General features: G+C 31.0%; 110 protein-coding genes, 1 tRNA gene, 2 pseudogenes and 1 riboswitch (1 of these 114 running past the window's edge). Of the genes and pseudogenes, 101 read left to right on the plus strand and 12 right to left on the minus strand.

Annotation, left to right across the window (positions count from 1 at the left end; genetic code table 11):
- From GKG01_RS03425 to GKG01_RS03480, 13 genes and pseudogenes are all read left to right on the plus strand, one after another.
- Positions 1-83 (plus strand): annotated as a pseudogene (locus GKG01_RS03425) (sigma-70 family RNA polymerase sigma factor); the annotation flags it as partial.
- Positions 84-498: 415 nt separating this feature from the next.
- On the plus strand, positions 499-666 hold the full coding sequence (locus GKG01_RS03430; protein ID WP_000332792.1) for a hypothetical protein: 168 nt from the start codon (positions 499-501) through the stop codon (positions 664-666).
- Between the two features lie 98 nt (positions 667-764).
- A complete protein-coding gene (locus GKG01_RS03435; protein ID WP_154254010.1) occupies positions 765-2483 on the plus strand; it encodes a recombinase family protein in 1719 nt (572 codons plus the stop codon).
- Positions 2476-4218 (plus strand): recombinase family protein, encoded by a 1743-nt coding sequence (locus GKG01_RS03440; protein ID WP_154271514.1) that lies wholly within the window; start codon positions 2476-2478, stop codon positions 4216-4218. Before GKG01_RS03435 ends, GKG01_RS03440 begins: the two co-directional genes overlap by 8 nt.
- Positions 4211-5731, plus strand: coding sequence for a recombinase family protein (locus GKG01_RS03445; RefSeq protein WP_154271515.1), 1521 nt, complete (start codon positions 4211-4213; stop codon positions 5729-5731). Before GKG01_RS03440 ends, GKG01_RS03445 begins: the two co-directional genes overlap by 8 nt.
- 189 nt (positions 5732-5920) lie before the next feature.
- Positions 5921-6724, plus strand: coding sequence for a KilA-N domain-containing protein (locus GKG01_RS03450; RefSeq protein WP_022620611.1), 804 nt, complete (start codon positions 5921-5923; stop codon positions 6722-6724).
- Between the two features lie 81 nt (positions 6725-6805).
- Positions 6806-7330: an ATP-binding cassette domain-containing protein gene (locus tag GKG01_RS03455; protein WP_347233093.1), complete on the plus strand. Its 525-nt coding sequence runs from the start codon at positions 6806-6808 to the stop codon at positions 7328-7330.
- Positions 7331-7349: 19 nt separating this feature from the next.
- Complete coding sequence (locus tag GKG01_RS03460) at positions 7350-8165, plus strand: hypothetical protein (protein WP_154253769.1); 816 nt, start codon at positions 7350-7352, stop codon at positions 8163-8165.
- 135 nt (positions 8166-8300) lie between these two features.
- Complete coding sequence (locus GKG01_RS03465) at positions 8301-9218, plus strand: ATP-binding cassette domain-containing protein (RefSeq protein WP_154253767.1); 918 nt, start codon at positions 8301-8303, stop codon at positions 9216-9218.
- The gene (locus GKG01_RS03470; protein ID WP_154253766.1) at positions 9215-9985 is read left to right on the plus strand and encodes an ABC-2 family transporter protein; all 771 of its coding nucleotides are present in this window, start codon (positions 9215-9217) and stop codon (positions 9983-9985) included. The genes GKG01_RS03465 and GKG01_RS03470 overlap by 4 nt, the downstream gene beginning before the upstream one ends.
- Before the next feature lies 1 nt (position 9986).
- Complete coding sequence (locus GKG01_RS03475; protein WP_241673628.1) at positions 9987-10757, plus strand: ABC-2 family transporter protein; 771 nt, start codon at positions 9987-9989, stop codon at positions 10755-10757.
- Positions 10758-10759: 2 nt separating this feature from the next.
- Entirely contained in the window at positions 10760-10885 is a 126-nt protein-coding gene (locus tag GKG01_RS09250; RefSeq protein WP_256369386.1) for a hypothetical protein, read from the plus strand.
- A 232-nt stretch (positions 10886-11117) separates the two neighbouring features.
- On the plus strand, positions 11118-12587 hold the full coding sequence (locus GKG01_RS03480; protein ID WP_154253762.1) for an ABC transporter ATP-binding protein: 1470 nt from the start codon (positions 11118-11120) through the stop codon (positions 12585-12587).
- Between the two features lie 2 nt (positions 12588-12589).
- Here GKG01_RS03480 and GKG01_RS03485 read toward each other — a convergent pair whose 3' ends face one another.
- Positions 12590-13498 (minus strand): DMT family transporter, encoded by a 909-nt coding sequence (locus tag GKG01_RS03485; RefSeq protein WP_154253760.1) that lies wholly within the window; start codon positions 13496-13498, stop codon positions 12590-12592.
- A 113-nt stretch (positions 13499-13611) separates the two neighbouring features.
- Between GKG01_RS03485 and GKG01_RS03490 the strand changes: the two genes are divergently transcribed.
- On the plus strand, positions 13612-15153 hold the full coding sequence (locus tag GKG01_RS03490; RefSeq protein WP_154253758.1) for an ABC transporter ATP-binding protein: 1542 nt from the start codon (positions 13612-13614) through the stop codon (positions 15151-15153).
- Positions 15146-16675: an ABC transporter ATP-binding protein/permease gene (locus GKG01_RS03495; protein WP_241673627.1), complete on the plus strand. Its 1530-nt coding sequence runs from the start codon at positions 15146-15148 to the stop codon at positions 16673-16675. Before GKG01_RS03490 ends, GKG01_RS03495 begins: the two co-directional genes overlap by 8 nt.
- 32 nt (positions 16676-16707) lie before the next feature.
- Here the strand turns inward: GKG01_RS03495 and GKG01_RS03500 are convergent, their stop codons facing one another.
- Positions 16708-17859 carry an iron-containing alcohol dehydrogenase gene (locus GKG01_RS03500; RefSeq protein WP_154253756.1) on the minus strand — a complete coding sequence of 384 codons (1152 nt, stop codon included), beginning with the start codon at positions 17857-17859 and terminating at the stop codon, positions 16708-16710.
- A 95-nt stretch (positions 17860-17954) separates the two neighbouring features.
- Entirely contained in the window at positions 17955-19397 is a 1443-nt protein-coding gene (locus GKG01_RS03505) for a threonine synthase (protein ID WP_154253755.1), read from the minus strand.
- A gap of 223 nt (positions 19398-19620) precedes the next feature.
- Here GKG01_RS03505 and GKG01_RS03510 point away from each other — a divergent pair, with 223 nt between their 5' ends.
- Positions 19621-21195 (plus strand): ABC transporter ATP-binding protein, encoded by a 1575-nt coding sequence (locus GKG01_RS03510; protein WP_154253753.1) that lies wholly within the window; start codon positions 19621-19623, stop codon positions 21193-21195.
- A 29-nt stretch (positions 21196-21224) separates the two neighbouring features.
- Here the strand turns inward: GKG01_RS03510 and hydF are convergent, their stop codons facing one another.
- The 3 genes from hydF to hydE are packed head-to-tail and all read right to left on the minus strand — an operon-like array spanning position 21225 to position 24790.
- A complete protein-coding gene (gene hydF / locus GKG01_RS03515) occupies positions 21225-22376 on the minus strand; it encodes a [FeFe] hydrogenase H-cluster maturation GTPase HydF (RefSeq protein ID WP_154271516.1) in 1152 nt (383 codons plus the stop codon).
- Positions 22351-23757 (minus strand): [FeFe] hydrogenase H-cluster radical SAM maturase HydG, encoded by a 1407-nt coding sequence (gene hydG, locus GKG01_RS03520; RefSeq protein ID WP_154271517.1) that lies wholly within the window; start codon positions 23755-23757, stop codon positions 22351-22353. The genes hydF and hydG overlap by 26 nt, the downstream gene beginning before the upstream one ends.
- 1 nt (position 23758) lies before the next feature.
- Positions 23759-24790: a [FeFe] hydrogenase H-cluster radical SAM maturase HydE gene (gene hydE / locus GKG01_RS03525; RefSeq protein ID WP_154271518.1), complete on the minus strand. Its 1032-nt coding sequence runs from the start codon at positions 24788-24790 to the stop codon at positions 23759-23761.
- Positions 24791-24975: 185 nt separating this feature from the next.
- Between hydE and nuoE the strand changes: the two genes are divergently transcribed.
- The 23 genes from nuoE (at position 24976) to GKG01_RS03640 (ending at position 51990) form a co-directional block, all read left to right on the plus strand.
- A complete protein-coding gene (nuoE, locus tag GKG01_RS03530; RefSeq protein ID WP_110057775.1) occupies positions 24976-25443 on the plus strand; it encodes an NADH-quinone oxidoreductase subunit NuoE in 468 nt (155 codons plus the stop codon).
- Positions 25443-27023, plus strand: a complete 1581-nt coding sequence (locus tag GKG01_RS03535; RefSeq protein ID WP_154271519.1) for an NADH-ubiquinone oxidoreductase-F iron-sulfur binding region domain-containing protein — start codon at positions 25443-25445, stop codon at positions 27021-27023. Before nuoE ends, GKG01_RS03535 begins: the two co-directional genes overlap by 1 nt.
- A 9-nt stretch (positions 27024-27032) precedes the next feature.
- Entirely contained in the window at positions 27033-28772 is a 1740-nt protein-coding gene (locus tag GKG01_RS03540) for an NADH-dependent [FeFe] hydrogenase, group A6 (RefSeq protein ID WP_094207492.1), read from the plus strand.
- A 112-nt stretch (positions 28773-28884) separates the two neighbouring features.
- Positions 28885-30024 carry a YibE/F family protein gene (locus GKG01_RS03545; RefSeq protein WP_094207491.1) on the plus strand — a complete coding sequence of 380 codons (1140 nt, stop codon included), beginning with the start codon at positions 28885-28887 and terminating at the stop codon, positions 30022-30024.
- A gap of 102 nt (positions 30025-30126) precedes the next feature.
- Entirely contained in the window at positions 30127-31242 is a 1116-nt protein-coding gene (locus tag GKG01_RS03550; RefSeq protein ID WP_154271520.1) for a YibE/F family protein, read from the plus strand.
- Positions 31242-33581, plus strand: coding sequence for a cell wall-binding repeat-containing protein (locus tag GKG01_RS03555; RefSeq protein ID WP_154271521.1), 2340 nt, complete (start codon positions 31242-31244; stop codon positions 33579-33581). Before GKG01_RS03550 ends, GKG01_RS03555 begins: the two co-directional genes overlap by 1 nt.
- A 112-nt stretch (positions 33582-33693) precedes the next feature.
- Positions 33694-34416: a hypothetical protein gene (locus GKG01_RS03560; protein ID WP_241684738.1), complete on the plus strand. Its 723-nt coding sequence runs from the start codon at positions 33694-33696 to the stop codon at positions 34414-34416.
- Positions 34417-34521: 105 nt separating this feature from the next.
- Entirely contained in the window at positions 34522-35595 is a 1074-nt protein-coding gene (locus GKG01_RS03565) for an ABC transporter substrate-binding protein (RefSeq protein ID WP_154271523.1), read from the plus strand.
- Positions 35596-35673: 78 nt separating this feature from the next.
- Complete coding sequence (locus tag GKG01_RS03570; RefSeq protein WP_154271524.1) at positions 35674-37269, plus strand: iron ABC transporter permease; 1596 nt, start codon at positions 35674-35676, stop codon at positions 37267-37269.
- Positions 37266-38198, plus strand: coding sequence for an ABC transporter ATP-binding protein (locus GKG01_RS03575; protein WP_154271525.1), 933 nt, complete (start codon positions 37266-37268; stop codon positions 38196-38198). Before GKG01_RS03570 ends, GKG01_RS03575 begins: the two co-directional genes overlap by 4 nt.
- 57 nt (positions 38199-38255) lie before the next feature.
- Entirely contained in the window at positions 38256-38768 is a 513-nt protein-coding gene (locus tag GKG01_RS03580) for a phosphatidylglycerophosphatase A (RefSeq protein ID WP_094206094.1), read from the plus strand.
- An 8-nt stretch (positions 38769-38776) separates the two neighbouring features.
- Positions 38777-39664: an ABC transporter gene (locus tag GKG01_RS03585; protein ID WP_154271526.1), complete on the plus strand. Its 888-nt coding sequence runs from the start codon at positions 38777-38779 to the stop codon at positions 39662-39664.
- Entirely contained in the window at positions 39630-40328 is a 699-nt protein-coding gene (locus GKG01_RS03590) for a hypothetical protein (RefSeq protein WP_241684739.1), read from the plus strand. Before GKG01_RS03585 ends, GKG01_RS03590 begins: the two co-directional genes overlap by 35 nt.
- Positions 40329-40361: 33 nt before the next feature.
- Positions 40362-40838 (plus strand): methylated-DNA--[protein]-cysteine S-methyltransferase, encoded by a 477-nt coding sequence (locus GKG01_RS03595; RefSeq protein WP_154271527.1) that lies wholly within the window; start codon positions 40362-40364, stop codon positions 40836-40838.
- A gap of 86 nt (positions 40839-40924) precedes the next feature.
- Positions 40925-42685, plus strand: a complete 1761-nt coding sequence (locus GKG01_RS03600) for a DUF4153 domain-containing protein (protein WP_154271528.1) — start codon at positions 40925-40927, stop codon at positions 42683-42685.
- Between the two features lie 89 nt (positions 42686-42774).
- Complete coding sequence (locus tag GKG01_RS03605; RefSeq protein ID WP_154271529.1) at positions 42775-43791, plus strand: beta-eliminating lyase-related protein; 1017 nt, start codon at positions 42775-42777, stop codon at positions 43789-43791.
- A 537-nt stretch (positions 43792-44328) separates the two neighbouring features.
- Entirely contained in the window at positions 44329-45984 is a 1656-nt protein-coding gene (locus GKG01_RS03610) for a peptide ABC transporter substrate-binding protein (protein ID WP_154271530.1), read from the plus strand.
- A 72-nt stretch (positions 45985-46056) separates the two neighbouring features.
- Positions 46057-46983, plus strand: coding sequence for an ABC transporter permease (locus GKG01_RS03615; RefSeq protein WP_154271531.1), 927 nt, complete (start codon positions 46057-46059; stop codon positions 46981-46983).
- Between the two features lie 9 nt (positions 46984-46992).
- Complete coding sequence (locus GKG01_RS03620; RefSeq protein WP_154271532.1) at positions 46993-47910, plus strand: ABC transporter permease; 918 nt, start codon at positions 46993-46995, stop codon at positions 47908-47910.
- Positions 47911-47921: 11 nt separating this feature from the next.
- On the plus strand, positions 47922-49157 hold the full coding sequence (locus GKG01_RS03625) for an ABC transporter ATP-binding protein (RefSeq protein ID WP_002835178.1): 1236 nt from the start codon (positions 47922-47924) through the stop codon (positions 49155-49157).
- Between the two features lie 9 nt (positions 49158-49166).
- Positions 49167-50342 carry an oligopeptide/dipeptide ABC transporter ATP-binding protein gene (locus GKG01_RS03630; protein WP_154271533.1) on the plus strand — a complete coding sequence of 392 codons (1176 nt, stop codon included), beginning with the start codon at positions 49167-49169 and terminating at the stop codon, positions 50340-50342.
- A gap of 149 nt (positions 50343-50491) precedes the next feature.
- Positions 50492-51136: an HAD hydrolase-like protein gene (locus GKG01_RS03635; RefSeq protein ID WP_154271534.1), complete on the plus strand. Its 645-nt coding sequence runs from the start codon at positions 50492-50494 to the stop codon at positions 51134-51136.
- 5 nt (positions 51137-51141) lie between these two features.
- A complete protein-coding gene (locus GKG01_RS03640; protein WP_154271535.1) occupies positions 51142-51990 on the plus strand; it encodes an aminoglycoside 6-adenylyltransferase in 849 nt (282 codons plus the stop codon).
- A gap of 29 nt (positions 51991-52019) precedes the next feature.
- On the opposite strand, the gene GKG01_RS03645 is transcribed toward GKG01_RS03640, so the two are convergent.
- Positions 52020-52391 (minus strand): DUF6483 family protein, encoded by a 372-nt coding sequence (locus GKG01_RS03645; RefSeq protein ID WP_094206082.1) that lies wholly within the window; start codon positions 52389-52391, stop codon positions 52020-52022.
- A gap of 92 nt (positions 52392-52483) precedes the next feature.
- On the opposite strand from GKG01_RS03645, the gene aroF reads away from it, so the two are divergent.
- From aroF to GKG01_RS03760, 23 genes are all read left to right on the plus strand, one after another.
- Positions 52484-53485: a 3-deoxy-7-phosphoheptulonate synthase gene (gene aroF, locus GKG01_RS03650; protein ID WP_094206081.1), complete on the plus strand. Its 1002-nt coding sequence runs from the start codon at positions 52484-52486 to the stop codon at positions 53483-53485.
- Positions 53473-54504, plus strand: a complete 1032-nt coding sequence (gene aroB, locus GKG01_RS03655) for a 3-dehydroquinate synthase (RefSeq protein WP_154271536.1) — start codon at positions 53473-53475, stop codon at positions 54502-54504. Before aroF ends, aroB begins: the two co-directional genes overlap by 13 nt.
- Positions 54494-55690, plus strand: a complete 1197-nt coding sequence (locus GKG01_RS03660) for a 3-phosphoshikimate 1-carboxyvinyltransferase (RefSeq protein ID WP_154271537.1) — start codon at positions 54494-54496, stop codon at positions 55688-55690. Before aroB ends, GKG01_RS03660 begins: the two co-directional genes overlap by 11 nt.
- Positions 55674-56765: a chorismate synthase gene (gene aroC, locus GKG01_RS03665; RefSeq protein ID WP_154271538.1), complete on the plus strand. Its 1092-nt coding sequence runs from the start codon at positions 55674-55676 to the stop codon at positions 56763-56765. The genes GKG01_RS03660 and aroC overlap by 17 nt, the downstream gene beginning before the upstream one ends.
- Positions 56741-56992, plus strand: coding sequence for a chorismate mutase (locus tag GKG01_RS03670; protein ID WP_154271539.1), 252 nt, complete (start codon positions 56741-56743; stop codon positions 56990-56992). The genes aroC and GKG01_RS03670 overlap by 25 nt, the downstream gene beginning before the upstream one ends.
- Positions 56989-58200 carry a shikimate kinase gene (locus GKG01_RS03675; protein ID WP_154271540.1) on the plus strand — a complete coding sequence of 404 codons (1212 nt, stop codon included), beginning with the start codon at positions 56989-56991 and terminating at the stop codon, positions 58198-58200. The genes GKG01_RS03670 and GKG01_RS03675 overlap by 4 nt, the downstream gene beginning before the upstream one ends.
- Positions 58181-58609: a type II 3-dehydroquinate dehydratase gene (gene aroQ / locus GKG01_RS03680; RefSeq protein WP_154271541.1), complete on the plus strand. Its 429-nt coding sequence runs from the start codon at positions 58181-58183 to the stop codon at positions 58607-58609. The genes GKG01_RS03675 and aroQ overlap by 20 nt, the downstream gene beginning before the upstream one ends.
- 28 nt (positions 58610-58637) lie before the next feature.
- Complete coding sequence (locus GKG01_RS03685; protein ID WP_035109109.1) at positions 58638-59681, plus strand: ribonucleotide-diphosphate reductase subunit beta; 1044 nt, start codon at positions 58638-58640, stop codon at positions 59679-59681.
- 52 nt (positions 59682-59733) lie between these two features.
- A complete protein-coding gene (locus GKG01_RS03690; RefSeq protein ID WP_154271542.1) occupies positions 59734-61041 on the plus strand; it encodes a coproporphyrinogen III oxidase in 1308 nt (435 codons plus the stop codon).
- Positions 61034-61414, plus strand: coding sequence for a hypothetical protein (locus tag GKG01_RS03695; RefSeq protein ID WP_154271543.1), 381 nt, complete (start codon positions 61034-61036; stop codon positions 61412-61414). Before GKG01_RS03690 ends, GKG01_RS03695 begins: the two co-directional genes overlap by 8 nt.
- A 411-nt stretch (positions 61415-61825) precedes the next feature.
- Positions 61826-62782 (plus strand): 3D domain-containing protein, encoded by a 957-nt coding sequence (locus GKG01_RS03700; protein ID WP_154271544.1) that lies wholly within the window; start codon positions 61826-61828, stop codon positions 62780-62782.
- A gap of 143 nt (positions 62783-62925) precedes the next feature.
- Positions 62926-63408: a CarD family transcriptional regulator gene (locus GKG01_RS03705; protein ID WP_094207464.1), complete on the plus strand. Its 483-nt coding sequence runs from the start codon at positions 62926-62928 to the stop codon at positions 63406-63408.
- 24 nt (positions 63409-63432) lie between these two features.
- Positions 63433-64536 (plus strand): PIN domain-containing protein, encoded by a 1104-nt coding sequence (locus GKG01_RS03710; protein ID WP_154271545.1) that lies wholly within the window; start codon positions 63433-63435, stop codon positions 64534-64536.
- 125 nt (positions 64537-64661) lie between these two features.
- Entirely contained in the window at positions 64662-65357 is a 696-nt protein-coding gene (gene ispD / locus GKG01_RS03715) for a 2-C-methyl-D-erythritol 4-phosphate cytidylyltransferase (protein ID WP_094207462.1), read from the plus strand.
- Positions 65354-65833 carry a 2-C-methyl-D-erythritol 2,4-cyclodiphosphate synthase gene (gene ispF, locus GKG01_RS03720; RefSeq protein ID WP_094207461.1) on the plus strand — a complete coding sequence of 160 codons (480 nt, stop codon included), beginning with the start codon at positions 65354-65356 and terminating at the stop codon, positions 65831-65833. The genes ispD and ispF overlap by 4 nt, the downstream gene beginning before the upstream one ends.
- Positions 65834-65841: 8 nt before the next feature.
- The gene (locus tag GKG01_RS03725) at positions 65842-66885 is read left to right on the plus strand and encodes a rod shape-determining protein (RefSeq protein ID WP_094206067.1); all 1044 of its coding nucleotides are present in this window, start codon (positions 65842-65844) and stop codon (positions 66883-66885) included.
- An 85-nt stretch (positions 66886-66970) separates the two neighbouring features.
- Positions 66971-67513, plus strand: a complete 543-nt coding sequence (locus tag GKG01_RS03730; RefSeq protein WP_154271546.1) for a ferritin family protein — start codon at positions 66971-66973, stop codon at positions 67511-67513.
- Between the two features lie 56 nt (positions 67514-67569).
- Complete coding sequence (locus tag GKG01_RS03735; RefSeq protein WP_094223703.1) at positions 67570-67833, plus strand: HPr family phosphocarrier protein; 264 nt, start codon at positions 67570-67572, stop codon at positions 67831-67833.
- A 103-nt stretch (positions 67834-67936) separates the two neighbouring features.
- Complete coding sequence (gene cdaA, locus GKG01_RS03740) at positions 67937-68779, plus strand: diadenylate cyclase CdaA (protein ID WP_094206064.1); 843 nt, start codon at positions 67937-67939, stop codon at positions 68777-68779.
- Positions 68769-69746, plus strand: a complete 978-nt coding sequence (locus GKG01_RS03745; protein ID WP_154271547.1) for a CdaR family protein — start codon at positions 68769-68771, stop codon at positions 69744-69746. The genes cdaA and GKG01_RS03745 overlap by 11 nt, the downstream gene beginning before the upstream one ends.
- Position 69747: 1 nt before the next feature.
- On the plus strand, positions 69748-69999 hold the full coding sequence (locus tag GKG01_RS03750; protein WP_148131322.1) for a hypothetical protein: 252 nt from the start codon (positions 69748-69750) through the stop codon (positions 69997-69999).
- Between the two features lie 102 nt (positions 70000-70101).
- A complete protein-coding gene (gene glmM / locus GKG01_RS03755; protein ID WP_094203995.1) occupies positions 70102-71451 on the plus strand; it encodes a phosphoglucosamine mutase in 1350 nt (449 codons plus the stop codon).
- Entirely contained in the window at positions 71448-72125 is a 678-nt protein-coding gene (locus GKG01_RS03760) for a 5'-methylthioadenosine/adenosylhomocysteine nucleosidase (protein ID WP_094203994.1), read from the plus strand. Before glmM ends, GKG01_RS03760 begins: the two co-directional genes overlap by 4 nt.
- A gap of 150 nt (positions 72126-72275) precedes the next feature.
- Here the strand turns inward: GKG01_RS03760 and GKG01_RS03765 are convergent.
- Together GKG01_RS03765 and GKG01_RS03770 are read right to left on the minus strand one after the other, a co-directional pair.
- Positions 72276-72352 (minus strand) — tRNA-Pro (locus GKG01_RS03765).
- Between the two features lie 174 nt (positions 72353-72526).
- The gene (locus GKG01_RS03770; RefSeq protein WP_094223698.1) at positions 72527-73789 is read right to left on the minus strand and encodes a M18 family aminopeptidase; all 1263 of its coding nucleotides are present in this window, start codon (positions 73787-73789) and stop codon (positions 72527-72529) included.
- An 83-nt stretch (positions 73790-73872) separates the two neighbouring features.
- Positions 73873-73987: riboswitch (FMN riboswitch) on the plus strand.
- Between the two features lie 70 nt (positions 73988-74057).
- On the opposite strand from GKG01_RS03770, the gene GKG01_RS03775 reads away from it, so the two are divergent.
- The 5 genes and pseudogenes from GKG01_RS03775 to tsaD all read left to right on the plus strand — a co-directional run bounded on the left by GKG01_RS03775 (position 74058) and on the right by tsaD (position 77331).
- On the plus strand, positions 74058-74648 hold the full coding sequence (locus GKG01_RS03775) for an ECF transporter S component (protein ID WP_094203992.1): 591 nt from the start codon (positions 74058-74060) through the stop codon (positions 74646-74648).
- Positions 74649-74758: 110 nt separating this feature from the next.
- The gene (tsaE, locus tag GKG01_RS03780) at positions 74759-75223 is read left to right on the plus strand and encodes a tRNA (adenosine(37)-N6)-threonylcarbamoyltransferase complex ATPase subunit type 1 TsaE (protein ID WP_094203991.1); all 465 of its coding nucleotides are present in this window, start codon (positions 74759-74761) and stop codon (positions 75221-75223) included.
- A complete protein-coding gene (tsaB, locus tag GKG01_RS03785; protein ID WP_094203990.1) occupies positions 75204-75890 on the plus strand; it encodes a tRNA (adenosine(37)-N6)-threonylcarbamoyltransferase complex dimerization subunit type 1 TsaB in 687 nt (228 codons plus the stop codon). The genes tsaE and tsaB overlap by 20 nt, the downstream gene beginning before the upstream one ends.
- 4 nt (positions 75891-75894) lie before the next feature.
- Positions 75895-76287: pseudogene (rimI, locus tag GKG01_RS09145) on the plus strand (ribosomal protein S18-alanine N-acetyltransferase); the annotation flags it as partial.
- Positions 76288-76308: 21 nt separating this feature from the next.
- Complete coding sequence (gene tsaD / locus GKG01_RS03790) at positions 76309-77331, plus strand: tRNA (adenosine(37)-N6)-threonylcarbamoyltransferase complex transferase subunit TsaD (protein WP_241684740.1); 1023 nt, start codon at positions 76309-76311, stop codon at positions 77329-77331.
- A 71-nt stretch (positions 77332-77402) separates the two neighbouring features.
- Here tsaD and glmS read toward each other — a convergent pair whose 3' ends face one another.
- A complete protein-coding gene (glmS, locus tag GKG01_RS03795; RefSeq protein ID WP_154271548.1) occupies positions 77403-79223 on the minus strand; it encodes a glutamine--fructose-6-phosphate transaminase (isomerizing) in 1821 nt (606 codons plus the stop codon).
- Positions 79224-79557: 334 nt separating this feature from the next.
- On the opposite strand from glmS, the gene GKG01_RS03800 reads away from it, so the two are divergent.
- Genes GKG01_RS03800 through GKG01_RS03815 form a run of 4 tightly spaced genes read left to right on the plus strand, consistent with a single transcriptional unit; the run spans position 79558 to position 82349 of the window.
- Positions 79558-79782, plus strand: coding sequence for a FeoA family protein (locus tag GKG01_RS03800; protein ID WP_002835135.1), 225 nt, complete (start codon positions 79558-79560; stop codon positions 79780-79782).
- 29 nt (positions 79783-79811) lie between these two features.
- Entirely contained in the window at positions 79812-80042 is a 231-nt protein-coding gene (locus GKG01_RS03805) for a ferrous iron transport protein A (RefSeq protein ID WP_035109672.1), read from the plus strand.
- Positions 80043-80054: 12 nt separating this feature from the next.
- Complete coding sequence (feoB, locus tag GKG01_RS03810; protein ID WP_094207451.1) at positions 80055-82184, plus strand: ferrous iron transport protein B; 2130 nt, start codon at positions 80055-80057, stop codon at positions 82182-82184.
- A gap of 27 nt (positions 82185-82211) precedes the next feature.
- A complete protein-coding gene (locus GKG01_RS03815; protein WP_154271549.1) occupies positions 82212-82349 on the plus strand; it encodes a FeoB-associated Cys-rich membrane protein in 138 nt (45 codons plus the stop codon).
- Positions 82350-82366: 17 nt separating this feature from the next.
- Here the strand turns inward: GKG01_RS03815 and GKG01_RS03820 are convergent, their stop codons facing one another.
- Positions 82367-83029, minus strand: coding sequence for an AraC family transcriptional regulator (locus GKG01_RS03820; RefSeq protein WP_154271550.1), 663 nt, complete (start codon positions 83027-83029; stop codon positions 82367-82369).
- Positions 83030-83154: 125 nt separating this feature from the next.
- On the opposite strand from GKG01_RS03820, the gene GKG01_RS03825 reads away from it, so the two are divergent.
- The 28 genes from GKG01_RS03825 to GKG01_RS03960 all read left to right on the plus strand — a co-directional run bounded on the left by GKG01_RS03825 (position 83155) and on the right by GKG01_RS03960 (position 113249).
- Entirely contained in the window at positions 83155-84141 is a 987-nt protein-coding gene (locus GKG01_RS03825) for a cell wall-binding repeat-containing protein (RefSeq protein ID WP_154271551.1), read from the plus strand.
- Positions 84142-84264: 123 nt separating this feature from the next.
- Positions 84265-85590 (plus strand): trigger factor, encoded by a 1326-nt coding sequence (tig, locus tag GKG01_RS03830; RefSeq protein ID WP_154271552.1) that lies wholly within the window; start codon positions 84265-84267, stop codon positions 85588-85590.
- A 40-nt stretch (positions 85591-85630) separates the two neighbouring features.
- Positions 85631-86218, plus strand: a complete 588-nt coding sequence (gene clpP / locus GKG01_RS03835) for an ATP-dependent Clp endopeptidase proteolytic subunit ClpP (protein ID WP_002835127.1) — start codon at positions 85631-85633, stop codon at positions 86216-86218.
- A gap of 10 nt (positions 86219-86228) precedes the next feature.
- Positions 86229-87464 carry an ATP-dependent Clp protease ATP-binding subunit ClpX gene (gene clpX, locus GKG01_RS03840; protein WP_094207446.1) on the plus strand — a complete coding sequence of 412 codons (1236 nt, stop codon included), beginning with the start codon at positions 86229-86231 and terminating at the stop codon, positions 87462-87464.
- Between the two features lie 63 nt (positions 87465-87527).
- Positions 87528-89858, plus strand: coding sequence for an endopeptidase La (lon, locus tag GKG01_RS03845; RefSeq protein ID WP_154271553.1), 2331 nt, complete (start codon positions 87528-87530; stop codon positions 89856-89858).
- Entirely contained in the window at positions 89858-90400 is a 543-nt protein-coding gene (gene yfcE / locus GKG01_RS03850; protein WP_154271554.1) for a phosphodiesterase, read from the plus strand. Before lon ends, yfcE begins: the two co-directional genes overlap by 1 nt.
- A 53-nt stretch (positions 90401-90453) precedes the next feature.
- A complete protein-coding gene (abc-f, locus tag GKG01_RS03855; RefSeq protein ID WP_154271555.1) occupies positions 90454-92367 on the plus strand; it encodes a ribosomal protection-like ABC-F family protein in 1914 nt (637 codons plus the stop codon).
- A gap of 11 nt (positions 92368-92378) precedes the next feature.
- The gene (locus tag GKG01_RS03860; protein ID WP_154271556.1) at positions 92379-93686 is read left to right on the plus strand and encodes an NCS2 family permease; all 1308 of its coding nucleotides are present in this window, start codon (positions 92379-92381) and stop codon (positions 93684-93686) included.
- 253 nt (positions 93687-93939) lie between these two features.
- Positions 93940-94584, plus strand: coding sequence for a hypothetical protein (locus GKG01_RS03865; protein ID WP_094207442.1), 645 nt, complete (start codon positions 93940-93942; stop codon positions 94582-94584).
- 150 nt (positions 94585-94734) lie between these two features.
- Positions 94735-95490, plus strand: a complete 756-nt coding sequence (locus GKG01_RS03870) for an acyl-CoA dehydratase activase (RefSeq protein ID WP_035109100.1) — start codon at positions 94735-94737, stop codon at positions 95488-95490.
- The gene (locus GKG01_RS03875) at positions 95490-96284 is read left to right on the plus strand and encodes a 2-hydroxyacyl-CoA dehydratase family protein (RefSeq protein WP_154271557.1); all 795 of its coding nucleotides are present in this window, start codon (positions 95490-95492) and stop codon (positions 96282-96284) included. Before GKG01_RS03870 ends, GKG01_RS03875 begins: the two co-directional genes overlap by 1 nt.
- Before the next feature lie 11 nt (positions 96285-96295).
- Positions 96296-97579 carry a double-cubane-cluster-containing anaerobic reductase gene (locus GKG01_RS03880; RefSeq protein WP_002837167.1) on the plus strand — a complete coding sequence of 428 codons (1284 nt, stop codon included), beginning with the start codon at positions 96296-96298 and terminating at the stop codon, positions 97577-97579.
- Positions 97569-97832 carry a DUF3343 domain-containing protein gene (locus GKG01_RS03885; protein WP_002835117.1) on the plus strand — a complete coding sequence of 88 codons (264 nt, stop codon included), beginning with the start codon at positions 97569-97571 and terminating at the stop codon, positions 97830-97832. The genes GKG01_RS03880 and GKG01_RS03885 overlap by 11 nt, the downstream gene beginning before the upstream one ends.
- 97 nt (positions 97833-97929) lie before the next feature.
- On the plus strand, positions 97930-99297 hold the full coding sequence (locus GKG01_RS03890) for a GTP pyrophosphokinase (protein WP_102163702.1): 1368 nt from the start codon (positions 97930-97932) through the stop codon (positions 99295-99297).
- Complete coding sequence (gene acpS, locus GKG01_RS03895) at positions 99287-99640, plus strand: holo-ACP synthase (RefSeq protein ID WP_154271558.1); 354 nt, start codon at positions 99287-99289, stop codon at positions 99638-99640. Before GKG01_RS03890 ends, acpS begins: the two co-directional genes overlap by 11 nt.
- 1 nt (position 99641) lies before the next feature.
- Entirely contained in the window at positions 99642-100481 is an 840-nt protein-coding gene (locus tag GKG01_RS03900) for an NAD(P)H-hydrate dehydratase (protein WP_154271559.1), read from the plus strand.
- Entirely contained in the window at positions 100481-101656 is a 1176-nt protein-coding gene (gene alr / locus GKG01_RS03905; RefSeq protein ID WP_154271560.1) for an alanine racemase, read from the plus strand. The genes GKG01_RS03900 and alr overlap by 1 nt, the downstream gene beginning before the upstream one ends.
- 109 nt (positions 101657-101765) lie before the next feature.
- A complete protein-coding gene (locus tag GKG01_RS03910) occupies positions 101766-102107 on the plus strand; it encodes a type II toxin-antitoxin system PemK/MazF family toxin (protein ID WP_002835111.1) in 342 nt (113 codons plus the stop codon).
- A 71-nt stretch (positions 102108-102178) separates the two neighbouring features.
- A complete protein-coding gene (locus GKG01_RS03915; RefSeq protein ID WP_154271561.1) occupies positions 102179-103264 on the plus strand; it encodes a phage tail protein in 1086 nt (361 codons plus the stop codon).
- Between the two features lie 311 nt (positions 103265-103575).
- Positions 103576-104859 (plus strand): radical SAM protein, encoded by a 1284-nt coding sequence (locus GKG01_RS03920; protein WP_154271562.1) that lies wholly within the window; start codon positions 103576-103578, stop codon positions 104857-104859.
- Positions 104860-104910: 51 nt separating this feature from the next.
- Positions 104911-105126, plus strand: a complete 216-nt coding sequence (locus tag GKG01_RS03925) for a hypothetical protein (protein WP_154271563.1) — start codon at positions 104911-104913, stop codon at positions 105124-105126.
- Positions 105119-106585, plus strand: coding sequence for a hypothetical protein (locus tag GKG01_RS03930; protein WP_154271564.1), 1467 nt, complete (start codon positions 105119-105121; stop codon positions 106583-106585). The genes GKG01_RS03925 and GKG01_RS03930 overlap by 8 nt, the downstream gene beginning before the upstream one ends.
- A 76-nt stretch (positions 106586-106661) precedes the next feature.
- Positions 106662-106853, plus strand: coding sequence for a hypothetical protein (locus GKG01_RS03935; RefSeq protein ID WP_154271565.1), 192 nt, complete (start codon positions 106662-106664; stop codon positions 106851-106853).
- Positions 106854-106875: 22 nt separating this feature from the next.
- Positions 106876-108303 carry a S41 family peptidase gene (locus GKG01_RS03940; RefSeq protein ID WP_154271566.1) on the plus strand — a complete coding sequence of 476 codons (1428 nt, stop codon included), beginning with the start codon at positions 106876-106878 and terminating at the stop codon, positions 108301-108303.
- Between the two features lie 16 nt (positions 108304-108319).
- Entirely contained in the window at positions 108320-109930 is a 1611-nt protein-coding gene (locus tag GKG01_RS03945; protein WP_154271567.1) for an ABC transporter ATP-binding protein, read from the plus strand.
- 287 nt (positions 109931-110217) lie between these two features.
- A complete protein-coding gene (locus GKG01_RS03950; protein WP_154271568.1) occupies positions 110218-111489 on the plus strand; it encodes a radical SAM protein in 1272 nt (423 codons plus the stop codon).
- A gap of 118 nt (positions 111490-111607) precedes the next feature.
- A complete protein-coding gene (locus tag GKG01_RS03955; protein ID WP_002837153.1) occupies positions 111608-111769 on the plus strand; it encodes a hypothetical protein in 162 nt (53 codons plus the stop codon).
- Positions 111759-113249 (plus strand): peptidase S41, encoded by a 1491-nt coding sequence (locus GKG01_RS03960; RefSeq protein ID WP_154271569.1) that lies wholly within the window; start codon positions 111759-111761, stop codon positions 113247-113249. Before GKG01_RS03955 ends, GKG01_RS03960 begins: the two co-directional genes overlap by 11 nt.
- A gap of 79 nt (positions 113250-113328) precedes the next feature.
- Here GKG01_RS03960 and GKG01_RS03965 read toward each other — a convergent pair whose 3' ends face one another.
- Positions 113329-113862: a 5-formyltetrahydrofolate cyclo-ligase gene (locus tag GKG01_RS03965; protein WP_154271570.1), complete on the minus strand. Its 534-nt coding sequence runs from the start codon at positions 113860-113862 to the stop codon at positions 113329-113331.
- 99 nt (positions 113863-113961) lie between these two features.
- On the opposite strand from GKG01_RS03965, the gene ftsE reads away from it, so the two are divergent.
- Together ftsE and ftsX are read left to right on the plus strand one after the other, a co-directional pair.
- Entirely contained in the window at positions 113962-114645 is a 684-nt protein-coding gene (gene ftsE, locus GKG01_RS03970) for a cell division ATP-binding protein FtsE (protein WP_002835102.1), read from the plus strand.
- On the plus strand, positions 114632-115343 hold the 5' portion of the coding sequence (gene ftsX / locus GKG01_RS03975) for a permease-like cell division protein FtsX (protein ID WP_094206029.1). 182 nt of this gene lie beyond the right edge of the window; 712 of the gene's 894 nt are visible here — the first part of the coding sequence; its start codon is at positions 114632-114634; the stop codon falls past the right edge of the window. Before ftsE ends, ftsX begins: the two co-directional genes overlap by 14 nt.

Genomic DNA, 115343 nt, shown 5'->3' on the forward strand with positions numbered 1-115343 from the left:
CTAAAAATATCTCACATCCAACTTTAATTAAAAGACGAGATAAAATTTTAGAAAAACTAAAGAAATTTATAGAAGAACTATAAATTATGGTTACCAAAGAGGGCAAATTTTCCTTTATAAAGTGAAGGGGAATTTTGTCCTCTTTTATATAAAAAAGAAATTAATAGAAATTTGAACCTTGACAACTGAATAGACCATGACAGGACATTAACCATTTGTGGAGCTTTATAATTTCTTCGCCATGACATTTCTGCTGATAAGGATTTCGGTTTAAATAAATACTCTAGTTAAAAGAAGGATAAAAGAAAACGAGCGATAAAAAGAAATTATATATTCAGCCTAGGAAACTGATGCATTGAAGCAAATGGGGATAATGATACTTCTACAGTTGTTGCCGGCTCATCTTGAAAAGGGGCGGTGGTGAAATTCCAATGTCGTGACCTACACGCCTGTTAATGTCAAAAAACTTAAAAATATTGAAGATAAGGAGAAGATATTATGTGTGATGAACATAATATAAATACAGAAATGAAAACAGATAAAAAAGATAAACAGATGATAAATCAAATTGATGGTTGGAATATAGAAGTTAAATTTAATGAAAATGGATTTAGCTTAGAAAATTTAGTAGAGGAATACATCAAAGAAAAATTTTCTGTCTATTAGGGGCTGACAAAAAATATAAGGAGCGTTATAATATTTTTGTGGAAGCCTAACCTTGGTTCGATTTATTGTATGTAAATTGAATTAAAGGAGGCTTTTTTATGTTTAAAAACAATTTAGCAAAAGAAAATTTGGCAGTTATGTATTTAAGATTATCAAAAGAAGATGGCGAAAAAACAGAAAGTAACTCTATATCCAATCAAAGAGAAATTATAAACTCTTATGCAAGAAAAAATCAAATTACAATTGTCAAAGAGTATGTGGATGATGGATATTCAGGTGCAAATTTTGATCGTCCCAATTTTAAAGAAATGATAAAGGCTGCCTATGATAGAAAGTTCAATACAATTATTGTAAAGGACTTATCAAGATTCGGAAGAGATTATATAGAAGCTGGAAAATATATTCAAAGAATATTTCCGGAAAACGGTATAAGATTTATATCAGTAAATGACAATTACGATAGTAAAAGTGCAGATATAAACGATACACACCTTATACTTCCTATAAAAAACTTCATCAATGATAGTTATTGCCGAGATATTTCCAATAAGGTAAAAAGCTCTCAAAAGATAAAAAGAGAAAAAGGAGACTTTATCAGTGCTTTTGCACCTTATGGATATAAAAAGTCTGAGGAGAATAAGAACAAGTTAGTGATTGATAAAGAGATATCGGATATTGTCAAAAATATATTTGATATGAAACTCTTGGGATATTCCTCAAAGGCAATTGCAGATGAACTAAATCATTTAGGAGTTTTAACTCCAAGAAAATATAAAGAAAGTCAAGGATTTAAGTGTAATGGATTTCAAAATACAAAAGGTGGAAATTGGTCAGCAAAGACAGTAAATAGAATTATAGAAAATGAAGTATATATTGGAAATACCTTACAAGGAAAGAGTGTTACTTTAAGTTACAAAAATAAAAAGCAGATGGAAAAAGAGAAAGAAGAATGGATAAGAGTAGAAAATACCCATGAAGCAATTATAAGTAAAGAAGTTTTTACTATTGCAAATACTATGTTAAAAAGAGATTTGAATAATTCTCGTGGAAAGGACAAAATTGATATTTTTACAGGAATGCTTTTTTGTAAAGAATGTGGAAGTTCTTTGATTAGAAGGACTGTAAAGTATAAAAAAAGAGAAGAGATATTCTATATCTGTTCAAAGTACAACAAGGAAAAATCTTGCACAAGACACAGCATAAAAGAAGAAACCTTGATAAAAGCAGTATCTAAAGTAATGAAGTCCTACATTGAATTTAATGAAAATCTATATTCTAAAGTTCAGCGTATAGATATAAATAAAAATTTGAAAGACAATCAAATTCCTATACTAAAACGAGAAAAAGCGATGACAGAAGAACTCTTATCTTCTCTATACCTTGACCTAAAAGAGGATGTTATTAGTAAAGAAGAATATCAACTTTTTAGAAAAAACTATACAGAGAAATTGACTAAATTAGATGAAAGTATCGAGTATAGATTAAAAAAACAGGAAGATACTAAGGAGAAGATTGATAAAAATAAGAGTTGGATCATCGACATTAACAAGTATAAAAATTTATCGGAAATAGATAGATTGTCTGTTGTGATGCTCATTGATAAAATTTTTATTTCTGAAGATAAAACGATAGATGTTAGGTTTAATCATACTGAAGAATTGTCTTTACTTGAAGAAATGACAAAAATGGATAAGTCTGACATTAAAGCTAACACTATAAAAAAGAAAAGTATCGATAAAAGCAGGAAGTCAAAAACTATCCCCACTGTTATGAATAAAAGTCTTGTAAGTGCTGAAAGTGAGGTATGCTATGGCTAGAACAAAAAATAGGCATATATCACAATCAGAAACAGAAGTTGGAAAAGTGATTGAAAAAATATACATTGCCGGTATTTATGCTAGGTTATCACAGGAAAGAAAGGAAGCTTACAGGGATAAAAGTAATTCACTTGAAATGCAGGAAGAACTTTGTATAAATGCTGCAAACGAAAAAGATATAAAGATTTTAAGAGTGTACAAGGACTATGAGTATTCTGGAACAAATTTTAAAAGACCTGGATTTATTGAAATGATGGAAGATATCCGAACAGGCAGGATAAATTGTATCATAGTAAAAGATATGTCAAGGTTTGGTAGAGAGTATTTAGAAATCGCAAACTATATCGAAAAAGTATTTCCATTTTTGGGAGTTCGATTTATTTCCGTAAATGATAATCTGGATACTAAAGACGGTATAAAATCAGATCAGAGTTATGAAATAGCAATAAAAAATATCTTCAATGATTTATACGCAAAAGATATTTCAAAGAAAATAAAAGCCTCTAAAGAAATAAAAATGAAACAAGGGTCTTTTATAGGAGCGATGGCTCCGTATGGCTATAAGGTTGATAAAATTGATGGAAAAAGAGTTCTGGTGATGGACGAAAAGGCAGCAGATGTAGTAAGACTTATCTTTTATATGGCAAGTCAAGGTAAATCCAATATGCAAATAGCAAGAGAATTGACTAAAACATATACGACACCTGATGAATATAAAAGAACAGGTAAAATTTTTAAGGATAAAGAAGATACAAAACAATGGGATATTTCTTATATATCAAAAATGCTTTCTGATGAAGTATATATTGGGAATTTGATTCAAAGAGTATACTCAAATAGGCATGATCCAAGTAGGAAAAGTAAGTTTCGTGATAAAGAAGAGTGGATTATAACAGAGAACACCCATGAAGGTTTGATAGACAAAACTACATTTGAAAATATCAGAGATATAAAGGAGAAAAAACAAAACTATCTACCTTACCATTCACTGAAAAACATAATAAAAGACGGAAAAGAAAATGTTGGAGTAAAAATTCAAAGAGATCATAAAAAAGAAGGAAAGTATGACGACCTCATACAGTGCAGTGTTTGTGGCAGATATTTGAAAAAACAATATGGACCACGAGGACTGAAATATCATGATGAGATTTGCTATTGCTATTATTGTAAAGGTGGAGACAGATTAAACTTAGAAAAATCTCATGTAAGAATATACGAAACAGACCTAGATAAAATTTTAGTAGATACCTTAAAAAGACTGGTTTCAAGCTTTTATAAAAAGGATAAAAGATTACGACTAAAAATATATTTAGAAAATATAAGTGCTGAAAAGATAAATCAAGTTTCTCTAAAAACAGATGTAAATAATAAAAAGATTGCTTCTCTTAGGATCAATTTACAAGAACAATATGAAAACTATGTTAAAGGAGAGGTTCTTTTAAGTGATTTTAAAATAGAAAGTAAAAAAATAAATAATCAAATAAAAACCTTAAAAAATGAATTAAAAGTTTTTGATGAAAGAATAAGAAATATAAAAAAGAAAAAAAGAGAAATTATAGAATTTATAGATGTACTATTTTGCTGCTTGGATGCTAAAAGTATAGAAGTTGATAAAGAATTGGTCGATACATTAATTAGCCATATAGAAATATCAGAGTATAAGCAGGTTACCATATATTTTAAGTTTAAACTTGATAAAGATGTGGGAAAGCAGTTGGAGGTAGAGCATGAATAAGATAGCTATATATTTAAGACTTTCTGAAGAAGATTATCACAAAGTAGATGAAAGTGTAAGTATAGTAAATCAAAGAGATTATATAAAAAGCTACATTGAAAATGAAACCTCTTTAAAAAGTTGTGAAATAGAAGAATATGTAGATGATGGATATTCTGCTACTAATACAAATAGACCTTCCTTTTTAAGGCTTATTGAGGATATAAAGAGTGGTAAAGTGGGAACTATAATTGTAAAAGATATGTCTAGGTTTTCAAGAGATTATATTCTACTTGGGGATTATTTGAGCAATATATTTCCATTTTTAAAAATACGATTTATAGCTATCAATGATTGTTATGATTCCATAAACGAAAATGGAAATGGATTAGATATGGATACACAGTTTAAGACATTGTATTATGATTTATTCAGTAAGGAATTATCTGAAAAGGTAAGAAGTTCTATTAGGCAAATTAAATCGCAGGGGAAAAATATAAATTGGGCAGCACCTTTTGGATATATTAAAGATCCAAAAGATAAACATAGTATCATCATTGATGAAAAAACAGCTTTTATAGTTAAAGAAGCTTTTGATTTATTGCTAAAAGGATATTCGTGTATTCAAGTGGCTAATATATTTAATGAAAAAGGTTATATTACACGCTCTGAACGAAAAGAAGAACTGAAACTTTCTGATTATACTGGAAATTTAATTACTGGAAGTGAGGTAAAGAAAAGAGTTTGGACAAACGCAGCTATCTCACAGATTACAAGGAACGAACTATATACAGGAGATTATGTATATAATAAATTCAAAGAAACAAAAATAGGTGGAAGAAAAAGAATTTTACTTCCTGAAGAGGAGTGGAAAATACTTCCAAATACCCATGAAGCGATTATTTCAAGAGAAGTGTTTGATAAGGTTAAGAAAATAAAAGAAAAACGAAGTTTTGGGGGATATACAGGAAACAAAAATCGTTCTATTTTTTCTGATAAGATTTTTTGTAAAGAATGTGGTAGACATATGAGTTTACGATGTGACAGTAGACAAAAGAAGAATTCTGATAAAATATACAAGTATAAAAGTTATTATTGTAATTTATGTAAAGCTGAGAAAACACCAAACAATATCAAAGAGAAAGATATTATTGAACTTATAAAACCCAAATTAAAAGATTTTAAGATACAAAACACATTAAATGAAGAGAAAGTCATAGAACACAAGAATGTGAAAGAAGAGATTCTAAAGGAAATATCCATATTAAACAGTAATTTACAAATCATCTATGAAAACTATAAAAGGAAAAATATTTCAAAAGATGACTATTTAAAGGAAAAATCTTTTATCCAAGATAAAAAGATATTATTGGAGAGTAAGTTGGAAGAATTGAAGTCGGAGAATATTGATTCAAAGAAAGAAACGGATATTGTTATCTTAGATGAGGAAGGTTTGCTGAAAGTTTATGTGAAAAGTTTAATTGATAAAATAATCGTATCAAGAAGTGGAGAAATAGAAATTGTAGAAAAATAGATGAATAGCATTAAAAGTAACTCATAATCTCGCCAACTTTAATTTAAATACGCCAAAGTGAAAATAATGGCGAGAAAATTTGCGGAAATAAATAGAACTGTTTACTATGAGTTGATAGGGGAAAGATTTAGGAACAAACAAAAAAATGATATAATTATAGTTAAAATGAGATATTGTGAGGTGATTTTTGTGTCTAAAATAAATGTGGAAGGATCAGAAATTAGCATTATTGCCATAGATAATAGAGATTATATTTCTTTAACCGACATGGTTAGAAATGTTGAAAATGGTGTGGCACTGATAGAAAAATGGCTAAGGAATAAAAATACAATTGAATTTTTAGGAATATGGGAAGAAATGTATAATGCGAATTTTAATTCCACCGAATTCGAGGGAATTAAAAATGAAGCAGGTTTTAATCGTTTTATTTTATCGGTTAAACAATGGGTCAATAAGACGAATTCTATCGGAATTATTGCCAAAGCAGGAAGATATGGTGGAACATATGCACATAAAGACATAGCTTTTGAATTTGCGTCGTGGGTATCACCTTATTTTAAGCTCTATCTTATTAAAGAGTTTGAGCGCTTAAAAGAAGAAGAACAAAAACAATTAGGTTGGGATATCAAGAGGAATTTAGCTAAGATAAATTACAAAATTCATACAGATGCAATTAAGAATAATCTTGTCCCTGAAAAATTATCAAAGGAAAGAATAAACTATATCTATGCAAGTGAAGCAGATATATTAAATGTAGCTTTGTTTGGAATGACAGCAAAAGAATGGCGTGAAAGTAATCCGGAGTTAAAAGGAAATATGAGAGACTATGCTGATATATCACAATTAGTGTGTTTATCAAATCTTGAGAACTTAAATGCTGTTTTTATAAATGAGGGAATGGATGCAACTGAAAGGATAGAAAAATTAAATGCAATTGCTATTGAACAAATGAGGATTCTAACAGAAAGTGAACGTATAAAAAAGTTAAAATAAAAGTTTTGTTTATAAATTAGGCGATAGAAATATCGTCTAATTTTATGTAACAATTGCTTGACATTGTAGGGCAAATCAACTATATTCAAGATTTTGCAAAAACAAGAAATAGCAACCGAAGGAGAAGTTCAGCTTAACAATAAAAATATTTTGAATATTACAGATAGCACATATTATTCTAAAATCGGATTTGCAACACAAGACACTGGAATATTCACAGCTAGTATCAAAGACAACATATCCTTGTTTGACAACAAACCTGTAGATAAAACAATCATTGAACAATTGGGATTAAATACTTTGATTAATTCCAAACCAAAAGGAATTGACACTGTAATTTCCAGTGAAGACAAATCTATCTCAGGTGGAGAAAAACAACGAATTGCCATTGCAAGACTACTAAATGAAGACTTTGACTGTATTTTATTAGACGAATCAACATCCTCATTGGATAAACACAGTGTAGATATTGTTGAAGAATGCATACTTTCGAAAAAAGATTTGACAGTAATTGCAATTACACATCATTTGACAAGTAAAGCAATTGAAATGAGCGATTGTATTTTAAAATTAGAAGACGGGAAATTAGTACCAGTTACAATGTAAACTAAAAGAGGTTAATAATATGGGAACTAAAAACACTTATAACAACTATCAATTTTATGAAACACCAGCATTGACTAAATATTTGGAAGAACAATCAATAAAAGGCTATAGTTTTTGTGGCGCAGTGGGAAGTTTTTTGGATATACTGAAGTTTCGCTATGATGAAAACAAAGCCCCACAATCTTATTGTGTCTTACGTAAGCGTTTTGACAAACATATCGATGAAAAAATACAAATCATGAAAACTAATTCTCAGATGATTTATGAAAATAATGTGTATGTTGTATTTTCGAATCAAACAGATAATGAGTTTAAGAATTTGGAACAAATACTGAAAAAACAAGATGATTTGCAAGCAGTTTCCATCAAAAAATCCATATCATTCATTGCAGTATTATTGGTGATTTCTCTGATTAGTTTGGTGATAAATATTTTATTTACGCAAGAAGAGAATTTGCAGTTAAGAAATTTGAATGTGGGAGTTTGTATTTCTCTAATTATTAATTTCTTGATTTATTTTATTGGAGATTTGCACGATTATTTTTCGGGAAAAGCAGTAATAACAGACGGGAAGCTAATATTTAATAACCGCACCAAATTAAAATATACGCTATTTCGATTTGGAGATGTACTTAAATTCGCAATATTATTGGTAAGTATATTTCTTAGCATAAAAGTTGTGCTACAAACAAGTGATCCTGCGGTTACAGTTAATGTTTTAAAAATGTGGTCGATATTTTGTATTGTGGGATTTGGTTCAAGGATAAAATTCCAAAAATCATATATCGCATTGCTTTTTATCGAAGTATTTCTAATAACACTTGGAGCGTTGTAGAAAACAAAAACTAATTTCTATGTAAAAAATTGCACGATTAATCTCGTGCTTTTTTTATTGCTAACATGTAGCAGGAAATTGTTTTTTTAGGATATAATATATAATGATATTGAAAGTATAAACATGGAGCGAATTATGATAGAGATAAACAACTTGAAAAAAGATTATGAAATAATTAAGAGAAAAAGTTTATTAAACAAAGAAAGAACTATCGTGAATGCAGTGAAGAAGATTTCTTTTAAAATTGAAGATGGAGAAAGGGTCGGACTCATTGGGCTTAATGGAGCTGGCAAGACTACTACGATTAAAATGATGACTGGAATTTTGTATCCAACGGATGGTTTTATAAAAGTGAATGGATTCACTCCGTCTGATAGGAAAAAGGAATTCTTGAATGAGATCGGAGTATCAATGGGACAACGTTCGTGTATGTTTTACGATATTGATGTGATAGAATCTTTCAAGTATTTCAAAGAAGTTTATGAAATTTCAGATGAGGATTTTGAGGAAAGACTACAAGAATTTGATAAAGTTCTTGGACTTTCACAACTTTTACATACTCCTGTAAGAAAATTGTCTTTCGGTCAGAGAATGAAGTGTGAATTGGCAGTGAGCATTATTCATTTGCCGCGAACGATATTTTTGGATGAGCCTACTATTGGTCTTGATGTTGTGGTTCAAGAAAATATATTTGAGTTTTTGAATATGATAAACCAAAAATACAATTCTACGATCATATTGACCACACATGAGATAGAAAATATAGATAAATTTTGCCCTAGAATTATAGTATTAAATCATGGAGAAGTGATTTACGATGGAAGGTGTAATAAATTTTTGGATAGGGATAAGTACAGAAAACTAACTGTATCTTCAAAATACGTTAATTATTTGAAGGATTTTAATCCAGAAATCGACAATGAGAAGGCGACAGCTTTATTGACAATCGATCAGTTAAATAGTGTAGATATTTCACAATTTTCTAAGTCCGAATTCACCATCGAAGAATTGAGTTTGGAAGATGTTTTGAAGACTAAATTGAGGGGTGAATGATGAAATTATTTGCTTGTTCTCTAAGAATTGCTTTGAAAAAGATGCTTGCTTATCCAAATGAAATAATCATGATATTTTTTCACAGCCTTTTCCAATTATTGTCGACGATTTTGTTTTGGGTTGTGTTATTTGACAATGTAGATTCTTTTGGATACGACAAATCTTTTATATATTTGTTGGCAATGGTCGGGATGTTATCGTCGGCTATTGAAGAAATGTTTTTCGGACTCAGAGATTTTGAGTGGTTGGTGCGTGACGGAAGTTTGGATAGGTATTTGTATCGCCCTCAAAATACTTTGTTTATGATAATGATAGAAAATATTCCACTTGTTGCATTTATTGAACAACTAGTGCTTGGAATTGTCGGAATAATTTTGGTAGTAGTGAAGTTTGATATCGCGATTTCTTTTGTAGCTGTATTAAAGATGATAATTCTTTTAATAATAGGGAACATTTATTATCAAACGATTTATGCGACTATAACTATGCTGAGTTTAAGATTTGAAAAAATATCGACATTAAGGGATTTGATTTTCAATTTTAATTTTTCAAAAAATTATCCTACTACAATTTTCCCGGATTTTTTGAGAAAATTTCTGACTTATGTAGTTCCTGTTTCTTTGATAGCATTTGTTCCAACACTAGCTTTAAGCGGAAAACCTACTAGACATTTTCCTCTAATATTAATTTTTTTAGCAGTGAGCTTGATGATTTTATACATTGTGTACAATCGTGGACTTAGAAGATATTCTTCAAATGGAGGTTAGAATGAAAAAATACTTGCAGTCTTTGAAAATAGAATACCTAAATTCAAAAGAATACTTTATTTCTTTTGTTTCCTCCATATTTTATATACCAATTACAATAATTGTTTATTATTTTTTGTGGAAATTCATAATGAAAGAACAAGCTGATATTGCTGGAATGAATTTTGATGATGTGATTGCGTATTTCATGACGATTTTGGTAGTAAAAAATTCAATATCAAATACAATGGCTGAAACTTATTACATATTTCAAGATATAAATTCGGGAAATATTGATACTCTGATAACTAAGCCAATTTATTATCCTCTTTCTAGATTTTGCATATCTATAGGAAGAGTTGTAATATCAATGCCTTTGGGGATAGTTTTTTGGATAGCAGTTCAGTTGTATTTCAATAAGTTTTCATTTGCATCGCTTGGTTATTTTATAATATCCTTGTTTCTAGGATTTTGTTTGATGTTTCAAGTGTTATGCATTTTAGGATTACTAACATTTTGGTTAAAATCTGTACTTAGTCTCAGAGATATTTTCTGGTATATTCTGGCAATATTTTCAGGAGAAGTAGTTCCTTTAGCGTTTTTCTCCGGAAAATTTGAAATGATAAAACACAATCCTCTTGCAGGAATTTATTACATTCCTGCAAACATAATTAACTCAAACAATATGAAGGCTTTGATTTTGGAACAAGTAATTTACATCGTGATTTTTTCCATAATAATTTATTTTATGTGGAGAAGAGGAATAAAACATTACGAATCACAAGGCGGGTAAATATGATTTTGATATTAAATAATATATATGATAGGATTAAATTAGCAATGGATGTGAGTTTATTTATGTTTACAGTATTAAGAGAAGGTGGCAGTGGCGGAGAAGATAAATGCCCAAGAAGAGCTTAAATATTGAATTGTAAAAAAGAGAAAGCAAAAATGAGCGAATATTCTTAAAGTTGGTTTTATATCTAATTTTTGAGAATCAGTTCAAAATGTTTCCTTTTTTTATAATAAATGAAAAGGTTTAAAATAAATTGTAATTATGAATCTATAAATTATTTGAATAAATTATATTTTTTGTTTGAATTGTCAAATGAATTTGGTGTTTACATAGAAAACCCATTGGGGGTGATAAATAATGTTGAAATTAAAAAGATATGTTTCAAATAAAAGCCTTGCCATTTATTGTTTGATAAATGGTCTATTAAAAATTTTGTTTTTAGTATCTCCACTTGTTGCAAAAAAGTTTATAGATAATGCAATGAATAAAAATTTTAATAATATGTTGATTTTTGGACTGATAGATGTTTTCTTATTTGTATTAACTCAGGTTGTATCTTATATATTTGATATTTTCAGTAAAAAAGTAGAAACATCAGCAATATCTAATATTTTCAAAGAGGTAAATGAAAATTTGGATACATATAGAGTAAAAGAACATTCAATTAATAGAGATAGGATTAATCAAGAAATAACAAATAATCTTACATTAATAAAAGGCTTTATTGTAGATATACCTGTTAGTATTGTATTTTCTATTATTACTATGATAGCAATATTTTTAATAATGTTAAAATTGTCTATTAGCTTAGCATTAGTTATGATAATTGTAGTCCCAGTAGGTGCATATATATCATATAAATTAGGTTATTTGATTTCAGATTATTCGGAAAAGGATTTAACGAATAATAGAGATATTAAGGGATATCTGCTAGATAAATATTCTATTACAAAGTCAGAAAGACTTTTAAAAAAAAAGCAGATGTTTGATATAAAAATTTTATTAGAAAATTATGAAAATACCTTAAATAAAAAATATAAATTAGAATCTCTTGTAAATAATATGATGATTTATTTTGTTTTAAATGGTGTAATAATTTCTATGTATTTGATTTCTGGATATTATGTGTATAGAAATATGATTACAATAGGTACTTTTTATGCTACACAACTTTATGTGTCTAGATTTTGGACACCAGTAGAATATTTGTTTGACATAAGAAATCAATATTTAACAGCAAAGCCAGCAATAAATAGTTTTTTGAATTTTATGGAAGTAAAAAAAACAAGATACAATTATGATATTATAAAAGAAATAGAATTGGTGAATTTTGAATGTTTGAGTAATAAAGGGAAAGTATTAAATGAAAAAATTTCTATGAAATTTGATAATAAAAATATAAATATAATTTCTGGAGATAATGGTGTAGGAAAAACAACTGTGATAGAATCTATTTTGAATTATACTGATAGATACAATGGAGATATATTAATAAATGGAAGAATATTAAAAGAGAGCTACTATGATATGGTGTACATATCATCTGATTATAATATATCTAATTTTGGATTGTTATCTGATAAAATAAATTTTTCTTCTGGACAAAAGAAAAAAGCACAAATAGAGTTAGCATTAAATACGGATAAGAGTGTTTATATAATAGATGAACCTACTAATTTTTTAGATGAAGAAAATAAAATCAAAATAGCGAATATGATAAATGAGTTGTATTTTAAAAAGAAAATAGTGATTTTGATTACGCATGATAGCGAAATTATTAATATGATAAAAAATAAAAAAATGTATTTTTTAAAAAAATCTGCATGAGATTATACTCGTGCAGATTTTTCATTTATTAGCATTCTTTGTTTTCTTCTATTGTTTAAAAAGTTAATCAATGCTCCGCTGAATATCAATACATATCCGATTATACTTAAATAATCAGGGATTTGATGCAAGAATAAAAATCCGAACAATCCTGTAAAAATTATCGTCGAATAATCAAACACTGAAATTTCAGATGCAGGAGCGAATTTGTAAGCTAATGTTATTCCAAATTGTCCGATAAGGGCTGCAAGTCCAACGCCGATAAGAGCAAGGATTGATGATGTTCCCATTGGAACAAAATTAAATATCATAAAAGGAATACATACTATACACGAAAATCCAGAGAAAAACGCAACGATAAACGAACTATTAACTCCTAGAGTGTTCAATTTTCTAACGCAAGTGTAAGCTCCGCCTGCGCAAATTCCACCCAAAATTCCTATTAAATATGGAAGGATTTCTTGGATTTGTAGTGTAGGTTTTACGACGAATAAAACCCCTACAAATGCTATCAAAATCGAAATTATGTGTTCCTTTCTCAAATCTTCTTTTAGGAAAATCCAAGACAAAATCAAAGTCGCAAATGGAGCTAGTTTGTTGAGAACTGATGCATCAGAAATAAACAAATGATCCAACGCATAATAATTACAAAAAATTCCTGCAGTACCCAAACTTGCTCTCAAAATCAAAGTTTTCCATGGGATTGACTTAATATCGTGAAGTTCTTTTACTTCTTCTTTTTTATTTGATTTCAATAAAAGCGCGAATGCCACCAAAAAAGCAATCAAATTTCTGAAAAAACTTTTTTGAATAGTTGGCAAATCTCCAGCAAGTGGTATGAATAAATTCATAAGAGCAAATCCAAATGCTGATAATAATATTGCTATAATACCTTTAGTTCTATTATTCATTTATTACCTCCGTATTAATAAATGATATCATAAAACAATGTAGATTTGAAATTTATTCTATTTCGCAAGATTTTATTAGGTGGTATAATCAAAAAAGAGAGGAATTTGTGATTATGAAAACTAAAGCGAAAAAATATTTTATTTATTCAAGTTTGTTTTATGTATTTATTTTTGTGCTTGATTTTTTAGTGTCTGTAATTACATCAAATTTTGCAGACGAATTTGTAAAACTAAATACAGTAGAATTTCAAAATACAATAAAAACTATGTTAATTATAATATTAGTATTTGGTGTGAAATTTTTATTAGAAAAACTGATACCTTATAAATTAGAATTAATAAAACATCAATTAAAATTTCAGTTTAAAAACAATATACTAAAAGATATTTACAATTTACGAAAAGAATTGTTATTCGAATTGTCAGGAGAGCAAGTTTTGCAAATTGTAGATAAGGATAGCGAAATCGTAGCAAGTTTTAGGTATGAATATTTGGTAGAATTTTTTTCTTCATTATTTATTTTTGCGATGGTACTTGTTTCATTTTTGGTTTTAAGTTATAAGGTGACTTTTATTTTTGTTTTATTAGCTATTTTGCAAGTAATACCGCCAATAATTACTAAAAATAGCTTATATAAGATTTACATGGATACTAGAAAAATAGAACAAGATACTACTAACTGGATTATTTCAGCATCAGAAGGAAGAGATGTTTTGAAAACTTTTAATGCGACTGATTGGTATTTTAAAAATAAAAGGAATTTAGATGAACTGAATGTAAATGCTGGTACTAAGGCTGAAATTGCATTTGCACTTGAAAATGCGATGTATTCTCTGTTAGATTTGATTTTAAAAATAGTTAGTTATGCAATTATTGGTATGGCAATCTATAATCAGGAAATTACCATTGCTGATTCGGTGTTTATGATTATGTTACTGAGTACGTTTTATTCCAATTTTGAGAATATAACAAAATATATTTCGAAGGTTCAAGAATTCAATGTATCAAAAACTAGAATAAATAATATTTTAAATAAAGATATTAATAGTAACGATGTAACAGTTTCAGATACTGATTCTCTAATAGATTTAAAAATTGAAGATTTAGATTTTTGTCAAAATTTAAATGGAACAAATTTTAAATTAGAAAAAGGAGATAAAATTCTAATTTCTGGGAGTAATGGCAAAGGAAAAACAACAATTTTCAATTTGATTTTAGGACTTTTACACTCAAATAGCAAATTGGTTATTAGAGATATTCCAGAAAGACTTATAAGTTATTTAAATCAAAATGATTTATGTATTTCTTTTACAATGAGAGAGATTATGGGTATGCTTGAAGGAAAAGAATACGCTAAAAAAGTCCAAGAACTCTGCAATTATTTTGGGATTAAGGAGCTTGAATGGAGTAAATACTTAGATGAATTATCAGGTGGAGAAAGGAAAAAATTTGCATTAGCAGTTTGTCTGGCATCTGATAAGAATATACTTTTGTTAGATGAACCGACAAATCATTTAGATGATAAATCAGTGGAAAAACTAATCGGTGTTTTAAGATCTGATTCACGAGAAATGATTGTAATTAGTCATGATGAAAGGTTAAATAAAATATGCAATAAAACTTTAGATTTAGATAGCGGTGATAATTATGTATAAGGATTTATTCAAGTCTATGAGACTTGGCGCAATAGTAGGCCTGATTAGCAATATAATTCAAGATGTGTCAGCAGTTTTCATAGCGACTGTTTTGGGAACTTTTACATCTGCAGTATTGAATTCAGATATAAAAATGATGAAATCTTCAATATATAAGTTGCTCATTGCTATTTTGATTACTGTAGTTTTGATACCTATTTTTCAGATTTTATCAAATAAAATTATCCTGAAAAATAGTTTTACTCACGAAAATTTGCTAATAGACAAATACTTAAAATTTGATGAAAGTATTTTAAGAGATATAAAATCTTATAAATTTGACAATATTATAGAAAAAGAAGCAACTATGCTTAGATTGTATTTTATATGGGCATTTCAAAATATTTCAGAAGCTTTAATAATAGTTTTAATTTTGATAATAAGCTTGAAAGAATTACCAATTTATTATTTCATATTCATAGTTGCTATGGGATTTTTAAGATTTGTATCATTTACTACTTTTAAGAATGAAGTTTCTGAATATACAAGAGATAAATTTACATTTAAAGAAAATGAAAGAAAAATATTATTTTCTTGCTCTTTTGAAAAAGATTGGTTGAAATTTAATAATTTGTACACAAAATTCATACAGGTATACAAAGAATTATTTGATGAATTTGTGAAAGATAAAGTAGCAAGAGGAGAAATGTATACAAAAACTCAAAACGCAGTAAGAAATTTAGCAGATGGATTGTTTTTAATACTAGTAGTGGGATTTGGAATTATTCTATGTTCCAAGCAAATTATAGGAATCAATTCAATAATAAAAGTTTTAGCTATGTCTGTTGTTATCAATAAATTTTTCGATTGTGTGAAAAAGTCCGTGGACTCATTTATTCAATTAAAAAGTTTAAAAGTTAATGTTGGAAAATTTTATTCACATATTTCTCAAAAGAAGAATTTTGATAATAAAACAAATCATATTGAAATTATTGCTGAAAATCTAAGTTACACGGTAAATGATAAAAACATTTTAAAACCTGTAAATTTTAACATAAAAAAAGGAGATAAAGTTAAAATATCTGGAGAAAATGGAACTGGAAAAACAACTTTAATTAAAATTTTAAGTAACATTTATACCGATTATAATGGAAATATTAGTATTAACAACACAGAGTTAAATAATGCGAAGAATATCAACATAAATTATTTTTGTCAAAACTCTTATGTTTTTCCAACTACTGTGAAAGAGAATATTTTCCTTGGAAAGGATAAAATAGATACTGTATTCACAGATAATAAGTTACTAATGAAAACAAATGTGAATGGTCTATCTGGTGGGGAAAAACACAAAATAACTTTAGATAGAGCGCTAATAGGAAACTCAAATATATTTATATTTGACGAACCACTCAATCACTTGGATAGCGAATCAACCGAAAAATTTCTGAAAGTTTTTGATGAAATTGAAGGAATAGTTATTTTTGTCGACCATAAAAATATAATTAAAAACTACAATAAAGAAATAATATTATCTCACTAAAAAATCTGCCTGTTTCAAGGCAGATTTTAGTTTTAATATGCGTTATTGTAAATTGTTTCGATGTCTGATGTTGACAAATCTGAGTAGCTTGTTTTATATGCGGCTGTGTTTTCAGCCATTTCTTTGATTTTGTCTTTTGGAATGTCAAGTTCACGAAGTGTAGTTGGAGCTCCGATTTCTTTGAAGAAGTTTTGTAGTGCTTCGATTGATTCTAGTGCTAATTCTTCATCTGTTTTTCCTTCTGGATCTATATTCCACACGTTGATTGCAAAGCTTCTGAATTTTTTCAAATGATTTTTGTAGACAAATTTCAAATAATTTGGATGAACTACTGCAAGTCCCATCCCGTGAGTTACATCAAAATATGCGGATAATGTGTGTTCCAATTTGTGGCTTAACCAATCTGAGCTTTTACCAGTGGCAGTAAGTCCGTTGATTGCAAGTGTACTTACCCACATTAGATTGCTTCTAGCTTGGTAATCTTCAGGATTTTTGAGAGCTACTTTGATACTGTCGATTACAGTTTTCATCAAGCTTTCTGATATATTATCTGTTGTGTTTTCGTAATCTGGTTCTGAAAAATATTCTTCCATTATGTGGCTGAACATATCGCAAGTTCCACTGATTAATTGATATTTTGGAAGTGAATATGTGTATGTTGGGTCGATTATTGAAAATACTGGATACAATAATCTGTGCCCGTAGCCGTATTTTTTCTTTCTTTCGATATTTGAAATTACACAACTACCGTCCATTTCACTACCAGTTCCAGCCATTGTAATTACTGTTCCAAGTTTGATAGCGTCTGTTGGTTTGTTTTTTTCTTCGAAGAAATAATCCCAGAAATCTTCATTAGTTTTTGCACCCATTGCGATAGCTTTTGAGCAGTCCAATGTAGATCCGCCTCCGACAGCCAGTATAAAATCAATGTCATTTTCTTTGCAGATTTTAATTCCTTCATAAACTTTGTCAGTTCTTGGGTTTGGAGTGATTCCAGAAAGTTCAAAAACTTCTTTGCCTTTCAAATTTTCCATAACATCATCGTAGACTCCGTTTTTCTTGATGCTTCCTCCACCATAAGTTACTAAAATTTTATTGTAATCTTTTAATTCTTCTTTTAGGTTTGTAACTTGACCTTTACCAAAATGTACTCTTACAGGATTGTAAAATGTAAAATTGTTCATAATGCCCCCTTGTTTTATTTTAAAATTTCTCTTATTTTAATATATATCCGATATTTGATTATTTAAAACAAAAAGCAGCGTAAAATTTGCGCCGCTTAATTCATTTCTTGTATTTTTTTGTAAACTATATCTTTGATTTCAGTTGAATCGAAAATCGTCGTGTCAATTTTTTTGATGTTTTGTAAATTATCGGGAATAGGCGATTTTATAAAAGAGTTTAACTTTTCCAAAGCCATATTTATATCCAAATCTTCATTGTACCCGAATGATTTCAACACATTTTCCGTAGAAGAATATGGTGATGTTGTAGCCATAATTATTGAAGGAGTGTAGTCATAAGAATCGATGACATATTTGTCGTAGGCAAGAGAAGCCATTGCAGTTTGAGGGGATAATGGATACTGACATTCCAAGAATAATCTCAAAATTTTCTGACTGACTTCATCACTTGTCATGCTGTAAGTTTCAATACAACTCAATTTTTGTAGTTCTTCAGGATACAAAGTGAATTTATTTTTCTCTCTAAAATCGGTGTAAATCTCTCTTATTCTATCTTGATTATTTATCAAATGATGTAGTAATCTTTCGATATTCGCCAAGACCAATCTTTCAAATGATGTGGATTCTTCACCGAAAACTTCGTCATAGACAAATTCTCCCGTATCCAAGAATTTTTTGAAAGACAATGGACTTTTTGTCGCACAAATTATTTTATTAATAGGAAGTCCCATTCTTTTTGCATAGAAACAAGCCATTATATTGCCGAAATTTTCCGTAGGAATACTTACGTTGATTCTTTTTCCAGCTTCTATCTCTCCGTATTTTACCATTGTCACATAACTGTAAAAATAATAAATAACTTGAGTGAGAACTCTGATTATATTCAAAGAATTGCACGTAGAAATCACCGATTCTTTTTGTGCAATCAAATTTTTGATATCAGAATCATTTATCAAACTATCCACTAATTTTTTACATTCATAAAAATCACCATCTACGCCAATTGCACAGACATTATCGGAAAGTGTGGATAATAATTTTGATTTTTCGATATCTGAGATATTATTTGGATAAAACACGAAAACTTTTGTGTTCATCTTTTTAAAATTCTCAATCGTAGACACAGAGATATCCGTGGAAGCTGTGAACAGGTATAAGTTTTTCACATCTTCATTATTATTCAAATTAATATCTATAAATTTAGAGATAATACTCAATGACAAGTCCCTATAAGACAGACTTTTGTTGTTGAAAAGTTCGACGTAGCATCTATCATTTGTTTTTCTCAAAAAAACATTAGGCTCATCTCCATCGTAAGCGTTATTTACAATGCTTGATATTGAATCTTCGTCAATATCAGTTAAAAAATGCTTCAAAATATATATAGCAAGTTCGTTATATGTCATATCTCTAAGCACATCAATATCGTACAAATTATCTAAATTCAAAGGAACGTAAATATCATCATTTATACAATTGAAGATTACTTCTTGAGAATCGATAGTTATTGAATTATCCCTAGTGCTAATAAATTTCATATTTCCTCCTAATATTATTCTAATTATATCATTTTATGAGATTTAAGTTAATCTTTTTAAATTTCGATAAAATTTGAGTAAAAAATGCCGAAAATATAACGAGAAGCTTATAACCATTGTTTATTTTTTTTTGAAGAGTATAATAATAGTAAAGCGTTTTCTAATCAATAGAATTGATTGTAGCTTTGGGTAAGAATTATAAAATTGAAGGAGAGAGGGCATTATGATAAAAGTAATTCTTAAAAAGAACATCAAGTTTATAGCAGTATCTTTGATTATGAGTTTAATTATGGTTGTGGCGACGTTGTCCGTACCATTTTTAAGTAATAAAATTTTCAGAGATATTACCAACATTCAAAGAAGTGATTTGTTCTTATTGTTTGGTATAATGGTGTTAAATTATTTTATTCAAATAGGGCTGATTTTGTTAAAAGAAAAAGTAGCGGTGAATGTGAATTCAGAAAACATGGATAATTTTATGAAAGATTTATTTCATGTGAAATACGACACTATGATTAATTTGGGAAACAATTCACTGATTACGAAGATTTCTAAGTTGACTAATTCTATTTACAGTTTTTTGATTGATGATGTAAATACAATGGTTAGTTCTATTTTGATAATTATTGGAGCTTTGATTTTTGTTTCAATTCAAAATATTTATTATGGTTTGATTTTACTGGCGATAATACCATTTACGTTTTTTGGATTTAAATTAATCAATAAGAAATTATCTGAAAAATGCGTATCACTATCTGCAATTACTTCCAAAAACTACCAAGATTTTAACAATATTTACAGCAATCCAGATTTTTTGAAACAATACTCCAAGTTTGATGGTTTTGATAATCTTATCAACAAGAAAATCGTGGAAATTTTTGAAGCACACAAAAGCGTTAATCAATTCGCAGGTGCAGCAAGCAGTAGTATTAGAATGTTTAACGAGCTTGTGCAAAACGCTTTGTTGATATGGATAAGTTATAATGTTACGATTGGAAATGCTAAGTTATACTCAATTGTGGTGTTTACTTTGGTAATCAATGTATTCTTCGATTCGTTGTATTCATTAAATGGAGTAAACATCGATTTAACGAATTTGAAGGTTGACTCTGGTTTTTATAAGGAAAATATTTTAGATAATTTGGAAAATAAAAATGATGTTGCAATTGAAAACACGATTAGCAAAGTGAAGTTTGAAAATCCTGTTGTGAAAATATTGGACACTGAGTTCAAATTTGATATTAATGAAGAATTTTATCCTTCAGATATCGTATACATAGACGCAAAAAGTGGTGCGGGTAAAAGTACACTTCTACGTTCGCTGTTGAATATCAGAGATGTCGATGGAATATCTATTAACGAAAAGTCCGTCAATTCATTATCTTTGGATGAATTAAGAGAAAAAGTCGCATACGTTCCACAAAATCCACTTATCATTCCTGCAAGTTTGAGGGAAAATATTTTGGTGGATACAGTCAAAGACAAATCTATCGATGAAAAAATATTGTCTATGGATGTTTTGAAGCCTGTGTTGAAGAATAAAAACTTGGATTCAGAAATTTTGGCAAATGGAGAAAACTTATCGGGAGGAGAAAAACAAAGAGTATCCATCGTTAGAAGTCTTATGAGAGATGCAGATGTTTATATTTTTGATGAAATAACTAGCAACTTGGATTCAGAATCACAGGAAGATTTCTTCTCGAATTTTATTAAAGATATCGACAATAAAATCGTGTTCATTATAAGTCATGATAAAAAAGTACAAAAATATTGCAACAAAACAATGCAAGTAAAATAAGAAACGAGCTGATTTAATTCAGCTCGTTTTTAATATGTGATTCTGTCTAATATTTTATTGATTTTCGCAAGAACAATTCCATAATTGGTCATTGGTATGTTGTGCGATTTTGCGAAATTCGTTTTGCTTTGCATGTACATTTTGTTTTGCATACAGCCACCACAATGAATTATCAAATCGTATTTGCAAGCTACGTTGAAGAAATCATCTCCTCTCACGAAATCAATTGTAACATTTGGATTGATTTTACGAATTAAAGATGGAATTTTGACTCTTCCGATGTCTTCTTCTTTTGGTGAGTGAGTACAAGCTTCTGTTATCAATATTTTCACATCATCTGTCAAATTATCAAGCACTGATACTGATTGGATAAAATAATTGAGGTCGCCTTTGTTTTTTGCGAAAAGTATTGAAAATGATGTTAGTTTTATATTTTTGTCCAAAATTTTGTCTACTTCTTTGAAAACTTTTGAATCTGTGATTACAAGGTCTGGATTTGTCATCATTTGTAGCGATTGTTCTAAAGTTTCTAGTCCTGTGCTTAAAACCAAGCATTCCTTCTCCAAAAGCTCTTTCATTATTTGAGATTGGGGAAGGATTAATCTTCCTGTTGGGCTGCTTTTGTCTTGTGGCATTACTAAAAGAATTTCGTTGTGATTATTCACCAATCCATCTGTTATTGATGATGATTTGGGAATTAAATTTTCTGAAATCCTTTTTAATAATAAGTCGACATTTTTTCCAGTTAGTGCATTTACAGATAAAATTTCAGAGTCTTCTGGTTTAATTATTGCAGGCGATTTGTTGTTAAAAACTTTAATTATTTTGACGTTTGTATCGGTTTCAAAATCAATTTGAGTTTTGTTCATATCGTCTGTCACATAAATTATCAAATCAGCGGACTTGATTTCATTGAGAGTTTTTGATTTTCTGTCTTCTCCAAGAAAAGTATCGTCATTAAGTCCTGCAGTATCTACAATCGTACAAGCGCCAACGCCTTCTATTTCTATGGTTTTCTTCACGGTATCTGTGGTAGTTCCTTTGATGTCGGATGTAATCGAAACATTTTGTTTGCAAATTTTGTTGATTAAAGTGGACTTTCCAACGTTGGTATCGCCGACGATTACGATTCTGTTTTTCATTGATTTGTGAGCGCTAGAACCTGAAATCTCTGTTGCCATTTTCTATTTCCTGTAAATATTCTTTAGTTTTTTCGCGGACTTTTTCATTTGGAATATTTGCTAATTCTTTTTGGATTATTTCTTCGCCTTTTTTCTTCGTTTCATCACTGGCATAATCCATCAAGTATTCCTTCAATGTTAGTAGTGCATTTGGACCGCAAACATTGAGGATTTGTTTTGATTTACAAAGTGACATGAATCGGTCGCCAGTTCTTCCTTCTCTGTAACAAGCTGTACAAAAACTTGGAATGTGTCCCATATCCAACAGCCAATTTACAACTTCATCCAAGCTTCTCTTGTCAGATGTATCAAATTGAGAAGTTTCATCTTCTTCTACACAATATCCACCGACAGATGTACGAGATCCACCAGAAATTTGGCTGACACCGACTTTCAAAGCTTTTTCTCTGCTTTTTTGTGATTCTCTTGTAGAGACGATTATTCCAGTGTAAGGAACCGCAATTCGCAATAACGAAACTATTTTTATGAAAATATCATCTGATAATGCGTTTTCAAAATCGTTCGTGTCGATATCATCAGCAGGACAAATTCTAGGCACGCTAATTGTGTGAGGGCCAAAGCCAAACTTTTCTTCCAAATGTTCCTTGTGCATCATTAGCCCAACGAGTTCGTAATCGTATGTTTCCAAGCCAAACAACACACCAACACCAACATCGTCAATTCCACCTTCCATTGCACGATCCATCGCTTCAGTGTGATAATCGTAGTTGTGTTTTGGTCCAGTTGGGTGCAAAATTTCGTAGTTTTCTTTGTTGTATGTTTCTTGGAATAAAATGTAAGTTCCAATTCCAGCTTCTTTTAATTTTCTGTAGTTTTCAACAGTAGTAGCTGCAATGTTTACATTGACACGTCTAATTGATCCGTTTTCGTGTTTGATAGAATAAATAGTTTTGATACTTTCCAACAAATAATCCATCGTATTTATCCTGTCGTCTTCTCCCATTTCAAGAGCAAGTCTTTTGTGTCCCATATCCATAAGAGCGATTGTTTCTTTTTTGATTTCTTCTTGTGTAAGTTTTTTTCTTGGAATAGTTTTGTTCTTAGCGTGATAAGGACAATATGTACAGCCGTTTATGCAGTAGTTTGATAAGTATAATGGCGCAAAAAGAACAATTCTGTTTCCATAATAATCGTTTTTGATTTTGTTTGTTAATTTAAAAATCTCATCCCATACTTCATCTTTGTTGCAATTAATTAAATATGCAACCTCTTCGTGGGTTAATCCTTTTTCTTTTTTTGCTTTTTCGACAATATTCATGTAAAATTCCAATGGTTTTTGTTTTTTGGATTCGTCCAAGCATCTTAAAATTTCTTCATTAGATATAAATTCAACAGCTTTATCGCTTTTTTTATCGTACATTTTATTCACCATAATTTCCTATACTCATATTTGGGTTAAACCCAAGTGCTTCTATTTTTTCTTTTAATTTTTCAAAATTGCCAGATATTTGAATTTCGAAATCTTTTTTATCATTATATATCGAATAATTTTTCCTATTTTCAACAGGAGAAACATTAGGCATCAGAACATTTCCTCCAACACTCAAACCTTTTTTAATTGAGTCCTTGTCCAATGTTGATAGTGCTGTTGTGATTGGAATAAGAGCCTTATGGTCAATTAATCTTATCATTGCCAAAAGGAAATATGTCAAATCCAAATCGCCGTGCTCATAATTTTCAAAAGGAGTGTTGTCAGCGGGAATAAATGGACCAATTCCAACCATTTCCGGTTGAAGTTCTTGGATAAAGTACAAGTCCTTTGCCAATGTTAAATCAGTTTGAAAAGGAGACCCTACCATCATTCCGCATCCAGTTTGAAAGTGAAGACTTTTTAAATTTTTTAGGCAGTCTTTTCTGTGATCAAGACTCATTGATTTAGGATGAAGTTTCGAATAGTGATTTTCATCATTTGTTTCGTGACGAAGCAAATATCTATCAGCTCCAGCGTTTTTTAATTTTTCGTAGGAAGAAAAATCTCTCTCACCTAATGAAAGTGTCACAGCAGCATCAGAATATTTTGATTTGATTTTTTTAATTAAATCTATCAAAAACTCATCGGTTATTTCAGAATCTTCTCCACCTTGAAGCACGAATGTCCTGAAGCCTCTCTGGTAAGATCCTTCTACTGACTGTAGTATTTTTTCTTTGGATAATCTGTAGCGGTGAGCGTTCTTGTTAGAATGTCTGAGTCCACAATAAAAGCAATCATTTTTGCAGAATGAACTTATCTCTACCAACGCTCTGAAATAAACGTCGATTTTGTAAAAATGTTTTCTTATTTTCAAAGCTTCATTTGCAAAATCATCGTAAAAATCATTTCTGTTTTTTATCAAATATTCAAACTCTTGTATTGTTAATTTGTCGTTGTTTTTTAATTTTTCTAATAACTCCAAAGCCTTTATCTCTCCATTTTTTAAGATAAATATCTTACAAAAATTTTCAATATTATATTATTATTAATGCAAGTAAATGTCAAATTTTATTTATACAGAATTTATTTTTTGATTAATAAAATTTCGTTTGACAACATTTGCATACTTTGCTATGATGAAGCTAGTATTATAAATAGGGGGGCAATATGTGTAACTGTTGCGAAAACAAATTTGATATAAGTTGTTTTCTAAAGGGGAAAGACAAGACCGATTTGATTGAAGTTTTGCACAAAGTTCAAGACAAATACGGTTATATTCCACAAGAAGTTGTGGATAAAATTTCAGAAGAATTTGATATTACGCCAGCTAGTATTTACGGTGTAATCACTTTTTACTCCAGATTCACTTTGAAACCAAAAGGAAAGTATGCTATTTCTGTGTGTATGGGAACTGCATGTTATGTAAAAGGTGCTGAAAATTTGTTGGATGAATTTTCCAAGAGATTGGGAATAGAAGTAGGCGACACTACAGATGATTTGATTTTTTCTTTAGTTGAGACGAGATGCGTGGGAGATTGTGCATCGGCGCCTGTGGTTACTGTCAACGATACAGTGTATAAAAATGTTAAGCTTGAAGATGTAGCTGAAATTTTATCAAATGTTAAGGAGTCGTAATGGAAAAGACTAATGTAATTGATCAAATTATAAAAGAAAATTCTTCGAAATTTTACGATAGAATTAAAAATGATGATAATTTTGTAGTTGATGGCGAAAAAATAACTAAAAAAGGTGATTTTTTCCAAAAACAAACTAGAATCGCTTTAAAAAATTACGGGATAATCGATCCTGAAAGTATTGAAGAATACATAGTGATGGGTGGATACAAAGCTTTAGAAAAATCCATTTTTGAACTTAGTAATCAAGAAATAATCGACATAGTAAAAGATTCTAATTTGAGAGGTAGAGGTGGAGCAGGTTTCCCAACAGGAAGAAAATGGGAAGGTGCAATGCGTGTAGAATCTGATCAAAAATATGTAATCTGTAACGCAGACGAAGGCGATCCAGGTGCGTACATGGACAGATCGATTCTAGAAGGAGACCCTCACAGCGTAATTGAAGCTATGGCTATCTGTGCGAAAGCAATCGGCGCAGATAAGGGTTATGTTTACATAAGAGCAGAATATCCAAAAGCGGTAGCTGCTTTGAAAAAAGCAATTGATGATGCAAAAAAATACAATCTTTTAGGAGATAACATATTAGGCTCTGATTTTAGTTTTGATTTGAAAATTAGATTGGGAGCTGGAGCATTTGTGTGTGGTGAAGGTACTGCACTAATTCAATCAATTGAAGGTAAAAGAGGTATGCCTCAAGCGAAAGTTTTCAGAACTACTGAAAAAGGTTTGTTCAGAAAACCAACTGTACTTAACAACGTTGAAACATTTGCAAATATTGCTGCGATAATTAATAACGGAGCTGACTGGTTCAAATCAATCGGTACGGAAGATTCTCCAGGAACAAAAGTTTTCGCATTGGTTGGTAAGGTAAATAATGCTGGACTTGTAGAAGTTCCAATGGGCATGACAATCAACGAAATAGTTTTTGATATTGGTGGAGGAATTCCTAACAATAAAAAAGTAAAAGCTGTTCAAACTGGTGGACCATCTGGTGGTTGTATTCCAGAAGAACTTTTCGATACAAAAGTTGATTTTATTTCTCTTGCAAGAATTGGTTCAATCATGGGTTCAGGAGGAATGGTTGTAATGGATGAAACTGACTGTATGGTCGACATTGCGAAATTCTTCATGAAATTTACTGTTGATGAATCATGCGGAAAATGTACTCCATGTAGAATTGGTAACAAAAGAGTGCTTGAAATTCTTGAAAGAATCACATCTGGTCAAGGCGAATTAGAAGATTTGGATTTGCTTGACGATTTGTGTGCTGTAATTACGGATTCAAGCTTGTGCGGTTTGGGAAAAACTGCGACAACTCCTGTTATTAGTTCTATGAAATATTTCAGGGATGAATACAAGGAACACATTGTCGATAAAAAATGTCGCGCATCAGTATGTAAAGATTTATTGCAATATACAATTACAGAAAAATGTGTTGGTTGTGGAATTTGTAAAAAACAATGTCCGGTTAATGCTATTTCTGGAGAAAAAAGAGAAATGCACGAAATCGACACAGATGTTTGTATTAAATGCGATAATTGTCGTAGCGCATGTCCTGTTCATGCAATTGTAAAAATGTAGGAGGGGAATATGTTAAATATTAAAATTAATGATGTAGATGTACAAGTAAAAGAAGGCACTACGATACTTCAAGCTTGCGAAAAAATAAATATACACATTCCTACTTTATGTCATTTGGATATGCATTCATTGGGATTTGTAAATTCAGAAGCGAACTGCAGAGTTTGTATGGTGGAATTAGCTCACAATCATAAATTAGTTCCAGCGTGCAATACTTTAGTTAAAGATAAAATGGAAATTAGAACTGATACTCCAAGAGTTATCAGAACAAGAAGAACTAATATCGAACTTCTTTTGTCAAATCACCCAACAGATTGTTTGGTTTGCGAGAGAAATGGTAACTGTGAATTACAAGATTTGGCAGTGTTGGCAAATATAAAAGATATTAGATTTAAAGGTGAGAGAAAAATATTCGAACCTGACACAAGTTCTTTTTCAATTATTAGAGACCCTAACAAATGTATTTTGTGTAAAAGATGCGAAACTATGTGCACAAATGTGCAATCAGTTGGTACATTAACTTCAATTGATAGAGGTTTTGAAACAGTTGTAGGAACACAATATCATAAGCCAATGATTGACACTAACTGCGTATTTTGCGGACAATGTTTGTCAGTGTGTCCAACTGGTGCGTTGACAGAAGTAAACAATGTAAGAAAAGTTTACAAAGCATTGAATGACGAAGAAAAAGTTGTTTTGGTTCAGACGGCTCCAGCAGTTAGAGTTGCTTTGGGAGAAGAATTTGGAATGGAAGTTGGAAGTGTCGTTACAGGCAAAATGGTAACTGCGCTAAGAAAAATCGGATTTGATTATGTTTTCGACACAGATTTTGCCGCTGACTTGACAACTATGGAAGAAGCTTACGAATTTGTAGACAGATTCAAAAAACAAGAAAACTTACCAATACTTACAAGTTGTTGTCCAAGCTGGGTTAAATTTATTGAACACAATTTCCCGGATATGTTGAACATTCCATCTACTTGTAAATCTCCACACGAAATGTTTGGTTCAGTTGCCAAAACGTATTTTGCAGAAAAAATAGGCGTTGATCCAAGAAATATCGTTGTAGTTTCTGTAATGCCTTGTGTTGCTAAAAAATACGAATCAGCAAGACCAGAACTTGGTTTAACTGAAGATATTTCTGATGTAGATTATGTAATTAGTACGAGAGAATTGGCGCACATGATTAAGGAATACTCATTAGATTTTCCAAGCTTAGAAGATTCTGAATTTGACGATCCATTGGGAGAATCATCAGGAGCTGGTGTGATTTTCGGATCAAGTGGTGGTGTATTAGAAGCTGCTGTAAGAACTGCTTACAATATGTTAACTGGTGATGACCTTGAACAATTAGAGTTCAAAGAACTTAAAGAAATGAGAGGCATTAAAGAATCCAGAATAGAAATTTTAGGAAAAGAAGTTAAAGTTGCTGTTGCAAGTGGACTCGCAAATGCTAGAAGGCTTTTGGAAAGCATCAGAGATGGAAAAGCTCACTACGATATTATAGAAATCATGGCATGTCCTGGTGGATGCATCGGTGGAGCTGGACAACCACTTCTTAGAGGGAATGTTTCGAAATTAGAAAAGAGAATGAATGCTATTCATAAAGAAGACAGGGACAAACCAATCAGAAGATCATACGAAAATAAATCTATCAAAAAGATTTACAATGAGTATTTGGATGCTCCTGGTTCAGAAAAAGCACATCATTTGCTTCACACTGAATATTCTTCAAGAGCAAAATATTAATTGAATAATTTTTGAAAAAGTTCTTTGGCGATTGCTGAAGAACTTTTTTATTGAAATTGATTATCAAACACATTTTTTTGTAGTATTATATATAAATGGAGTTGGTGAATAATTGAAAAAAATTTGTAATATATTTTTGGGACTAATTTTGGTCGCGGTTTTTGTAATAAATTCAAAATGGGGAAATAGCGATCATTTGGTAAGTTATGATGGAATTGAACTTGATTATGTAAAAGCTATTGTAGTAGATGTTGTTGATGAAACTTTGGATTATCCTTACAATTCAAAGCCCGTTGGAATACAAAACATAAAAGCAAAAATTAAAAATACCGGAGAAATTGTAGATGTGGAAAACAAACTAGAAGCTTCTCATAGTGTTTTAGTAAAGGAAAATGATAAGGTTATTTTGGCAAAAAGCAGGAATCCTCATCATAATTCTGAAACTTTTTACAGGATGTATAATTACGATAGAAGTTTTGGCACAATTTTTTGGATAGTTTTATTCTTAGTTTTCATAGCACTTGTTGCAGGGAGTAGAGGAATAAAAAGTACGGTTGCACTTGTTATTAGTATATACATAATTTTGTTTTTCGATATTTCATTGATAATGAATGGATTTAATAATGTTTTGATTACGATTTTAACTGTAATTTTGTGTACTATTTTTTCGACATTGATTTTATATGGTTATTCGAAAATGAGTTTAATTAACATGATTTCTGTTTCGGTGTCATTTATATTTGTGAGTATTTTGGTTAAGTTAATGAGTATTGGACTTAATATTTCAGGATATAATCTGGAAAATGTCGGAGAATTGATACTCGTAATAGGAAAAGAATGGAAATTAAATATCGAAAATTTACTATTTTCTACCGTTGCTATTTCAGCTTTGGGAGCGTCAATGGATGTAAGTGTATCGATAGCTTCTGCGCTAAGAGAAATTCAATCACTAAATAAAGATGTATCGAGCAAAAAATTATTTAAAAGTGGGATGAGTATTGGCAAAGATATTATAGGAACAATGGTAAATACATTGGTATTTGCATTTATTGGATCATCACTTGTGAGCATTATGATTTTTATATTGCACGGAACAAATACTTTTAATAGAGTTGTAAGTTCTGATTTTTTTGCAGTGGAAATTACGAAAGCGTTAATTGGAATTAGCGTTGTGATTATAATGGTTCCGGTTACTTCTTTTTTTGCCTCAAAAATATACAGTGAGAATATTTTTAATGAGCATATCAAATGATATGCTTTTTTTAATGTTTTTTTAACAAATTTTTACATTTTATTAACTTTGAAAAACATAAATTTAATATTTTAATCGTACAATGTATTTGGTGATGAAATATTGAAGAAAATTGTTAATGTAATTTTAATCTTGCTATTGATTGGAATTTTCTTTTTGAATAGAAAGCTAGATGTAAACGAAAGCTTGATTAGTTACAAGGGTGTGGAATATCTGAGGGCGAAGGTTGTGGAAGTTGTGGATGAATCGCTAGATTATCCAGACAATTCTAAACCTGTCGGCGTTCAGAAGATTAAAGCTAAGATTTTAAAAACTGGAAAAGTTGTGGAGTTGGATAACGAACTTGTGAACACACACAGCATTAAAGTTCACAAAGGAAGTAATGTTATTCTAATTCAAAATCAAAATTCAGGTTCAACTGATGATTATTACTATTCCGTGTACAACTACGATAGAAGTATAAGAATTTTTGTGATTATAGCATTATTTGTAATATTTTTGGCTGTGATTGCTGGGATAAAAGGTCTCAAAAGTGCGATAGCTTTATTTGTAAGTATTTATATAATTTTATTTTTTGATGTGGCGCTTTTGATGAATGGATACAATAATATTTTGGTTACGATTATAACGGTAATTTTGTGTGCAGTTTATTCTCTAGTGGTGTTGTATGGATACAGTAAAATGACTTTGGTAAATATGATATCGATAGGAACTTCGTTTTTGATAGCTGCAATTATGGTCAAAATCATTGGAAAAGTTTTGTATGTTTCTGGACACAATATGGAAAATGTAGAAACTTTGATTTTAATAGGAAAAACGTGGGGACTTAGGATTGAGAACTTATTATTCTCTGCAGTTTCCATAGCATCTCTTGGTGCTTCAATGGATGTTAGTGTGTCGATTTCATCTTCTTTGAAAGAAATTAAATCATTAAATACAGATTTGGATAGCAGGAAGCTTTTTCAAAGCGGAATGAATATAGGTAAAGATATTATTGGAACAATGGTAAACACTTTGGTGTTTGCATTTATTGGATCATCTCTAGTGATGATTATGGTTTTGATATCGCATGGAGTAAGTTTTAATCAGCTTGTTAATTCTGATTTCTTTTCTGTGGAAATCACAAAAGGGCTGATAGGTACGGTCGTTGTGATTATAATGGTGCCAGTGACATCATTATTCTCATCAATTATATATAATCATAAGGGGGAAAATTAATGAACAAAACGGCAAAAGCGTTATTAGCATTGGGTATGGTATTTTCAATAGCAACAACAGCTACATACACAACTACATTCGCTGAAACTAATGGAAAAAATGATATTAGCACAACAGCAACACAAACTCAAGAAGAATCTCAAATAAGATTTCCAATCTTGACAATTGGTAAAGATCAAAGTGAAAGAAACTTCACTTGGTACAGCAAGAGCAAAGAACAAGGTTATTTGGAAATCGTAGAAGCAAATGATCAAAAAGATTTTTCAAATGCAACGAAAATCAAAGCTGTAACTTCTGATGACAATACAACATTTGATATCAATGAAAAATCAAATGAAAAAGTAAAAATCGAAAAAGATAAGAAAGATCAAGCTTTAAAAGATTTGTATGAACTTAAAGATATGTCAAACTCTCAAGTAAATATCAAAAACTTGAAACCAAACACTAAATACATGTACAGAGTTTACAATGGTAATGGTAAAAAATCTCAAGTATTCGAATTTAAAACTCAACCAAAAGGAGACTTTACATTTGTATTAGCAGGGGACCCTCAAATTGGTGCTGGTAAATTCTATGCAGACAGAGATAAATGGGAAAAAGCATTGGGAGTTATCAAACAACAAGTTCCTAATATGAGTTTCTTGTACAGCTTAGGGGATCAAGTCAACGAACATGCGTCTAAGTCAGAATTAGAATACAGTGGATACATCGAAAGAGAAAACGCAAAAGGAATTACATTTGCAACATTAATTGGTAACCACGATTCACGAGCAAACTCTTATTCACAACACTTTGCACTTCCTAATATTCAAGCTGAAGGAAAAACAGAAGCTGGTTCAAATTATTATTTCGTCTACAACAACACATTATTCATCCAATTGAATTCAAATAATATGAACACTGCTGAACACAAAGCTACAATAGAAAAAGCTATTGAAATGACAAAAAATCAAAACATTAAATGGAAAGTAGTTGGTTTCCACCACGCTATTTATTCTGCAGCAAAGCATGCAAATGACGAAGATATCATCAAAAGAAGAGCAGAATATCCGGCGTTGATGAAAGAATATGGTATTGATTTGATAGTAGCAGGTCACGACCATGTATACACAAGAAGTAGAATGATGGATGGTGGAATGGCTATTGAAAGCGAAAAAAGCTTCACTGACAAATCAAAAGAAGAAGGCAAAGTTCCATCAAAATATGTAAATCCAAAAGGACAATTATACTTAACTGCAAATTCTGCATCAGGTTCAAAACACTATGATTTAGTAGAATTCAAAGATTACATGGCAGTTAGAGACCAACATTACAAACCAAACTTCACAAAAGTTGAAGTAACTGACAAATCAATTGTAGCCACAACATATGAAACTGATTCATTAAAAGTTGTGGATCAAGTTGAAATCGAAAAATCAACTGCAAACACTACAAATGAAAATGTTCAAAGAATTTCTGGAGAAAACAGAGTACAAACATCTATCGAAGTTTCTAAAAAAATGTTCAAAGAAGGAACTAACAAAGTCGTATTAGCTAACCAAGATAATTATTCTGACGTTTTGACGGCTGCTCCATTTGCAAAAGCAAACAACGCATCCTTGTTGTATGTATCTTCTAACTCAATTAGTAAAGAAGTAATGAGTGAAATTGCTAGATTAAAAGCAAAAGAAATCACTATTATCGGTGGAGAAAAATCTGTAGATGAAGGATTGAAAAAAGAATTAGAAAAGAGAAATTTCAAAGTAGAAAGACTTTCTGGAGCAGACAGATACAAAACAAGTGCACAAATCGCAGCTAAACTTATTGACGGTAAGACAACAACATTAGAAATCGCGAGTGGTGAAAATTATGCCGATGCATTATCACTTAACAACGCAGCAGAAAAAGACAAAGCTCCAATACTCTTAGTAAGAGTTAACGCTATCGACAAATCAGTTGAAGATGTTATCAAATCATCAAAAGCATCATTAATAAACATAGCTGGTGGAGAAAAATCAGTATCTGAAAATACAAAAGCCAACATCAAAAAAATCTCCAATGCAACAGTTAATAGAATGGGTGGAGCTGACAGATACGAAACAAGTATTCTTCTTGCAAAATACTCTGGAGCAAAAGAAGTTGTAGTAGTAGCAAGTGGCGAAGATTTTGCAGATGCATTAGTCGCAGCACCATTCTCAGCACAACAAAAAGGTGCAATACTTCTTACAAATAAAGATAAATTGTCAGATAATGCTGAAAAATTCATCAAAGATACTAAATTCAACAAATCTTATGTAATCGGTGGAGAAAAATCAGTATCTGAAAAAGTAATCGAACAATTAACAAACATAATAAAATAATCCCAATAAACTTCTAAATTTTAGGTATCCTCTCAATTTTTATTGAGGGGATATTTTTGTTATGAATTTAAAAAATCAGGGTATAAATAAACCAAATAAAGGGGGAGTATGTATGAAAAGATTACATAAATTTTTAAAATTTTCGGTTGTTTTATTATTTGCGATAATTTTTCTAGCATCTTGTAGTAAAAATAATTCTAACAAACAAAATATCAAACTAACTGAAGAACAAGAAAAATGGGTAGGAAATTACTTTGAACAAGCTTTCAAAGGAATAAAATCAGGGAAAGATAGAAAACTTACAGATGAAGAAGTAAAGCAAATTAAAAAAGTATTTGTGGAAAAATTTCCTGGATCAGAATTTGATGGAATTATAAACATAACTTCGAATTTCTTCAAGGCAGGAAGTTACAACGATCCAAAAGAAATAGATTTGGATGGTTTTATCAAATATTTTCCATCGAAAAATTATGAAGAAAATTCAGATGAGCATAAAGCTATAATAGAAAAATTGAAAAAACTAGATAGTTTTTCAGAATTTGAATTTTCAAGCAAAAATATGCCACTTGTAGAAATCGACAAGAATCTTGTAGATGCTACGTTGGAAAAATACGCAGGAATTGTTTCAGACGATGTTAAAAATAAAGAAAAATGCTTGTATTTGAAAGAAAACAATGCTTATTATACATTTGTAAGCGATGTTGGCATAGGCACTTTTTATCCAAATGAAGGAGAAATCAAAGGCAATGATTTGGTATTAAAAAACAACTATGCGACTCTTACTCTTGAAAATAAGGACGGAAATTACTTTATAAAATCATATATTGAGAAATAATTTACACGATATGACTCCAAAAATTGGAGTCATTTTGTGTATTTGTAAAATATTTCAAAATAATATATACTATCTAATGATAAAATTTAAAAATATGGAGGGATTATGAAAAACAAATTTTTAAAGATGTTAAGTCTTTCTTTGATGTTAATTTTTGCGTTGACTGCTTGTCAATCAAAAGATAATTCAAAGGAAACAACATCAAAAGAATCTACAAAAACTGAAGAAAAAGCAGACGATGCTAAAAAGTTTGAAGGTAAAACTTTGAACGTTGTTGCTACAAGCGACAAATACGTAAAATTATTTGACAAGTTCACTGAAAAAACAGGAGCTAAGGTAGAATTCTTATCTATGTCAAGTGGTGAAGTTTTATCAAGAGCGAAGGCCGAAGGTAAAGCCATGGCTGATGTATGGTTTGGAGGCGGAATCGACGCTTTCATGAAAGCTAAATCAGACGATATGTTAGAAAAATATGAATCTGAAGCTTTGAAACAAATTCCAGACGATTACAAAGACAAAGATGGTTATTGGTTATCAAAAGGAATCACAGTTGTTGGCTTCTTAGCAAATAACGAAGTATTAAAATCTAAAAACTTAGAAGTTCCAAAAACTTGGGATGAATTAGCAGATCCAAAATACAAAGGCGAAGTAATCATGAGTGATCCTTCAATTTCTGGTACAAATTATGCAGCAGTTAAAGGATTATTGGACAAATACGGCGAAGAAAAAGGTTGGGATTATTTATCTAAATTAAATGATAACATCAGCTTCTACGGCAAAAGAGGAAAAGATCCTCAAGAAAAAACAGCTGCTGGAGAATTTGGAATTGGTATTATTCCAGTTGACAAATCAGCGTTCGATACAGCAAAAGACAACAACTTAACTGTTGTATATCCTGAAGATGGTATTCCATGGGTTCCAGAAGGAGTAGCTATTTTCAAAAATTCACCTAACACTGAAGTTGCAAAAGCATTCATCGATTTCATGTTAGAAGATGAATCTTTACAAATGTTAGCAGAAATAGACGGAAAAGATTCTAACCAAATGGTTAAAGATGGAATCAAAGGTCTTGATTTAGGTTTGAAAAAAGAAAACTTAATCAAACAAGATTTGTCTACTTTTGGTGAAAAGAGAGAAGCTATTTTAAATAAATTCTCAGAATTTGTAAAAAATAAGTAATTTAATAGGGAGAAATCTGTCAGGTTTCTCCCATTTTACTAGCACCTTAACGGGTGCTTGTTTTAAATGGAGTAAATTATGAAAATATTAGATAAATTTATTAAATACATAATTTTCCTACTCATATTCGTTTTTATTGGACTTCCATTTTTGTATGTATTTAAAGAAGCATTCACTGCAGATGGAGGCAATTCAATAGATTTTATATTAAATGTATTTAAAGAGAACAAAAATCTGTTTGTGAATTCAATTACTGTTGGTTTTATTGTATCGGTTTTAACGACTATTTTTTCTGCAATAATTGGATTGTATTGCTTTTTGAGTGGTAAAATTCATCAAAAAATCATTAGTGCAATTTTATTGGTGACGATGATTTCGCCCCCTTTTGTAACAAGTTTGTCTTACATAAATTTATTCGGTAGAAGAGGGTTCATCACGTACAATTTGTTGAAATTAAACACCAATCCTTATGGAATGACGGGAATTATATTAATGGAAACGTTGGGATTTTTGTCGTTGAGTTGTTTAATGGTTATATCTTATCTTAATAATTTGGATACAGCTTCTATCAATTCAGCAATTGATTTGGGGGCGAATACGAATCATGTAGTAATCGATATTTTAATTCCACAATTAAAAAATACATTGATTTCTGTATTTTTCCTCACATTTATTCGTTCAATTGCGGATTTTGGAACTCCAGCAATTATAGGTGGTAAGTTTAACGTTCTGGCAAGTGAAGGATACATGACGGTCATTAGCAAAGGAGATATTAAAACTGCATCAGTTATCAACATAATGATTTTGATTCCTTCTGTTATTATGTTTATCATTTATTCGAAGTCTATGAGAAAAAGCAATGTCAATTCTAATTCTTCACAAAGTGCAATTATTGACAAAAAATCTGCTGTGTTTTATTTCTTGTGCGTTATCAGTGTGTTTTTGTTGAGTTGGCTTGTGATTCAATATGCGTCAATTATTTTGTCAGCATTTACAAAAATGAAAAACAACGAACTTACATTTACTTTTGAAAACTTCAGAAATTCCAAATCGTACATTACAAACACTATAATAAGAAGTATTGTGTACTCTTTGATTAGTGCATTTTTTGGAAGTATGATTGGTTTGTTGATGGCTTATTACTCGATAATCAAAAAGAGCAAGGTAATTAAAGTTGCAGATTATATTTCAAATTTGCCTTATATTTTACCGGGAACATTCTTCGGTCTAGGTTATTTGTTGGCATTTAATCACAAACCATTGATGCTGGTTGGAACTAGCATAATTGTAGTGTTGAATGTTTTGTTCAAGCAAATGCCTTTTTCGACAAAAGTTATGAATAGTCACGTTTTATCAATCAGCGAAGATGAAATCAATTCTGCACAGGATTTGGGTGCCAATTTCATTTATGTATTTAAAGATATCGTGCTTCCACTAACTAAGAAAGGCTTTACTGTTACATTCATCAATGCGTTTACTGCGACAATGACGACAATTGGTTCGATTATTTTCTTGGTTTATCCAGGACAAAAAGTTTTAACACTTGTTATGTTTGATGTTATAAACAGTGGTAATTACAATATTGGTTCTGTAATTGCTTTAATAATAATTTTGATATGTCTTGTTGTAAATGGTGGATATTATTTGGCGACAAAGATAGGAGATAAAAAATGATTTTAAGTGTAAAAAACCTTACGAAAATTTACGAAGATAAAACTGTTGTGGATAATGTTGAATTTGAATTAGAAAAAGGGAAAATGCTGTGTATTTTGGGACCTTCTGGTTGCGGTAAAAGTACGATTTTGAACATGATTGGTGGTTTTGTGAAGCCAAATTCTGGACAAATTATTTTAGATGGAGAAAATATCACAAATCTTACTGCTGAAAAAAGAGACATCACGACTGTGTTTCAATCCTACGGACTTTTCTACCACATGAATGTTTTCAAAAATATTGCCTATGGTTTAAAATTCAAAAATATAGACAAAACAACTATCGAAAACAAGGTTAACGAAATGATTGAGCTTGTGGGATTAAAAGGTCACGAGAAAAAAATGATTGACGAATTATCAGGTGGACAAAGACAAAGAGTCGCCCTTGCAAGATCTTTGGTTTTGAGTCCAAAACTTTTGCTATTAGATGAACCTCTCAGCAATTTGGATCAAAAGTTAAGAGTTAGCATGAGGTTGTTAATCAAAAATATTCAAAAAAATTTAGGAACTACCATGATTTTCGTAACACACGACCAAAACGAAGCTTTTGAGTTGGCAGATGATATTATTTTAATGAACAAAGGTAAAATCGAACAACATTCCTATCCTTTAGATATCTACAAAAATCCGAAAAATAATTTCGTGTTGAATTTTATCGGTGATAAAAATATTTTTGAAGGATATTATATTAGACCTGAAGATGTAAAAATTTCAGACCAAGGAGAAGATGGTATTATCAAGGATATTGTGTTCCAAGGCTCAAGCGTAAAAGTTGAGATACAATTAGATGACAAAACTATCGATTCTTATATGCTCAACAATGATTTTAAAAATGAAATTGGCGATAAGGTAAAAGTGATTTATTCTAAGAGAAAATTGCCTACAAATTAGTGTAAAACACTTGAAATTTGGGTAAAATATAGTATAGAGATATTTTTAGGAGGTAACATGGGTAGAAAAAAAGTTTCTGAATATCCTTATACTATTCAAGAATTAAAAGAGATTACGATTCGCCAATTACAAGAAAGAGGCGTTGAGATAGAAGATATTTCAAAAATAGTGTTCATTTTACAAGAAAAATATTATCCGAATTTGACGATGCAATTGTGCACTGAAAATGTAGAGAGAGTTTTAGAAAAAAGAGAAGTGTTGCAATGCGTTTTGACAGGAATTGCGATCGACAAAGCTTGTGATAAGAAATTATTCGATGATCCTATTCAAAAAATTATCGAATCAGATGAAGGATTGTATGGAATTGATGAAGTGTTGGCTTTGTCAATAATCAACGTGTACGGTTCGATTGGATTTACTAATTTTGGGTATTTGGATAAGGAAAAAATCGGAATTATCAAAGAGTTAGATGTGGAGAAAACTGATTGTGTTAACACATTTTTGGATGATATAGTGGCTGCGATTGCAGCGGCTGCGGCAAGTAGGTTGTCTCATTCGAGATTTAAATAGGAGATTTTATGTATACGATAGATAACATAAACAAAAAAAGAAGATTTAAAAAAATTGACTTGGATTGTAGCCTTGAAATAGAAGAAGGTTACATATATTTGTTTACAGGTCACGACAAAAATATTGATGAATTGTTTGATATTTTAGGATCTTTTACAACTAAATACAATGGAGAATTCTTGTATGGTTTCGAAGATAAAGAAAATGTACTTAAGACTCCAAAACTAACAAATGAAGTAGAATTTTCAACATTTTTACAAGATTACAACTCATCAATGAAAGTGAAAAAGTATCTTAAATTAAAAAAGAAGTTGAATCCTTATTTCGACGAAGAATTTGTGGACTCTGTGCTAAAAGGATTTGCGATTGATGAATTCGCAAGACTTGAAGATTTGAAAGAGGATTACTGCAACATCGTGCTTATGACTGCGGCACTTGCTACGAATAAAAAGATGGTATTACTGAAAAATTTTGAAATAGCAGACAGAAAGCTTTCTTTGGAATTCATAGATATAATGAAAAAGCGTCAAGAATTAATCAGAAACACGATATTGATTTCAGCTCCGATAGTGGAGGAAGTATTTTTTGATTACTTGGTGTTAGTGCAGGATGGTAGAATTAAATTCAAGGATTCTAAGCACAACATACTAACAAAAGCAAATGTGGTTCGTGGACCTAAGGAGATTATCACTGCTATGAATTACAAAAGGATATTGACGAGAACTTCTGATGGATTAGAAGATGAAATCAAAATGTTCGATGAAATCAACGAAGACGAACGAATTTTACTTGAAAATAACGGCTGTGTAATCAAACAATTGCCATTAGACGAATTAATTACAATGATTGAGGAGGGAAATTATGAAAAGACTGTTAAAACAGAAGTTGTCGAATAGTTTGGCATACGCATTTTACACTCTTCTTGTATCTGTTGTGATATTAGCAATCATTGGAGGACTTTCCTACTTTAATATATGGAAATTCGATTTTGGAAAACTTCCACTATTCACATACGTTGTGCCGATGTTTTTATTTAACACTTTCTACTTTTTATTGATAGCAAGTAAAGATTATTTCCAAGATTTTGGAATGAACGTAGAATCATCTTATCACAGAAAACAAATCAAAAAAGCTACGATTTTTGAAAGAATTTTCAACGTCGTGTTGGTATTTGCAATTATAATTGGTGTAATTTATCTAACAAGAGTTTTGTCTGGATTCTTACACGCTAGACAAATCGAAATTTATTACGACAAGATTGGAGTGTTCACAAAAGGCTCATTGTTGTCATATATGCCAATAGTTTTTGTAATCACATCAGTGTGTAGCCTTGCATTTAATTCACTGATATTCTTAGCGTACAAATTCGGGGCTGTGAAAATATTCATATTATTTACTGCTATTGTTATTGCTTTGAATGTATTCTTCTCAGAATATTTAATATCAGCATTCAAATTATTTAGTGGACTTAACATGTATATCTATTTGGGAGTTGGAGTAATAGCACTTATATTGTCTGTATTATTTACTAACTTCATCAAAAGCTTAAATGTAAAATAAAGGAGATGGCTCGGATTTATCCGAGCTTTTTATATGAGAGATATTTACAAATCAAAATTAGGAAATATTCTTATCGAAAGTGACGGAAAAAATATAACAAAATGTGAATTTACAGATTTTTTTGTAGAACAGGGGAATGATGAAATAATTGAAAAATGTAAGAATTATTTAGACGATTATTTTTCGGGTAAAATTACAGGGCAATTTGACGATATATTAATCGATAAATCAGATTACACAACTAAGATATTGAAGTTAGTGTGTGAAATTCCGTATGGAATGATTGCAACATATACCGACATCAAAGAAAAATACGAAGAAATCTACAGCACTAATACATCAGCAAGAGCAGTTGGAAGAGCTGTTGGCTCAAACGATTTGATGATTTTAGTACCTTGCCACAGAGTGATTGGAAAAAACAATGCTCTTACTGGATATAAATTTGGAATAGAAAAGAAAAAGTATTTATTAGATTTGGAACAAAATAACAAACCTTTTGTAAATATTTGAGCAATGTTTACGAAATTGCAACAAATGTTTTTAAGCGATTTTTAAGATATTTGTCGTGATATAATTAAGAAAAGCAGGAGGAAATTATGAGGTTAGATATTTTTAAATCGAAACTTAAAAACTTAAAGAAAACAATAAAGCTATATCCAATGGTATTACTTGCCATATTTATTGCTACGATTTTTGCGATTATGGGGATATGGTATATCGAAATAGGTGCATTGAATAGCACTTTAACAGCTGATTTACTTATTTCTTCGCTCTATTTTGCGATGAGCTACATGATTGTAAAGCTGATAATCTCTGACAAAAACATAGAAATCACCAAAGACAAAAAAGCTATGGTATATGCAATTGTTTCAGTGATTATGGGATTAGTGTGCTATTTCCTAATAATAAAGGTAGATAAGTCCTTCGTACTTAGAAATCAAATCACGGAAATGGGATTATTTGTGACGCTTTTTGTCGGAATGTTTATCGCAGGTCACTTTAATAAGAAAAATGACTATGCCGACTACGCAGTTAAAATAGTTTTATCAATAATAGAATCGTTGATTTATTGCGTAACGATTTTTATTGGAATTGTTGCGATTTTGTTCACGACAAAGGAACTGTTCAAACTACAATTTAATCTTAGCAATGTCATAGTATCATGTGCAGCGGTAATTTTTCTATTGCTAAATGCATCTATAATTTTATCCAAATTTCCATTGAAATATAGTGACGAAAATCTAAAAATCAAATGGCTTTTGCCTTTTAAGTTATTATTTACGAGAATTATTGCTCCGATATTTTTGATATACGGTTTTATTTTACTTCTATATATAATAAAGGTAGTAGTTTTAAAGACGATACCTAACAATATCATCACAAATCTTATTTTGTGGTACGGATTGCTTTCAGTTGTTGTATTGTTTATATCAAAAACTGTAGAAGACAAATTCATAAATGTTTACAATAAAATTCAACCTATAATATTATTGATACTTTCAGTTATGATGTTTTACTCAATAGGAATCAGAATATCGTATTATGGAGTTACGGAAGAAAGATATCTTGTGGTAGTTGGCGGAATATTCATTGTTATATCAATGATTTACTATTTATTCTTCAACAAGAAGACATACATCACGATACCGACAACGTTTTTGATATTGGCACTGATTTCTTCGGTGGGACCTCTTTCTGCATATAATATCAGTAGAATAGACCAAAAAGCCAAATTAGAAAAAATGCTAGTTGAAGAAAATCTGCTTGTCGATGGCAAAATAAAATCTCAAAGCAATGTAAATCCAGCTAAAATAAAGGAAATAAAAGACAAACTTGACTATTTTGTAGTCAAACATAGTACAAAAGAACTTCCTTATTTGGGTGATAAATTTACAACTTCACAAGAGGATATGAATCGTGTATTTGGATTCAGAGGAGACGAATTTGAGTCGCTATACGGACAAATCAGATCCTTTGTCAATGATAGGTTAGAAATTGACACGACAAACTACGACCGTTTATTGGAAAATATTCAATTTCAATACGATTCCAACACACAAAATATCGAAAATTTAGGAAACCAAAACGTTACGTTTTCCAAAAAATCAAATATTGTTGTTATAAAATACAAAAATGAAACAATTGGCAAATTCAACATAGAAATATTTAATAACAGATTAGAAGAATTGTGGAATCTACAAGGTCCTGATATTAACACAGAAGATCCTGACAATTTGATAAAAGATGAAGGTGTAATTAACAATCGTAAATACAAGACGATACTTGAAAGAGCTGAATGTGTTTATGATAATGGACAAAAAATGACATATTACATCAAATGTTTATACACAAAATAAGTGAATAATATTCTTTACAAAAAATTATCAAGTGTTATAATAAATCTGTATTTTAACAAATTAATTATTGTCGATTGAGGAGAAAAATTATGTATAATTTTAACTGTGATTATCTAGAAGGAGTTCATCCAAATATCATAAAAGCACTTGAAGAAACCAATATGGTTCAACAACAAGGCTATTGCAACGATGAATACACTCATCAAGCAAAAGAACTTATCAGAAAAAAGATTTCTGATCAAGACGTTTATTTCCTACATGGTTCTACAGCTTGTAATAAACTTGTTATCAAAACATCGCTAAGACCTTTTGAAAGTGTTATCGCATGTGATAATGCTCATATTAATACATTAGAAACAGGGGCTATTGAAGATATTGGTCACAAAATAGAAATAGTAGAAGATGAAGATGGATTATTAATTCCAGAAGTAATAGATAAATTTGTATCAGAAAGAATGAATGATCCTGCATATTTTCACAAACCAATTCCAAAAATGGTTTACATAACCAATTCATCGGAATCTGGAACAATCTACACTAAAGAAAGACTAATGGAAATAAAAAAAGTCTGCGACAAACATGGATTGTATTTATTTATGGATGGAGCAAGACTTGCATATGCATTAGCTGCAAAAAATAACGACCTAACATTAAAAGAAATTTGTGAGATTGTCGATGCGACATATGTCGGAGGAACAAAGTGTGGGGCTATGTTTGGAGAAGCATTGATATTAAACAACGATGATTTCAAGCTTCATTTTAAAAACTACATTAAAGGCTCTGGAATGTTGATTGCCAAATCCAGATTTTTGGGAATTCAATTTAGAGAATTATTTACTGATGATTTAATTTTTAAATTAGCTGAAAAAGCTGATGAACAAGCAGATAGGATTAGAAAAAGATTAAAAGAACAAAACTATGTTCTAGCTACTCAATCTACTACCAACACAATATTCGTAAATATGGATTATGAAAGATACCACAGATTAAAACATAAATATAATTTTTGCGAAAATTACAAAACAGATGATTACATAAACGTAAGAATTTGTACATCATGGTCTACGGAAGAGCACATGGTAGATGAATTGATAAATGACTTATAAAATTGCGATCTTAAATGGTCGCTTTTTTAATAGAGATTTTTTAAAAATAAAAAAATATTACAAAAAAGTTACAATGATTTACAAAAAACTACTAAATACTTTTGCGGTATAAATTCCTAAAATATCTCATCTTTTATTTGTTTAAATCCGTTTATTAAATTTTTCACACAAAAATAACAAAAATATCGCCAAAAAATGTAAAAATATTTCACTCAAAACGGACATGATAACAAATATCAAATGATAAATTTATGAAAACAATATTTCAACAAAATAGTGATTATTACGAAAAGTATACAATCCTGCAAAGATAAATTAAAACGAAAAAATTTATAAAAAAACGGAACAAGATAATTATATAACAATTTAATATTAAAATATTTTGAAAAAACGTTGTTTATGTTATCATTTTCATGAATTCATGTTATAATGAAATTACGAAAAACGTGAAGACTAGTACTTATTTATTTTTAAATATGTATTCACGATTAATTCGGATTTTCTCATATGATTAAAATATTTAAGGAGGAATTGTAAATGAGAAACAAGAAAAGGTTTGTTGCCTTGATGTTAGCCGGCATTATGGTTGCTGGTACAGCATGTGGAAATGGAGGATCAAAAGACGGAGGAGCTAAGGGAGAAAACACAGTATACAATACTTTCGTAGCGTCTGATCCTGAATCTATCGATGCTCAAAAAGGTAGTGACAGTTATGGTAATACAGTTGTTAATAACGTATATGAACCACTTATTAGATTGGTTCAAAATGATGACTTAACATTAAAACCAGAAGCAGCAGCAGCTAAAGAATGGAAAGTATCTGAAGATGCTATGACTTATACATTCACATTACGAGATGGATTGAAATGGGATGATGGTCAACCATTAACTGCAAAAGACTTTGAATATGGTATTAAAAGAACTGTAGATCCTAAGACAGGTTCTGGTTCTTCATTCTTATTAGCTGATATCGCTAACTTCCAAGAAGTTAACTCAGGAAAAGCTCCATTGGATAAATTGGGAGTTAAAGCTATTGATGATAAAACATTAGAAATCAAATTGGGTGCTCCAGCACAATATTTCATTAACATCGTACCTTTCAGAGTATGTTTCCCACAAAGAAAAGACATAGTAGAAAAGAACAAAGAACAATTCGGTTCTGAAGCTAATACAATCGTAGGTTGCGGACCTTTCAAATTAACTGAATGGAGCCACAACTCTAAATTAGTTCTTGAAAAGAACAAAGACTACTGGAACAAAGACAAAGTTAAACTAGAAAAAGTAAACCTTAGAGTGTTAACAGATGAAAACACTAGAATGAATGCTTTCCAATCTGGAGAAATTATGAGTGTAGGTACTAATAAACCAGAATGGACTTCTAAGTTCGATAAGAGAGAAGGAACTAAGACTCAAAAAGTTGACCTTCCAGCAGTAGATTACTTCGCAGTTAACCACCAAGATAAATTATTCAAGAACAAAAAAGTTAGACAAGCATTCAACATCGCTTTAGACAGAGAAGGTTTCAACGATACAGTTCTTAAAGGAAAATCAGCTCCAGCTTACTTCTGGGTACCAAAAGCTATCTCAATTAACGAATTGAAATACAGAGAAATGGCAGGAAACCCTGTTAAAGAAATGGCTGATAAATTAGGCGATCCAAAAGCATTATTATCAGAAGGTCTTAAAGAATTAGGAATGGATCCAGATCCTTCAAAATTAGAAGTTAGCTTGATCATGACTAACTCTCCAGAATTAAAAAAATCCGGTGAATATTTCCAACAAAACTTCCAAAACAAACTTGGTGTAAAAGTTAAATTGGAAATGATGGAATGGGCTATTCTTTCTGGTAAAATCAATAAAGGTAATTACCAAATGGGTTATTTAGCATGGACTGCTGACTACAACCATCCATCAGCAATGATGTCTCTATTCACTTCAAGTGCTAACGCAGTTAGAACTGGATGGAAGAGCGAAGAATATGATAAATTAATCAGAGACGCTGCCAAAGAAAAAGACGAAAACAAACAAGTAGAATTGTATAAGAAAGCTGAACAAATCCTAGCTGATGAAACAGTTATTATTCCAATTATATCTGGTTCTACAAATATTTATTACCAAGATTATGTAAAGAATATTAACTTAAACCAATTTTCAACAGCAGGATACAAAGACACTTATCTAGAAAAAAAATAAAATAACTAGTAGCAAATGGCAGGCTGTTACAAATTATTTGTAACAGCCTACTAATTGTATATAGGAGGACTCATGTTAAAATATCTTATAAAGAGAATCTTGTACATGGTGCTTACATTATTTGTAATCACAACAGCAACATTCTTCTTGATGCATAACATTCAAGGGGATCCATTGTCTGCTATGGGTAAAACTCTTCCAGAGCAAACAATAAAAAATTACAAAGCAAGATACGGTTTGGATAAACCAGTATCAACACAATATGCAATATTTTTAAAAAATGCATTGCACGGAGACTTAGGTGCTTCATACAAATATCCAGGTAGAGAAGTTAAGACTACAATAGCTCAAACTGCTCCAGTATCTGGAAGAATTGGTGGACAAGCCATGGTAATAGGTATTACTATTGGTATTATCTTTGGTATTCTCGCGGCCTTAAACAGGGGTAAAGTGCCAGATTATATTATCAGTGTATTGGCTATTTTGGGTATTACGATACCTGTATTTATTTTGGGGGCTCTTTTACAATACGCTTTCGCAGTAAAACTAAATTGGTTTCCAACTTCAGGCTACGGAGACGAAATCAAGTATACAATTTTGCCTTCAATAGCATTATGCTTTGGTTCAATAGCTACTTATGCTAGATACATGAGAAGTAATGTATTGGAAGTTTTAAACGAAGACTACATACTAACTGCAAAAGCAAAAGGTGTATCAGGCTTCAATGTAATTAGAAAACACGTATTCAGAAATGCTATACTTCCTATCATCACAATCATAGCTCCACAAATCGTTGGTATATTTACAGGATCATTCATTATTGAAAATATGTATTCTATACCAGGTTTAGGAAGTTACTTTGTAAACTCTATAACTGCCAGAGATTATCCTATGATTATAGGTACAACAATTTTCTATGCATTCTTGTTCTTAATCTCTCAATTAGTTGTAGATATCTTATACGGAATAGCAGATCCAAGAATTAAAATTGTAGATTAGGGGATTAGTATGGAAAAAATAGATCAAAGCAAATTTCAAAGACTTTCAGATGAAGATAGAACATCTGAATTTATAGCAAGACCTGTAGTAACATACTGGTCTGACGCTTGGAGAAGATTTAAAGAAAACAAGGCAGCTTTAGTTGCATTTATTATATTAGTATTTTTAATTGTAATGGTTATCATCGGACCGATGTTAACGGGATATTCTCATGAAGATTTAGTAGGAGAAATTAACTTATCACCAAGCTCAAAATTCTGGTTCGGTACTGACGAACTTGGAAGAGATATATTCACAAGAATTTGGAGAGGTGGTAGAATTTCCATCATAATAGGTCTTGCAGGTGCTATTATTGGTACTGTAATAGGTTCTATTTATGGTGCAGCTTCTGCGTTCTTTGGCGGAAGAGTTGATACAATTATGATGAGAATTGTAGAAATATTGATTTCTATACCTTACCTTTTATTAGTAATCATTTTAAGATTAGCTTTAAACTCAAATGGTGTAGGAACACTTATTTTAGCCATGACTATCACAGGATGGTGTGGTCTTGCAAGACTTGTAAGAGGTCAAATTCTTTCATTAAAAGAACAAGACTATATCATGGCAGCTCGTGTATTGGGAGTAAGCAACAAAGATATCATTATCAAACACCTTATTCCAAATACTTTGAACGTAATACTTGTATCAATTTCATTTGATATTCCAGGATATATATTTGGTGAAGCTTTCTTAAGTTACTTAGGACTTGGTGTACAACCTCCAGAAACTTCTTGGGGACTTATGTGTTCACAAGCTCAACAAGTATTCCAATTTTATCCTTATCAATTGTTTTTCCCAGCTCTAATGATCGGGTTAACAATGCTTTCATTTACTTTGTTAGGTGATGGTTTGAGAGATGCGCTTGACCCTAACCTTAGACAGTAGGAGGAAAAAACATGAGCAAGAATAAATACAAAGATGTAGATGAACTAAAAAAAGAACAAAACCTTTCAGAAGAAACTTTAGTTGAAGAAACTGTAATTAATGAAAATAATGAAGTAGAAACTACAACTAAATATGTTTCCTCTGAAGTTGTAGAAGATAGAGTTAACGAAGAAAAAAATATGAACGAAAAACAAAATTTATCAGAAGAACTTACAAGAACTGCTAGAGTAGAAAAAGATTACACTAACAGACCAAAAGTAATTGAAGTAGATAACTTAAACGTATCTTTCAATACTTATGCTGGTGAAGTAAAGGCTGTAAGAGGTGTAAGCTTTGACATCTACGATGGAGAAGCTTTGGCTTTAGTAGGTGAATCTGGATGTGGTAAAACAGTAGTAAGTAAATCTATACTTCAAATTTTACCTCAATCAGCGGTTATCAAAGAACCATCTTCAATTAAATATATGAATGAAGAAGTTCTTAACATGGATAAGAAGAGATTAAGAGAATATAAAGGTTCTGATGTATCAATGATTTTCCAAGACCCTATGACTTCTCTTAACCCAACTATGAAAATAGGTAAACAAATTACAGAATCTCTTTTATTGCACACTGATTTATCAAAAGATGAAGCTAAAAAAGAAGCTGTTAAATTGTTAAAGACTGTAAATATTCCTAATGCTGAAGAACGTGTTAAACAATATCCACACGAATTATCAGGTGGTATGAGACAAAGAGTTATGATTGCCATAGCATTGGCATGTAACCCTAATGTTATCTTGGCTGACGAACCAACTACAGCACTTGATGTAACTATTCAAGCACAAATCTTGGATTTGATGAGAGAATTAAGAGATACTAAAAATACTTCTATAGTTCTTGTAACTCACGATTTAGGTGTAGTAGCTGACTTTGCAGACAGAATTCAAGTAATGTATGCCGGTGAAATCATGGAAACTGGTACAGTACAAGAAATATTTAAAGATGCACATCACCCATACACATGGGCATTGTTGATGAGCGTTCCAAGACTTGACTCATCAAAAGATAATGAATTGTATTCATTAGGTGGAACTCCACCAGATTTATTGATGGAAATTCCGGGATGTCCATTTGCAGCAAGATGTGATTATGCAATGCAAATTTGTAGAGAAAAGAAACCACCTGAAACTAGATATTCAGACCATCATGTTTGCAGATGTTGGTTAACACATGAACAAGCACCAAAAGTTGAAAGACCTTATTAGGAGTGAATTATGTCAGAAACTAAAGTAATAAAAGAAAAGAACATAGATTATTCAAACAGAGAAGTGCTTGTTGAATTAGAAAACTTGGATAAGTTTTTCAAAGTTGGTAAAAACAAGACTTTAAAAGCTGTTGAAAATGTAAATTTAAAAATATATAAAGGGGAAACTTTCGGACTTGTAGGAGAATCTGGATGTGGTAAAACTACATGCGGAAGAACAGTTATTAACTTATATGAACCTACAAATGGTAAAGTTATATATGAAGGAAAAGATATCACAAAGTTGAGCGGTAAAGAAAAACAATCTTTTAAGAAAAAAGCTCAAATGATTTTCCAAGACCCATATTCATCACTTGACTCTAAGATGACTATTGGTGATATCATTGGAGAAGGTATCAGAGTTCACTTCCCTGAAATGCAAGAAAAAGATATTCAAAATAGAATTACTGAATTATTAAAAACTGTAGGACTTAACGCTGAACACGGAGCTAGATTCCCGCACGAATTATCTGGTGGACAAAGACAAAGAATTGGTATTGCCAGAGCTTTAGCAGTAAAACCAGAATTTATCGTATGTGATGAACCTATCTCAGCGCTTGATGTAAGTATTCAAGCACAAGTTGTTAACTTACTTATTGAGTTACAAAGAGAAAAGAAATTAACTTATTTGTTTATTTCTCACGATTTATCAATGGTAAAACACATTTCTGATAGAATAGGCGTAATGTATTTAGGTAGTATGGTAGAAGTATCTTCAAACACTAAGATTTATAATCAACCACTTCACCCTTACACTAAAGCATTGATTTCTGCAATTCCTATTCCAGATCCTGATGTTTCAAGCGAAGGACGTGTTAAATTACAAGGTGAAATTCCTTCACCAATTAACGCTCCAGAAGGATGTAAGTTCTGTACTAGATGTAACTATGCAATGGAAATCTGTAAAACTGATAGACCAGTTCTACAAGAAATTGCTGATAAACACTTTGTAGCTTGCCACTTATTCGATAAAGGATTGGATGAAGGTATAAGAGCTATGAAAGAACAAGATGCTAAGCTTAGTCGTGCACCACAATCTGAAGTTCAAGAAAATGTTGAAGAAACAACAGCTGAACAAGAAATGGGCAAGAGATTAGATGATGAAGTACAAGCTCGAAACATCGATTCAACAGGAATGACAAAATAAATTATATTCCCCGCCATGTGCGGGGTTTTGTTTTGCCCAAAATTCAAACACAAAAACAAATATATGATAAAATAATCATTGGTGTTAAAATTAATTTATAAATACACCACAGTAAATTTGCTATGATATAATAAATCGAGAGGGGAATTATGATTAAAAATATAATATTTGATCTTGATGGTACTATTACGAATTCTTATGAGGGAATTGTAAATGCTGTTAAGTTTAGTTTGGATAAAGTAAATTTCAAATACGATGAAAGTAAGCTTATATCTTTTATAGGTCCACCTTTAAAAGACAGTTATACGGAGTTGGGTTTTAGTGAAATTGAATGTAAAGAAAGAATTGAAGATTTCAGAGATTATTATTTCAAAAAAGGTATGAAAGAAATGGAACTCTACGATGGTATTGTAGAAACTATAAACAAATTTTATGATGAAGGATATAAAATTTATTTGGCTACAAGTAAGGTTGAATCTTCAGCTAGGAAAATTTTATCAGATAATAATTTGTTGAAATATTTTTCATATACTGCTGGTGCGACTATGGATCAATCAAGAGTAGAGAAGGAAGATGTAATAGCTTATTTAATTGATAAAACTGGTATAAATCCAGAAGAATCGATAATGGTGGGGGACAGACATCACGATATTGAAGGGGCAAGACTTAACAATATTAAAGCAATCGCTGCAGGATATGGATTTGGAAATGCAGATGAATATAAAAATGCGGTTTTTGTTGCAGATAATCCAACTGATGTGTATGAATTTGTGATTAATCAAAATGATAGGTGATTTGAATGGTTAATAATATTAAAAATACGGTTATAGAATTTTCAAAAGAAAATGAAGAAGTTAGAAGCCTTATAGAAACTGGAAGAAGACTTAATCCTACTTTGAAAAAGGACGAAAACACTGATTACCACTTTGTTTTCGGCGTTAGTGATCTTGAAAAGTTTAAGGATTCACACTTCATTGAAAGTTTATTCGGTGATGTGTTAATGTTAGAAAAATCTGACAAATTAACTTACACAAATAAAATTAATCCTCACAATATCAGCTACACTATTGTACTTAATGATATTTCTAAAATCAGAATATTTTTCATTAAGGAAAACACGATGCAAGCTTATATTAATGAAGATAGCCAAGCGGAAATTTTAGTAGACAAAGACCAAGTTTTAGTTGGCAATAGTACCAAATCAGATGTTTGTTTCAGACAATTAAAGCCAACTAAGCATGAATTTGAATCACTAGTTAATCAAATGTTCATCAATTCGTTGAACGTAGCAAAGGGATTGTATAGAAAAGAAGAAATCTACGCCATTCAAATGTTTTATCATGTCAGAGAGAACGTAGATAAAATGACGGGTTACTATATTGGTAGTAATTACGACTTCAATGTTAATATAGGATACAATTACGAATACATCAAGACTTATCTTCCAAAAGATCATTACGAAAGATATTTGCAAACATATCCACTACCAGAATTAGAAAATTTGTGGAGTACATTGTTCAAATCGTGTGATCTTTTTAGAAAACAAGGACTTCATGTGGCAGAGCTTCTGGGATATGAATATCCTAAGAGGGTTGACCGTGATATAATGCAAAAAATTAGAGATATATGGCAAAGGTCCTACGATTAAAAAAACTGGTTTATAAAAACCAGCTTTTTTTATCCCTTGAATATTTCCAAACCAAACATATCACACATATCGTTTAATCCTTGTAGGATTTCGTCACGACTGTAGTTTGATTTTTGAAGTTTTTCATCCGAAAGTCCTTTTAATTTGTCATAAAATCTTGTTGCGATCGTTGCATACATTAGATTATTGGTTTCTAGCTTCTCGAACAAAATATTTTCAGCATCGTTTATTCTATCTTCTTCGATTAGATTTTCCAACAATCTTTCAAATTCGAACGAATCTTTTTGGTATTGTTCATTCTCATTTAATTTTCTATTTGTTTCCATATCTGTAAATAATTTTTGCAAAAATTCACTGACCACATTGATTTGTTTTAGTAGCCAATCGTTTGATTCTATCATGTTATCACTCTTTCTAAATTTCTCTACTTATATTATACTAAATTTTCAAGTTTTGATATACTATTAATAGAATAAGATTATCGGAGAAAATTATGATAGTAAAATTAAAAAGAAATCCTAACGAAAAGGAAGTAAAAAAATTAATAGATTTTTTAAATGAACAAAACGTCAGAGTTGATGAGACTATTGGTGATAGATACACGATTATTTCTTTAATAGGAGATACTTCAAGCATTGATGAAAAGCTAATATCACGCTTTGATATTGTGGACAAAGTTATTAGAATTGAAGAACCTTTCAGTAAGGCAAACAAGAAATACCATCCACAACCTAAAATTGTCGATGTCGATGGTGTAAAAATAGGTGACGGAAATTTTTGTGTAATGGCTGGACCTTGTTCTGTTGAAAGTGAAGAACAAATCATCACGATTGCCAAAAGTGTTAAAGAAAACGGAGCAAATATTCTTAGAGGCGGAGCTTTTAAGCCTAGATCTTCGCCTTATGCTTTCCAAGGATTAGGCAAAAAGGGAATTGATTTGTTAATCCAAGCAAAAAAAGAAACTGGACTTCCAATTATTACAGAGATAATGGATTTGTCTGATTTGGATTATTTCAACGATGTCGATATGTTGCAAGTTGGAGCTAGAAATATGCAAAATTATTCCTTGCTTAAAGAGTTGGGACATTCAGATAAGCCAATTTTACTAAAGAGAGGTTTGAGTGCTACTTACAAGGAATGGATAATGAGCGCAGAGTACATTATGACTGGTGGCAACGAAAATGTCGTATTGTGTGAGAGAGGAATTCGAACTTTTGAAAATTACACTAGAAATACATTGGATATTTCAGCCATTTCTGTGATGAAGGAATTGTCGCAACTTCCTATTATAATGGATCCATCACACGCAAGTGGTAAATACACTTTGATAGAACCGCTATCACTTGCATCGACTGCTGCAGGCTGCGATGGACTTATGATTGAAGTGCACAACGATCCAGAAAATGCGCTAAGCGACGGGCCACAATCTGTCACTTGCGAAAGATTTAGAACAATAATGAGAAAAGTAAGGAAATTAAGGCAATGTATTCAGTAATAAATGTCAAAAATTACGATCTAATAGTTGGACTTGATGCTTTAAATCAATCGCGCGATTATTTGAAAGATTTTATAAAATCAAAGGCGATTGTTATTACTGACGAAAATGTGGACAAATATCACCACAAAACATTGGATATTTTGCTAGATGAATTGGAGATTGAACATGAATTTTACGTTATAAAACCAGGAGAATCTTCAAAAAGCTTATCAGAGTACGAAAAAATAATGACTTACATGAGTATGTCTTATCACAGAAATGACACTGTGATTGCTTTTGGTGGAGGAGTCGTTGGAGATTTGGCTGGTTTTGTAGCTGCGACTTTTATGCGTGGGATTGATTTCATTCAAATTCCTACGACTGTTTTGTCAATGGTAGATTCATCCGTAGGGTCTAAAACTGGGATTGATTTGCCAACTGGGAAAAACTTGATAGGAGCGTTGAAGGATCCAAAGCTTTGCATTATTGATCCACTTTTGTTGAAAACTTTAGACGATTACGTGTTTGAAGATGGTTTCGGGGAAATTATCAAATACGCGATTTGTTTTGATGAAGAATTATTCGACATGATAAGTTCCAAAAGATACACTAAACAAAGCGATTTATCGGAAATTGTGGAGATTTGTGTGAGCATTAAAAAAGATATCGTGCTCCAAGACAAATTGGAGCAAAATTTGAGAAGATTATTAAATTACGGGCACACATTGGGACATGCTGTCGAAAAACTGTCCGATTATAATGTTATGCATGGACATGCCGTGGCTTTCGGAATGAAGTGTATGGCGAAAAAATACAGCAAGGATTACGACAGAATCTTGAAAGTTTTTAAAATGTATAATTTGAATGATAATTACGATTATTCTGAGGAAGATGTGTACGAAGTTAGCCTTCGCGATAAGAAAAACACAAAAGACATGATTAGTTTGATAGTTTCCGAAGAAATCGGAGACTGTACCGTTTTGAGTATGAACAAATCGGATTACAAAAAGGTTTTGAGTGATATTTATGAAGATTAAAACGGACAATTTACGAGGAACAGTGGACGCTATATCTTCCAAATCATTTGCACACAGGTTTTTGATTTTAGCAAGTGTTGCAGATACCGATACAAAAATTATCATTAATGAATTCTCTAACGATATAATGACAACTATTGATTGTTTGAGAAATTTGGGAGTAGAAATCGACATAAACGAAAATGAAGTTACAGTTCATCCTTCTTTTTTTCAAAAAGATGTGACCGATATCAATGTAAATGATTCGGGTTCAACTTTGAGATTTTTGCTTCCGATGATTAGTTTCTTATCACAAAAGACAAACATCAAATGTAGTGGAAGACTGCAAGATAGACCAATACAAGAACTGATGGATCAATTGAAATTATCGGGGCTTACTTTTAGTGAAGATAAACTTCCTTTTACAGTTGATGGAACTTTTCACAAAATTGATTTTGAATTTCCAGGAGATGTATCTAGCCAATATATTTCTGCGATTATGATGATTGCACCACTTATTGGTGGCTGTGAAATCAAATTGATATCACGACTTGAATCAACTGGATATATCAAAATCACACAAGAATGTTTGAGATTATTTGGAGTGGAGTCTGAGATTTTGTCTGATAAAGTCATGGTAAAACCAGGGGCTTTAAAATCACCAGGGGAAATTATCGTAGAAGGAGACTGGTCAAACGCAGCGTTTTTCTTGTGTGCAAATGAATTAGGTGCAGATATAAACGTTCAGAACTTAAACATGGACTCAGTTCAAGCAGACAGAAAAATAGTTGAATTATTAGAAAAAATAAATAACAACAGAGATTACTGTGAAATAGATATCTCACAAACACCAGATTTATTTGTGATTTTGGCAGTGGTTTTGTCTCAAAAATGCGACAAATCAGTCTTAAAAAATGCTAAAAGATTGAGGTTAAAAGAATCGGATAGAATGCAATCAACTTACGATATGTTAAAATCATTCGGCGTAAACTGCAAAATAGACGGAGATGATTTAATAATTTATAAATCAGAAATGAAACCTGCAGTCGTAAATTCTTTTGATGATCACAGAATTGTAATGGCGGCTGCAATAGCATCTATAATTACGAAAGAAGTTGAAATAAAAGATTGGCAAGCTGTGAAAAAATCTTATCCATCGTTTTTTGGTGAAATAGAAAGGCTGGGTAGCGATGTCATCGATAGGTAAATTAGTTAAGTTAACTGTGTGGGGAGAGTCTCATGGCTCGATGATTGGTGGCGTGATTGATGGAGTTGATCCAGGAATCAAAATAGACTACGAAAAATTGAGAGCACATATGAAAAGAAGATCTCCCGGAAAATCCAACACTACACTTAGAAAAGAATCAGATGAAGTTGAGTTCGTATCGGGGATTTTGAATGATACAACAACGGGTGCTCCACTATCTTTTGTGATTAAAAACTCAGATCATCATTCAAAAGATTACACAAATATTTACAATACTCCAAGGCCATCGCATGCAGACTATCCAGCAACTGTTAGATACAATGGTTTCAACGATATCAATGGAAGTGGACATTTTTCTGGAAGATTGACTGCAGTTATTAACGTGGCAGGATTTATTGCACAAGAAATATTAAAAGAACACGACATACATGTGTTCAGCCATTTGTATTCACTTGGAGATATTGTAGATGAACGATTTGATGATTTAAAATTTACAGACTACAGTTATTTGAAGAATAGGAAAATCGAAGTAATAAACGATGAAATAATTGATAAAATAGATGACAAAATAGAAGAGTTGAGAGATAGAAAAGATTCCGTTGGCTCAAGTGTAGAAACTGTTGTGTATAATTTGAGAGCGGGAGTTGGAGATACGCTTTTTGATTCGATTGAATCTAGATTGTCACAAAGCTATTTTGGAATTGGAGCAGTAAAATCGGTTGAATTTGGTTTGGGCAAATCATTCGACAAATCAAATGCATCTGTTGTGAATGACTGCTATTATATAGAAAGCGAACAAATCAAAACAAAAACGAATTACAACGGTGGAATACTTGGAGGAATTTCGACGGGAATGCCGATAATTTCCTTGGTTACGTTCAAACCACCAGCATCGATTGGAATAACACAAGATACAGTTGATTTGAGAAGTAGAACGAACACTACCTTGACTGTTGAAGGAAGACACGACCCAAGCATTGGAATCAGAGCCGTAAGCGTGATGGAATCCATTACGGCATTTGTGATTTACGATTTGTTAAAGGAGTATGGATGGAAAGATTTAGGAAAGAAATAGATAAAATTGATTCTGAAATCGCCGGATTATTAGAGAAAAGATTTGAGATTTGTTCTGAAATTGGCGATTTTAAAACAAAGAATAATATTGAAACAGAAGACAAATCGAGAGAAAAGGAAATTTTTGAAAAAATAGAACAAACAAATTTAAAATACCGCGACAATATAAAGGAAGTTGAATCCAAAATTTTACTAGAATCAAAAAAAATTCAGGATAATTTGAAATGAAATACGGATTATTAGGAAAATCTTTAAAGCATAGCTATTCCAAAGAAATTCACGAACTATTAGGATACTACAAATACGAATATTTTGAAGAAGATGATTTGGATAAATTTTTCAAAAGAAAGGATATCAATGGAATCAATGTAACTATTCCTTACAAGGAAGACGTCATAAAATACTTGGACGAAATGAGTGAAGATGCGAAGAAAATTGGATGCGTAAATACGATTAAATTTTCTGATACTATCAAAGGATATAACACCGACATCGACGGAATGGAGTATATGATTTCTAGAATTGTCGATTTGAAAGGTAAAGAAGTCGTGATTTTAGGTGATGGAGCTACTAGCAAAACAGCCGTAGAGTGCGCGAAAAGACTTCAGGCAAGAACTATTAAAGTGATTTCACGAAAAGGTGAGCATAAGTTTGAAGATGTAGATTATTACAAAAAATGCGACGTTCTAATCAACGCAACTCCAGTGGGAATGTATCCGAATAATTTGAAATCAGTTATAAAATTAGGGAAAATCAGACCAGAAGCTGTGTTCGATGTGATTTATAATCCGAACAAAACTTCCCTTTTAATGGATTGCGATAGACTTAAAATTCCAAACGACAATGGTTTGCGAATGCTGGTGTATCAAGCTGTAAAAGCGTGTGAGATTTTTACTTCTAAAAAAATAGACGATGATGTTGTAGAAAATATCGTACAGAAAATTAGAACGAAAAATATGAATATTGCACTGGTTGGAATGCCTGGAAGTGGTAAAAGTACGGTTGCTAAAATCATCGCAAAAAACACTGACAAGAAACTTGTGGATATCGACAAAATCATCACGCAAAGATATGGAAATATTAATGATATATTTGCAGTACAAGGCGAAAAATATTTCAGAAAAATAGAGTCTGAAGTTTTGGAGGAATTTTCCAAAGAAAAGAACTTGGTTATCGCAACTGGGGGAGGGGCTGTAACTGTAAAGAAGAATTTTTATTATCTTCACCAAAATTCAGTTGTTTATTGGATTGACAGACCGAACAGCAAATTATCCAGAAAAAACAGACCGATTTACAAAACGAATACTATGCGTGAGATTAGACAAAACAGAAATTATTTGTATCGAAGATTCAGTGATAAATATTTCAACAATTACAACGCAAAAACAACTGCCAAATTAATCGTGGAGGATTTCAATGAAACTATATATTATTAATGGACCGAATTTGAATATGCTTGGCATAAGAGAACCTGAAATTTATGGTAAGCTGACACTACAAGACATTGAATCCAAGATAAAATTATACTGTGCAAAAAATCAAATAGATGTAGAGTTTTATCAATCGAATCACGAAGGAGAAATCGTAGATATTATTCAAAGTGCTTACAAAAAAGCAGACGGAATAATCATCAACCCTGCAGCATACACGCATACTTCTGTTGCTATTTTAGATGCATTGAAAGCTGTAGATGTAGACACAGTTGAGGTGCATCTATCAGATGTAGATGAAAGAGAGGATTTCAGAAAATTTTCTTACATGTCACTCTTTGCTAAAAAAGTTATAAAAGGAAAAGGAGCAGATGGATATATCGAGGCTATCGATTTTTTCTTAAATAGAATATAATATAGGTATGAAAAATCAAGGAGGAGCAATGGACGAATTACAAAAACGTGGTTTATTTAATGAACACGGAGATATTGAATTATCAAAGAGAAAAATAATTAATGGCAATACTACTAATTTGAACGATTTTAACAACATAAAGTACTCTTGGACAAGTGAATGGTACAGACAAGCTATGAATAACTTCTGGATTCCAGAAGAAATCAACTTGAATCAAGATATCAAAGATTACAGAAATTTATCGGAAGACGAAAAGATTGCTTACGACAAGATTTTATCGTTTTTGATTTACTTGGATAGTTTACAAACTGCACAACTTCCAAACCTAGAAGCATACATCACTGCTAATGAAATAAACTTGTGCTTGTCCATTCAAGCATTCCAAGAATCTATTCACTCACAATCTTACAGTTATATTTTGGATACGATTTGTTCTCCAGAAGAAAGAACAGACATATTGTATCAATGGAAAGATGATGAGTTTTTGTTAGAAAGAAATAGATTTATTGGAGATCAATATAACGACTTTTTTGAAGAAAAAAGCGAACGAAACTTCATGAAAGCTCTCATCGCAAATTATATCTTGGAAGGAATTTATTTCTATTCTGGATTTATGTTCTTCTATAATTTGGGAAGAATGGGCAAAATGCCAGGAACTGTACAAGAAATCAGATACATCAACAGAGATGAAAATACTCACTTATGGTTGTTCAGATCTATGATTTTAGACTTGAAAAAAGAACGTCCAGAATTATTTACTGAAGAAAAAAATGCACAATACAAAGAAATGATAAAACAAGGTTCAGAAGCTGAAATTGAATGGGCAAAATACGTTATCGGTGAAAAAATCCAAGGGTTGTCTATCAAAATGGTTGAAGATTACATCAAATACTTGGGTAATTTGAGATCAACAGGACTTGGTTTTGGAGTTATCTATCCAGGTTATGAGAGAGAAATCCCTTCAATGAAATGGGTAAGCGAATATTCTGACCCAAATAAAATCAAGACAGATTTCTTCGAAGCAAAACCATCAGCTTATTCTAAGTCAGCGATAATAGAAGACGATTTATAAAATATACCCGGCATTTTTATACAGTAAATGCCGGATTATTTAATTTAAGCATATGAAAATACAATTAGAAGACAAAAGATATCAAAAAGAGTGCATAGATATTTTTACGATATTTGACTCCAAACAAAATCTAGAATTTGCTGAAAGTGATTTTGTCGTAGGAAAAGATTACGTGAGAAAAGAGAAAACTTATCCATTTACTACAAGATTAGAATTAAAAAGAATACTCTATAGCATATTTTCAAGAAGATACAATTATACAAATGATTGGGGAATATTAACTGGAACGAAACCCTCTAAGATTTTGAAAAATCATACAGACGAAGAATTAAAACAAATGTATTTAATTAATGATGAGAATTTGAAATTACTTAGAGATATAGACGAAGTTCAGTCTAGCTTAGATTTTGATGAGAAAAACTACAACATTTACATCAATATTCCTTTTTGCCTAAGCAGATGCGATTATTGCTCTTTTCCTACTATTGTTTACAAAAATAACGACAGAAGAGAAGAATACTTGGGGTATCTATTAAAAGAAATAACCGAAGTCTCAAAAAGTATCGACAAATACAAAATCAAAACAATTTATGTTGGAGGTGGAACTCCGACTAGTTTAGACTACACAATGCTAGAAAAATTATTGAAAGTTATTGAAAACTGTTTTGTGTCAGAAAACTTGGTTGAATACACATTTGAAGCTGGACGAGAAGATAGCTTGGACTTTGACAAGCTAAAATTGTTAAAAAAGTACAACGTGACAAGAATTAGCTTGAACCCACAAACTTTTAACGAAAAAGCACTGAACGCTATGGGAAGGATTCAAAATAATGAGAACTTACTTGATTTGTACACTCAAGCCAAAAACTTGGAATTTGTGATAAATATGGATTTCATACTGGGATTATTGTACGATGATGTGAACAATACAGAAAAAAACCTCGAAATTCTAAGACAGCTACAACCTGATAATATAACTTTTCATACACTGTCGATAAAAAATGGAAGTAAGTACTCGCAACAATACGACAAGGGAAATTTTGCAGAAAATATTGCTGAGAAACAAATGCAATTGATAAAAAAATGGACATTTCAAAATAATTACCGTCCGTATTATTTATATCGTCAGAAAAATATTCTGAATAACATGGAAAATATCGGCTATTGCAGAGATATTCCTTCCAGATACAATATCGTAATCAATGAAGAATTAGAAAGCATAATAGGATTTGGAATGACTGCTAATTCTAAAATCATAAAAGATGATATAATAAAATACACAAACTACAAAAATTTAAAAGATTATTCAGAAAAATTAGACGAAATAATAAAAAGAAAGGTGGAAATCATCAATGGGTGAACTAAAGAAAAGAGAAGAATTCAAGTCGGATAAAAGTAGAGTTTTCCAAACGATAAAAGATAGATTATTAGACAATTCAAAACCAACAGGAGCTGAAAATCAGTACGTAATAGATAACTTGGGAGTTACAATGACCTACACTATAAAAGAAATCGTTGAAAACGAAAAAATGTACATCGATTTAAACTCCAAAAGCATAGATGGATATTTGAATTTTGATTTTGGAGATACAAGTTCAGGAAGTTTTGTGGATGTTGATATGAAACTTCACAACAAATCATTATTCGGCGGATTGATGAATTTCGTAATGGATGTGGAAAAACTAGAGAATAAATTAGTGTATGAATTGAAAAAGGAATTGGGAGAATTATAGAACATCAATGTTTTTAATTGAATAATATATGACATAGTCCTCATGATTGTAATTCAAAATTTCTTGTTTTGAATAACTTTCATGGGGATTTTTTGGTTTTATAATGACAATTTTTTCTAAATCTAGTCAAAAGCACTTCAAATATTACAAAAATGTAATATTTTAGACTGTTGTACTCAATTAACAAATGAAATTAAAATTTGCTGTAACCTTTTTGTAACCCTTAATTTTCAAGCATTTAACAATTTTAAAATTTGAGCGAATAGATACAAAGAGTTCTAATGAAAACAAATATCGTTTAAATGGGCAAAAATATGTTCCTTTTTCTTGAATTATTTTTCTGGGTTTAATAAAATAGCCGGGTAGTAAAAAATAAACACAAAAAATCTAAAAAAGAAAGAGGAGATACAAATGAATTTTAGAAAGTTAATTTTAAATTCTTCGGTTGTCGTTATGACAAGTTTATTAGCATTTGTACCATCAAATTCACAAGCAAAAGATTTAAATAATGTTAAAGTAGAACAAAAATCAAGTGAAAATATACAATTAAAAAAATATTGGATAAATGATGATACAGATTTGTTTAAGGAAGAAAATGAACATAGTAAAATAATCGAAGTATTGGAACAAGGTGACAATGTAAAAGTTGAAAAAATCGGAGAAGTTTTTGCGAAAGTAAATTTCACAAGAGATGACAAAAAATTCGAAGGTTTTATTTTCAAATCATATTTGTCAGAAAAAGAAGTTAAACCAGATCCAAACAAATTTGAAGGATGGGTTAACGAAGAAACTAAAGTTTTCGATTCAAAAGAAAAAGAAGCAAAAGAATTGGGAGTAATCGACAAAGACTCAGAAATCAAGGGTCATATCGATGAAGATAATTTAAGAATTACTTATTTTGGAAGAACTGCTTACATTGCTGCAAAGAATACAACAAAGGAATCTCCAGAAGACAGAGATAAGAGATTAGCAAAAGAAAGAAAAATCCAAGCTCAAAAACTTGCAGAAAAAAGAAAAAAAGAACAAGAAGAAAGAGCTAAGAAGGAAAAACAACAAGCACAATCAGCTCCTCAAAATGTTTCAGGAAGAACCATCACAATGAGATCTACTGCTTATACTTCAGATCCTGCAGAAAATGGTGGATATTCTACAACTGCAATGGGAACGGCAATTAGATATGGTGTGGCAGCTGTGGATCCTAGAGTTATTCCATTAGGAACTAGATTGTACATTGAAGGTTATGGATACGCTAGAGCAGAAGATACTGGTGGAGCTATTAAAGGAAATAGAATCGACTTAGTATTTGGTTCAAAATCTCAAAGTAATAATTGGGGAAGAAGAACTGTTAGAGTTACAATTTTAAATTAATTAAATATTATTACTACGATTAATGAAGGCGATGAATTTCATCGTCTTTTTTGATTGACAAATACATAAGATATGATATAATAAAAAGTTTTGTTATTGAATTAAGTTTGTGATTAAGCTATAATATAAGGTGAGGTGATAGTATGTTTAAAATAGGCGATAAGATTGTTTATCCTATGCACGGTGCAGGCATAATTACCGAAGTACAAAATAAAGAGGTCTTGGGAGTTAAAAAAGATTATTATATTTTGAAAATGCCAATGGGGGAAATGAAAATCTCGATACCTGTAGATAAGATAAATGATATGGGAATAAGATTTGTTGCAGAAGAAGAAACTATTCATTCTTTAAGAGATATTTTAAAGAATAGCGAAGTTGATTTTCCTTCAAATTGGAATAAAAGGTACAAAGAAAATCTCGAAAAATTGAGAACGGGAGATATAAAAGAAACTGCTATTGTGTATAAGGGTTTGTATGAACTAGATTATTCAAAAGGCCTATCCATGATTGAAAAGAAAGTACTTAATACCTCCAGAAAAATGCTTATTAGCGAAATAGCAAGTGGTTTGAATATTAAACCATCAGAAGCTGAAAGTATGGTGAACGAATTAATCGATTTAGATTAAAATATTTGTGAAAGGAGAAATATTTTGTTCAGACGAGGGATGTCAATACTGATATCTATCATCGGAGCTATTTTAGGAATTATATTTACTAATGTTATTTTCAATAATTTTATTGAAAAATCAACTAGTGTTATTATTAAGATAGTCGCTATGATTGTAGCGGCAGTCGTATTTGGATTTATATTTTATGCTTTGGCTCCGAAATTCATATCAGTAGAATTAAAATTGATAGAATCTATTGAAGATTCTCTTAAAAAGTTCTCTCTGGTTGATATTGTTATAGGGACAATTGGTCTTGTGGTAGGGCTTATACTAGCATTTTTGATATCGCAACCGTTGTTAAAATTAAATATTCCAGGGATAGGAACTGTGTTGACGGTTATTTTGGAGATAGTGTTCTATATTGGAATGGGGTTTTTGGGAGCAAAGCTTGCTCTTAATTATCATGATGATTTTCTTGCTTTTTTTGAAAGAATCAAAACCAAAGAAAAACCAAATCTCAAATTTTCAAGCAAAGATAGCAAAGTTAGACCTAAAATCGTAGACACTTCCACTATTATTGACGGTAGAATTATCGATATATTGAAGACGGGATTTTTGGAAGGAAATTTAATAATTCCAATATTTGTCATCGAAGAACTTCAACATATCGCAGATTCGGATAATTATTTGAGAAGACAAAAAGGAAGACGTGGATTGGATATTTTAAAAACTATGCAAACTGAGTACAAGGACAAGGTTAAAGTGGTTGATAAAAGATATCCTAATATTGACAAAGTCGATTCAATGCTTGTGAAAATGTCAGAAGAATTGAATGCAAATTTACTTACGAACGATTATAATTTGAATAAGGTCGCAGACTTGCAGGAAGTTTTCGTGTTCAACATAAATGATTTGGCAAATGCTATGAGGCCTGTTTTCGTAGCGGGTGAGCCGATTAATGTGTCAATCATCAAAGAAGGACGTGAAAACAATCAAGGTATAGGTTACTTAGACGATGGTACCATGATTGTAGTTGAAGATGGCAAAAAATATTTGGGACAGGTTATTGAGTGTACTGTTACAAGTGTTCTTCAAACTTCTGCAGGAAAAATGATTTTTGCAAAGAAATCTGAGGGAAAAGATTAGTAGTTATATATTTTATTTATTATTTGAACTTATTAGAGAACTATTTGTGTAGTTCTCTTTTTTATTGCAATGGCAAATCTTTTTAATTAAATTGATTTTTTGATATAATAATAATGAGGTGTTATATGGATAAATATATTTCAGCTATTATAACTGCGGCTGGATCCTCTCAAAGAATGAATAAAAAAATTCCAAAACAATTTTTGAAAATAAAAGACAAAATGATTTTGGAGATGACTTTGGATGTGTTCCAATCAATCGACGAAATCAAGGAATTCATTCTTGTAATTAGAGAAGAAGACGAAGAATTTGTACGAAATTTTATAAAAGATAAAAATTACAGAGATATCGTAATCGCTATCGGTGGAGACACAAGAGAAAAATCTACATACAATGGCTTGAATAAAGTAAATGAAAATTGTGATTTGATAATAAGCCATGATGCAGCAAGACCGTTTATTAGACGTGAAAAAATACTTGAAGCCATCGAATCTATCGGCGATTATGATGGGCTTGTGGTAAGCGTTGGAGCCAAAGATACTATTAAATACGTTGATGATGATATGAGAGTTGTTAACACTCCTAATAGATCACACTTGTATATGGCGCAAACTCCACAAGTTTTCAAGTATAAGTCTATCAAAGATGCATACAAATTAGTATTCGACGAAAAAATAAATGTGACAGACGATTCATCTTTACTTGAAATCGTCGGTAAAAAAGTTAAAATAATTAAGGGCGATTATTCAAACATCAAAATAACAACGCAAGAGGATTTGCTATTTGGAGAGCTAATTGCTAGAAAGAGAGAAAACGAATGAGAATAGGTTTTGGGTTAGATGTACATAAACTTGTTGAAAATAGAAAATTAATATTAGGCGGAGTTGAAATTCCACATGACAAGGGACTTTTAGGTCACAGTGATGCAGATGTTTTGATTCACGCTATAATGGATTCGATCTGTGGTGCACTTTGTTTGGGAGATATCGGCAAATTATTTCCAGACACTGATATGAAATACAAAGACATTGATTCTAGAGTTTTGCTTAGGAAAGTTTTTGAAATCATGGATGATATGGGTTATGAAGTTGGAAATATTGATTCTACGATTTCTTGCCAAAAACCTAAACTTAGAGATTACATTGATACAATGCGTGAAAATATTGCACAAGATTTGCACACTAATACTTTTAACATTTCAGTCAAGGCAACTACAACAGAACAACTTGGCTTTGAAGGCAGATGTGAAGGCATTACAGCTAACAGTGTCTGCATATTAAATAAAAAAGCTTTATAGGTGATAATATGAATTTTCGAAGAAAAATAGCAATAGATTTGGGAACTGCGTCTGTTCTTGTGTATTTGCCAAATAAAGGTGTCGTATTAAATGAACCTTCAGTTGTGGCGATGAATAGTTTTAATTCCAAAATAATATCTGTTGGAAAAGATGCTAAGAAAATTTTGGGGAGAACTCCAGGAAATATTGTCGCCAAAAAACCACTAAAGGATGGCGTGGTTGCAGATTTTAATTCAACAGAAAAAATCATTTCTTATTTGCTCAGAAAAACTTTAGGCAAATCACTAATCAGACCAGAAGTTTTGATTTGTGTTCCAAGTCAAATCACACAAGTTCAAAGAAGAGCTGTCATTCAAGCTTCAAAATACGCTGGAGCGTACAACACATATCTAATAGAAGAACCGTTAGCAGCAGCTATAGGCTCTGGAATTGATGTAACAGATGCAAGAGGTAATATAGTTGTAGATATCGGTGGAGGAACAACAGATGTGGCAGTGATTTCTATGGGAGGAATTGTAATTAATAAATCAATTCCTGTTGCAGGCGATGAGTTTGACAAAAAAATTCAAGATTTTGTCCAAACAAAATACAATATGATAATTGGGGAATCTACTGCAGAAAAAGTTAAAATAAATGTAGGCAGTGCATATCCTAGAGATGATGGAGAGTTGTACGAAATCAAAGGTAGAAATCTGGTAAATGGATTACCAATGCACATCTACGTTTCGTCAAAAGATATTTCAGTTGCATTGAAAAAGCCAATAGATAAAATTGTAGACACTGTTCAAGAAGTTTTGGAACAAACTCCAGCTGAATTAGCGGCGGATGTTTACGAAAGAGGAATCATTATGAGTGGCGGTGGATGTCTACTGAAAGGATTGGATAAATTAATTTCTGAAAGAATTGGTGTGAACGCTAGGATTGTAGATGGTCCAATCACGGCAGTTGTTAGGGGAACTGGTAAATCATTAATGTGGATGGATAAATTAAAAGAAGACAGTGATTCTCATCAAGATTTGAGAAGAAAAGTAATTGTTAGCAGAATGAGATAAAATTGTAATTATTACAAATTGTATTCATTGCTTGTTAACGATGTGGTATAATATATGTATAAAATAAAATAGGGGGTATTTTGATATGAAAATGATGACACAAACAAATTTACAATCAGCATTCGGAGGAGAATCTCAAGCAAGAAACAGATACAACATTTGGGGGAATAAAGCTGAAAAAGACGGTTTTAAAAATGTTGCAAGATTGTTCAACGCTACAGCTGACGCTGAAAAAATCCACGCTGCATTACACTTTGATGCATTAAAAGATGTTCACGGTGATTTCGCAGTAACTAGCATGGCTGGTTTCGGAATTGGAAGCACTTCTGAAAACTTAGAAGGAGCTAGAAACGGAGAAATCTTCGAAGCAACTGAAATGTATCCATCATTCATCGAAGTAGCTGAAATGCAAGAAGAAAAAGAAGCAGTAAGAGCTATGAGATTTGCTGTAGAAGCAGAAAAAGTTCACGCTGAAAGATTCGGAAAAGCAAAAGAATTTGTTGACGGTGGAAAAGACTTAGAAGTAGAAGAAATATTACTATGCCCAGTTTGTGGATACATAGGATTTGAAAAAATCGATGCGTGTCCAATTTGCGGATGCAAATCCGAAAAATTCATAGAATATTAATTTTTTGATATAAGCCGGGTAATACCGGCTTATATTTTTAAAATCTGGAGGAAATTATGGTAGAGAAAAAGGTTTGTATAACAAACGAGATAGGACTTCACGCAAGAGCTGCATCCAAATTTTTGAATGAAGCAGTAAAATACAATTCTAATATTGAATTCATAAAAGACAATAAAACATACAGTGCTAAAAGTATTATAAGCATTTTGTCATTATCAGCGCACAAAGGATGTGAGCTTATTTTAAGATGCGATGGTGAAGATGAGCAATCAGCACTTGAAAAATTAAGCGAATTAATTGAAAACGGATTAGATTATTAAAATAGAGTGTGAAAATGTTTTTACGAATAAACGGCGCTTTTATCGTTTAATTTTGCAAAAAATTGGTGATAATTTATGGTATCATATAATTAAAGAAGCATAGATGGGAATGATTAATTTGGTTTTTTTGGATAAATTTTTTAATATGATCAATACACTAAGATTTTTGGATATCATAGATATCGCTATAGTTGCGGTCTGTATTTACAAACTATATATGATGATAAAAGAAACAAGAGCTGAACAACTCGTAAAAGGACTTGTAATCATATTTATTTTTGTAAAAATTAGTGATTCGTTGAAATTATACACTGTAAACTGGGTTTTGGAGAACATGATGACGGCTTTGGCCATCATGATAATAGTGGTATTTCAGCCTGAACTTAGAAAAATTTTGGAAACAATAGGTAGAAGTAATATTTTGACCAAATCATTTGCGGATATCAGAGGAGAAAAAGTGGATAAGTGCGTGGAAGAAATTGTACACGCTGTATTTTCACTTTCAAGACAAAAAATTGGTGCATTGATTATTTTCGAGAGAAGTACAGGTCTTGGAGACGTTGTAGAAACAGGCACAGTTTTAAATTCTGCGATTTCTAGCGAACTTTTGATAAATATATTCATACCTAATACTCCACTTCATGATGGTGCGGTTGTAATCAAAAATGATACTATCAAAGCGGCGGCATGTTTTTTGCCATTGTCCACAGAACAATCCATATCTAAAGAATTGGGAACAAGACACAGGGCAGCTATAGGAATGAGTGAAAAAAGTGATTGTTTGGCACTTATAGTTTCAGAAGAAACAGGTGGTATTTCAATAGCTGAACACGGTAAAATCAACAGATACGTTGATGAACCAACTCTAACAAAGATTCTGACAAAATTATACAATGATCAAGATTCTTATATTTTCAACAGAAAGGAAATAGAAGATGAAAGATAAATTAAAGAATAGTTCATACTTAAAAAATATTGACTTCAAAGGATTTTATTCAAACAATCTTATAATCAAAATAGTCTGTCTTTTTTTGGCGATATTTTTGTGGTCTTTTGTAATGGGAAATAAAAACCCTGTAGTAACAAAAGATATTCCAGTAGTAAACGTTGAATATCGTGGCGTAGATAAGTTAAGAGAAAATGGAAGAGTGATAATATCACCGAAAACTCCTACAATATCTATGCGTGTGGAAGGAAGAAGAAACACAATCACTAAAATGAAAAATTCGGAAATAAAAGCTTTTGTAGATGTTAAATCTATAAAAGTTGATTCTGAAACATTACCCGTAGAGGTAAGCCTTCCTCAAGGAGTTAACGTAGCAGATCAATCTGACGAAACTATTTTGGTGAAAACAGAAACAGTTGATACTGTTAAATTTCCTATAAGAATAATGAAAGTAGGAGATTTGCAGGGAAATGTCGAAATTGATTCTATTAAATTAGATCCAAAAGATATAAAAGTATCTGGAGCTAAGACGTATCTCAACTCAATTGATTACGCATCAGTCAAAATTGATCAATCAAATATTGACAAGGATATCAACTTAGATTTACCGATTAATCTAAGCTTAAAAGACGACACTACAAGATCATACTTGACAAAATCATCTGAAAGCTGCAAAGTAATAATCGATGTATTGCTTAAAAAAGATGTTGAAATCAAACCAGTTGTGACTAATATTCCAGACGGGTTGAAAGTCAAGAAAGTTACATTTAGTAGACCAACAATCAAGATAAAAGGTCAAGATGATATTATAAAATCACATTCAAATATAACAACCAAAGCAATAGATTTAAAAGATTTTAAAGAGGGAGAAAACACTGTAGATGTAACATTGGATTTACCGCAATCAATAGTCCTTGCAGAAGGCTCAAACGGAAGAATCACAGCAACAGTTGTTCTGGAAAAATAATATGAAAACTAAAAACAAAATCCCAATAATAACAATTATACTAGGTATAATTCTAACAGTAATTTCATTTTATATGCAAAGAGTAGCTGAAACATCGCCGGATTTGCCAAAATTACTGAGCCAAGTTGTATTTTTCTCATTGCCAATCACATCATTTATTGGTGTGTACTTTTCGTATAAAACTGAAAATTTTAAAACTTTAATAATAAATACATTGTTCTTGTTACCGATTACAAGTTTTATGTTTATATAAAAGCGAGTTTACACTCGCTTTTTGTTTGCAAAAAATGTACATTTTAATTGATTTTTACATTATGTGTTATAATTAGATTATAAAAATATGAGGGGGATATTGATGGGAAAATATTTCGGAACTGACGGCATAAGAGGCGTTGCGGGAGAAGATTTAACTGTTGAATTAGCTTATAAACTTGCGAGAGCAGCTTGTTATAAATTAAAAGATGTAGATAATAAATTAATTGTTATAGGAAAAGATACTAGAATTTCTGGGGATATGTTGGAAGCGGCTTTGATTAGTGGAATTACTAGCATGGGTTTTGATGTGTACAGATTAGGTGTGATTCCTACACCTGCTGTAGCGTATTTGACTAGATTTTATAATGCTTGTTGTGGAATTGTAATTTCTGCAAGCCATAATCCTTACGAATTTAATGGAATAAAATATTTTTCGAATGAAGGTTTCAAATTAAAAGATAGTCTTGAAGAAGAAATCGAATATTTGATTGATCATCAAGATGAAATCAACGTTAAAATTACAGGAGAAAAAGTAGGCAGAGTTTATGAAGAAGAATGTGCAAAGGATACATATATCAATTATCTTTTGAGCAGGGTTGATTTGGATTTGACTGGTGTGAAGGTGAGCTTGGATTGTGGTTTTGGAGCGACTTCTGAAATCGCACCAATTATTTTCAATAGATTAAACGCCGATGTAACTGTTACAAATACTGAATACGATGGGAAAAACATCAACTTCAAATGTGGCTCAACAAATCCTGAGGTTATAAGTAATTTGGTAAAAATTTCTGAATCTGACATGGGATTTTCATTTGATGGCGACGGTGATAGATTGATTGCTTGTGATGAAACTGGTGAAATAATGGACGGAGACCATGCTATTTGTGCAGTTGGACATTTCTTAAAAGAAAACAACAAACTTAAAAACAATGCGGTTGTGGGAACTGTTATGACTAATATCGGTCTTATCAAAAGCTTGAAAGAAATTGGAGTAGATGTTATCAAAACACAAGTTGGTGACAGATACGTTCTTGAAGAAATGAGAAAAAATGGCTACATTATAGGTGGAGAACAATCAGGACACATTATTTTTATAGAAGATAATACTACTGGTGATGGAATATTGTCGGCGATTAAATTAGCAGAAATAGCTGTGAAATCAAAACAAAAACTATCAGAAATGAATAACTTGATGACAAGTTTCCCACAAGTTTTGGTGAATGCAAAAGTCAATAACGAATACAAAAAAGTGTACAAAGATGATGAAGTCATTAATCAAAAAATAGCTGAGCTTGAACATGAATTCAAAGATGAAGGCAGAGTTTTGATTAGACCTTCGGGAACTGAGCCTTTGATTAGAGTTATGATTGAGGGAGAAAACCAAGAATATTTAGAGAAAAAAGCTATTGAATTAAAAGATTTAATAGAAGAAAGATGTGAGTTGATATGAGAACAATAGCGATTATTTCAGCATTAGAAAGTGAACAAGAGTATTTCAGAGAACAATTTAAGCCAGTCAAAACAGATAAGTTCAATCACTATGAAATATTTGTTTCAGAATTTGAAGACAAGAAAATTATAAATTGTGTTTGTGGAATTGGAAAAGTGAACTCAGCAGCTCTAACACAAAGAATTATCGATATGTACAATCCTGATTTGGTTATAAATTGTGGTGTGTGCGGTGGATTGGACAAATCACTTACTTTTGATGAGGTGATACTTGCAGATAAACTAAAATATCACGATATAAATGTGGATATTTTCAGCGACAACATCCCATACACTGATACTTTTGAAGCTGATAGTGAAACTTTGAAAAAATTAGACGAAATAATGACTCAAGAAAACCTAAAACACAGAATAGGTCTTATTGTAACAGGAGATCAGTTTATATCAACTACTGAAAAACAAGAAGAATTATTCGAAAAATATCACGCGTTGGGAACGGAAATGGAGGGATGCTCCATTGCTCATACCTGCTATCTAAATAATGTGAAGTTCTTGGTTATAAGAAGCTTGTCTGATTTTGCAGACGATGATGCAGATGATGAATTTTATAATAATTTGGAAGAAAAAACAAAAAAGGCTGCACACAGTGTAGTTGTGTTGATTAAAAATATGTAATGAATTCGTAGGATGAATGTAAATTTGTCCTACGTTTTTTATTTTGCTTAAAAATGAGCAAAAAAAATACATCTGTATAAAACAGATGTATTTTTTCATAATATCAATAACAAAAGGAAACAATAAAATCACAAATATAATTTGTGATTATGGTCGGGGTGAGAGGATTTGAACCCCCGGCCCCATGGTCCCAAACCACGTGCGCTACCGGACTGCGCTACACCCCGACGTTTTTATTACTTGCTTATCTCAAGTACTTTATTAGTATACGATAGATTTCGGTTTAATACAAATCTGTTTATAACAAAATAAACGGAGATAAAACAAAATAATTTCAAATATCTCATTTTACCTCCGTTTTATTAAGATTTTAAAATTTTTTACTTTTTATTTACATTACTTTAATATTCGTAGTAATATTTAAATAATTCGTAGATATATTCGTTATCTTTGCATCCGCCTAATTCTCTTACTGAGTGCATTGACAAAATTGCATTTCCAATGTCTATAGATTGAATGTCCAAGTTAGATACAGTGATTGGTCCAATTGTAGATCCACCTCTCTTGTCTGATCTATTTGTGAATTCTTGACAAGGTATATTTTTATCTAAGCATAATTTTTTAAATATTGATGAGCTAACTGCGTCAGAAGTATATGCTCCATTTGCCGCATATTTTATAACAGGGCCATTGTTGATTAGTGGTCTGTTAGTAGGATCTGCCATTTCTGTGTAATTTGGATGCAAGCTGTGTGCTTGGTCAGCGCTTATTAGATAAGAATTGTGCAATACTTCGTAGAAGTTTTTGCTGTTATCTTCGACTATTTTTTTGAAGCAATCGCTTAGAAGTGTACTTCCTGCTCCTTGTTTTGTAGAAGATCCGATTTCTTCGTTATCAAAAACCATAGCTAAGGCTAATGTGTTTGTAACGTCGGAATCTATTAAGGATTTGATAGAATTAAAAGCCATTCCCAAGTTATCAATTCTTCCAACTGAATAAAATTCGTCATTTTCTCCGACAAATTCTCCTTTTTGTCTGTCGTATAAGAACAAATCAAAATCTAAAATATCTTCTGAATTTATTCCGGTATTTCTCGCTAAAATTTCTTCGAAAGAAATCTTTGAATCTTTTTCTGATAATGCTAAAAGTGGCAAAGTGTCCTTTTGTGCATTGAATTTGTATCCGTTATTTACATCTCTATTCATGTGGATTGCAACGTTAGGAATTATCAACAAATTCTTATCTACGTTAATGTGTTTGATTTCTGGTTTGAATGGATTATCTGATTTCAAAACAACTCTACCAGCTACAGACAATGGACGGTCGAACCATGTGCTTAGTATTGGTCCACCGTAAACTTCAGTGTTTAAAGTCAAAAATCCGTCTTTGTTTACGATAGAATTTGGTTTTATTCTAAAAGTTGGGCTGTCTGAATGAGACCCAATCAATCTGATATTATCGAAATCAGAACTTCCTTTAAAAGCGATAATTGATGAATCGTTATTTGTTACAAAATATCCTTTGCCATTTTCGATTTTCCAATTATCTTTAAATTTTAATTCAGTAAACCCGTTTTCTGTTAGTGTTTTTTTAAAATTATCGATAACGTGAAAAACAGATGGACTGTTATCGATAAAACTCATTAATTCTTTTGTTATGTTCATAAAATCACCTCAATAATAGTATACCCAAAAATAAAAATACTTAATAGCAAAAGTTTACAAAAAATATACTTAGTGGTATAATGAAGTTACTTCAGGGCGAGGTTGATTTCCTCACCGGCGGTTATAGTCCGCGAGCATTATGCATGAATTGGTGTAATTCCAATACCGACAGTAAAGTCTGGACGAAAGAAGTAAATGTAATAATTAACATTTAGCCCTAAATATAAGGGCTTTTTTATTTGCCCTTGAAAATCTTAGGAGGTAGGTTATGGAAACCACAAGAAAAAATTCTAGTACTCAAACTATGGTGAAAATCAGTATTTTAGGGGCAATAAGTGCATTGCTTATGATTTTTAAATTCCCTCTACCATTTGCACCACCATTTATGACAGTGGACATAGGAGATTTGGGAGTATTAATTTCAGGATTTGCACTAGGACCTGTAGCAGGTGTGTTAACTTCTGCAGTTAAGATTTTGTTGAACTTTATAATTAACGGAACAACTACTGGTGGAGTTGGGGAATTATCTAACTTTATATTATCATCAGTATTCGTTGTTGTAGCAAGTTCAATCTACAACAAAGGAAAAAGCAAAAAATCAGCAATCACTGGATTAGTTTTTGGTGTATTGGCGTACACAGTAGTTGCTTGTATTTCTAACTATTTTGTAATTTTCCCATTGTACGGAATTAATTTGGTTGATTTTACAAAAGAGTTTGCAAAAGTAAATTCATTGGCAGGAACTCCGTTGATGTTCGTGCTTTTCAGTATCGTGCCATTTAACATTGTAAAAGGTATCATCGTATCTGCAGTTACAATCGCACTTTACAAGCCAATTTCAAGATTTTTGAAAAAATAATCAATAACATACATGTAAAAATTCATAAAATATACAATGACTCATTAATCTAAGATAATGGGTCATTTTTGTTGTTGTTCAGTTGTGATATAATTTATTTGGTGATATTTATGGAATATATTTTAAATGATTTAAAAGATACTGAAAAATTCGGACAACTTTTTGCAAAAGTTTTAAAAAAACAAGATGTTATATCTTTGATTGGTGATTTGGGAGCTGGAAAAACTACTCTTACTAAATCTATTGCTAAAAGTTTTGGGATTGAAGAAAATGTAACCAGTCCAACTTTTTCATTGGTAAATACATACTACGGTGATGTTGATTTAAATCATATTGATTTGTATAGATTAGAAGATGAGATGGAGATAGAATCCTTAGATATAGATGAGTTGTTGTATCCAGAAGGAATTACTATCATTGAATGGGCAAGTAAAGCACAGTCTTATATGCCTAGAAATTTAATTGAAATTTACATTGAAAAAACTGGTGATGTTTCTAGAAAAATTAGAATTGACGGGAACAACAAAAGAGAAAAAGAAATTATAGAGGAATTAAATGAAAATTTTAGCGATTGATACTTCAACTATGATTAGCTCTTGTTCTTTGATGGAAGATGGACTAATCGTTGGAGATTATAATATAAATCAAAAGAAAACTCACAGCGAAACTTTGGTTTTGATGATTGAGCAAATGCTTGAAAAATTAGATACAGATATTGAAGATGTGGACGTGTTTGCGGTGTGCAAGGGACCTGGATCTTTTACTGGTCTTAGAATTGGAATGACCACTGCAAAGACTTTTGCACAAGTTTTCGATAAAAAAATCGTCGGCATATCTACCTTGGAAGCTTTGGCTAATATGATTAGCACTGACAAAATTATTATTCCTATTTTGGATGCAAGAGGTGGGAGAGTTTACTACTCGATGTTCGCTAACGATTCAAAATTAGAACGTTTGATGGATGATGATTTGATTTATTTTGAAGATTTGGTTAAACAACTTGACGATGATAAGGAATATATTTTCGTGGGAGATGGAGTGTATTCTTTCTTAGATGAAATCAAATCTAAGAAGAACTTCCACCTTGCAAATTCTTCGTTGAATAATTGTATTACAAGGTCGATTTGTGACTTGGCAAATAAAACTGAGACATTTGATAGCTATTACACTCTTAGTCCAGATTATGTGAGAAAATCACAAGCGCAACGAGATTACGAAAGAAGACACAGTAATGATAATTAGACAGATGGATTCCTTTGATTTGGATGATGTTGTAGAAATTGAAAGGGAAAGTTTTTCAGATGCTTGGAGCAAAATAGGATACGAAGCTTGTTTGAAAAATGAATGTAATCATTATTTTATCGGAGAAAAAGAAGGCAAAATCGTGGGGATTATTGGATTTTCAATAGTTGTTGATGAAGCTGAATTACAAACAATTTCTGTGAAAAAAAGTTGCAGAAACTGTGGGATTGCAACTGAATTTATAAAATTTATGTTAGATTTTTGCAAAAAGGAAAATGTCAAAAATATTTTCTTGGAAGTTAGAGAGTCTAACTTTGAAGCAATTAATCTTTACACGAAATTTGGATTTCAAAAAAACGGCAGAATTAACGGATATTACGAAACTCCAAAAGAGGACGCATTGAGGATGATGTTGAATATGGATGATATTAAAGAAAATATAATTACGCTTGCAATTGAAACATCTTGTGATGAAACAAGCGTTGCGATTGTAAAAAATGGAAGAGAAGTGTTGAGTAATGTGATTTCTTCTCAAATAGATGTACACAAAAGATATGGTGGTGTGGTTCCGGAAGTTGCGAGCCGTCTTCACTTAGAAGCAATGAACTCTATTTTGCAACAATCTTTGGACGAAGCAGGTTTATCATTGAAAGATATTGATGTAATTTGCGTTACAAAAGGTCCCGGACTTATTGGTGCATTATTAGTTGGGATTTCTTGTGCAAAATCATTGAGCTATTGTTTGAAGAAGCCTCTTGTAGGGGTAAATCACATGCAAGGCCACATTTGTGCAAACTACATTAGCCACAAAGAATTAGAACCACCATTTATTTCCTTGGTTGTATCTGGCGGACACACTTATTTAATAGATGTTATAGATTATCAAAATTACGAAATAATTGGCTCTACAAGAGATGACGCTTGTGGTGAAAGCTATGATAAAGTTGCACGTGCGTTGGGATTGGAATATCCAGGTGGGCCTGTTATTGACAGGCTTGCAAAACAAGGAAATCCAACAGCGATAGATTTTCCAAGAGTAATGCTTGAAAAAGACAGCTACGATTTTAGTTTTAGTGGATTGAAAACAGCTGTTCTAAATTATTTGAACAATAAAAATCAAAAAACCGAAGAAATAATAAAAGAAGATGTTGCAGCATCTTTCCAAGAAGCTGTCATAGATGTTTTGGTTGAAAAATCTTTTAGATTATTAGAAGAAAAAAATCAAAAAACTTTCGTACTAAGTGGTGGAGTAGCAGCAAATTCTAGATTAAAAGAGAGAGTTTTGGAAAAAGCAGAAGAAAAAGGAATACAAGTGTATTTTCCAGATAAAATCTTGTGCACAGATAACGCTGCAATGATTGCAACTGCTGGATACTATGATTATATCAACGGAAAACAAGATGGACTTGATTTGAAAGTTTATCCTAATTTAGAATTATAAAATGTAGCTATAAAATTAAATATTAACATTAAAAAAGGAGTTCTCACTTTAAAATGAGGACTCCGTATTTTTTATTCAACTGTTACTGATTTTGCTAAGTTACGTGGTTTATCTACATCTAAGCCTTTTTTCAAAGAAGTATGATATCCCAACAATTGTTCAGGAACTACTGAAAGTATCGGATACAATAATTCTAACGTTTTAGGAATGAAGATGATTTCTTCTGAGAAATCTTTCATATTGTCATTTCCTTCAACTGTGATTGTGAATACTTTCGCTCCTCTTGTCACAACTTCTTGAACATTTGAAATTGTCTTTTCAGCTAATTTTGATTGTGTAATAACTGATAATGCTGGAGTGTTTTGTTCTATCAAAGCGATTGAACCGTGTTTTAATTCTCCTGCAGGGAATGCTTCAGTGTGAATGTAGGAAATTTCTTTTAATTTTAAAGCTCCTTCTTTTACACTCAAGAAGTCCAATCCACGTCCTATAAAGAACATCGATTTATCTTCCTTGATAGCTTCAGCTATTCTTTCAGTTATTGATTCTGATTTTAATGTTTCATCTATTTTTTCAGGCATTGTTTTTAATTCTTCGATGTATTTTGAATACTCAACATCTTCAATTGTGCCTAATTTCTTTGCAAAATCCAAAGCCAACATTATCACTGTAACCAATTGTGAAATGTATGCTTTAGTACTGGCTACTGCAATTTCTGGGCCTGCCAAAGTGTAGATAACCTTGTCAGCTTCTCTTGCTATTGATGAGCCAACTACGTTTGTAACTGCCAAGATTTTTGCGCCTTTGTTTTTGGATTCTCTAAGAGCTGCCAATGTATCAGCAGTTTCTCCTGATTGAGAAATCAAAATCACTAGAGTGTTTTCATCGATAAATGGATCGTTGTATCTGAATTCTGATGCGATATCAGTAATTACAGGTATTTTTGCCAATTTTTCAATAGCAACTTTGCCAACTTCACCTGCGTGATAAGCTGTACCACATGCAACGATGTATACTTTGTTTATTTTCGATAATTCTTCTTTAGTTAATGAATTTTCTGCAAAATCTATTACGTTATTTTTTACATTAACCTCTAAAGTCTTCTTAACAACTTCTGGTTGTTCGTGAATTTCTTTTAACATAAAATGCTCATAGCCACCTTTACTAGCTTGATCAATTGTCATGTCTACAGTTTTAACTTCACGATCTACTTTTTCGAAATCTTTATCGTAAATTGTGTAGTTTTTCTTATCAATTTCTACGATATCTCCATTTTCCAAATACACGATGTCTCTTGTATATTTTAAAACGGAAGGAATATCACTCGCTAAAATTATTCCGTCGTCACATTTTCCCAAAATCAACGGAGATTCTTTTCTTACAGCGATTAGTTTGTCTTTTTCGTATTCTGAAACAATTCCTAATGCATAAGCTCCCTTTAATCTTTTGATTGTAGATTTTACCGCTTCTAATAAATCGTCTTTATAGTACTGGCTAATCAATGCAACAACAATTTCTGTGTCTGTAGTTGATTTGAAAGTGTAGCCATTATCTTCTAATTCTTTTTTTAATTCTTTGTAATTTTCGATAATACCGTTGTGAACAACTGAGAATTTACCATCTTCACTTACTTGTGGGTGAGCGTTAATTTCATTTGGTTCACCGTGAGTTGCCCATCTAATGTGACCAATTCCCACACTTGCGTTGTTGTCGATTTCATCGATAGAATCTATTAAATTTTGCAATTTTCCTTTTCTTTTTACTGTTTCGATTTTATCTGTTACTACAGAAATACCGCTTGAATCATAACCTCTGTATTCCAGAGATTTTAATCCGTTTAATATGATTTCTACGGCTGATTTTTCGCCGTTATAACATACTATTCCGCACATATATTTACCTCCAAATTTTTTAGAGATACACTTCATTATTTTTGTTTCAAAATTGCTCTTGAACTTTGTTAAATGCTAAGGCTGTGTTACCTATAGAGCTCCCGCCGAAAAATTCGATAACTCTATCCCTCGTTAACCGTAAAGGTCTGGCGCTTTTTTGTTTTTATCTCTTGAGATATTATATCAAATATAAAATGTAGTGTAAATTTTATTAGCAAATTGCAATAATTTTGTAACAAATGAAAAAATAATAATGATTTTCACTTGACATTAATACTCTTTATCAATATAATATCAATGTAATAGATTTAAACGTTTAAATGAGGGTGATTAAATGAATTTGGCATTAGTGCCACTCAATGAAGATTTTGAAATCGTAAAAATAAAAAAAATAAAAGATGATTCACAAAAAAAATTATTGAATAATATGGGCTTTGTTGAAGGAGCAGTAGTTACGGTTGTTTCAGAAAGCTACGGAAATTTGATAGTTAAAATAAAAGGTTCAAGAGTGGCTATAGGAAAAGATATAGCTATGAGAATTATGGTAAATCATATTTAATTAAGGAGGATACATAAGTGGATAACGAAATGAATCTTAAACACGCCGAAGTAGGAAAATACTACAGAGTTGTTAAGATTTTGGGAAAAGGTCCTGTTAAAAGAAGAATAATGGATATGGGTATTACAAAAAATGTAGAAATCTATATCAGAAAAGTAGCACCATTAGGAGATCCAGTTCAAATTAATTTGAGAGGATATGAATTAAGTCTTAGAAAAGATGATGCAGAAAATATTTTAATAGAAATTATAGATAAATAATTAGGAGGACTTATGTCAATAAGAATTGCTTTAGCAGGTAACCCTAATAGTGGTAAGTCCACGATGTTTAACGCGTTGACAGGATCCAATCAATATGTTGGTAACTGGCCAGGCGTTACTGTAGAAAAAAAAGAGGGAACCTTAAAAAATAACAAAGATATTAAAATTACCGACTTACCGGGAATTTACTCGCTTTCTCCATATACTTTGGAAGAAGTTGTTAGTAGAAATTACTTAATAAACGAAAAACCAGATGTAATTATTGATGTTGTGGATGCTTCAAATATTGAAAGAAACTTGTATCTTACAACACAATTATCTGAAATTGGAATTCCAATGGTTTTGGCATTTAATATGATGGATGTCGTTAAGAAAAATAACGATAAATTAAACACAAAACTAATATCTGAAAAATTGGGAATTCCAATAGTTGAAGTATCAGCACTTAAAAAATTAAACTTGGATGAATTAATTGAAGTTGCACAAAAACAAGTGAAATCTCATCATGAATCGATAAAATCATTTAGTGATGAAATTGAAAATGTGCTTACTGAAATAGAAAATAGTGTAGAATCCATTAAAAATTCTGAATCAAAAAGATGGTTTGCTGTAAAAGCTTTGGAAAGAGATGAAAAAGCATTACAAGCTGTTCATATCACTGATGAAGAAAAAGCAAAAGTTGAAGAAATTGTTTCGAAAATTGAAGAAGAATACGATGATGATGGTGAATCCATAATTACAGATGAAAGATATACATTCATTACTTCAGTAATTTCAGATTCTGTACAAAAAGGAAGATCGGGATTAACAACTAGTGATAAAATCGACAGGGTGGTTACTAACAGATTTTTGGCATTACCAATTTTCGTATTGATAATGATAGCCGTTTACTTTATTGCGGTAAAAGTTGTTGGTGGTCCTCCATTCCACGATTGGTGGGCAGATACTGTGATGGGAACTGCATTAGCTGATTTAGCTACAAAAGGATTAGAAGCAATCGGAACTAGCGAATGGGTAACAAGCCTTGTTGTTGATGGTATTGTTGCCGGCGTTGGTGCAGTATTGGGATTCTTGCCTTTGGTTGCAACGTTGGAATTATTGTTAGCTATTTTAGAAGATATAGGATACATGTCAAGAATCGCATTTATGTTGGATAGAATGTTCAGAAAATTTGGTTTATCTGGTAAATCATTTATTCCAATCTTAATTGGTACTGGTTGTTCAGTTCCAGGAATTATGGCAACAAGAACTATTGAAAATGAAAACGACAGAAAAATGACTATCATCGTTGCATCATTCATGCCTTGCGGTGCAAAAACAGAAATCATAGCATTATTTGCAGCAGCGATTTTCGGTCAATGGTGGTTTGCTCCATTATTGTATTTTACAGGAATTTTGGCAGTAATAATCAGTGGCCTTATTTTGAAAAAGACAAAAGCTTTTTCAGGAGAACCTGCACCATTTGTAATGGAACTTCCTGAATATCACAAACCAACTGTTTCAAATGTTTTGCGTGTAACTTGGGATAGAACTAAATCATTTATCATAAAAGCAGGTACAATAATCTTAGTTGCATCAATTTGCGTTTGGATTTTACAAAATATTTCTGTTAAGGGAGAATTTGTTCATTTCGCTGATGATAGTACCGATACTATATTGGCGTTCATCGGAAAAATATTCGCTCCGATATTTGCTCCATTAGGATTCGGAAATTGGACTGCAACTGTAGCTTCATTCTTAGGAACTGTTGCTAAAGAAATGGTAGTCAGCGTTTACGGAATAGTTTCTGGTGTAGGTGATGATACAGGTAAAATAGCTGATTTGGTTAGAAATAATTTTACAATTGCTTCTGCGATGAGTTTCTTGATATTTAACCAATTATCAGTTCCATGTTTCGCAGCGGTTGGAGCTATAAAAGAAGAAATGAATTCTTCAAAATGGACGGCTTTTGCAATTATATATCAAATTACTTTTGCATATTTAATATCGTTTATGGTATATCAATTCTTAAATGTGTTGGTAGTAAAACAACCATTTACAATTATGACAGCAATAGCGCTTGTAGTGTTGGTTGGAATGTTGTATATGATATTTAGAAAAGATAAATACAAAAACAATCAATCAAAAAGAGCAGTAGAATAGAGATAGAATTTTAAAGAAGGTGATTTTTTGAATATAGCTGATATAGTAGTATTATCAATAATTGTCGTAGCAATTGTGTTTGCAGTGCGTCGTATTATTAAAAAAGGTGGTAGCTGTGATTGCGGTTCCACTTCTTGCCCTCATTCTAATAATTACAATAAATAATAAAACAAAGCGTGGCCTTAATATAGGTCACGCTTTGTTATTGTTCTGAATTTTTTCGGTGTAATTTGTTTTATATTTTTGAATTGTTGACAAAAATATGAATCAGATTGAAACCCAACTTCCTTTGAAATCTCGCTAACGGATTTGTCGGTGTAAGTCAAAAGCAGTAGACTTTTTTCTATTCTAAAAGTAGTCAAAATATTTGGAAGATTGCTTCCCGTGTTTTGACAAATCAATGTCGACAAATAGCTTTTGGACACGTGCAAGTGATCAGACAGAATATCCAGAGAAATCTTCTGCTCACTGTTATTGTAAATGTAATCCAATGCCCTTCTGATTAATGGGTTTTCACAACCCTTTGTAAATATATTTTGGTTTGTAGTGTAATATTCTACGATTTCGTGAAGTATTTCACTGGTGTTTTCAGATTCATTATTTTCTACTTTATATAATAGTTTGTTTTTTTCATTTTCACAATATTTTAAACTTTGAGAATCGTTTATATTTTTCATCTGATTCCATGAAAATATCGCCAATAACTGAATAATTGTGTTCTTTTGGGATCTAATATTAGTTTCAGAATCTTCCCAAATTTTTAATATTTCTTCAGCTAAATCATGTGCTTTTTTATTTGATTTTATCTGAACAGCCTTTATTAACTTTGATTCCAATTCGAACATATACAATTCCTTTCATTTTTGAGTGTTACGAATTAATTATATAACTAATTTGCTTGAAATTGCAAGAAATGATACATTTTTGCAATTTGATTTGATTTTAATATATAATTAATGGAGAGGTAATTATGAAAAGAATTTTAATTTTGTGTATGTGTTTGTTGTTTTTATCGACAAAATCACTTGCGAATACGGATGTAGTTCTGGATAAAATAATTGAGAAAGACTGTTCTGATTTGTCAGAAAAATTGACAGAAGAAGTTTACGACAAAAACGCAAACTTAGTCATAGTAAATGAAAAAAAGGAAAGCGACATAATTTCAGCCCTAAGTTTTGCATATAAGAATAAGGCTGCGATTTTGCTTATTCAAAATGATGGAGCATATATAAAGAAAGAAAGTCCGATATTAAATGAAGCTAATAGGTTGAAAGCGAAAAATGTATATATCATAGGCGGACCAAAATCAGTTTCAGAAGAAATCTCTGATAATTTGAAATTGAGCGGTTTGTTGGTTACAAGAATTGATGGCAGAGATCGCGTCGAAGTGTCCAAGAATGTAATCAAAGAAAACACGAATTTGAATCCTACGGATACTTTAGTTATTAGCGATTTGTCCAATTTCAATTTTATTCAAGCAAAGATGGGTTACTATCTTAAAAATGGATACGCAATTACATTTGTACAAGGTAAGAAATTTGACGATTCAATTACAAAGTTTGCTATTGATAAAGGAATTTCAAATATTTTGATAGATCAACCTACATCGATTATAAGTAGTGAATACGACGAGAAGTTAAAGAAAAATGGTTTCAAGGTTACACGAAATGATTACAAATCGGTCTATGATGCAAATTATGTTCAAAACAGTGATATTAAGTATTCTAAAATTATATTTACTGAATACAAAGATATTAGAACATCTTTATTGGCATCGTATGTTAGTCTACAAAAAAATTACGTAAATATTTTAGTAAATGAAGGCAATGTAGACAAGACTACCAATAAACTTCTTACGACATCTATACAAAATGGTGTATATATCGGAAAAAAAGAAGAAAATTTCGAAAAATTAGCAAATAAATTGGATTTATACTACAAAGTTGAACAAAAATAACAGTTTTTTAATCATTTTAGCTAAAAAACTTTAAAAAAAATGGTATTTAGGGTATAATATTAGCTGGAATTTCTATTTTAAGTGAAATTAATTTAAGTTTTAAATAAAAATTAGGAGGAAAGTATGAGCGCAGTGCTTGTAAGTAAAGAAAATAATCAAGCGGTATTCACATGTGAAATACCTGCAGAAGATTTCAATAACGCAATTGAGGAAAGTTATAAAAAGAATAGATCTAAATTTAGTTTAAAAGGATTTAGAAAAGGTAAAGTTCCTAGAAAAATGTTGGAAAGAGCTTATGGTGAAGGTTTATTCTACGAAGATGCTGTAAATCTATTATTACCGGGAATTTACGAAAAAGCTATCGAAGAATTAGAATTAGAACCAGTTTCACAACCAGACATCGATCTTGATGACATTACTGAAAACAATGATGTAAAAGTAAAATTCACTGTTGATTTGAAACCAGAATTCGAATTAGGTGATTATTCTAATCTTTCAGCTGAAATCGAAGAATACAAAGTAACTGATTCTGATGTTGATTTGAAAATCAACCACGAATTAGAATCAAACGCAAGAGTTCAAGAAGTTGAAGGTAGAGAAGCTAAGGAAAACGACACTGTTTCTATCAATTTCAAAGGCTTTGTAGAAGATAAAGCATTTGACGGTGGAGAAGCAGAAGATTATGAACTAGTTTTAGGTTCACACACATTTATTCCAGGATTTGAAGAACAAATTATCGGGCACAATGTTGGAGACGAATTTGATGTTAATGTTAAATTCCCAGAAGACTACCACGAAGATTCTTTAAAGGGACAAGATGCTAAGTTTGAATGCAAAATCAATTCAATCAAAGAAAAAGTGTTACCTGAATTAGATGATGAATTCGTAAAAGATGTTTCTGAATTCGATACTCTTGACGAATACAAGAAAGACATCAAAGAACACTTAGAAAAAGACAACGAACAAAGACAATTAGTTGAAAAACAAAATAAATCTGTAGAAGCTTTGATTGATGCTACTGAAATTACAGTTCCAGAATCAATGATTGACAACGAAGTAAATCGTCAATTCCAAGATTTTGCAAGAAGAGTTCAACAAATGGGCTTAAATACAGATCAATACTTCCAAATCACTAACACTTCTGAAGAAGATGTTAAAAACGAATTAAGAGCTAACGCTGAATTAAAAGTTAAAGGTGATTTGGTATTAGAAAAATATATCGAAAAAGAAGCAATCGAATCAACAGATGAAGAATTAGATGAACAATTAAAAGAATTCGCTAAAGTATATGGACAAGATGATGAAGAAAAATTCATCGAAGAATTCAAAAATAGTCCAAACGTAGAATTCTTAAAAGAAGACATCAAGAGAAAGAAAGCTTTAGAAAAATTAGTAGAAATCACTAAATTTGAAGCAAAGAAAGCTGAAGACACAAAAGAAGATAAATAATATTTCAATAAATTAGAATTAATAATAGGAGGTTATTATTATGCCATCTTTAGTACCAATGGTTGTAGAACAAAGTAATAGAGGCGAAAGATCTTACGATATTTTCTCTCGACTTTTAAAAGAAAGAATTATTTTCGTCACAGGCGAAGTTAATGATCAGATGGCGGATCTTGTTATAGCTCAATTATTGTTCTTAGAAAGTGAAGATCCAAAAAAGGATATTCAATTATATATCAATTCACCAGGAGGTTCTGTAAGCGCAGGATTAGCGATATACGATACTATGCAATACGTTAAACCAGATGTTTCAACAATCTGTGTAGGAATGGCTGCAAGTATGGGAGCAATTCTTCTAACAAGTGGTGCAAAAGGAAAAAGATATGCACTTCCAAATGCAGACACTTTAATCCATCAACCACTTGGTGGAGCACAAGGACAAGCTAGTGATATCGAAATTCACGCTAAGAATATTTTGAAGAAGAGAGAATTATTAAACAAGATATTATCTGAAAGAACTGGACAACCTCTAGAAAAAATTGAAAGAGATACAGACAGAGATTTCATACTAACAGCAGAAGAAGCAAAAGAGTATGGATTGATAGACGAAGTTATATATACTTCTAAATAAGGAAATATTTATGCCAAAAAATGAAAATCAATATAAATGTTCTTTTTGCGGTAAATCACAAGATGAAGTCAGAAAATTAATTGCTGGACCTGGAGTATTTATTTGTGATGAATGTGTTTCATTATGTAACAGCATAATAGAAGAAGAATTCAAAGATATAGATAATACCCAAGAAAGAATTGATTTGCCTAAGCCAATCGAAATCAAGGATGTGCTTGATGATTATGTAATCAAACAAGAAGAAGGTAAGAAAGCCTTGGCTGTTGCGGTATATAATCATTACAAAAGAATTAATTCTAATCTAATGAATAATGATGTAGAATTACAAAAATCAAATATTTTATTGGTGGGTCCAACTGGAAGCGGAAAAACACTTTTAGCTGAAACTTTAGCCAAGATATTGGATGTTCCGTTTGCTATTGCCGATGCAACTAGCCTTACAGAAGCTGGATATGTCGGAGAAGATGTAGAAAATGTAATTTTGAAGCTTATTCAAGCGGCGGATTACGATATAGAAAAGGCAGAACAAGGAATCATCTACATTGACGAAATCGACAAGATTACTAGAAAAAGCGAAAATCCTTCCATCACTAGAGATGTTAGTGGTGAAGGTGTACAACAAGCTTTGTTAAAAATAGTTGAAGGTACAATTTGCAATGTGCCACCACAAGGTGGAAGAAAGCATCCTAATCAAGAATATATTCAAGTTGATACAAAAAATATTTTATTCATTGTCGGTGGAGCTTTTGACGGCTTAGAAAAAATAATCGAAAAAAGAACAGAAACAAAATCAATAGGTTTTGGGGCAGATTTGGGAGAAAATGAACATAAGAGAATTTCTGAATTGTTCAAAGATATTAGGCCAGAAGATTTGATTAAATTTGGTTTAATTCCTGAATTTGTAGGAAGAATTCCAGTTTTAGTTACACTTGATGAACTAGATGAACAAGCTTTAATTAAAATACTTTTGGAACCTAAAAATGCAGTTATCAAACAATATCAAGAATTATTCAAAATGGATGATGTTGAGTTAGAATTTGATGAAGAAGCATTGAAAGCTATCGCCAAGTTAGCTTACGATAGAAAAACAGGTGCCAGAGGTTTGAGAACAATAATAGAAAAATCTTTGATGAATATTATGTTTGAGCTACCATCAAGACAAGACATTTCCAAAGTAATTTTGACAAAAGAAAGTGTACTAGAAGGAACAGACCCAAAACTTGTTTTCAAAACAAATAATAAATAACACAAATAGCTCACTTTAGGTGAGCTATTTTTATCAATAGATTAAATTCGAAAGAGGAGTTTGATGAAAGAATACTATACAATATCAGAAAAGAAACTTCCAATAATCGCGTTGCGTGGTTTGTGGTTGTTTCCAAATAATATCCAACATTTTGAAGTTGGAAGAGAAGTTTCATTAAATGCTTTAAATGCTAGTTTGCTCAGAAATTCTGAGATTTTTATTTGTACGCAAAAAGATCCAATGGTAGAAAACATCACAAAAGAAGATTTTTATCATACAGGAGTTCTTGCAAGTATCAAACAAACTATTAAAATGCCAAACGGAAATGTCAGAGTTTTGGTTGAAGCTTACTACAGAGCAAAAATCGTAGACTTTGTTGAAAACGACAGTTTCTTAGAAGCAAACGTTGAAGTTATGGAATACGATAAAACAAAATATCATCCTACGGATAAATCACTGACTATGATTAGGATGATTATTTCTTCGTTTGAAAGCTTGGCAGAAATTATCAAAAAACCATTACCACAAGATTTGCTTGGGGGACTTTTAAACGAAGAAGATCCAAGTTCTTTGATAGATACAATTTCAATGCTAATTTCATTAAACGACAAGGATTCAATTTTATTATTGGAAACTTTGGATATGGATGAAAGAATTGAGTTGGTGTACAAATTTGTAATAAAAGAAATTGAATTTTTGAAGATAAAAGAAGATATCGAACAAAGAACAAACAAAGAAATATCTGACACACAAAAAGAGTATTTTCTTCAAGAACAATTGCGTCAAATCAAGATGGAGTTAGGTGAAGAATACGACATCGAAGACACAGATGATTATGCCAACAAAGTTAAGAAACTAAAACTAAAAAAAGATTCTGAAGAACACGTTTTAAAGGAAATCAACAGATTATCTTCTATGAATCCAAATAATCCCGAAAGCACAGTAATCAGAAACTATATCGATCAAGTATTGGATATTCCTTGGAACAAAAAATCAAAAAGTTCGATTGATTTAAAAGTTGCAGAAAAAGTTCTAAATGACGGTCATTTTGGATTAGAAGATGTTAAGAAAAGAATTTTGGAATATTTAGCTGTTAAGAAGATGACTGGATCATTAAAAGGACCTATCCTTTGTCTAGTTGGACCTCCAGGGGTTGGTAAAACTTCAATTGCAAGATCAATCGCTGAAGCAACTAATAGAAAATTCGTATCCATGAGACTTGGTGGCGTACGTGATGAAGCAGAAATCAGAGGTCACAGAAAAACTTACATCGGAGCAATGCCAGGAAGAATCATAACTCAATTACAAAAAGCTAAGAAATTAAATCCAGTTTTCTTATTGGATGAAATTGACAAATTAGCATCTGATTTTAGAGGAGATCCTGCAAGTGCTTTGTTGGAAGTTTTAGATCCGGAACAAAACAGTGAATTTACAGATAATTACATCGAAATTCCAGTTGATCTGTCAGATGTATTATTTATCACTACTGCAAATTCACAAGAACAAATTCCAGATGCATTGTTAGACAGAATGGAAGTTATCAGAGTTACAAGTTATACAGATTATGAAAAATTTGAAATAGCTAACAGATATTTGCTTCCACGTCAATTAAAAGAAAATGGAATGGACAAATCCCAATTCCACATCACAAGAGATGCTATCTATACGATTATAAACAACTACACAAGAGAAAGTGGAGTAAGAGAGCTTGAAAGAAATATTGGAAAAGTAGTCAGAAAAGCCGTTGTTAAAATCGTAAGAGATGATGTTAAAAAAGTTGTCGTCAACAATAAAAATCTAGAAAAATTCTTGGGATCAAAATTAGTTTTAGATGATGAAATTCCAAGGGAAGACACAATTGGAGTTGTGAATGGTTTAGCGTGGACACAAGTTGGTGGAGTTATCCTTACAATTGAAGCTAATGTGATGGACGGTAGCGGCAAAACACAACTTACAGGAAAACTTGGAGATGTAATGAAAGAATCTGCAATGGCTGCAATTTCATACATCAGAAGTAACCAAGAGGATTTGGGTATAAAAGGAGAATTCTACAAAGAAAAAGATATTCATATTCATGTTCCAGAAGGTGCTGTTCCAAAAGATGGACCATCAGCAGGTGTTACAATGGTTACAGCGCTAGTAAGTGCATTGACAGGAAGAAAAGTAAAACACGATTTTGCAATGACTGGAGAAATCACACTTACAGGAAGGGTATTGGCAATTGGTGGTGTCAAGGAAAAAGTATTGGCTGCTCATAGATACGGAATCAATAAAGTTTTCTTGCCAAAAGAAAACAAAAGAGATATCCAAGACATTGATCCTAAAATTAGACAAAAAATCAAATTCTATTTTACAAATAATGTAAAAGAAATTTTGGATGAGGTATTAATCTAATGAAAATAGGTGTAATAAGCGATACACATGGCTCTTTAGATAATACGAAAAAAGCTTTGGATATTCTAAAAGATTGCGACACGATTTTTCATTTGGGAGATGTTTTGTATCACGGACCACGCAATGCTCTTCCAGAAGATTACAATCCCAAAGATTTGGCAGTTATTTTCAAATCTATGGATAATGTGATATATACAAGAGGAAACTGCGATAGTGATGTGGATCAAATGGTTATTGAACACGATTTGACACAAAAACATAGAATCATAAATATTGGCAGATTTAGAATTTTCACAATTCATGGATATGAAGAAGATGAAGACAATAGAATTAGGATTGCTAAGGCGAATAATTGCGATATCGTAATAACAGGACACACTCATGTAAAAGTTTTGGAAGAAAAAGACGGAGTTATTTTGTTAAATCCAGGTAGTCCTTCTATTCCAAAAGACGGTGTAAAATCAGTTGCAATAATAGATGATGATGAAATCAAACTTATAGATACAGACTCAAACAAAGTTTTGTCATCTTTGAAAATATGAAGTCAATTAACTCAGAATTGAGTTGATTGACTGTTTAGTTAGGAAGTGAAAAAATGATTCTAATAGGCGCAAAAGACATAGAAAAATCTTTCTTAGATAAAAGTATCTTAGAAAATGTTACTTTTAATATTAACGACAATGATAAAATTGGAATCATAGGAATAAATGGTGCTGGTAAATCCACTTTGTTTAATATTTTGACAGGAGAATTGTCTAAAGACGGTGGAGACTTGTTCATCAAAAATGATATGAAAATAGGATACTTGAAGCAACATAATTCATTCGATTCGACTAATACTTTGTACGAAGAATGCTTGAGCGTTTTTTCAGAAGTATTGAGATTGGAGAACAAACTTCGAGAATACGAAAATCAAATGAAGGATACCGAAGATTTGGAAGATTTGATGAACAAATACCACAGAGATTTGGAAAGATTTGAATCAATGGGAGGATATCTCTACGATTCTGAAATCAAAGGCACACTAAAAGGTTTGGGTTTTTCGGATGATGATTTGGATAAAAATGTCACTAATTTCAGTGGTGGTCAAAAATCTCGAATAATGCTCGCAAAACTTCTTCTACAAAAATGTGACGTATTGTTACTAGACGAGCCTACCAACCATTTGGATATCAAAGCTATCGAGTTTTTGGAAACTTTTCTGAAAAATTACAAGGGCGCTTGTGTGATAATTTCTCACGATAGATATTTCTTAGATGGAATTGTAAATAGGATTTTTCATATGGAAAATAGAACCATCAAAACGTACGAGACAGATTACACTGGTTTTATGAAACAGAGAAAAATCTATATGGATATCCAACGAAAGACTTACGAAAATCAACAACGTGAGTACAAAAGACAACTTGAAATCGTTGAAAAATATACAAGTACTGATAATGCGAAAAAGAATAAGCAAGGACAATCCAGAAAGAAACTGTTGGATAAAATGAAGCTTATGGATAAGCCAACGTATGATGATGGAACTTTTGGAATTAAATTCAAAATATCTTCACCAAGCGGCAAAGACGTGTTGATGGTTGAAGATTTGTCCAAAAAAATTGACGACAAGCTTATTTTTGAGAACTGTAACTTAGATATATATAAGGAAGAAAGAGTAGGACTTATTGGAGCAAATGGAGTTGGTAAAACGACTTTATTCAATATTATAACCAAAAAATTAAAACCAACTTCTGGAAAATTCAGATTAGGTTCCAATGTAAACATCGGATATTTTGACCAAGAACAGATGTATTTGAACGATAAAAACACAATTATAGATGAAATTTGGGACGAATATCCTAAAATGACTCACTACGAAATCAGAAGTGCTCTTGCTATTATGAATTTCGTGGGAGACGATATTTTCAAACTTATTGAAGATTTGAGTGGTGGAGAAAAGGCGCAAGTATCTTTACTGAAGTTGATGCTTTCAAAATCAAACTTTTTGTTACTGGACGAACCTACTAACCACTTGGACATTGACTCAAAGGAAAGTTTAGAAGATTCTCTGATAAATTACGAAGGTACTGTTTTTGTAATTAGCCACGATAGATACTTCTTAAACAGAGTTTGTGATAAAATCATTGTGTTGGAAAAAGACAAGGCGACAACATATCTTGGAAATTACGATTATTATCAAGAGAAAATCAATGATTTAAAAGTGGACAAAACAGAGGAAAGTTTGAACAAAACTGCCGCTGTAAAAGAAAAGAAAAAACAACGTGCTATCACTAATAATCTTAAAAAACTTAGAAAACAAATTGAAACGATTGAATCGAATATAGATAAAATTGACGAACGAATCAAAGAAATTGAAGATTTGTTCTGTCAAAATGATATTTACGATGATCCTCAAAAAATTCTTCAATTAAATGAAGAACTGGAACATCTTAACGCTGACAAAAATTCTTTGTATTCAGATTGGGAAGATAAACAATTGGAATACGAAGATTTTGATAAAAATTAAGGAGGGAAAACTTGGATTTTTTAGAAAAAAGATTTCGTCTATCTGAGAAGAAAACAGATGTAAAGACGGAATTAATGGCGGGATTTACTACATTTATGACTATGAGTTATATCTTGGCAGTCAATCCTCAAATGTTGAGTGAAACTGGAATGGACAAGGGTGGAGTTTTTACTGCTAGTGTAATTGCAAGTATTATTGCCATGGTTTGTATGGCTTTCTTAGCCAACTTGCCATTTGGTTTGGCACCAGGTATGGGACTTAATGCATTTTTTACATTTACAGTTGTTAAAACACTAGGCTATACTTGGCAATTTGCTTTGACTGCAGTATTTTTGGAAGGTATTGTATTTTTAATTCTTTCATTATTTAAAGTAAGAGAAATGATTTTTGATGCGATTCCAATTAATTTGAAAAAAGCAGTTAGCTGTGGAATTGGTCTTTTCATAGCGCTAGTTGGTTTGGTAAATTCAGGAATTATTTTACAAGGTGAAGGTACTGTTTTACAATTGGGAAATCTCTTGAGCAGAGAAAGCGTAGTATTTATTGTAGGATTATTCATTATCGCTTTACTTTTGGCTAGAGAAATCAAAGGTGCATTGATGTATGGGATTTTGGCTTCTACGATTTTAGCTTTAATTTTGGGAGTGTCAAAATACCAAGGCGGATCTCCAATAACATTGCCACCATCATTAGCTCCAGTAGCTTTTAAAATACAATTCGATAAAATATTTACTTTCGATATGTTCACTGTAGTATTCACATTCTTATTTGTAGATATTTTCGATACAGTAGGAACTTTAGTTGGAGTTAGTGCAAAAGCTGGTATGTTAGATGAACAAGGAAAATTAAAAGAAGCATCTCCTGCATTATTAGCAGACGCGATTGGAACAACAGCTGGAGCTCTACTTGGTACAAGTACAGTAACCACATTTGTTGAATCGGCATCAGGAGTTGCAGAAGGTGGAAGAACTGGTCTAACAGCTTTGTCAACAGCATTCTTTTTCTTCCTAAGCTTATTCTTGTTCCCTGTATTTGGCATGATTCCTGCACAAGCAACAGGACCTGCATTGGTAATCGTAGGATTATTTATGCTTAGCTCAATCAAAGAAATCGACTTTTACGATTATTCAGAAGCAATTCCTGCATTTATAACAATAATTGCGATGCCATTTTGTTATTCAATTGCAGAAGGAATTTCTTTTGGAATGATAAGCTACGTTTTAATAAAATTATTAGCAGGAAAAAGAAAAGATATTTCTATTTTGATGTATATCTTGGCAATAGTATTCGTTTTAAGAATAATTTGGCCTTTATTTTAAACATTAAGTAAAAATAGTAGTGCATGAAAAATGTGCTACTATTTTTTTGTCCAAAACTATTTCAAAATTTAAAATTAAGTGTTATACTTTTATTGTAAACGATAACATAATTACAGAGAATACATAGATTTATGAAATTAATTGTTATAAAATCAAATAATTTAGGCAATAAAAAGAAGAAAAATAAAATAAGGAGGTTATAAATATAAGTAAAACGTCTTCTTTTTAAAAATAAAATCAAAGGAGTAAAAATATGAAGAAATTTAGCAAAAAAATATTAATGCTTTTAATGGCAATCGTAGTTTTAGTAACACCTACTTTTACAGGCGCAGTAAGACAAGAAGTACACAACGATAGAAACTATAATTGGTACATAGATCAAGGAAACACTGGCTGGGCTAGTAACTCAAATTGTGGTCCATCTTCAAGTGTAATGGTCGAAAAATGGTTCAATAGAAATACAATTGCGACAGCAGCAGGAGCAAGAGATCGTTATCCTATGCAAGGTGGATGGTGGTCAACAAACACTGTATCACAATATTTGAATGATCAAAGAATTCCAAATCGTACAATTGTATACAATGGAGAAGATACTTTGACAGATATATTGGATAATGGAAATATTGCAATTGTTTGTGTGAATACTGGATTTATTTCATTTAATAATAACAACAATTCAAATATTGGTAGATTTTACAACTACCAAGGAGGACATTTCTTAGTTGTAAAAGGATACACTCATATCAATAATAGATTGTATTTTGAAGTTTACGATCCAAACAATTGGGGAGAAATGTACTTTAATGGACAACCAAAAGGAAAAGACAGATTATACGCTGCAAATGAATTGTCACAATCAATTTTTAGATGGTGGGGAAATATTATAGTAATAGGATAAGAATGAGAGCCTTGAAATTAATTTTTCAAGGCTTTTTTTAATTCACATTTTATTTATAGATTTTTCCTATAAGTAACGCTTGATTTATTGAATAATCCTATAAATCATAAAAAAGTTTTGTTTGATGTTATAATGAAGATGGTGATAAATATGTATTATGTAGGAATTGATATAGGTTCAACTGCTTCAAAGGTAGTTGTTTTAGATGATTCAAAAAAAGAAATTCTTTTCAAAAAAGTTATGCCAACGGGCTGGAGTTCTGTTGAAACAAGTAAAACTATAAAAGAATGGCTAGAATCAAATGGAGTAAACGAAGATAATAGTAAAGTTGTCGCTACAGGATACGGGAGAGTTTCTGTTCCATTTGCGGACAAAGTCGTTACAGAAATAACATGCCACGCAAAAGGCGCAAGTTTTTTCAACGATACTGATATGACTATTATCGACATTGGAGGACAAGATACAAAAGCCATAAGTTACAAAAATGGTATGGTAGAAGATTTCATAATGAATGATAAGTGTTCTGCTGGTACTGGGAAATTTTTGGAAGTAATGGCAAATCGTCTTGGTGTTGGACTGGACGAAATGTTTGATTTGGCAAGAACTGGAAAAGATGTCAAAATTTCTTCGATGTGTACGGTTTTTGCTGAAACAGAAATCATTTCATTAATTGGAAAAGGTACACCAAAAGAAGATATTGCATGTGGTGTAATTAATTCCATTATTAATAAAGTAAAGACTTTGGTTCACAGACTTCCTGCTACAGATTATTATTTCTTAACTGGAGGTTTTTCGGGGAATGATTATATGACAGAACACTTGTCACAACTTCTGTCGGCAACCGTAGAAACAAATGAAAACGCAAGATTTGCAGGAGCAATAGGAGCAGCAGTCTTGGCAAGATAATGGATTATTTAGATATTAGAAAAAACGCATATATTGATGCACTCACTTTGAGAGAATCAACAACTGTTGTTTCATTATGGGGCAGAGTTCCATGGGAAATTGTTGAGAGTTTTGGAGTTACAACAGTGTATTCTTATGGAATGGACAGAGAAGTCACAGAAGATTATACAGATAATAATTACTGTGATATGTTGAATTCTTCTTTTGCTTATTTGGAACTTGGAAAATGTCCTTTTATGTTTAGTTCATCGTTTTTCATAGTAGATGATAGTTGCAAAATTCGCTACGAAACTTTGAGAAAGAAAACTGACAAAGATGTTTTCGTGTACAAATACAGGGATTATAAATCTTTGATTGAGTATCTGGAAGACAAATTAGACAAAAAATTTGACGAAGAAAAATTTGACGAATTAATTGAAAAATCCAGAGAAATTTCATCTCTTATATTCAATCTCAGAAAATGCGATATTGATGAGAGAAGAATATACGAGGTGGAATATTTCTCAAAATTTATCTTCGACATCGACAAAAGAATAGAATTCATCAAAGAACATATAGATGATTCTTTTAGGGATAAATCATCTGTAAAACTTCAGGCAGCAGCTGGAGTGTACAAAAAATTTGATCAATTAATCAAAGAAGGCTATTTTTGTGAAGGCGAATATCACGATATTTTTACAAAAAAAGGGTTTGAATACATAGATGAAAAGTACAAGCAATTCGATTTCAAACCAGATTATGTGATACGTAACTGTAGCCAATTTGATTATGATGATAATGTAATTACTTACTAGGGGGTATAAAAATGGCAGATTACAGAAAAATGTGGGAAGATTTAGGAATGGATGTCGATCAACACGACGTTTTGTGTGAAGTTTTACCACAAGCATTTGGTGATGTATATTTATCACAAGAAAATAGACCAGAAAAAATGGATTATTTCAACATGGTTGTTGCAGAAATCCACGGGATTAGACCAGCTGAATTAATCGAATTCCAAAAAAACGGCGGAAAAGTTGTAGGAACATTCTGCATTCACGTTCCTGACGAAGTAGTATTTGGATGCGGAGCTATAAATACTGGTTTGTGCTCAGGATCTCAATTCTGGGTACCAGGTGGAGAAAAATATCTTCCAACTGCTACATGTCCACTAATCAAGGCATCTTTAGGTGCTAGATTTGAAAAAACTTGTCCATTCTTCAGACTTGCAGATTTATTCGTCGGAGAAACAACTTGCGACGGCAAGAAAAAAGCTTGGGAAATCATGTCAAAAGATGCTCCAATGTACATCTTTGATTTGCCACAAATGAAAAGAGACAAGGACGTTGAATTCTTTAAAGATGAAGTTTATAGATATATCGACAGAATCGAAGAATTAACTGGCAACAAATTAACTCCAGAATCTCTTCATGATGCAATTGTTTTAATCAACAACAAAAGACGTGCAATGCAAAGATTGTGGGAATTCCGTAAATTAGACAATGTTCCAATCAGCGGTAAAGACTGTTTATTGATTTCTCAAATCGCATTCTACGATGATCCAACTAGATTTGCACAAAAAGTTAATGAATTGTGTGATGAATTGGACAAGAGAAAAGAACAAAACGTAAGCGTATACAAAAAAGGCGCTACAAGATTAATGTTAACAGGAACTCCATTGTCTATTCCAAACTGGAAACTACACCACATCATTGAATCAAGTGGAGCAGCTGTTGTATGTGAAGAAATGTGTACAGGTTCAAGATATTTCGAATTAACTGTAGATGAATCCGGCAAAACTATGGACGAAATGGTTGATCACTTAACAGACAGATACATGAAAGGTATTAACTGCGCATGTTACACTCCAAACACTGAAAGAGTTGACGACATCATCAGACTTGCAAAAGAATACAACGTTGATGGTGTAATCGACGTTAACCTAAAATTCTGTAACATTTACGATACAGAAGGTCACATTGTAGAAAAAGAACTTAAAGATCACAACATTCCGGTATTGGGAATTGAAACTGATTATACTGACGAAGACAGTGAACAATTGAAGACGAGAATTGAAGCCTTCGTTGAAATGATTGAAAATGGCAGATAAAATGAACTACATCTTGTTCAAAGATGTGGCAAATGGACAAAAACTTTACGATTTAATCAAAGAAAATTCTATTAAAGCTACGATTGCACCGACTCCAAGAGTTTTAGATGTGTGTTGTGGGATTTCTATATTGTACGATAACTTGGAAGACAAACCAAAAATAGAAAAAATCATAGAAGAAAACAACATCGAAATCAAGGGCTTTCACGAAATAGAACGAGACATTAATCCTAACAGGATGAAGTTTCTGTAAATTGTAAAATCAAAAGAGCACACGCAGTGCTCTTTTTTGATGCTTGTGAAATGCTTAAATATGGTAAAATAATAGTAGCAATAAAAAGGAGAATAAAATGAGAGCTGGAATTTTTCAATTTATGAATGATGCTGTTAAATTAATTAATAGTCGTTACAAATTCATAAACTTTGTTGCAGAAGAAACAAAAGAGTTTTTTAGTAAAGTTTTTGAAACGAACGAAGATGTTATTAATATTAACGCACGTGTAAAAAAAGAAGACAGCATCAAAGAAAAAATACTAAAACAAAATTATTATATAAAATGTAAAGACGTAGAGGAAGTGTTCAATCTATTTCCAGATTTGATTGGAGTTAGAATAGAATGTCGTTTCAACGAAAATGAAAAAGATTTGTACGAATATTTGAAAAGACTTTTTTATTACAAAGATGAAGACGGCTATTATTATTCTAAGTATGATATGAGAATCAGACTTAACCTGGATCAACCACAACCACAAAAACAAAAAAACGGGTTCGAAATTTATAAAATCGACGCTATTTTCGTGGAAAATGACGATATGAAAATCAATTTCGAAGTGCAAATTAAATCCATGGTTAATGTGTTCTGGGGAGAGGTAGATCATTCGATTTTGTACAAAAATTCAAACTACGTTATGACAGAAGATTTGATACGTGATGTAATGTATTCAATCAAAAACAATCTTACAATTATCGACAAACAACTCAACAGTGTTTACAAAAAAATGATGACAGTAGAATCCAACGAAGATGATGCTACAAGACAACAATTTAAAAGCATCATAACAAAAATGATTCACGATGGATACATGCTTAAATTAAAATACAATTTAGGTTTTGTAATAGATATGAGAAATATTGCAAATGTAGTAAGCGATTATTTGTTTTCAATAATGGATGTTTTGGAGAAAAAACAATACGAAGAAAGATTGATCGACATATTAAACAAAGTCAATGCCATAAGTAACAAGCCAATTAGTTTTGGTGAATTGTATGATTTTTCGGATATGGAATTTGGAGATTACATTCACACTTCATTTGCACAGGGACTTAACAGCAGATTGGACAAGGACTTCAACTGGAATTTCTGTTTGTCGATATTATTTGCCCTTGATGACAGAGAAAACAACGAGATTTTTATGGATTTTGTGTATTATGTGATATATTCCATAAAAAAAGTCATCGAAAAAGAAATCAGCAACTGCAACATCAACCAAACTTACCAAGATATTTTGACGGATAAATTAATGAAAGAAAGCATAAAATATTTGTCGGAATCATATAATATTAATAATTTTTCACAAAATTCATTCGAAATAATAGGAGAAATCGTAGAAGAATTCGTAAAAGATGTGGAAAGCGTGGAAGACATTGAAAAACTAGACTTTTTAGCATTGAGAAACAAATTCTTGGAAAAATTTGAAGGAATCAAAAATGAAGATTAGATGTGGAACTGATATTCTAAGAGTTTCACGAATTGAAAACATAAAAAATCTGGATAAATTTATGCGAAAAGTCTTTACTGAACGAGAAATTTCATACATTGAATCGAAAAATCGTAATTATGAGACGATTACAGGGATGTTTTGTATGAAAGAAGCAGTGTCAAAAGCTTTGAAGACTGGAATTGGTAAAATGAGTTTTATGGATGTGGAGTCTATACATGATGACGGTTTAGTTGTAAAATTAAATACAGATAAATTTCCAAAAGTTTTAGATATTGATGCATCCATTTCTCACGATAAAGAATACGCAATAGCAATGTGCGTATTGATGTTGGAGGATTAAAATGGATTTTACAATAAAAAAACGCGACCCTTTTTCCAATAAAGGAAACTACGGAAGAGTCTGCATAGTTGGTGGTTCGAACGGAATGTGTGGTAGCGTCTACTTGGCTAGCATGGCAGCACTTCGTTGTGGTAGTGGATTGGTTTACACAATTGTCCCTGAAATTATCTCGGAAATCATGCAAATTAAATCCGTTGAGAATATAATACTTCCACTTGAATGTGACGACAAAAAATTGAGTAATAATTCTATTTCTCAAGTTTTAGAATATATTTCTAATAAAAACTGTGTCGCAATTGGTTGTGGCATGGGAAAAGATGAATTAAATTACGAATTGATAAAATCCGTACTCAAAAACTTCCATAAACCAGTGTTGATAGATGCAGATGGATTAAACTCAATAAAAGATTTCGGTGAACTAGAATTTGAAGATTATTCAGTTGCCATAACTCCACATCCATTGGAATTTAGTAGACTTTCGGGATTGGATGTAGAATATATCAATCAAAACAGAGAAAAAGTTGCTACGGATTTTTCAAAAAAACACAAATGTATAGTAGTTCTCAAAGGTCATCACACAATCGTCGCAAGAAATGATGAAATTTATGTAAACAATACTGGAAACGCTGGAATGGCAACAGCTGGAAGTGGGGATTGTTTGTCTGGAATTATTGCAAGTTTTATACACAACACAGATGTGTTCGAGGCTTGTAAATTGGGAGTGTATATTCACGGACTAGCTGGAGATTTTGCAAAACAAAAAATAGGAGAGGACAGCATTATTGCATCGGATATTATTAGAAATTTACCGGAGGCGATTAATGCTTGTAAGGAGAAATAATGTTTAAATATCAAAGTTATTTGAAGGTTGATTTGGACAAATTAAAACACAATTACAAAGAAATCAAAAACATAAGCAATTTAGTCAAAATGTGTGCCGTAGTTAAGGCCAATGCTTATGGACAAGGCGCAGCATTTATTACAAAAGAATTGGAATATTTGGGAATAGATTACTTTGCAGTGTCCAATATAAATGAAGCCTTGGAACTTCGCAAAAATGGAATATTCAAACCAATTATGATTTTAGGATACATTTCCAATGAAAACATTGAAGTCGCCATCAAAAACAATATCGAATTAACAGTTTACGATTATGAAACTGCAGTTGAAATCAACAACGTTGCTAAAAGTTTGAACAAAATATGCAAAGTTCACATCAAAATCGACACAGGAATGACAAGATTAGGATTTCAAATTAGACTTGACAAAGATAAATGCTTGGAAGAAATATTCAAAATTTATAAAATGGATAATGTAGTGTTGCAAGGAATTTACAGTCATTTTTCAGATGCTGATAGCGAAGATTATTCCTATACCAAAGAACAATACAATACATACATTGGTTTTATGATTGATGTGGAAAACAGAGGAATTACTGTTCCAATAAAACACATAGCAAATGATGCTGGAGCGATAATTCACGGATATTTCTTGGATATGATAAGATGCGGAATTGGACTTTACGGATATCATGCATCAGATTATGTAAGAGAAAATTCTAGGTTAAATCTGGAAGAAATATCTTCGCTTTACACAACAGTGTCAATGATTAAAACAGTTCCAAAAGGAACAGACATCGGATACGGAAGAACATTCACGACAAACTCTGAAACAGTAGTTGCAACAGCTACAATAGGTTATGCTGACGGTTATCCTTTGGAATTATCCAACAAAGCTTATGTGATTATCAACGGCAAAAAAGCAAAAATTTTGGGAAAAGTCTGCATGGATCAAATTATGATAGATGTATCTTTCATTAGAGATGTAAAAGTTGGCGACAAAGTTTTGTTATTCGGAAAAGATGACATGGGAGAAATATCATTGTATGATTTGGCAGAAATGGCAAACACAAATGTCTATGAGCTTTTGTGTAGAGTTACAATGAGAATTCCTAGAATTTATACTAGAAATGGAAAAGTCGTAGAAGTGTGCGACTATTTACAAAAAATCAACTAATCTTAGCCCAGCTTTTAAGTTGGGCAAGTTTATTATATTGATTTCTTGAAGTGTTTTGGATATAATAAAAATAGTTCTTAAAATAGCGAAGAGTTTATAGGGTGAGTTTATGAAAGTAAAAAGAGGAGACATATTTTACGCAGACTTAAGCCCTGTTGTTGGATCTGAGCAGGGTGGTGTAAGACCTGTCGTTGTTGTTCAAAATGATGTGGGAAACAAATACAGTCCAACCGTAGTCATAGCAGCTATTACTTCACAAATAAATAAAGCGAAATTACCAACACATGTTGCAATAGAACGATCCAAGTACGGTTTACCGAAAAATTCAGTTATTTTAGCTGAACAAATAAGAACTATTGATAAAAAAAGGCTTCGTGAAAAAGTAGGTAGCTTTGACGATAGAGTTCTGATAAAGTTGGATGAAGCTTTAAAAATATCTGTGGGTATATAATCTAAACTACATATTTTATAAAAAAGTTATCAAATTTGATTTGGTAGCTTTTTTTGTATATAATTTAAGCTATGGAAAATTACGATATTTTTAGATTAAATAACTTTTTAATATACAAAAAAACAGGAACAGATGGACTAAGCATCTACGATTGGAACAAGAAAAAATTCGCATTCAAAAACGAAAATAGCGAACAAGAACTTCTTAAAATTAACGACATATACATCAACGACAGAAATAGTGACATCGAACTTATCGACCTAGTGGAACGTGAACAAGAAAATTCATTTTCTTCAGTTGTGAATTACTACAGCGATATGAGCGAAGTACAACTTCACAAAAAGACGATATTATATCTTATCAAAGACAAAGATTTTGATATGTTACAAGATTTGTTCGACAAAATCGAAGATGATCAATCATATTCTTATCTATTCGTATACGCAATCAAAAAACTCATACAATATGGGAATAGTCCATCATTATTAAAAGGAAAAATCCAATTAACAGAAGAAAACCAAGAAATAGTCACAACCTTATCGATAAGCATGATATCAGATGCACTGTTAAAATATTTTGATTATTTCAAAAAATTCTTCATATTTGCACCTAATTACGTGTTCACAATAGATGTCAGAACATATATACTTATGAATTACATGACTAAATTCATAGCAAAATGGAGAGAGTTTCTATACAAATACTCAAAAGTCGACGACAAAGAATCCACATTCAAATTAATCAACGATTACGTAATCATGCTTTCACAAAGCTTGGACAATGATAATTACTCAATTGAAATGGAAAAAGAAATCATATCAGAAACCAAGAAATATTTGAACGAAGAAGATTATACGAATGTGTTCAAAAACTTGTCATCAATACATGATTCGTATTATTTTATACTATTCGTAGAAGAACTTATCAAACAAGACAAAGACAAAACATTTGAAAAAGTGTGGGAAATTTATCGAAAGAGATTAAAAAGCACATACAAAGACAAAAAATACATGAATATAGTTATGGAAATCAAATCATTCGAAGCTAGAAACGATGATTTGTACCAATATTTGAAGAAAAACATAGAGAAAACATTCAAAAAAAGAACAAAGCTATTAGAAATATTAAAATTCGTAGATAAATTGGATTTTAAATAAAATATTAGAGCAATCTTACAGGGACATTTATAAAAATATGTTCCTTTTTTTATGTCACAATATAAATTCAAAAAAACATTAATTTGTATTACAAAAAAAACAATTACTTATAGATTTTTCAAATAAATGAAATTAATAAGCAAACATTGATGAAATAGATATTAAAGCGAGAAAAACGATAATAAATATTATTAATATTACAATAAATAAGATAAATACCGATCATTTATTAGAAAATCAAATAAATAAATCATTGACAATATAATATTTTTAATTTATTATAAGGTTATAAAAATAATGAAGGGGGAAATATGAAGAAATCAAAATATAACTTTTTATTAAAAGTTGATGAAAACGTTGCGATATATAATTCGTATTCTAATTCATTGGCATTATTAGACAGCGATGATATTGAAATGTATGAAAAAATCGAAGAGAGAAAAGAATTACCAAAGGAATTTCAAGAACTCAAAGATATGAATTTTGTATTAGATGATGATGACGATGAATTATCTAAAATTAAATATGAATTGCTTAGTTCAAGATTTAATAACTCTAATTTATCATTAACAATAGCACCAACTCTTGCTTGTAACTTTAATTGTTCATATTGTTATGAGAAAAATGCAGAAAATAAAAAGTCAATGAATGAATCAACGGAGAATTCCATAATAGAATTTATTTCTGAGCAAATTGAAAGATTAAATACTCTATCCATATCATGGTATGGGGGAGAACCTTTGCTTGAATTTGATAGCATAAAAAGACTTTCAGATAAAATAATAAAAATGTGTGATGAACATAATGTCATGTATACAGCCTTTATAGTTACAAACGGATATCTATTAACCAGAGAAATAGTCGAACAATTTAATAGTTTAAAGATAAATAGTATTCAAGTTACATTAGATGGATCAAAGGAATGGCATGATAAAAAAAGAATTCTACATAATGGAAACGGAACTTATGAAATTATTTTAAAAAATTTAAAAGATAGCTACGAATTTTTACCAATAACACATATAAGAATTAACTTAGATAATGATAATAAAAATTCTTACAATCAAGTAATTGATGATATGAAAAAATTTGATAAAGAAAATAAAATATTAATCTACATAGCACCAGTAGAAAATGACAACGATTCTTATGAGGATTGTCATTGTATCCAAAAAAAAGAGTTTTTTGAAAAGATTCTAGAATTTCATGAAACTTACGGTGAAGATACCTTGCTATATCAATATCCATACAAAATAACAAATTTTTGTGGAGCTGATGCTGTAAATTCATTGGTGATTAATAGTAATGGAGATTTATATAAGTGCTGGTCAGATATTGGATTCGTAGACAGAAAAATAGGAAATATAAACGATAATTCTAATGGAAACACTAATATGTATTATGATTATATGCTATATGATCCTACTGAAGATGAAAAATGTAAGGATTGTAAATTATTACCTTTTTGCATGGGAGGATGTCCTTATCAAAGAGTAGTAAATAACAAGAAGGCATGTAATAGATTCAAAGATAATATGGAAGATTTTATGAAGAAAATTGTCAGAATAAGATTAAAACAGGTAGCTGGAGAATAATATTCTCTAAATATAAATTTGCCGAAATGGCATAAATTCAAGGAGGAAAATATGAAAGTATTAATGGATGGAAGAAATCACGGAGCAGGAACAAACAGTAGTAGTCCTTGTGCAACAGCTGGAGGAGGATGTAATATAAACAAAGGTGGTTGTGTTGGTAACAGTCCTTGTGGTTCAAATGGTTGCGGAAATATTTATATACCGATATCATTTTGCTGGACAGTTAAGGTATCTGGATATAATCCGAAAAACAGTTTAAATGTTTAAAAGATTTATTAAAAATTTAGTAGTAGTTATGATAATTATCATAACTACTACTGGATTTACATATTCAAATAACATAGAAGACACACCTGATTATATAAAAGAAGATCTTTTAGAAAATGTTAACTTAAAAGATAAAATTCATGTTAATTTAAATACTAAAATATCACAAGAAGAGTATGAAACTACAATAAAAGACGTAGAAAATTTTTTGAAAGAAAATCATGTAATTTTTAATAATACATCCAGAGAAGAATTTTCAAAAGAATGTGACAAATTTATTAAAGATAAAAAAGAACATACAATTGTAGATACCGTACTAGATTTAAATGTACTGGCTTCGAGTTTAAAACAAGGACATCTTGGATTTCGTTCAGGATTTTTTACTGAACAATTGCCAATTGATTTAATTATGTTCAACGATGGCTACTACATAAAAAAATGTGCCGAAGAAGACAATGATATGTTAGGAAGCAAACTTTTAGCAATAAATAATACTCCAATTGAAGAAGTAGAAGATAAAGTATCAAAATATTTTCTAGGTGAAAACAAGAATATTTCAAGAGTATTTGCAACTGAAAACATTAAAATAGTTGATAACTTAAAGCGCGAAAATATAGTGGATGGCAATGAAATAACCCTTAAACTTGAAAAAAACGGAAAAATATTCTATAAAAATTTAATACCAATTAAACATCAAAACTGGGAATTTGGAAAAATAAATTCTAGTTATACAGATTTTTACTTTTTTAATGTGAATAAAATATTAAACATAGCTAAAGATCCAAACTTCGCTAGTATCAAGCCATTAAATAAAACAAATTATACTGAAAGAAATTTTTACTCTGAAGCGAAGAATAAAGACTTAGTAATTTATTACAATTCATGTTACGAGAATCCAGAATATATAACATATAATTTTACTAAAGAAATAAATGAAAAATTATATAAAAACAAACCTTCTAAAATAGTCATTGATTTGAGATTTAATACTGGAGGCTTTCTTAAAAATTATCTTAGCATATTAAAAGAAATTGGGTTATATCAAATAAAAAATCCAAATACACAGGTAAAAGTATTGATAAGTAATAAATCTTATTCCGCAGCTGGATTTGCAACAATAGAAACAATGAGAAAGCTGGACAATGTTGAAATAATAGGTAGTGATTCGGGATTTACAATTAAAACTACAACAGGAGTTGATAGTTTATTATATATTAAAAATTTAAAAGTGTATTGCCAGTATGCAAGAGTTTTACTATTTCAAAATTATGAAAGGGAAGATGTATTTAATCATAATTACAAAAACTATGATTATGAAGGTGATATGCTTACACCAGATTTCCACGCAGAGCAATCATTTGCGGATTACATGATAGGAAATGATCCGGCTATGAATTATGCATTGAGAGATGAAGGAGACAATTCGTTATTTAATAAAATGAAGTCTATTATTGATTAATTAAAACAGGTAGTTTGAGAATAATATTCTCTAAAAATAAATCTGCTGAAATGGCATAAAATTCAAGGAGGAAAATATGAAAGTATTAATGGACGGAAGGAATCACGGAGCAGGAGCAAGTGGAAGTGGAGTTTGTAGCATAAACGAAGCTTCTTGTTGGAATAAATATTGCACCTGTTTTGGAGCTTTAGTATGCATCACAGATTTTTGTAAATGGTACATTAATATTAAAAGTAATGGACATGTTACAAAGTCAGATATTAAGTAAAATAATAAAGTTAGTTGTGGTTATGATTTTTTTTATAACCACTACTAGTTTTGTTAGACAGGATGAAATTATAACAATTAGTAATCAAGACTTCATTGATTATATCAACACAAGCAATGTTGAGAAATATGATTCGCATAAAATTGACGGCACTGAACCAATAAGTTCTTATAAATACAAAAAACAGGTAATGGATATAAGAGATTTTATGGAAGATAATCATGCTTTTTATGATAAAGCAAATATAGATGAAATTACAAATTCATACAATGAATTATTAACAGACACTAAAAATAAAACTGTCTTGGATTTAAATATAGAGTTAATGAGAATAATCTCAAACTATAGACAAGGTCATGTTTCTGTCCTTCCAATAGATGTGAAAAAATCTGCAGTTTTTATAGATGAATTCAATGGGAAATACTACATAGTAGGTACTAATGAACAGTTTAATAACTTATTAGGTTCAGAAGTCATAAGTATAAACAATATTAAAACAAAAGATATTGTTAATAAACTAGAACCTTATGCTAATGGTGAAAATAAAAGCTTCAAACTTCGTAGACAAAATTCTTACTTAAATTCTTACGATATCTTGAAAAGAGAAAATGTTGTAACAGAAAAACAAAATATTTATGAATTAAAAACAGGAGATAAAATTATAAAAGTAGATATACCATTTGTTAAGTTAGATGATTTAATAGTAAGTAAATTAAAGATAAATGGGAGAAAAACAGATATGTTACAATATGAAAGAAAAAGAATTAGTAACAAGAATAATGCTTCAATAAAACCATTATCATATCCTGTTGATGTAAGCAAATTATACTATATTGAAACAGAAGGTGACAATTTGATTATTAGGTATAATTCCTGCACAGAAAACGAAAACTATAATATTGAAAAATTCACCAAGGATGTCTGTGACAAATTAGATAGTAATATATTTTCAAATATAATCATAGATTTAAGATATAACTCCGGAGGAGATTCCTCATATATCTTCAATATTTTTAGTAAGATGATGGCATATCAGGGGGCAAATCCTAAAACTAAAATAAAAGTTCTAGTAAGCGATGGAACTTACTCTGCTGCAGGAGACTGCGCTTTGCTATTTGTAAAGAATTTTCATAACGTTGAAGTAATTGGTACAGATAGTGGATTTCCAGTATTAACATATGCTGGAAATGTTAATATGTTTTATACTAAAGATACTTATTTTCAAATATCTTACTGTATGAAGGTTTTTAGAGAACACTATGAAAATGTCGATTCGTATTTATTTAATTATATGAACTTTGATTTTGACAAGAATACAATGACACCAGACTTCCACGCAGAGCAATCTTTTGCAGATTACATGATAGGGAATGATCCAGCGATGAATTATGCATTGAGAGATGAAGGCAATAATTCCTTGTTTGATAAAATAAAGGGAATATTTAATTAGACAATTAGGAGAAAATATGATAAAAATACTAAGAAAAACATATAATTATTGTAAACCAAATAAAGTTCATTTGTTTCTTTATTATTTTATATCCTGTTGTTCTACATTAGTAGGTATTCTCACTCCATATATTACAGGTAATTTTATTGATATATTATCTAATAAAACAGCGACTAAAGAAAACATATACATTTATTGTTTTTGGGTAGCTGTTCTTGGAATTGTAAGTATAGTATTTGGATTCATAACTGAGAGGCTTTATTTAAAAATCCAAGTTAATTCAGCCTTTAAAATGACTAAAATGATGATTGAAAAAGTTCATAATATAAATTACTTACTTATATCAAAATTTGATGCAAGTTATTTGATAGATAGAATGAATAGTGACACTAATGAAATAATTATATTTTCATTGACAAGTGTAAGAAACATATTAACTCAGATTTTGTCGGTAGTATTATCGTTCATACTTGTATTTGCTTTTAGTAAATTGATTGCTTATATTTTAATTTTAGCAAGTTTTCTATATTTAATCACATACAAGTTAATGAAAAACAAAGTTTATGAGAGCAATTATAAAGTTATAGAAACCAGATCAAAATTCTTTTCTAACAGTTATAAGCAAGTAGAAGATGTGAAAACAGTAAAATTATATGGATTAACAGAAGTTTTGAAAAAATCATATTCAAATATATTTTCAAATTTATTTGGGAAAATTTTGGATAACCAAGTAATAACATACATTTACTCATCAATGGATAGTATAATATCCATACTTACTAGGACATTTATATTTGTAATAGGTGGAATAAAAGTAATAAAAGGGCAAATGACTATAGGACAGTTCACAATAGTTTTGCTATTGTTCAATAATATATTAGATTCTGTAAGTTTTGCATTTAATCTTGGTGAATCATATCAAAAAGCTAAAACTGTTGATAAAAGAATAGATGAAGTATTAAATATGAAAGTGGATAGATTTGGTAAAGTACAATTAAACCATATAGATTCTATAACTTTAAAAGATATTAGTTTTTCTTATGTGGAAAATGAAAAAATAGTTGATGATTTTAGCTATAAATTTGAAAAGTCAAATATCTACACGATAGTTGGAAATAATGGAGCAGGGAAAAGTACACTCATCAATCTAATTCTAGGATTATTTGGTGATGAGTACCAAGGAAATGTATATTACAATGATGTGAATTTGAAGAATTTGGATATCAACAATCTTAGAACTAAGAACATATCCATAACTACACAATATGCTGAAATAATTAACTTCTTGGAAGATATAGAAAAATTTAATTCATTTAATATATCAAATGATTTGATTAATGTATTGGAATTAAATAAGCTTATTAGCATAGAAAATAATAAACCAAAGTTGCAAAAAACAAAAGATTTTTCAGGAGGAGAAAAATACAAGTTATCTTTGCTTATAGCTTTATCAAAAGATTATGATGTGATTATTTTAGATGAACCTTCTGCAATGCTTGACAAAGAAAGTACAAATAACTTATTAAATTATCTTCAACAAATAAAAAATGATAAGATAATTATAATGATTTCACATGATATCAGATTAATCGATGTTAGTGATGAGGTTGTGAGATTGTCAAAGTAAATTATAATAATAACAGATAAATTAAAAATGCGATATATTCACATCAAAGTAAACTGGATATATAATCAAAAAAAATAGTAAAAAAATAAATAGCATTGTATTGTTTTTCTATTAACGATAAATTGTTGAGTTAGCATGTTAATGAAAACTATCGCTACGATGATAGATGCCTATAGGTTATCCCTAGAAAACACTGAATCTTAGAGAAGATTGCATCAAACCTAAAAGAATAAGATATGATCTTATGACAAATAAAAACAATTAATTACAAAACACAAGGAGAAGAGATGAAGGAATCAAAATACAATTTTATTTTTAAAGATGGAGAAGATAATATATTATATAATTCGTTGACAGGAGCTATAGCACAAATAAACGATAAAGAAAGAAAGCTTATTGAAAGGCGAATGTTTTCTGATTTGGAAGATATAGATGATTATATTAAAGAAGGATTTTTTATAAATGATGAGATAGATGAAGTAGAATTGATTAGACATAATATGCTATGTTCTAAATTTAATACTGATAAATTATCTATAATTATCGCGCCTACTATGGGGTGTAACTTTAATTGTTCATATTGCTTCGAAAACGACATCAGATCAAATGCAATAATAAATGATAAAGTAATTAAATCAATTTATGATTTTGTTGATAGTAAAATAAATACAATTTCAGAACTTAATATCACATGGTATGGCGGAGAACCATTACTCCAAATAAATAAAATTGTAGAAATGTCTGAGTTTTTTCTGAAACTTTGTCATGAAAATAATGTGTTATACTATTCTACTATGATAACAAACGGATTTCTATTAAATGATGAGAATTCGATAAAGCTAAGAAGATGTAATATAAATACCATTCAGATAACACTAGATGGAAATGAAAAAACGCATGATATGCAAAGAAGATTAAAGCCAAATCGTCCTACATATAAAAAAATAATTGCTAATATAAAAGAAAATATTGATAATTTACCAAATATTTCCATAAGAATTAATATGACTAAGAATAATATTGATAGTTTTTACGATATTGTAGATGAAATAGGAAATTTTGATAAGAAAATAAGCATATACCTTGCTAAAGTTGAAGATTATAATTGTACTTGTAATGAAGACACTTACTTAACAAATGAAGAATTTCTTGAAGAAAAAATAAAGTTTATACAATATTACAAAAATAGAGACATAGACAATATGTATCCAAAGGAAACCCCATACTATTGTTCAGCGCAGTCAATTAATTCAGTGGTTATAGATAGTGAAGGGTATCTGTACAAGTGTTTTGTAGATATAGGATATATCAAAAGATCTTATGGCAATATATTAAACATATCAAAAATAGATATCAAAAACATGTTAAATTATTTGAAATTCGATCCAACATATGATGAAGTATGTAAAAACTGCAAGTACTTGCCATTATGTATGGGGGGATGTCCATATAAGAGAAATATTAATAAACAAGAAAATTGTATTTATTTCAAAGGCTATATAGATAAGTTATTAATTAACTTAATTAATATAGAAATTAATAGAAAGAAGGTGATTTAGAAAAATATCGAAAACGAATTAGCCGATGTAGGTTGTGTGATATAGTAATTAGGCTACAAGGATATAGAATTCTATATTACAGAAAAAATAATAACAGACATATTGAAAGGAGTATTTTATGAAAATCATTAAAGAAAGAAACAGTAGAAACTTAATTCAAATAAAACCAAATTCAAGTTCAGCTTGTATAGTATTGGACGGAGGTGGAAGATGTATAGATATACCATATCCATGTGTTAATCCATACAGAAAAGGGATACAAATTAAAAATGATAAATAAGATCAAAAAAATAAGCGCTGCTATAATTATAGTTATAGCAGTAGCTTTTTCTAATATTTCATATTCTGAAAATGAACTTGATAATATAGAAGTATTAACATTCTCTGTAAATAGCATATACCACAAGGGAAACTTGGACACAAACAAGGAAAAACACAAAAAGCTTGGAGAGATAGAATTAAATAGAGTTTTATCAAAAGAAGATTACATCAAAGATGTTAATAATTTCAAAAGTTTTTATATCCATGAACAAGGATATCTTGGAGGATACACAAAAGAACAGCTAGATTCGGATATTGATAAATTACTACAAAATCCAACAGGAAATACCGTTGGTGATTTGAATTTGCAACTTGCTAAAATAATATCTAATATGAATGATGGACACACAACTCCTATGTATTTTTTAGGGACAGAGCGATTCCCGTTCATAATAAAAATAATTGGTAACGAATTCTACATAATAAACACAACAGAAAAGTGCAAAGACTTATTGTATTCTAAAATAGTAAGCATAGAAGGTGTAAAATCATCTGAAATATTGAAAATAGTGAGCAAATACATTTCTGCAGAAAATGAAACTGGCAGGAAAAATCTTTTACATTATGGTTACATGTTATACACTGATTTACTTAAAAAAGAAAATATAATAAAAGGGAATAAAGTACATTTACAAATTTTGCAAAATGGAAAAATCGTTGATAAAATTGTAGACACCATTAAAACTGATAATATTGGAATATACAAAAATTATTACGATGATGAAAGCTACAATCAAATAATGTACGATACTAATGAATTAAAATGGGATGCATATACAAATTGGGGAAAAGAACAATTCACAGAAAATAAACCATTTTACTTCTATAAATCAAACAGAAATTTAGTAATTAAATATAATTATTCTTATGATATGAATAAAGATAACGTATTAAAAGATATGATAACTAAAATGCAAAATGAAATACAAGCAAAAGATATTGACAACATCATATTAGACATCAGATATAATGGTGGTGGTAATGAATTACATACAAGAGAATTAGAGTTTGCCATAATGCAATATCAATTATTAAATCCAAAAATCAATATTAAAGTGTTAACTAGTGAGGGAACTTTTTCAGCAGCTACAAAAATGATAGATAGTGTAAAAAGAAACTTACAAAATGTAAAATTAATTGGAACAAATACTGCGGGAGCTTCCAATTTTGCGAATTATGCAGGAAACATCATCTTTCTTGGAAAGAGTGAACTATTTATATATACATCCGATAGAATGATAAGATACGATTATACATACAATGATGTGTTACATTCTTCCTATCTTAATAGAAGAGATGGATCAACGTGGTATCCTGATATGTTTATCGAAAACCAAATCGAAGATTACGCAGTTGGCAATGACAAGGTTATGAATTATGCTTTGTTAGATGGGGACAATAGTTCTTTGCTTGATAAAATAAAGAGAATATTTAATTAGATATTTCTAGGAAATATGAGAAGCTACAAAGACCACATGAATTGAAATTCAATTTTGTGGTCTTTTTGCTTGTAGATATTTATTTTTGAATTATTAATTTATCAACTGGTCTGTCAAACTCTTCGGGGTGCAAATCATCTACTAATTGAAAATCGTAGACTATGGATACTTTGTAGGAATCTTCGCCGATTTTGTCGATGAATCTGTCGTAGAATCCTCCGCCGTAGCCGATTCTGTATTTGTTTTTGTCGAAGCATAATCCAGGTACTAGCATGAAATCAAATTTAACGTCTGATTCAACTGGGTTTTTGGGCTCTAGGATTCCGTAAGCTCCAGGAGCCAAATCGTCCATGCTTTTGATTTGTACTGCAATCATATGTCCTTTTGATTTTACGTAAGGAACGTATACTTTTTTTCCTTGTTCCAACAAATCTTTTATGAGCTCGTGAGTGTTAAACTCAGAGCCAAAGCTCACATACACAAAAAAGTTTTCGGAATTTTTGAATTCTTCTAAGTTTTCCAATTCTTTTAAGAGTTCATCGTCGACTTTTTGTTTGTCGGAGATGGAGTCTCTTTGTTTTAAAATTTGTTTTCTAATTTCTTTTTTGTTCATTTTCATCACCTAAAATATATATACCCTAAAAAGATTTAAATATCCAGTTGTTTAAAAATTTAAAAAGACTGTGATATAATTAGGTTTACGAGGTGAAAAATGTTAGAATTCGTTCATGTCGATAAGACATATAAAAATAAAGTGTGCGCACTAAACGATTGCAATTTTAAAATTGAGCAAGGTGAATTTGTTTTTTTGATTGGGCCAAGCGGTGCGGGCAAATCAACTATTACGAAACTTATACTTAAAGAAATAAATCCAGATAGGGGTAAGATTTACCTTTACGGTGAAGACATAACCAGATTAAAAGCACGAAAGGTTCCTAAATTAAGACAAAGTATAGGAATGGTGTTCCAAGATTTTAAATTATTGGAAAATAAGACTGTGTACCAAAACATAAAATACGTTATGCAAATTTTGGGGAAGAGTTCTTCAGAGATAAAATCTACGATTGATACTGTGCTTGATTTGGTAAATTTGAAAGACAAAAAGAATGCATATCCTCACGAATTATCCGGCGGGGAAATGCAAAGAGTGTGCATTGCACGTTCAATGGTTAATAAACCAAAACTACTTATTGCAGACGAACCTACGGGGAATTTGGACCCTGTGACTAGCATGGACATAGCCAATGCTTTGGTTAGAATTAATGAACGTGGCACGACTGTTTTGATGATAACTCACGAGAAAGATATTGTGAATAAGTTACAAAAAAGAGTGATTCAATTGGACAAAGGAATTATTGTTAGAGATGAAGAAGGTGGAATGTATGAGAAGAATTAGAGTTATGATATCCACTTTGAAGGAAGGATTTGTAGGTATTTGGAAAAACAGATCGATGGGACTTGCATCTTTGACGACGATATCTCTGGCTCTTTTGATTTTGGGATCTGTAATTATATCTATGTTGACGATGAATCAAGCTGTAAAAGACATCGAAGGAAAAGTTAATCTTGTCAATGTGTACTTGGAAAATGGAATTCAAGAGGACAAGACGAAAAAGATTGAACAGTTTATCAAACAAAAAGATGGAATTAAGGATTTGAAGTATGTTTCCAACAAACAAGCTATGGAGAATTTCTCCAAGTCTTTAGATGATAAAACTTTGATTGAAGGAATGGAATCAGCTTTTCCTGCATCATTTGAAGTTACATTGAAGGATGTAAACGACGCTGAAAAATACGTCAGAGAATTTCAAAAAATAGATGGCGTTGAAAAGGTAAGTTTTTACAAGGATTTAATTGCGAAAATTTCAAATGCATCTAGAATTGTAAAATACGCTGGATCAATCGTAGTTGCAATATTGGTGATGATTTCAATAATAAATATTTCAAATACGATTAGATTAACTGTGTATGCCAGAAGAAAAGAAATTGCCATTAAGAAAAATATTGGTGCATCGAATTTGGTAATATCTGCACCGCTTGTTGTTGAGGGAATATTTTTCGGAATAATCGGCGCTGTGGTTGCGTTTTTGGCTT

This window comes from Finegoldia sp. BIOML-A4 (assembly GCF_009679635.1).
Taxonomy (GTDB): domain Bacteria; phylum Bacillota; class Clostridia; order Tissierellales; family Peptoniphilaceae; genus Finegoldia; species Finegoldia magna.

What these genes read in the sequence shown, in the direction of transcription:
- GKG01_RS03885 (WP_002835117.1), top strand. Translation starts at nt 97,569, where the DNA reads ATGGCAGATAAAATGAACTACATCTTGTTCAAAGATGTGGCAAATGGA.
- GKG01_RS03640 (WP_154271535.1), top strand. Translation starts at nt 51,142, where the DNA reads ATGGTTAATAATATTAAAAATACGGTTATAGAATTTTCAAAAGAAAAT.
- acpS (WP_154271558.1), top strand. Translation starts at nt 99,287, where the DNA reads ATGAAGATTAGATGTGGAACTGATATTCTAAGAGTTTCACGAATTGAA.
- GKG01_RS03955 (WP_002837153.1), top strand. Translation starts at nt 111,608, where the DNA reads ATGAAAATCATTAAAGAAAGAAACAGTAGAAACTTAATTCAAATAAAA.
- GKG01_RS03770 (WP_094223698.1), bottom strand. Translation starts at nt 73,789, where the DNA reads ATGAACATAACAAAAGAATTAATGAGTTTTATCGATAACAGTCCATCT.
- GKG01_RS03590 (WP_241684739.1), top strand. Translation starts at nt 39,630, where the DNA reads ATGAAAAGACTGTTAAAACAGAAGTTGTCGAATAGTTTGGCATACGCA.
- GKG01_RS03435 (WP_154254010.1), top strand. Translation starts at nt 765, where the DNA reads ATGTTTAAAAACAATTTAGCAAAAGAAAATTTGGCAGTTATGTATTTA.
- GKG01_RS03920 (WP_154271562.1), top strand. Translation starts at nt 103,576, where the DNA reads ATGAAGAAATCAAAATATAACTTTTTATTAAAAGTTGATGAAAACGTT.
- GKG01_RS03605 (WP_154271529.1), top strand. Translation starts at nt 42,775, where the DNA reads ATGTATAATTTTAACTGTGATTATCTAGAAGGAGTTCATCCAAATATC.
- yfcE (WP_154271554.1), top strand. Translation starts at nt 89,858, where the DNA reads ATGAAAATAGGTGTAATAAGCGATACACATGGCTCTTTAGATAATACG.
- GKG01_RS03635 (WP_154271534.1), top strand. Translation starts at nt 50,492, where the DNA reads ATGATTAAAAATATAATATTTGATCTTGATGGTACTATTACGAATTCT.
- GKG01_RS03935 (WP_154271565.1), top strand. Translation starts at nt 106,662, where the DNA reads ATGAAAGTATTAATGGACGGAAGGAATCACGGAGCAGGAGCAAGTGGA.
- GKG01_RS03690 (WP_154271542.1), top strand. Translation starts at nt 59,734, where the DNA reads ATGAAAATACAATTAGAAGACAAAAGATATCAAAAAGAGTGCATAGAT.
- GKG01_RS03475 (WP_241673628.1), top strand. Translation starts at nt 9,987, where the DNA reads ATGAAAAAATACTTGCAGTCTTTGAAAATAGAATACCTAAATTCAAAA.
- GKG01_RS03800 (WP_002835135.1), top strand. Translation starts at nt 79,558, where the DNA reads ATGAATTTGGCATTAGTGCCACTCAATGAAGATTTTGAAATCGTAAAA.
- GKG01_RS03630 (WP_154271533.1), top strand. Translation starts at nt 49,167, where the DNA reads ATGTCAGAAACTAAAGTAATAAAAGAAAAGAACATAGATTATTCAAAC.
- GKG01_RS03540 (WP_094207492.1), top strand. Translation starts at nt 27,033, where the DNA reads ATGTTAAATATTAAAATTAATGATGTAGATGTACAAGTAAAAGAAGGC.
- GKG01_RS03890 (WP_102163702.1), top strand. Translation starts at nt 97,930, where the DNA reads ATGAGAGCTGGAATTTTTCAATTTATGAATGATGCTGTTAAATTAATT.
- GKG01_RS03485 (WP_154253760.1), bottom strand. Translation starts at nt 13,498, where the DNA reads ATGAATAATAGAACTAAAGGTATTATAGCAATATTATTATCAGCATTT.
- nuoE (WP_110057775.1), top strand. Translation starts at nt 24,976, where the DNA reads ATGTGTAACTGTTGCGAAAACAAATTTGATATAAGTTGTTTTCTAAAG.
- GKG01_RS03675 (WP_154271540.1), top strand. Translation starts at nt 56,989, where the DNA reads ATGAAATACGGATTATTAGGAAAATCTTTAAAGCATAGCTATTCCAAA.
- GKG01_RS03430 (WP_000332792.1), top strand. Translation starts at nt 499, where the DNA reads ATGTGTGATGAACATAATATAAATACAGAAATGAAAACAGATAAAAAA.
- GKG01_RS03465 (WP_154253767.1), top strand. Translation starts at nt 8,301, where the DNA reads ATGATAGAGATAAACAACTTGAAAAAAGATTATGAAATAATTAAGAGA.
- GKG01_RS03535 (WP_154271519.1), top strand. Translation starts at nt 25,443, where the DNA reads ATGGAAAAGACTAATGTAATTGATCAAATTATAAAAGAAAATTCTTCG.
- hydF (WP_154271516.1), bottom strand. Translation starts at nt 22,376, where the DNA reads ATGGCAACAGAGATTTCAGGTTCTAGCGCTCACAAATCAATGAAAAAC.
- GKG01_RS03660 (WP_154271537.1), top strand. Translation starts at nt 54,494, where the DNA reads ATGAAGATTAAAACGGACAATTTACGAGGAACAGTGGACGCTATATCT.
- GKG01_RS03915 (WP_154271561.1), top strand. Translation starts at nt 102,179, where the DNA reads ATGGAAAATTACGATATTTTTAGATTAAATAACTTTTTAATATACAAA.
- GKG01_RS03820 (WP_154271550.1), bottom strand. Translation starts at nt 83,029, where the DNA reads ATGTTCGAATTGGAATCAAAGTTAATAAAGGCTGTTCAGATAAAATCA.
- ispD (WP_094207462.1), top strand. Translation starts at nt 64,662, where the DNA reads ATGGATAAATATATTTCAGCTATTATAACTGCGGCTGGATCCTCTCAA.
- GKG01_RS03735 (WP_094223703.1), top strand. Translation starts at nt 67,570, where the DNA reads ATGGTAGAGAAAAAGGTTTGTATAACAAACGAGATAGGACTTCACGCA.
- tsaB (WP_094203990.1), top strand. Translation starts at nt 75,204, where the DNA reads ATGAAAATTTTAGCGATTGATACTTCAACTATGATTAGCTCTTGTTCT.
- GKG01_RS03725 (WP_094206067.1), top strand. Translation starts at nt 65,842, where the DNA reads ATGAATTTTCGAAGAAAAATAGCAATAGATTTGGGAACTGCGTCTGTT.
- GKG01_RS03750 (WP_148131322.1), top strand. Translation starts at nt 69,748, where the DNA reads ATGAAAACTAAAAACAAAATCCCAATAATAACAATTATACTAGGTATA.
- GKG01_RS03580 (WP_094206094.1), top strand. Translation starts at nt 38,256, where the DNA reads ATGGGTAGAAAAAAAGTTTCTGAATATCCTTATACTATTCAAGAATTA.
- GKG01_RS03880 (WP_002837167.1), top strand. Translation starts at nt 96,296, where the DNA reads ATGGCAGATTACAGAAAAATGTGGGAAGATTTAGGAATGGATGTCGAT.
- GKG01_RS03900 (WP_154271559.1), top strand. Translation starts at nt 99,642, where the DNA reads ATGGATTTTACAATAAAAAAACGCGACCCTTTTTCCAATAAAGGAAAC.
- GKG01_RS03875 (WP_154271557.1), top strand. Translation starts at nt 95,490, where the DNA reads ATGGATTATTTAGATATTAGAAAAAACGCATATATTGATGCACTCACT.
- GKG01_RS03480 (WP_154253762.1), top strand. Translation starts at nt 11,118, where the DNA reads ATGTTGAAATTAAAAAGATATGTTTCAAATAAAAGCCTTGCCATTTAT.
- abc-f (WP_154271555.1), top strand. Translation starts at nt 90,454, where the DNA reads ATGATTCTAATAGGCGCAAAAGACATAGAAAAATCTTTCTTAGATAAA.
- GKG01_RS03625 (WP_002835178.1), top strand. Translation starts at nt 47,922, where the DNA reads ATGAGCAAGAATAAATACAAAGATGTAGATGAACTAAAAAAAGAACAA.
- aroF (WP_094206081.1), top strand. Translation starts at nt 52,484, where the DNA reads ATGATAGTAAAATTAAAAAGAAATCCTAACGAAAAGGAAGTAAAAAAA.
- aroC (WP_154271538.1), top strand. Translation starts at nt 55,674, where the DNA reads ATGTCATCGATAGGTAAATTAGTTAAGTTAACTGTGTGGGGAGAGTCT.
- GKG01_RS03865 (WP_094207442.1), top strand. Translation starts at nt 93,940, where the DNA reads ATGAAGAAATTTAGCAAAAAAATATTAATGCTTTTAATGGCAATCGTA.
- GKG01_RS03570 (WP_154271524.1), top strand. Translation starts at nt 35,674, where the DNA reads ATGAAAATATTAGATAAATTTATTAAATACATAATTTTCCTACTCATA.
- GKG01_RS03620 (WP_154271532.1), top strand. Translation starts at nt 46,993, where the DNA reads ATGGAAAAAATAGATCAAAGCAAATTTCAAAGACTTTCAGATGAAGAT.
- GKG01_RS03645 (WP_094206082.1), bottom strand. Translation starts at nt 52,391, where the DNA reads ATGATAGAATCAAACGATTGGCTACTAAAACAAATCAATGTGGTCAGT.
- tsaD (WP_241684740.1), top strand. Translation starts at nt 76,309, where the DNA reads ATGGATGATATTAAAGAAAATATAATTACGCTTGCAATTGAAACATCT.
- GKG01_RS03945 (WP_154271567.1), top strand. Translation starts at nt 108,320, where the DNA reads ATGATAAAAATACTAAGAAAAACATATAATTATTGTAAACCAAATAAA.
- GKG01_RS03500 (WP_154253756.1), bottom strand. Translation starts at nt 17,859, where the DNA reads ATGAACAATTTTACATTTTACAATCCTGTAAGAGTACATTTTGGTAAA.
- clpX (WP_094207446.1), top strand. Translation starts at nt 86,229, where the DNA reads ATGCCAAAAAATGAAAATCAATATAAATGTTCTTTTTGCGGTAAATCA.
- feoB (WP_094207451.1), top strand. Translation starts at nt 80,055, where the DNA reads ATGTCAATAAGAATTGCTTTAGCAGGTAACCCTAATAGTGGTAAGTCC.
- GKG01_RS03930 (WP_154271564.1), top strand. Translation starts at nt 105,119, where the DNA reads ATGTTTAAAAGATTTATTAAAAATTTAGTAGTAGTTATGATAATTATC.
- tig (WP_154271552.1), top strand. Translation starts at nt 84,265, where the DNA reads ATGAGCGCAGTGCTTGTAAGTAAAGAAAATAATCAAGCGGTATTCACA.
- GKG01_RS03595 (WP_154271527.1), top strand. Translation starts at nt 40,362, where the DNA reads ATGAGAGATATTTACAAATCAAAATTAGGAAATATTCTTATCGAAAGT.
- GKG01_RS03510 (WP_154253753.1), top strand. Translation starts at nt 19,621, where the DNA reads ATGATAAAAGTAATTCTTAAAAAGAACATCAAGTTTATAGCAGTATCT.
- GKG01_RS09250 (WP_256369386.1), top strand. Translation starts at nt 10,760, where the DNA reads ATGATTTTGATATTAAATAATATATATGATAGGATTAAATTAGCAATG.
- GKG01_RS03965 (WP_154271570.1), bottom strand. Translation starts at nt 113,862, where the DNA reads ATGAACAAAAAAGAAATTAGAAAACAAATTTTAAAACAAAGAGACTCC.
- GKG01_RS03495 (WP_241673627.1), top strand. Translation starts at nt 15,146, where the DNA reads ATGTATAAGGATTTATTCAAGTCTATGAGACTTGGCGCAATAGTAGGC.
- GKG01_RS03555 (WP_154271521.1), top strand. Translation starts at nt 31,242, where the DNA reads ATGAACAAAACGGCAAAAGCGTTATTAGCATTGGGTATGGTATTTTCA.
- clpP (WP_002835127.1), top strand. Translation starts at nt 85,631, where the DNA reads ATGCCATCTTTAGTACCAATGGTTGTAGAACAAAGTAATAGAGGCGAA.
- GKG01_RS03685 (WP_035109109.1), top strand. Translation starts at nt 58,638, where the DNA reads ATGGACGAATTACAAAAACGTGGTTTATTTAATGAACACGGAGATATT.
- lon (WP_154271553.1), top strand. Translation starts at nt 87,528, where the DNA reads ATGAAAGAATACTATACAATATCAGAAAAGAAACTTCCAATAATCGCG.
- ftsE (WP_002835102.1), top strand. Translation starts at nt 113,962, where the DNA reads ATGTTAGAATTCGTTCATGTCGATAAGACATATAAAAATAAAGTGTGC.
- aroB (WP_154271536.1), top strand. Translation starts at nt 53,473, where the DNA reads ATGTATTCAGTAATAAATGTCAAAAATTACGATCTAATAGTTGGACTT.
- alr (WP_154271560.1), top strand. Translation starts at nt 100,481, where the DNA reads ATGTTTAAATATCAAAGTTATTTGAAGGTTGATTTGGACAAATTAAAA.
- tsaE (WP_094203991.1), top strand. Translation starts at nt 74,759, where the DNA reads ATGGAATATATTTTAAATGATTTAAAAGATACTGAAAAATTCGGACAA.
- GKG01_RS03470 (WP_154253766.1), top strand. Translation starts at nt 9,215, where the DNA reads ATGATGAAATTATTTGCTTGTTCTCTAAGAATTGCTTTGAAAAAGATG.
- cdaA (WP_094206064.1), top strand. Translation starts at nt 67,937, where the DNA reads ATGGGAATGATTAATTTGGTTTTTTTGGATAAATTTTTTAATATGATC.
- GKG01_RS03775 (WP_094203992.1), top strand. Translation starts at nt 74,058, where the DNA reads ATGGAAACCACAAGAAAAAATTCTAGTACTCAAACTATGGTGAAAATC.
- ispF (WP_094207461.1), top strand. Translation starts at nt 65,354, where the DNA reads ATGAGAATAGGTTTTGGGTTAGATGTACATAAACTTGTTGAAAATAGA.
- GKG01_RS03670 (WP_154271539.1), top strand. Translation starts at nt 56,741, where the DNA reads ATGGAAAGATTTAGGAAAGAAATAGATAAAATTGATTCTGAAATCGCC.
- GKG01_RS03805 (WP_035109672.1), top strand. Translation starts at nt 79,812, where the DNA reads ATGAATCTTAAACACGCCGAAGTAGGAAAATACTACAGAGTTGTTAAG.
- GKG01_RS03695 (WP_154271543.1), top strand. Translation starts at nt 61,034, where the DNA reads ATGGGTGAACTAAAGAAAAGAGAAGAATTCAAGTCGGATAAAAGTAGA.
- GKG01_RS03460 (WP_154253769.1), top strand. Translation starts at nt 7,350, where the DNA reads ATGGGAACTAAAAACACTTATAACAACTATCAATTTTATGAAACACCA.
- GKG01_RS03490 (WP_154253758.1), top strand. Translation starts at nt 13,612, where the DNA reads ATGAAAACTAAAGCGAAAAAATATTTTATTTATTCAAGTTTGTTTTAT.
- GKG01_RS03440 (WP_154271514.1), top strand. Translation starts at nt 2,476, where the DNA reads ATGGCTAGAACAAAAAATAGGCATATATCACAATCAGAAACAGAAGTT.
- GKG01_RS03600 (WP_154271528.1), top strand. Translation starts at nt 40,925, where the DNA reads ATGAGGTTAGATATTTTTAAATCGAAACTTAAAAACTTAAAGAAAACA.
- GKG01_RS03910 (WP_002835111.1), top strand. Translation starts at nt 101,766, where the DNA reads ATGAAAGTAAAAAGAGGAGACATATTTTACGCAGACTTAAGCCCTGTT.
- GKG01_RS03730 (WP_154271546.1), top strand. Translation starts at nt 66,971, where the DNA reads ATGAAAATGATGACACAAACAAATTTACAATCAGCATTCGGAGGAGAA.
- hydG (WP_154271517.1), bottom strand. Translation starts at nt 23,757, where the DNA reads ATGTACGATAAAAAAAGCGATAAAGCTGTTGAATTTATATCTAATGAA.
- GKG01_RS03950 (WP_154271568.1), top strand. Translation starts at nt 110,218, where the DNA reads ATGAAGGAATCAAAATACAATTTTATTTTTAAAGATGGAGAAGATAAT.
- glmS (WP_154271548.1), bottom strand. Translation starts at nt 79,223, where the DNA reads ATGTGCGGAATAGTATGTTATAACGGCGAAAAATCAGCCGTAGAAATC.
- GKG01_RS03585 (WP_154271526.1), top strand. Translation starts at nt 38,777, where the DNA reads ATGTATACGATAGATAACATAAACAAAAAAAGAAGATTTAAAAAAATT.
- GKG01_RS03745 (WP_154271547.1), top strand. Translation starts at nt 68,769, where the DNA reads ATGAAAGATAAATTAAAGAATAGTTCATACTTAAAAAATATTGACTTC.
- aroQ (WP_154271541.1), top strand. Translation starts at nt 58,181, where the DNA reads ATGAAACTATATATTATTAATGGACCGAATTTGAATATGCTTGGCATA.
- GKG01_RS03505 (WP_154253755.1), bottom strand. Translation starts at nt 19,397, where the DNA reads ATGAAATTTATTAGCACTAGGGATAATTCAATAACTATCGATTCTCAA.
- GKG01_RS03445 (WP_154271515.1), top strand. Translation starts at nt 4,211, where the DNA reads ATGAATAAGATAGCTATATATTTAAGACTTTCTGAAGAAGATTATCAC.
- GKG01_RS03960 (WP_154271569.1), top strand. Translation starts at nt 111,759, where the DNA reads ATGATAAATAAGATCAAAAAAATAAGCGCTGCTATAATTATAGTTATA.
- GKG01_RS03825 (WP_154271551.1), top strand. Translation starts at nt 83,155, where the DNA reads ATGAAAAGAATTTTAATTTTGTGTATGTGTTTGTTGTTTTTATCGACA.
- GKG01_RS03565 (WP_154271523.1), top strand. Translation starts at nt 34,522, where the DNA reads ATGAAAAACAAATTTTTAAAGATGTTAAGTCTTTCTTTGATGTTAATT.
- GKG01_RS03615 (WP_154271531.1), top strand. Translation starts at nt 46,057, where the DNA reads ATGTTAAAATATCTTATAAAGAGAATCTTGTACATGGTGCTTACATTA.
- GKG01_RS03760 (WP_094203994.1), top strand. Translation starts at nt 71,448, where the DNA reads ATGAGAACAATAGCGATTATTTCAGCATTAGAAAGTGAACAAGAGTAT.
- GKG01_RS03940 (WP_154271566.1), top strand. Translation starts at nt 106,876, where the DNA reads ATGATTTTTTTTATAACCACTACTAGTTTTGTTAGACAGGATGAAATT.
- GKG01_RS03870 (WP_035109100.1), top strand. Translation starts at nt 94,735, where the DNA reads ATGTATTATGTAGGAATTGATATAGGTTCAACTGCTTCAAAGGTAGTT.
- glmM (WP_094203995.1), top strand. Translation starts at nt 70,102, where the DNA reads ATGGGAAAATATTTCGGAACTGACGGCATAAGAGGCGTTGCGGGAGAA.
- GKG01_RS03700 (WP_154271544.1), top strand. Translation starts at nt 61,826, where the DNA reads ATGAATTTTAGAAAGTTAATTTTAAATTCTTCGGTTGTCGTTATGACA.
- GKG01_RS03925 (WP_154271563.1), top strand. Translation starts at nt 104,911, where the DNA reads ATGAAAGTATTAATGGATGGAAGAAATCACGGAGCAGGAACAAACAGT.
- GKG01_RS03575 (WP_154271525.1), top strand. Translation starts at nt 37,266, where the DNA reads ATGATTTTAAGTGTAAAAAACCTTACGAAAATTTACGAAGATAAAACT.
- GKG01_RS03610 (WP_154271530.1), top strand. Translation starts at nt 44,329, where the DNA reads ATGAGAAACAAGAAAAGGTTTGTTGCCTTGATGTTAGCCGGCATTATG.
- GKG01_RS03560 (WP_241684738.1), top strand. Translation starts at nt 33,694, where the DNA reads ATGAAAAGATTACATAAATTTTTAAAATTTTCGGTTGTTTTATTATTT.
- GKG01_RS03705 (WP_094207464.1), top strand. Translation starts at nt 62,926, where the DNA reads ATGTTTAAAATAGGCGATAAGATTGTTTATCCTATGCACGGTGCAGGC.